General features: G+C 41.1%; 112 protein-coding genes, 1 pseudogene and 1 other annotated feature. Of the genes and pseudogenes, 103 read left to right on the top strand and 10 right to left on the bottom strand.

Annotated elements, in window-relative coordinates; all coding sequences use genetic code 11:
• Window positions 1-52: 52 nt before the first annotated feature.
• Together DWX65_RS07665 and DWX65_RS07660 are read right to left on the bottom strand one after the other, a co-directional pair.
• A complete protein-coding gene (locus tag DWX65_RS07665; RefSeq protein ID WP_158564718.1) occupies window positions 53-1,057 on the bottom strand; it encodes a sensor histidine kinase in 1,005 nt (334 codons plus the stop codon).
• Window positions 1,058-1,135: 78 nt separating this feature from the next.
• Window positions 1,136-1,813 carry a response regulator transcription factor gene (locus DWX65_RS07660; RefSeq protein WP_118173188.1) on the bottom strand — a complete coding sequence of 226 codons (678 nt, stop codon included), beginning with the start codon at window positions 1,811-1,813 and terminating at the stop codon, window positions 1,136-1,138.
• A gap of 646 nt (window positions 1,814-2,459) precedes the next feature.
• Between DWX65_RS07660 and DWX65_RS07650 the strand changes: the two genes are divergently transcribed.
• The 11 genes from DWX65_RS07650 to DWX65_RS07600 all read left to right on the top strand — a co-directional run bounded on the left by DWX65_RS07650 (window position 2,460) and on the right by DWX65_RS07600 (window position 14,323).
• Window positions 2,460-4,187 carry an ABC transporter ATP-binding protein gene (locus DWX65_RS07650; RefSeq protein ID WP_118173187.1) on the top strand — a complete coding sequence of 576 codons (1,728 nt, stop codon included), beginning with the start codon at window positions 2,460-2,462 and terminating at the stop codon, window positions 4,185-4,187.
• A gap of 145 nt (window positions 4,188-4,332) precedes the next feature.
• A complete protein-coding gene (locus tag DWX65_RS07645; protein WP_118173186.1) occupies window positions 4,333-5,451 on the top strand; it encodes a CobW family GTP-binding protein in 1,119 nt (372 codons plus the stop codon).
• Window positions 5,452-5,478: 27 nt separating this feature from the next.
• Window positions 5,479-6,426 carry a TIGR03943 family putative permease subunit gene (locus DWX65_RS07640; protein ID WP_022243351.1) on the top strand — a complete coding sequence of 316 codons (948 nt, stop codon included), beginning with the start codon at window positions 5,479-5,481 and terminating at the stop codon, window positions 6,424-6,426.
• 47 nt (window positions 6,427-6,473) lie between these two features.
• Window positions 6,474-6,713: a binding site (T-box leader), on the top strand.
• A gap of 95 nt (window positions 6,714-6,808) precedes the next feature.
• On the top strand, window positions 6,809-7,864 hold the full coding sequence (locus DWX65_RS07635) for an ABC transporter substrate-binding protein (protein WP_117698297.1): 1,056 nt from the start codon (window positions 6,809-6,811) through the stop codon (window positions 7,862-7,864).
• 45 nt (window positions 7,865-7,909) lie between these two features.
• Window positions 7,910-8,875: an ABC transporter permease gene (locus DWX65_RS07630; RefSeq protein WP_117947031.1), complete on the top strand. Its 966-nt coding sequence runs from the start codon at window positions 7,910-7,912 to the stop codon at window positions 8,873-8,875.
• The gene (locus tag DWX65_RS07625; RefSeq protein ID WP_022243348.1) at window positions 8,875-9,681 is read left to right on the top strand and encodes an ABC transporter ATP-binding protein; all 807 of its coding nucleotides are present in this window, start codon (window positions 8,875-8,877) and stop codon (window positions 9,679-9,681) included. The genes DWX65_RS07630 and DWX65_RS07625 overlap by 1 nt, the downstream gene beginning before the upstream one ends.
• Before the next feature lie 133 nt (window positions 9,682-9,814).
• A complete protein-coding gene (locus DWX65_RS07620) occupies window positions 9,815-10,702 on the top strand; it encodes a sulfide/dihydroorotate dehydrogenase-like FAD/NAD-binding protein (protein ID WP_118173185.1) in 888 nt (295 codons plus the stop codon).
• The gene (gene gltA / locus DWX65_RS07615) at window positions 10,702-12,087 is read left to right on the top strand and encodes an NADPH-dependent glutamate synthase (RefSeq protein ID WP_022243346.1); all 1,386 of its coding nucleotides are present in this window, start codon (window positions 10,702-10,704) and stop codon (window positions 12,085-12,087) included. Before DWX65_RS07620 ends, gltA begins: the two co-directional genes overlap by 1 nt.
• Window positions 12,088-12,438: 351 nt before the next feature.
• Window positions 12,439-12,810 carry a GntR family transcriptional regulator gene (locus DWX65_RS07610; RefSeq protein WP_022243345.1) on the top strand — a complete coding sequence of 124 codons (372 nt, stop codon included), beginning with the start codon at window positions 12,439-12,441 and terminating at the stop codon, window positions 12,808-12,810.
• Window positions 12,807-13,505 (top strand): ABC transporter ATP-binding protein, encoded by a 699-nt coding sequence (locus tag DWX65_RS07605; RefSeq protein ID WP_022243344.1) that lies wholly within the window; start codon window positions 12,807-12,809, stop codon window positions 13,503-13,505. The genes DWX65_RS07610 and DWX65_RS07605 overlap by 4 nt, the downstream gene beginning before the upstream one ends.
• Window positions 13,499-14,323, top strand: coding sequence for a hypothetical protein (locus tag DWX65_RS07600; protein ID WP_118173184.1), 825 nt, complete (start codon window positions 13,499-13,501; stop codon window positions 14,321-14,323). The genes DWX65_RS07605 and DWX65_RS07600 overlap by 7 nt, the downstream gene beginning before the upstream one ends.
• A gap of 140 nt (window positions 14,324-14,463) precedes the next feature.
• Here DWX65_RS07600 and DWX65_RS07595 read toward each other — a convergent pair whose 3' ends face one another.
• Window positions 14,464-15,555: a pyridoxal phosphate-dependent aminotransferase gene (locus DWX65_RS07595; protein ID WP_118087539.1), complete on the bottom strand. Its 1,092-nt coding sequence runs from the start codon at window positions 15,553-15,555 to the stop codon at window positions 14,464-14,466.
• Between the two features lie 80 nt (window positions 15,556-15,635).
• Between DWX65_RS07595 and DWX65_RS07590 the strand changes: the two genes are divergently transcribed.
• From DWX65_RS07590 to DWX65_RS07575, 4 genes are read left to right on the top strand one after another with little or no spacing between them, the layout of a single operon-like run.
• Complete coding sequence (locus tag DWX65_RS07590) at window positions 15,636-19,229, top strand: DUF5717 family protein (RefSeq protein ID WP_118173183.1); 3,594 nt, start codon at window positions 15,636-15,638, stop codon at window positions 19,227-19,229.
• A gap of 30 nt (window positions 19,230-19,259) precedes the next feature.
• Entirely contained in the window at window positions 19,260-20,489 is a 1,230-nt protein-coding gene (locus DWX65_RS07585) for a DUF5716 family protein (RefSeq protein ID WP_118173182.1), read from the top strand.
• Between the two features lie 11 nt (window positions 20,490-20,500).
• Window positions 20,501-21,265, top strand: a complete 765-nt coding sequence (locus tag DWX65_RS07580) for a hypothetical protein (RefSeq protein ID WP_118173181.1) — start codon at window positions 20,501-20,503, stop codon at window positions 21,263-21,265.
• 2 nt (window positions 21,266-21,267) lie between these two features.
• The gene (locus DWX65_RS07575; RefSeq protein ID WP_117698290.1) at window positions 21,268-22,446 is read left to right on the top strand and encodes a hypothetical protein; all 1,179 of its coding nucleotides are present in this window, start codon (window positions 21,268-21,270) and stop codon (window positions 22,444-22,446) included.
• Between the two features lie 182 nt (window positions 22,447-22,628).
• On the opposite strand, the gene DWX65_RS07570 is transcribed toward DWX65_RS07575, so the two are convergent.
• From DWX65_RS07570 to DWX65_RS07560, 3 genes are read right to left on the bottom strand one after another with little or no spacing between them, the layout of a single operon-like run.
• The gene (locus tag DWX65_RS07570; RefSeq protein WP_022243337.1) at window positions 22,629-23,240 is read right to left on the bottom strand and encodes a manganese catalase family protein; all 612 of its coding nucleotides are present in this window, start codon (window positions 23,238-23,240) and stop codon (window positions 22,629-22,631) included.
• Window positions 23,241-23,507 (bottom strand): spore coat protein CotJB, encoded by a 267-nt coding sequence (locus DWX65_RS07565; protein ID WP_117698289.1) that lies wholly within the window; start codon window positions 23,505-23,507, stop codon window positions 23,241-23,243. It lies immediately after the preceding gene.
• Window positions 23,507-23,722 (bottom strand): spore coat associated protein CotJA, encoded by a 216-nt coding sequence (locus tag DWX65_RS07560; RefSeq protein WP_022243335.1) that lies wholly within the window; start codon window positions 23,720-23,722, stop codon window positions 23,507-23,509. The genes DWX65_RS07565 and DWX65_RS07560 overlap by 1 nt, the downstream gene beginning before the upstream one ends.
• A 141-nt stretch (window positions 23,723-23,863) precedes the next feature.
• Here DWX65_RS07560 and feoB point away from each other — a divergent pair.
• The 5 genes and pseudogenes from feoB (at window position 23,864) to DWX65_RS07530 (ending at window position 31,284) form a co-directional block, all read left to right on the top strand.
• Window positions 23,864-26,102: pseudogene (gene feoB / locus DWX65_RS07550) on the top strand (ferrous iron transport protein B).
• A gap of 12 nt (window positions 26,103-26,114) precedes the next feature.
• Window positions 26,115-26,285 carry a FeoB-associated Cys-rich membrane protein gene (locus DWX65_RS07545; RefSeq protein ID WP_118173180.1) on the top strand — a complete coding sequence of 57 codons (171 nt, stop codon included), beginning with the start codon at window positions 26,115-26,117 and terminating at the stop codon, window positions 26,283-26,285.
• Between the two features lie 150 nt (window positions 26,286-26,435).
• Window positions 26,436-27,944: a 4Fe-4S dicluster domain-containing protein gene (locus tag DWX65_RS07540; RefSeq protein WP_118173179.1), complete on the top strand. Its 1,509-nt coding sequence runs from the start codon at window positions 26,436-26,438 to the stop codon at window positions 27,942-27,944.
• Between the two features lie 23 nt (window positions 27,945-27,967).
• Window positions 27,968-29,431: a glutamate--tRNA ligase gene (gltX, locus tag DWX65_RS07535; protein ID WP_117841179.1), complete on the top strand. Its 1,464-nt coding sequence runs from the start codon at window positions 27,968-27,970 to the stop codon at window positions 29,429-29,431.
• Between the two features lie 17 nt (window positions 29,432-29,448).
• The gene (locus DWX65_RS07530) at window positions 29,449-31,284 is read left to right on the top strand and encodes an ATP-dependent helicase (protein ID WP_117841178.1); all 1,836 of its coding nucleotides are present in this window, start codon (window positions 29,449-29,451) and stop codon (window positions 31,282-31,284) included.
• A 7-nt stretch (window positions 31,285-31,291) separates the two neighbouring features.
• Here the strand turns inward: DWX65_RS07530 and DWX65_RS07525 are convergent, their stop codons facing one another.
• The gene (locus DWX65_RS07525) at window positions 31,292-31,600 is read right to left on the bottom strand and encodes a DUF1292 domain-containing protein (protein ID WP_022243329.1); all 309 of its coding nucleotides are present in this window, start codon (window positions 31,598-31,600) and stop codon (window positions 31,292-31,294) included.
• A gap of 15 nt (window positions 31,601-31,615) precedes the next feature.
• Window positions 31,616-32,710 carry an HD-GYP domain-containing protein gene (locus DWX65_RS07520; protein WP_118173178.1) on the bottom strand — a complete coding sequence of 365 codons (1,095 nt, stop codon included), beginning with the start codon at window positions 32,708-32,710 and terminating at the stop codon, window positions 31,616-31,618.
• Window positions 32,711-32,841: 131 nt separating this feature from the next.
• Between DWX65_RS07520 and DWX65_RS07515 the strand changes: the two genes are divergently transcribed.
• From DWX65_RS07515 to trpS, 3 genes are read left to right on the top strand one after another with little or no spacing between them, the layout of a single operon-like run.
• Window positions 32,842-34,689, top strand: coding sequence for a glycogen operon protein GlgX (locus DWX65_RS07515; RefSeq protein ID WP_118173294.1), 1,848 nt, complete (start codon window positions 32,842-32,844; stop codon window positions 34,687-34,689).
• Between the two features lie 6 nt (window positions 34,690-34,695).
• The gene (locus DWX65_RS07510) at window positions 34,696-35,244 is read left to right on the top strand and encodes a DUF5662 family protein (RefSeq protein WP_022243326.1); all 549 of its coding nucleotides are present in this window, start codon (window positions 34,696-34,698) and stop codon (window positions 35,242-35,244) included.
• Window positions 35,245-36,249: a tryptophan--tRNA ligase gene (gene trpS / locus DWX65_RS07505; protein WP_118173177.1), complete on the top strand. Its 1,005-nt coding sequence runs from the start codon at window positions 35,245-35,247 to the stop codon at window positions 36,247-36,249.
• Here the strand turns inward: trpS and DWX65_RS07500 are convergent.
• Window positions 36,246-37,214 carry an RluA family pseudouridine synthase gene (locus DWX65_RS07500; protein WP_118057409.1) on the bottom strand — a complete coding sequence of 323 codons (969 nt, stop codon included), beginning with the start codon at window positions 37,212-37,214 and terminating at the stop codon, window positions 36,246-36,248. The genes trpS and DWX65_RS07500 overlap by 4 nt on opposite strands.
• A gap of 119 nt (window positions 37,215-37,333) precedes the next feature.
• Between DWX65_RS07500 and sigK the strand changes: the two genes are divergently transcribed.
• From sigK to trxA, 73 genes are all read left to right on the top strand, one after another.
• A complete protein-coding gene (gene sigK, locus DWX65_RS07495; protein WP_118057408.1) occupies window positions 37,334-37,969 on the top strand; it encodes an RNA polymerase sporulation sigma factor SigK in 636 nt (211 codons plus the stop codon).
• 219 nt (window positions 37,970-38,188) lie between these two features.
• On the top strand, window positions 38,189-39,727 hold the full coding sequence (locus tag DWX65_RS07490; protein ID WP_118173176.1) for a YifB family Mg chelatase-like AAA ATPase: 1,539 nt from the start codon (window positions 38,189-38,191) through the stop codon (window positions 39,725-39,727).
• A gap of 5 nt (window positions 39,728-39,732) precedes the next feature.
• Complete coding sequence (gene dprA, locus DWX65_RS07485; RefSeq protein ID WP_118173175.1) at window positions 39,733-40,827, top strand: DNA-processing protein DprA; 1,095 nt, start codon at window positions 39,733-39,735, stop codon at window positions 40,825-40,827.
• 34 nt (window positions 40,828-40,861) lie between these two features.
• Window positions 40,862-42,952 (top strand): type I DNA topoisomerase, encoded by a 2,091-nt coding sequence (gene topA, locus DWX65_RS07480; RefSeq protein ID WP_118173174.1) that lies wholly within the window; start codon window positions 40,862-40,864, stop codon window positions 42,950-42,952.
• 91 nt (window positions 42,953-43,043) lie between these two features.
• Complete coding sequence (gene codY, locus DWX65_RS07475; protein ID WP_022243319.1) at window positions 43,044-43,817, top strand: GTP-sensing pleiotropic transcriptional regulator CodY; 774 nt, start codon at window positions 43,044-43,046, stop codon at window positions 43,815-43,817.
• Between the two features lie 226 nt (window positions 43,818-44,043).
• On the top strand, window positions 44,044-44,433 hold the full coding sequence (flgB, locus tag DWX65_RS07470; RefSeq protein ID WP_117698276.1) for a flagellar basal body rod protein FlgB: 390 nt from the start codon (window positions 44,044-44,046) through the stop codon (window positions 44,431-44,433).
• A 22-nt stretch (window positions 44,434-44,455) separates the two neighbouring features.
• Entirely contained in the window at window positions 44,456-44,899 is a 444-nt protein-coding gene (gene flgC, locus DWX65_RS07465; protein ID WP_117698275.1) for a flagellar basal body rod protein FlgC, read from the top strand.
• 27 nt (window positions 44,900-44,926) lie between these two features.
• Complete coding sequence (fliE, locus tag DWX65_RS07460; RefSeq protein ID WP_022243316.1) at window positions 44,927-45,238, top strand: flagellar hook-basal body complex protein FliE; 312 nt, start codon at window positions 44,927-44,929, stop codon at window positions 45,236-45,238.
• 21 nt (window positions 45,239-45,259) lie between these two features.
• On the top strand, window positions 45,260-46,867 hold the full coding sequence (locus tag DWX65_RS07455) for a flagellar M-ring protein FliF C-terminal domain-containing protein (RefSeq protein WP_117947050.1): 1,608 nt from the start codon (window positions 45,260-45,262) through the stop codon (window positions 46,865-46,867).
• Window positions 46,868-47,875: a flagellar motor switch protein FliG gene (gene fliG, locus DWX65_RS07450; RefSeq protein WP_022243314.1), complete on the top strand. Its 1,008-nt coding sequence runs from the start codon at window positions 46,868-46,870 to the stop codon at window positions 47,873-47,875.
• Window positions 47,868-48,659: a FliH/SctL family protein gene (locus DWX65_RS07445; protein WP_158552072.1), complete on the top strand. Its 792-nt coding sequence runs from the start codon at window positions 47,868-47,870 to the stop codon at window positions 48,657-48,659. The genes fliG and DWX65_RS07445 overlap by 8 nt, the downstream gene beginning before the upstream one ends.
• Before the next feature lie 10 nt (window positions 48,660-48,669).
• On the top strand, window positions 48,670-49,977 hold the full coding sequence (fliI, locus tag DWX65_RS07440; protein ID WP_118173173.1) for a flagellar protein export ATPase FliI: 1,308 nt from the start codon (window positions 48,670-48,672) through the stop codon (window positions 49,975-49,977).
• 9 nt (window positions 49,978-49,986) lie between these two features.
• Window positions 49,987-50,433 (top strand): flagellar export protein FliJ, encoded by a 447-nt coding sequence (gene fliJ, locus DWX65_RS07435; protein ID WP_117698273.1) that lies wholly within the window; start codon window positions 49,987-49,989, stop codon window positions 50,431-50,433.
• Between the two features lie 15 nt (window positions 50,434-50,448).
• Entirely contained in the window at window positions 50,449-51,273 is an 825-nt protein-coding gene (locus DWX65_RS07430; protein ID WP_118173172.1) for a MotE family protein, read from the top strand.
• 35 nt (window positions 51,274-51,308) lie between these two features.
• Complete coding sequence (locus DWX65_RS07425; RefSeq protein WP_118173171.1) at window positions 51,309-52,784, top strand: flagellar hook-length control protein FliK; 1,476 nt, start codon at window positions 51,309-51,311, stop codon at window positions 52,782-52,784.
• Between the two features lie 13 nt (window positions 52,785-52,797).
• Complete coding sequence (locus tag DWX65_RS07420) at window positions 52,798-53,520, top strand: flagellar hook capping FlgD N-terminal domain-containing protein (protein WP_118057400.1); 723 nt, start codon at window positions 52,798-52,800, stop codon at window positions 53,518-53,520.
• Between the two features lie 30 nt (window positions 53,521-53,550).
• A complete protein-coding gene (locus DWX65_RS07415; RefSeq protein WP_022243307.1) occupies window positions 53,551-53,949 on the top strand; it encodes a TIGR02530 family flagellar biosynthesis protein in 399 nt (132 codons plus the stop codon).
• A gap of 81 nt (window positions 53,950-54,030) precedes the next feature.
• Window positions 54,031-55,737: a flagellar hook protein FlgE gene (locus DWX65_RS07410; protein WP_118173170.1), complete on the top strand. Its 1,707-nt coding sequence runs from the start codon at window positions 54,031-54,033 to the stop codon at window positions 55,735-55,737.
• Between the two features lie 254 nt (window positions 55,738-55,991).
• Window positions 55,992-56,792 carry a motility protein A gene (locus DWX65_RS07405; RefSeq protein ID WP_117841168.1) on the top strand — a complete coding sequence of 267 codons (801 nt, stop codon included), beginning with the start codon at window positions 55,992-55,994 and terminating at the stop codon, window positions 56,790-56,792.
• The gene (locus DWX65_RS07400; protein ID WP_118057398.1) at window positions 56,792-57,625 is read left to right on the top strand and encodes an OmpA/MotB family protein; all 834 of its coding nucleotides are present in this window, start codon (window positions 56,792-56,794) and stop codon (window positions 57,623-57,625) included. Before DWX65_RS07405 ends, DWX65_RS07400 begins: the two co-directional genes overlap by 1 nt.
• Before the next feature lie 11 nt (window positions 57,626-57,636).
• Complete coding sequence (locus DWX65_RS07395) at window positions 57,637-58,149, top strand: flagellar basal body-associated FliL family protein (RefSeq protein WP_117699053.1); 513 nt, start codon at window positions 57,637-57,639, stop codon at window positions 58,147-58,149.
• A 42-nt stretch (window positions 58,150-58,191) separates the two neighbouring features.
• Complete coding sequence (gene fliM / locus DWX65_RS07390; protein WP_117699052.1) at window positions 58,192-59,172, top strand: flagellar motor switch protein FliM; 981 nt, start codon at window positions 58,192-58,194, stop codon at window positions 59,170-59,172.
• A gap of 3 nt (window positions 59,173-59,175) precedes the next feature.
• Complete coding sequence (gene fliY / locus DWX65_RS07385) at window positions 59,176-60,330, top strand: flagellar motor switch phosphatase FliY (RefSeq protein WP_117699051.1); 1,155 nt, start codon at window positions 59,176-59,178, stop codon at window positions 60,328-60,330.
• 20 nt (window positions 60,331-60,350) lie between these two features.
• Window positions 60,351-60,713, top strand: a complete 363-nt coding sequence (locus DWX65_RS07380) for a response regulator (RefSeq protein ID WP_117699050.1) — start codon at window positions 60,351-60,353, stop codon at window positions 60,711-60,713.
• Between the two features lies 1 nt (window position 60,714).
• The gene (locus DWX65_RS07375; RefSeq protein ID WP_022243299.1) at window positions 60,715-61,113 is read left to right on the top strand and encodes a flagellar biosynthetic protein FliO; all 399 of its coding nucleotides are present in this window, start codon (window positions 60,715-60,717) and stop codon (window positions 61,111-61,113) included.
• On the top strand, window positions 61,106-61,963 hold the full coding sequence (gene fliP, locus DWX65_RS07370; RefSeq protein WP_117841165.1) for a flagellar type III secretion system pore protein FliP: 858 nt from the start codon (window positions 61,106-61,108) through the stop codon (window positions 61,961-61,963). The genes DWX65_RS07375 and fliP overlap by 8 nt, the downstream gene beginning before the upstream one ends.
• A gap of 20 nt (window positions 61,964-61,983) precedes the next feature.
• Window positions 61,984-62,253 carry a flagellar biosynthesis protein FliQ gene (gene fliQ / locus DWX65_RS07365; protein WP_197420812.1) on the top strand — a complete coding sequence of 90 codons (270 nt, stop codon included), beginning with the start codon at window positions 61,984-61,986 and terminating at the stop codon, window positions 62,251-62,253.
• Window positions 62,254-62,273: 20 nt separating this feature from the next.
• The gene (gene fliR, locus DWX65_RS07360) at window positions 62,274-63,056 is read left to right on the top strand and encodes a flagellar biosynthetic protein FliR (protein ID WP_117699047.1); all 783 of its coding nucleotides are present in this window, start codon (window positions 62,274-62,276) and stop codon (window positions 63,054-63,056) included.
• Between the two features lie 25 nt (window positions 63,057-63,081).
• A complete protein-coding gene (gene flhB, locus DWX65_RS07355) occupies window positions 63,082-64,209 on the top strand; it encodes a flagellar biosynthesis protein FlhB (protein WP_118173169.1) in 1,128 nt (375 codons plus the stop codon).
• Between the two features lie 30 nt (window positions 64,210-64,239).
• Window positions 64,240-66,273, top strand: a complete 2,034-nt coding sequence (gene flhA, locus DWX65_RS07350; protein WP_022243294.1) for a flagellar biosynthesis protein FlhA — start codon at window positions 64,240-64,242, stop codon at window positions 66,271-66,273.
• A 1-nt stretch (window position 66,274) separates the two neighbouring features.
• Window positions 66,275-67,510, top strand: coding sequence for a flagellar biosynthesis protein FlhF (gene flhF, locus DWX65_RS07345; protein WP_117841163.1), 1,236 nt, complete (start codon window positions 66,275-66,277; stop codon window positions 67,508-67,510).
• A gap of 4 nt (window positions 67,511-67,514) precedes the next feature.
• Window positions 67,515-68,390 (top strand): MinD/ParA family protein, encoded by an 876-nt coding sequence (locus DWX65_RS07340; RefSeq protein WP_117699044.1) that lies wholly within the window; start codon window positions 67,515-67,517, stop codon window positions 68,388-68,390.
• An 8-nt stretch (window positions 68,391-68,398) separates the two neighbouring features.
• Window positions 68,399-69,139 carry a flagellar brake protein gene (locus tag DWX65_RS07335; RefSeq protein WP_117841162.1) on the top strand — a complete coding sequence of 247 codons (741 nt, stop codon included), beginning with the start codon at window positions 68,399-68,401 and terminating at the stop codon, window positions 69,137-69,139.
• Window positions 69,140-69,154: 15 nt separating this feature from the next.
• Window positions 69,155-70,222, top strand: a complete 1,068-nt coding sequence (locus tag DWX65_RS07330; protein WP_117699041.1) for a protein-glutamate methylesterase/protein-glutamine glutaminase — start codon at window positions 69,155-69,157, stop codon at window positions 70,220-70,222.
• Window positions 70,223-70,224: 2 nt separating this feature from the next.
• Window positions 70,225-72,312, top strand: coding sequence for a chemotaxis protein CheA (locus DWX65_RS07325; RefSeq protein ID WP_117841161.1), 2,088 nt, complete (start codon window positions 70,225-70,227; stop codon window positions 72,310-72,312).
• Between the two features lie 15 nt (window positions 72,313-72,327).
• Window positions 72,328-72,792 (top strand): chemotaxis protein CheW, encoded by a 465-nt coding sequence (locus tag DWX65_RS07320; protein ID WP_022243288.1) that lies wholly within the window; start codon window positions 72,328-72,330, stop codon window positions 72,790-72,792.
• Between the two features lie 70 nt (window positions 72,793-72,862).
• Window positions 72,863-73,483 (top strand): chemotaxis protein CheC, encoded by a 621-nt coding sequence (locus tag DWX65_RS07315; RefSeq protein ID WP_022243287.1) that lies wholly within the window; start codon window positions 72,863-72,865, stop codon window positions 73,481-73,483.
• A 14-nt stretch (window positions 73,484-73,497) separates the two neighbouring features.
• Window positions 73,498-73,983: a chemotaxis protein CheD gene (locus DWX65_RS07310; RefSeq protein ID WP_022243286.1), complete on the top strand. Its 486-nt coding sequence runs from the start codon at window positions 73,498-73,500 to the stop codon at window positions 73,981-73,983.
• Window positions 73,984-73,998: 15 nt separating this feature from the next.
• On the top strand, window positions 73,999-74,298 hold the full coding sequence (locus tag DWX65_RS07305) for a hypothetical protein (protein WP_117841160.1): 300 nt from the start codon (window positions 73,999-74,001) through the stop codon (window positions 74,296-74,298).
• A 24-nt stretch (window positions 74,299-74,322) separates the two neighbouring features.
• Complete coding sequence (locus DWX65_RS07300; RefSeq protein ID WP_117841159.1) at window positions 74,323-75,093, top strand: sigma-70 family RNA polymerase sigma factor; 771 nt, start codon at window positions 74,323-74,325, stop codon at window positions 75,091-75,093.
• A 13-nt stretch (window positions 75,094-75,106) separates the two neighbouring features.
• Entirely contained in the window at window positions 75,107-76,702 is a 1,596-nt protein-coding gene (locus DWX65_RS07295; RefSeq protein WP_158564717.1) for a FapA family protein, read from the top strand.
• A 36-nt stretch (window positions 76,703-76,738) separates the two neighbouring features.
• Complete coding sequence (locus DWX65_RS07290; RefSeq protein WP_117698701.1) at window positions 76,739-77,047, top strand: hypothetical protein; 309 nt, start codon at window positions 76,739-76,741, stop codon at window positions 77,045-77,047.
• Window positions 77,048-77,066: 19 nt separating this feature from the next.
• Window positions 77,067-77,732 carry a DUF6115 domain-containing protein gene (locus DWX65_RS07285; protein ID WP_117698702.1) on the top strand — a complete coding sequence of 222 codons (666 nt, stop codon included), beginning with the start codon at window positions 77,067-77,069 and terminating at the stop codon, window positions 77,730-77,732.
• A complete protein-coding gene (locus DWX65_RS07280; protein WP_118057390.1) occupies window positions 77,722-78,276 on the top strand; it encodes a hypothetical protein in 555 nt (184 codons plus the stop codon). Before DWX65_RS07285 ends, DWX65_RS07280 begins: the two co-directional genes overlap by 11 nt.
• Before the next feature lie 142 nt (window positions 78,277-78,418).
• Complete coding sequence (gene rpsB / locus DWX65_RS07275) at window positions 78,419-79,156, top strand: 30S ribosomal protein S2 (protein WP_022243279.1); 738 nt, start codon at window positions 78,419-78,421, stop codon at window positions 79,154-79,156.
• Window positions 79,157-79,261: 105 nt separating this feature from the next.
• Complete coding sequence (gene tsf, locus DWX65_RS07270) at window positions 79,262-80,200, top strand: translation elongation factor Ts (RefSeq protein ID WP_022243278.1); 939 nt, start codon at window positions 79,262-79,264, stop codon at window positions 80,198-80,200.
• A 186-nt stretch (window positions 80,201-80,386) separates the two neighbouring features.
• Window positions 80,387-81,370, top strand: a complete 984-nt coding sequence (locus tag DWX65_RS07265; protein ID WP_117841156.1) for a polysaccharide deacetylase family protein — start codon at window positions 80,387-80,389, stop codon at window positions 81,368-81,370.
• A gap of 21 nt (window positions 81,371-81,391) precedes the next feature.
• A complete protein-coding gene (locus DWX65_RS07260; protein WP_022243276.1) occupies window positions 81,392-82,249 on the top strand; it encodes a polymer-forming cytoskeletal protein in 858 nt (285 codons plus the stop codon).
• Window positions 82,249-82,944: a UMP kinase gene (gene pyrH, locus DWX65_RS07255; RefSeq protein ID WP_022243275.1), complete on the top strand. Its 696-nt coding sequence runs from the start codon at window positions 82,249-82,251 to the stop codon at window positions 82,942-82,944. Before DWX65_RS07260 ends, pyrH begins: the two co-directional genes overlap by 1 nt.
• Before the next feature lie 15 nt (window positions 82,945-82,959).
• Window positions 82,960-83,514, top strand: coding sequence for a ribosome recycling factor (gene frr / locus DWX65_RS07250; protein ID WP_022243274.1), 555 nt, complete (start codon window positions 82,960-82,962; stop codon window positions 83,512-83,514).
• Between the two features lie 70 nt (window positions 83,515-83,584).
• The gene (locus DWX65_RS07245) at window positions 83,585-84,298 is read left to right on the top strand and encodes an isoprenyl transferase (protein WP_330414777.1); all 714 of its coding nucleotides are present in this window, start codon (window positions 83,585-83,587) and stop codon (window positions 84,296-84,298) included.
• 1 nt (window position 84,299) lies between these two features.
• Window positions 84,300-85,106, top strand: a complete 807-nt coding sequence (locus DWX65_RS07240) for a phosphatidate cytidylyltransferase (RefSeq protein ID WP_117841155.1) — start codon at window positions 84,300-84,302, stop codon at window positions 85,104-85,106.
• A gap of 8 nt (window positions 85,107-85,114) precedes the next feature.
• Entirely contained in the window at window positions 85,115-86,257 is a 1,143-nt protein-coding gene (gene dxr / locus DWX65_RS07235) for a 1-deoxy-D-xylulose-5-phosphate reductoisomerase (RefSeq protein WP_118173166.1), read from the top strand.
• A gap of 1 nt (window position 86,258) precedes the next feature.
• The gene (gene rseP / locus DWX65_RS07230) at window positions 86,259-87,290 is read left to right on the top strand and encodes an RIP metalloprotease RseP (protein ID WP_022243270.1); all 1,032 of its coding nucleotides are present in this window, start codon (window positions 86,259-86,261) and stop codon (window positions 87,288-87,290) included.
• A gap of 28 nt (window positions 87,291-87,318) precedes the next feature.
• Window positions 87,319-88,377: a flavodoxin-dependent (E)-4-hydroxy-3-methylbut-2-enyl-diphosphate synthase gene (ispG, locus tag DWX65_RS07225; protein WP_118057388.1), complete on the top strand. Its 1,059-nt coding sequence runs from the start codon at window positions 87,319-87,321 to the stop codon at window positions 88,375-88,377.
• Window positions 88,378-88,385: 8 nt separating this feature from the next.
• Entirely contained in the window at window positions 88,386-92,906 is a 4,521-nt protein-coding gene (locus DWX65_RS07220) for a PolC-type DNA polymerase III (RefSeq protein WP_118057387.1), read from the top strand.
• A 38-nt stretch (window positions 92,907-92,944) separates the two neighbouring features.
• On the top strand, window positions 92,945-93,781 hold the full coding sequence (locus tag DWX65_RS07215) for a purine-nucleoside phosphorylase (RefSeq protein WP_022243267.1): 837 nt from the start codon (window positions 92,945-92,947) through the stop codon (window positions 93,779-93,781).
• Window positions 93,782-93,872: 91 nt separating this feature from the next.
• Window positions 93,873-95,177, top strand: a complete 1,305-nt coding sequence (locus DWX65_RS07210) for an amidohydrolase (RefSeq protein ID WP_022243266.1) — start codon at window positions 93,873-93,875, stop codon at window positions 95,175-95,177.
• Between the two features lie 10 nt (window positions 95,178-95,187).
• On the top strand, window positions 95,188-95,946 hold the full coding sequence (locus DWX65_RS07205; protein ID WP_118057384.1) for an MBL fold metallo-hydrolase: 759 nt from the start codon (window positions 95,188-95,190) through the stop codon (window positions 95,944-95,946).
• Between the two features lie 128 nt (window positions 95,947-96,074).
• Window positions 96,075-96,239, top strand: coding sequence for a vanadium nitrogenase (locus tag DWX65_RS07200; RefSeq protein ID WP_117698712.1), 165 nt, complete (start codon window positions 96,075-96,077; stop codon window positions 96,237-96,239).
• An 18-nt stretch (window positions 96,240-96,257) separates the two neighbouring features.
• Window positions 96,258-98,921 (top strand): alanine--tRNA ligase, encoded by a 2,664-nt coding sequence (alaS, locus tag DWX65_RS07195; protein WP_330414776.1) that lies wholly within the window; start codon window positions 96,258-96,260, stop codon window positions 98,919-98,921.
• Between the two features lie 160 nt (window positions 98,922-99,081).
• Window positions 99,082-99,258: a 30S ribosomal protein S21 gene (rpsU, locus tag DWX65_RS07190; RefSeq protein WP_021737899.1), complete on the top strand. Its 177-nt coding sequence runs from the start codon at window positions 99,082-99,084 to the stop codon at window positions 99,256-99,258.
• Between the two features lie 517 nt (window positions 99,259-99,775).
• A complete protein-coding gene (spoIIIAA, locus tag DWX65_RS07185) occupies window positions 99,776-100,723 on the top strand; it encodes a stage III sporulation protein AA (protein WP_117841149.1) in 948 nt (315 codons plus the stop codon).
• Entirely contained in the window at window positions 100,711-101,229 is a 519-nt protein-coding gene (locus tag DWX65_RS07180; protein ID WP_199535039.1) for a stage III sporulation protein AB, read from the top strand. The genes spoIIIAA and DWX65_RS07180 overlap by 13 nt, the downstream gene beginning before the upstream one ends.
• An 11-nt stretch (window positions 101,230-101,240) precedes the next feature.
• On the top strand, window positions 101,241-101,435 hold the full coding sequence (spoIIIAC, locus tag DWX65_RS07175; RefSeq protein ID WP_022243260.1) for a stage III sporulation protein AC: 195 nt from the start codon (window positions 101,241-101,243) through the stop codon (window positions 101,433-101,435).
• Window positions 101,436-101,444: 9 nt separating this feature from the next.
• Window positions 101,445-101,828, top strand: coding sequence for a SpoIIIAC/SpoIIIAD family protein (locus tag DWX65_RS07170; protein ID WP_117947070.1), 384 nt, complete (start codon window positions 101,445-101,447; stop codon window positions 101,826-101,828).
• The gene (locus tag DWX65_RS07165; protein ID WP_118173164.1) at window positions 101,825-103,042 is read left to right on the top strand and encodes a stage III sporulation protein AE; all 1,218 of its coding nucleotides are present in this window, start codon (window positions 101,825-101,827) and stop codon (window positions 103,040-103,042) included. Before DWX65_RS07170 ends, DWX65_RS07165 begins: the two co-directional genes overlap by 4 nt.
• 43 nt (window positions 103,043-103,085) lie before the next feature.
• Window positions 103,086-103,676, top strand: a complete 591-nt coding sequence (locus tag DWX65_RS07160) for a stage III sporulation protein AF (protein WP_118173163.1) — start codon at window positions 103,086-103,088, stop codon at window positions 103,674-103,676.
• Window positions 103,673-104,266, top strand: coding sequence for a stage III sporulation protein AG (locus tag DWX65_RS07155; protein WP_147326041.1), 594 nt, complete (start codon window positions 103,673-103,675; stop codon window positions 104,264-104,266). The genes DWX65_RS07160 and DWX65_RS07155 overlap by 4 nt, the downstream gene beginning before the upstream one ends.
• Window positions 104,263-104,973, top strand: a complete 711-nt coding sequence (locus DWX65_RS07150) for a SpoIIIAH-like family protein (protein ID WP_118173162.1) — start codon at window positions 104,263-104,265, stop codon at window positions 104,971-104,973. Before DWX65_RS07155 ends, DWX65_RS07150 begins: the two co-directional genes overlap by 4 nt.
• A 104-nt stretch (window positions 104,974-105,077) precedes the next feature.
• Entirely contained in the window at window positions 105,078-106,232 is a 1,155-nt protein-coding gene (locus DWX65_RS07145; protein WP_118173161.1) for a phosphopentomutase, read from the top strand.
• 11 nt (window positions 106,233-106,243) lie between these two features.
• The gene (locus DWX65_RS07140) at window positions 106,244-107,833 is read left to right on the top strand and encodes a peptide chain release factor 3 (RefSeq protein WP_117698721.1); all 1,590 of its coding nucleotides are present in this window, start codon (window positions 106,244-106,246) and stop codon (window positions 107,831-107,833) included.
• Window positions 107,834-107,917: 84 nt separating this feature from the next.
• Window positions 107,918-108,229: a thioredoxin gene (gene trxA / locus DWX65_RS07135; RefSeq protein WP_022243252.1), complete on the top strand. Its 312-nt coding sequence runs from the start codon at window positions 107,918-107,920 to the stop codon at window positions 108,227-108,229.
• Between the two features lie 139 nt (window positions 108,230-108,368).
• Here trxA and DWX65_RS07130 read toward each other — a convergent pair whose 3' ends face one another.
• Window positions 108,369-108,725, bottom strand: a complete 357-nt coding sequence (locus DWX65_RS07130; RefSeq protein WP_117698722.1) for a helix-turn-helix domain-containing protein — start codon at window positions 108,723-108,725, stop codon at window positions 108,369-108,371.
• A gap of 192 nt (window positions 108,726-108,917) precedes the next feature.
• Here DWX65_RS07130 and DWX65_RS07125 point away from each other — a divergent pair, with 192 nt between their 5' ends.
• The 7 genes from DWX65_RS07125 to xerD all read left to right on the top strand — a co-directional run bounded on the left by DWX65_RS07125 (window position 108,918) and on the right by xerD (window position 115,229).
• Window positions 108,918-109,124 (top strand): helix-turn-helix transcriptional regulator, encoded by a 207-nt coding sequence (locus DWX65_RS07125; RefSeq protein WP_117698723.1) that lies wholly within the window; start codon window positions 108,918-108,920, stop codon window positions 109,122-109,124.
• Window positions 109,125-109,423: 299 nt separating this feature from the next.
• Entirely contained in the window at window positions 109,424-110,512 is a 1,089-nt protein-coding gene (gene recA / locus DWX65_RS07120; protein ID WP_118173160.1) for a recombinase RecA, read from the top strand.
• Between the two features lie 56 nt (window positions 110,513-110,568).
• A complete protein-coding gene (locus DWX65_RS07115; RefSeq protein WP_242997835.1) occupies window positions 110,569-111,129 on the top strand; it encodes a regulatory protein RecX in 561 nt (186 codons plus the stop codon).
• A 126-nt stretch (window positions 111,130-111,255) separates the two neighbouring features.
• Window positions 111,256-112,776 (top strand): ribonuclease Y, encoded by a 1,521-nt coding sequence (gene rny / locus DWX65_RS07110; protein WP_416390266.1) that lies wholly within the window; start codon window positions 111,256-111,258, stop codon window positions 112,774-112,776.
• 199 nt (window positions 112,777-112,975) lie between these two features.
• Window positions 112,976-113,545, top strand: coding sequence for an NUDIX hydrolase (locus tag DWX65_RS07105; RefSeq protein ID WP_117841141.1), 570 nt, complete (start codon window positions 112,976-112,978; stop codon window positions 113,543-113,545).
• A gap of 22 nt (window positions 113,546-113,567) precedes the next feature.
• Window positions 113,568-114,143, top strand: coding sequence for a stage II sporulation protein M (locus tag DWX65_RS07100; protein ID WP_117698727.1), 576 nt, complete (start codon window positions 113,568-113,570; stop codon window positions 114,141-114,143).
• Window positions 114,144-114,344: 201 nt separating this feature from the next.
• Window positions 114,345-115,229 (top strand): site-specific tyrosine recombinase XerD, encoded by an 885-nt coding sequence (xerD, locus tag DWX65_RS07095; RefSeq protein ID WP_117841140.1) that lies wholly within the window; start codon window positions 114,345-114,347, stop codon window positions 115,227-115,229.
• The last annotated feature ends 114 nt before the right edge of the window (window positions 115,230-115,343 follow it).

Below are 115,343 nucleotides of genomic sequence, written 5' to 3'. Positions count from 1 at the left end.
GAAGTATAAGCATCCCGGATGACAGGAGCATGACTTTTCAGTGACAGTTCTGTCACTTTTTATAGAATTTCAGGATAAAACGTGCACCGCCTTCTTTACGGTTTTCTGCTTTTAAGGTTCCGTTTTCTTTGGAAACAATCATACGGGAGAGGGAAAGACCGATGCCAATGCTCTGGCCGGTGGCATTTTTTCCTTTGTAAAAGCGTTCAAAAAGATGCGGAATATCTTCTGGCAGAAAACCACTTCCATTGTCTTCAATCACGATAGAAACATAGATTGGATTGTCGGTAACCGTAACATCAATCCTGCCACCGGAAGGCGTGTGCTCCATGCAGTTCTTTAAGATATTTCCAAGGGCTTCCGCCGTCCATCGTAAATCCGTAGAAAAAGAAAAATCCTTCGGCTCTATGGTTTCATGATACTGGATGTCGCGAAGCTCTAGTGGAATGAGCAAAGGTGCAGCCGCAGCGGAGAGCAGTTCTTTGACAGAGGTTTCGGTCTGGTGAAAAGTAATGGTTCCTGCGTCCATGGAAGATAATTTCAGCAAAGTTTCAATGAGCCAGTCCATCCGGTCAATTAGCATGGATAATTCCCGCAGGGATTCCCTTCGCTTCTCATCGGAAAGAGCCGGCTCTTTTAAGAGAGTCAGCAAAAGACGGATGGAAGTAAGGGGAGAGCGGAGCTGATGGGAAATATCAGCCATGGCATCCGCAAGATATTTTTTATCGTTTTCAAGTGCCTGATTCTGTTCCGCAAGGCGTCTGGTCAGCTTGGCAAGCTCATTTTGTAAAATTGCAAGTTCACCTTCCATATAGTCGCTGAAATCACCACTGCTGTTACTGTGCAGCATCGCATCTAACTGCTGGCTTAAGGATTCCACTTTCCGGTATCGCTTTTTGGTGAATATCATAAAAATAAGAATGAAAATAAGTGATGCAAAAAGGATGATTACACCACAGATGATATCAAAATAAAATCCGATGCCTGCAAAGATAAAGCATACAAGCAGTTGCAGAAACAGGCATTTTTTGATTTCGGGATTGCGTAAAAATTTCATAAAGACTCCTTTGGGAAAATACATTTTCTTCGGTTATTATGGTACTCAAATTTATAACAGGCGTTTTCTGCAGTTCAATTAGTCACCAAGCTTATAACCCAGTCCGCGGATGGTTTTGATATATTCCGGGTGTGCCGGGTCGGCTTCGATTTTTTCCCGGAGCCTTTTGATGTAGACAGTAAGAGTATTATCATTTACAAATTCCCCTGCCATATCCCAGAGTTCATCTAAGAGCCGGCTTCGTGTTAGGACGATGCCCTGGTTGGAAAGAAAGAGTAGGAGCAGCCGGTATTCCAAAGCAGAAAGCGTTAGTTCCATATTATTTTTATAGACCAGTCCACGTACGGTATCAGCTTTTAGTTCATGATATTCCAGCGGCTGGCTGCCACGGTGATAGCGGCGGAGAACACTGTTCATTCTGGAAATCAGTTCTCTCGGCCGAAAGGGCTTGGAAATATAATCGTCGGCACCAAGGTCAAGCCCGGCAACCACACTATATTCATCATCCGATGCTGTCAGAAAAATGACAGGAATATCAGAGTTTGCCTTGATGGCACTGCACAAAGAAAAGCCGCTTCCATCCGGCAGGGAGACATCAAGCAGCGCTAAGTCAAAGTGATACTGCCCGGAATCTAATAAATCGATGGTTTCCTTTTGGTTATTCGCAGAAGTAACCTGAAAACCCTCCTGATTCAGGAAAGTGCGTAAACTGGAAACAATACTTGTATCATCATCTACAAGAAGTACATGTGTCATGTTTTCTTCTCCTTACAATTAATTTATAGAAGGCACGGATTGACAAAATGCTTGCATAAAATAATTTCGGTTATCCGGAGGATATTTGTTTATGGGATGGAAAATGCCAGTTGTTCTTAGCTGCATGTTTTGCTTGATGATAAACTGTCTTTCCGCTTGCTTTGACCGGATATCTGCACTGTCCGCCGGGTGCGGATGCGGTATAAGACCTGTAAGGGGCACTAGGAATTTCGGCAGGCAAAATATTTTGTCCGGCAACCGGTGCAAATTCACATCCATGTTCATATGCACCTCGCTGGCACGTCCATGTGCCAGCGTTGCCTGTTGCCGGACGAAATTCCAAGTGCCCCTAACAGCCCTTCTTAGGCATCCGCACTTCGACGGACGGTACAGATAGACTGTCAAACATTGGAAAGACGGTTTTTACAGGTAAAAGCAAAATATGCAGCTTAGAACTACGGTATTTTATATCCAAAACAAATATCCTTTGGATAACAGGATTATTTTAACAAGGATTATATAGTGTCAATCCGCCACGTTTATAAAAGTCATTGTAGCATAAAGAAACTTGCATTTGCAAAAGAAACAGTATAAGATGGACAGTTGTGATGAAAAATAAGCTGGTAAAGGCAAGAGGGATAGACAGATGAAGCAGAATTTAAAGAAAATGATTTCTTATTATAAACCATATCTTGGCGTATTTTTTACCGATATGTTTTTTGCACTGTTAGCAGCAGTGGCGGCACTGGTGATTCCGCTGATTGTGCGTTATATCACTTCAACAGTGGTATATTTGCCGGAGCAGGATGCAGTAAAGACAATCGGAAAGCTTGCTTTGTTTATGGTGGCGTTGGTAGCTATTCAGTGTTACAGCAATTATTATATTTCTAATAACGGTCATGTAATGGGTGCCAAAATAGAATATGATATGCGGGCAGAAATATTTGCACATTATCAGAAACTGTCCTTTGCATTTTATGATAATCAGAAGGTCGGACAACTGATGGCGAGAATTACCACGGACCTTTTTGATATCAGCGAACTGCTACACCATGGACCGGAAAATATTGTGATTTCCCTGATTAAGATAATTGGTGCATTTGTTATTATGATGGGAATCAGTCCGAAGCTTACAGTGGCGGCATTTGCACTGGTACCGTTTATGATAGCGTATGCATATTTCTTTAATAAGCGTATGAAAAAGGCATTCCGGCAGAACCGTATTAAGATAGCGGATATCAACAGCCAGATAGAGGACAACCTTTCCGGTATCCGCGTAGTAAAATCCTTTGCTAATGAAGAAGTCGAACAGGAAAAATTCAGCCGCGGAAACAAAGGCTTCTTAGATGCCAAGAAGAACAGCTATCTCTTTATGGGTGGTTATCAGGCGGGACTGACTGCATTTACCACGTTGATTACCGTAGTAGTGGTGATTACCGGAGCACTGTGGATTCCGGGCGGCAGTGTGAGCATTACGGATTTGATTACGTTTCTTTTATATATCAATGTATTTACCGAGCCGGTTAAGACACTGATTGATTTTACCGAGCAGTTCCAGAATGGATATTCCGGTTTTGAACGGTTTATGGAGATTCTTTCCATTGAACCGGATATTTCGGATGAGGAAAATGCCATTGTCATGGAAAATGTGCGGGGAGAGGTAGAATTTCAGGATGTTTCCTTCCGGTATGAAGAACATTTAAGCCGCGTTTTAAGGCATATAAATCTGAAAGTTCCGGCTGGAAGCTATGTGGCACTGGTGGGAACTTCAGGTGCCGGAAAGACAACCCTTTGCAGCCTGATACCAAGATTTTATGATGTGTCAGAAGGCAGAATTTTAATTGATGGCTGTGATATCCGCCACTATAAATTAAAAAGTTTAAGAGACCACATTGGCATTGTCCAGCAGGATGTTTATTTGTTTGCCGGAACCATTTTTGAAAATATTGCTTATGGCAAACCGGATGCAACAAGACAAGAAGTCATTGAGGCAGCAAAGAATGCCAATGCCCATGAATTTATTTTATCACTGCCGGATGGTTATGATACAGATATCGGACAGCGGGGTGTAAAACTTTCCGGCGGTCAGAAACAGCGGCTCTCCATTGCCCGGGTATTTTTAAAAAATCCGCCGATTCTTATTTTTGATGAAGCAACATCGGCACTGGATAATGAAAGTGAAAAAGTGGTACAGGAATCACTAGAGAAGCTGGCGAAGAACCGGACAACATTTGTAATTGCCCACAGGCTTTCTACGATAGAAAATGCAGGGCGTATTCTGGTGCTGACAGAACAGGGAATCGAAGAAGAAGGAACCCATGAGGAACTGCTTGCGCGGAATGGAATTTATGCCGGATTGTATCATACCCATTGATTTTTGAGAAAAATCTATTTATAAAATTTGTATGAAGTTCCGGCTGCCGGGTTGAGAAATTTTAAATTTTCTGCTATATTGCAATAGGTAGACAAATCAATTCAGTGTGAAATGCACTTTAAATATTAGAAAGAAGGATGTTAAAATGACAAAAATTGATATTATTTCAGGCTTCTTAGGAGCTGGAAAGACCACATTTATCAAGAAAATGATAGAAGAGGCTTTTGTTGGTGAGAAGCTGGTACTGATTGAAAATGAATTTGGTGAAGTTGGTATCGACGGCGGATTCTTAAAGGATTCCGGCATTGAGATTACCGAGATGAACTCAGGATGTATCTGCTGTTCCTTGGTAGGAGACTTTGGAAAGAATTTAAATGAAGTAATTACTAAATTCCATCCGGACCGTATCTTAATCGAGCCGTCAGGAGTTGGTAAACTTTCTGACGTAATGAAATCTGTTATTGATGTGGAAAAAGAGCAGGATGTGAAATTAAATGCACTGGTTACAGTTGTAAATGCAAAGAAAGCATCCAAACAGATGAAAGCCTTTGGTGAATTCTTCAATAACCAGATTGAATTTGCAACGACAATCGTTCTGAGCAGAACCCAGAATACAACACCGGAACAGTTGGAACTTTGTGTAAAACAGATGCAGGAACTCAACAGCAAGGCTGCTATCATTACAACACCTTGGGATGCAATTAAGGGAGAACAGATTCTTAAAGTTATGGAAGGACAGGATTCTCTTGAAATGAAACTTCTTGCGGAAGCACATCACAAAGCAGAAGAGGAAGAACATGAGCACGAGCACCATCATGACCACGACCATGAGGAGCATGAGCACCATCATGACCATGACCACGAGGAGCATGAACACCAACACGATCACGACCATGAGGAGCATGAGCATCATCATGAGCATGGCGAGAACTGCACCTGCGGATGCCATGACCATGACCACGAACATCATCATCACCATCATGCAGATGAGGTATTTACAAGCTGGGGCAAAGAGACTCCGCATAAATTTACCCGTGAGAAGATTGAAGAGGTATTAAAGACCTTATCCGAGAGCGAAGAGTATGGTATGATTCTCCGTGCAAAAGGAATGGTAGAGGATGTCAATGGTTCCTGGATTTACTTTGATATGGTTCCAGGCGAGTATGAATTAAGAGATGGAGAGCCGGATTACACCGGAAGACTCTGTGTCATCGGTTCTAAGATTGACGAACACAAGATTGAAGAATTATTCGGCATTGCATAATGTCCGTCAGATAGGAAAGGGGAAACCATGCAGGAGATTCCAGTATATTTATTTACCGGATTTATGGATAGCGGTAAGACCACATTAATCAAAGAAACACTTTTTGAAAATGATTTCGGCGGGGACAACCGTACGGTAATTATTGTCTGTGAAGACGGTGATGAAGAATATGATGAAGCAAAATTAAATACCATTAATGCGAAGGTTGCGATGATTGAGGAGCAGGAAGATTTTACAACAGAAACCTTGCAGAAGATTCAGGAGACATACAAACCGGAGCAGATTTTTATTGAGTATAACGGTACCTGGGATATTGCTACGTTGCTTGAGACAAAGATGCCGGATGGCTGGGTAATCGTACAGTCTTTGGCAACCGTAGATGCCACTACATTTGAAATGTATCTTGCCAATATGCGTGCCATGATTATGGAGCAGTTATTTAAGGCAGACGTAGTAATCTTTAACCGTTGTGATGACAATACACCAAAGGGCAAGTTCCGTCGTGCAGTAAAAGCACAGAACCGTCCGGCACAGATTGTATACGAGCGTGCCGATGGAACGATTGATGAGAGTGCCGATGAAGAACTGCCATTTGACATCAATGCAGATGTCATTGATATTACGGATGCAGATTATGCAATCTGGTATATGGATGCACAGGATAATCCGAAGAAATACGATGGCAAGAAAATCAAATTCCTTGCGTTGGTATATAATCCGGAAAAGATGAGCAGGAAGGGCATGTTCGTGCCGGGACGTTTTGCCATGACCTGTTGTGTAGAGGATGTCCAGTTCTTAGGATTCAAATGCAAATATCCGAAGTCGGAAGAAATCGGTCACAAATCATGGATAAATATTACCGCAGAAGTTCATGTTGAATTTGCCAAGGAATACAGAGGAAAGGGACCTGTCCTTTATCCGGTATCCATTGAGCCGGCAGAAAAGCCGGAAGATGAACTGGTATATTTCTCATAAAAAAGTGTTGACAATACGAACAAAAAGTATTATTCTAACTTCAATAAGAGAAACCGTTGAGAAAGAGTAGTAAGCTTGATTGGAAATCAAAGAGAGCTGCAGGTGGTGGAATTGCAGTATGGAAGATTTTGCTGAATGGACTTTCGAGGGTGGCCTGAATTAACAGTAGGCGTCACCGGGAACCGAACCCGTTACCAATCCGGCATGTATGATTCGTACATGAATGAGTGGACAATTCGTCAATATGAGTGGTACCGCGATAATAAGATTTTATTACCGTCTCAAGCATAAGCTTGAGGCGGTTTTTTACTGTTGGAAAACAGTAAAAGCGCTTTCTCTTATGAACAACAATAAATCATATAAGAAAGAAGAGGTAGTAATTATGAAGAAGAAAATGATGGCAGCAGTATTAACAATGGCTATGGCAGTAGCAGCAATGGCAGGATGCGGAAGCAACAGTGCATCCAATGATGCAGCAACAACAGAGAAGGCTGCAGCAGATGGTAAAGTTTATAAAGTAGGTATCGTACAGTATGTAGATGATGCTTCTTTAAATCAGATTGAGAAAGCAGTAGAAGCAGAGCTGGATGCAAAAGCAAAAGAGCTCGGTGTTACTTTTGATTATAAAGATTATACTTACAATGGTCAGGCAGATTCTTCTACCTTAAACCAGATTGCAACAGACCTGGTTGCAGAAGATGTAGATGTGATTATTCCAATCGCAACACCAACCGCAATGATTATGCAGGCAGCAACAGAAGAAAATCAGATTCCGGTTGTATTCTCTGCAGTCAGTGATCCGGTTACTGCAGGACTTGTTGAAAGTATGGATAAACCTGGTTCCAATATCACCGGAACATCGGATGCATTAAATACAGAAGCTGTAATGGACTTAATGTTTGCAGCAAATAAAGACATTAAAAAAGTAGGTCTTTTATATAATAAGAGTCAGGATTCTTCCACTGTTCCAATTCAGGACGCAAAAGATTATCTTGATAAAAAAGGCGTTGAATATGTAGAAAAAACAGGAACAACCAATGATGAAATCTCTCTTGCAGCAGATGCATTAGTTGCAGCCGGTGTAGATGCCGTATTTACACCGACCGATAACACCGTAATGACAGCAGAACTTGCAATTTATGAGAAATTTGCAGAAGCAGGCATTCCACATTATGCAGGAGCTGACTCTTTCGCATTAAACGGAGCTTTCTGTGGATTCGGTGTAAACTATGTTGACCTTGGTACTGCAACAGCAGACATTGTAGTAGATATTTTAGTAAATGGGAAAGATCCTGCAACAACAGCAGTACAGACCATGAGCAACGGAATCGCAACTGTAAATACAGATGTGGCAAGCCAGCTTGGAATTGATTACAGCGTATTTGACGGTATGTGTGAAAAAGTAGTAGAGATTCAGACCGCAGAAGAGTTTGAATAAAAAGATAAAACGATAGTATGATAAGATAGTCAGGGGGATTAAAGAATGGGCTCCATATTTACAATATCCATTTTACAAAGTGCATTAGAGCTAGGGTGTATATACGCCCTGGTTGCACTGGCATTGTTTGTTTCATTTTCCATATTAAATATTGCAGATTTGTCAACCGATGGCTGCTTTACCTTAGGCTGTGCCGTATGTGCCATGGTAACGATACAGGGTCATCCGATTCTGGCACTGGCAGCAGCAATGTTAGCCGGTGTATGTTCCGGATTTATCACAGCATTTCTGCAGACAAAGCTTGGAATTGAATCAATTCTGGCAGGAATCATTGTAAATACGGGGCTCTATACCATTAATATTGCAGTCATGGGATTTGCTTCCCAGGTGAACCTGTTTAATTGCAATACCATATTTACCATGGCAAAAAATGCCATTGGTGGTGGCTGGTATAAACTGATTGTGGCAGCATTAATCGTACTGGTAATCGGCGTGATTTTATCCGCATTTTTAAATACCAGATTAGGTCTTTCCATCCGGGCAACCGGTGATAATGCTGACATGGTAAAAGCCTCCAGCATTAATCCATCCTTTACGATTACCGTAGGTCTTTGTGTAGCCAATGCAATGACTGCATTATCCGGCGGTGTATTAGCACAGTACCAGAAATCCTGCGATATCAACCTTGGAACCGGTATGGTAACCATCGCACTTGCCAGCCTGATTATCGGAGAATCCATTATCGGAAAAGGCTCCATGTTTCGCAGAGTATTAGGCGTTGTATTAGGAAGCTGCCTGTACCGTTTCTTAGTAGCCGTTGCATTAAGACTGAATGTTCCGGCAGAGGCACTGAAACTGGTTTCTGCAATTATCGTAGCAATTGCAATTGCATTCCCGTTCCTGAAAAAGAAGGCAGCGTTTGTCAGACAGAAGAGCACAGCACAGAAGAAATTAAAAGACAATATGCGTCTGGAAGAAGCAAATGCAAAGGAAATGGGAGGTGACCGATAATGTTAGAAATGAAGCATGTATCTAAGACGTTTAATCCGGGAACCGTAAATGAAAAGAAAGCATTGTGTGATTTGAATCTGGTTCTTGAAGATGGAGATTTTGCTACAATCGTAGGAAGCAACGGAGCAGGAAAATCAACTACATTTAATGCAATCACAGGTGCGTTCTATGTAGACGAAGGACAGATTATTCTAGATGGAGAGGATATTACATATAAGAAAGAATTTTTGCGCAGTAAAGTCATTGGTCATCTGTTTCAGGACCCGTTAAAGGGAACAGCACCACATATGACCATTGAAGAAAATATGGCACTGGCATATCTTCGTGCATCCGGAAAAGAAAATGCATTTTTCAGCAGAATCCGTAAATCCGATAAAGAAAAATTCAGAGAACTGTTATCCCAGCTTGATATGGGTCTGGAAGACAGAATGAAGCAGCCGGTGGGATTGTTATCCGGCGGTCAGAGGCAGGCACTTACCCTTCTGATGGCAACGATGGTGACCCCGAAGATTCTTCTTTTGGATGAGCATACGGCAGCACTTGACCCTGCAACCGCAGAGAAAGTATTGGAACTGACGAAAAAAATTATTGCAGAGCATCATATTACCTGTCTTATGGTAACCCATAATATGCATCAGGCACTAGAGCTTGGCAACCGGATTCTGATGATGGATTCCGGAAATATTGTCCTTGATTTAAAGGATGAAGAGAAGAAGAAAATGACGGTAGACAGCCTTTTGGAGCAGTTCCGCATCCAGGCAGGAAAGCGTCTTGACAATGACAGAATATTGATGTCTGCACAGTAAAAATTGAAATTGGTAAATTTTTTTTAAGAAACAAGTGTCGGAAAATGTTGATTTTCTGACACTTTTCCTATATGATTAAATCTAGTGGTCTGGAATTCCACGAGTTGATGTAAACAAAGTATGGAGGTATAGTATGTATCCTATTATAAAAAAGGAAAAGCTGGCAGATAAGATTTATCTTATGGATGTCAAAGCAGAGCGTGTTGCAAAGTCTGCAAAGCCAGGACAATTTGTAATCGTGAAAATCGATGAAGAAGGTGAGCGTATTCCGCTTACTATCTGTGATTATGATGAAAAAGCAGGAACTGTAACAATTGTATTCCAGACAGTTGGAGCTTCCACAGAGCGTATGGCATATTTAGAGGAAGGAGATGCATTCCAGGATTTCGTTGGACCACTGGGCTGTCCATCCGACCTTATTGAGGAAGATATAGAAGAGTTAAAGAAAAAGAAAATCGTATTTATCGCCGGAGGTGTTGGAACAGCACCGGTTTACCCACAGGTAAAATGGTTACATGAACATGGGGTGGACTGTGACGTTATTATGGGTTCTAAGACAAAAGACCTTTTGATTCTGGTAGAAGAAATGCGTAAGGTTGCAACCAATCTTTATGTAACAACCGATGATGGTACTTATGGCTTCCATGGAATGGGAACCAACCAGTTACAGGAATTATGGGATAAAGGTGTCCGTTACGACCATTGTGTTGCTATCGGACCAATGATTATGATGAAATTTGTTTGTAAACTGACCAAGGAGCTTGGCATTCCAACTATTGTATCCATGAATCCGATTATGGTAGACGGAACCGGAATGTGTGGAGCATGTCGTCTTATGGTTGGCGGCGAAGTAAAATTCGCATGCGTGGATGGACCGGAATTTGACGGACATCAGGTAGATTTCGACCAGGCAATGAAGAGACAGCTTCAGTATAAGACAGAAGAAGGCCGTGCAATGTTAAAATTGCAGGAAGGCGATACCCATCATGGCGGATGCGGTCAGTGCGGAGGTGACAAATAATGGAAGGATTAACAAGAGTACCTGTACGTGAACAGGAGCCAGAGGTACGTGCAGCAAACTTTGAAGAAGTTTGTCTTGGCTATAATGAAGAAGAAGCAGTAGCAGAAGCAAAACGCTGCTTAAACTGTAAAAATGCACAGTGTATGAAAGGATGTCCGGTTTCCATTAATATTCCGGCATTTATTGCACAGGTAAAAGAAGGCAACTTCGAAGAAGCTTATCATATTATCAGTGAATCATCTGCACTTCCTGCTGTATGTGGCCGTGTATGTCCACAGGAGAGCCAGTGTGAAGGAAAATGTATCCGTGGTATCAAAGGTGAGCCGGTTGCAATCGGTAAATTAGAGCGTTTCGTAGCTGACTGGGCAAGAGAGCATGGAATCAAGCCTAAGAAAGCAGAAAAATTAAATGGACATAAAGTAGCAGTTATCGGTTCCGGCCCTGCAGGTCTTACCTGTGCCGGCGATTTGGCAAAGCTTGGCTATGATGTTACTATTTTTGAAGCATTACATGAAGCAGGTGGAGTATTAATCTATGGTATTCCGGAATTCCGTCTTCCAAAGTCAAAAGTAGTTGCAGCAGAAGTAGAAAATGTAAAAGCTTTAGGCGTTAAGATTGAGACCAACGTTGTCATTGGTAAAGCAGTTACCATTGATGAATTAATGGAAAAAGAAGGATTCGAAGCTGTATTTATCGGTTCCGGTGCAGGACTTCCAAGATTTATGGGAATCCCTGGCGAGCAGGCAATGGGAGTATTCTCTGCAAACGAATTCTTAACCAGAAATAACCTGATGAAAGCATTCCGTGATGACTATGATACGCCAATTAAAGCCGGAAAAAAAGTTGTTGTAGTTGGTGGTGGTAACGTTGCAATGGATGCAGCCCGTACCGCAAAACGTCTCGGTGCAGAGGTACATATCGTATACCGTCGTGGCGAGGAAGAGCTTCCGGCAAGAAAAGAAGAAGTACATCATGCAAAAGAAGAAGGCATTATCTTTGACCTTCTGCAGAATCCTACTGAAATCTTAGTAGACGAAGACGGCTGGGTAAAAGGCTGTCGTGTCATTAAGATGGAATTAGGTGAGCCGGACGCATCCGGAAGAAGAAGCCCGGTAGAGATTCCAGGTTCTGAATACGAAATCGAGGCAGATACCGTAATCATGTCTCTTGGTACCTCTCCAAACCCATTGATTTCATCCACTACCAAGGGTCTGGACATCAACCGCAGAAAATGTATCATTGCAGAAGAAGAGACCGGAGCAACCTCCAAAGATGGCGTATACGCCGGTGGAGATGCAGTAACCGGAGCAGCAACCGTTATCCTTGCCATGGGTGCAGGAAAAACTGCAGCAAAGGGAATTGATGAATTCTTACGCAATAAATAAAGCATAATAATATAGCTTAAGGGACGCAGGATTTTTCTGCGTCCCTTTTTTACTTTACAGGAAATTGCTTTCCTGTAAAGTAAAAAACGCTCCGCGAGGATGCGCACTGCGGCGTATAAGGTAGATGTCGCAAGCGACCGCCGCAGGCGCGAGAATGTGCCAAGGCACATTCTTTGTTTTAAGCAGGTTACTAAGTGACCACCTTATTGGTTACTGGTGTCCACCTGGTGGCCACTATTTCTGACATGAGGAATAAATTAAGGATTGGTAATGAAAATCCTCTTGACAAATCCGTCGTAAGAATATATTGTATTACTTAGATAGTACAAAAATACGGAAAGAGGTGATTGCATGGCATGGGAATTGGATTCGGATCGTCCTATTTTTATTCAGATTGTGGAGCGGATTCAGATGGAAATAATATCCGGTAAATACAGTCCGGGAGATAAGTTACCTTCTGTCAGGGATCTGGCGGCGGTAGCTGCAGTAAATCCGAATACGATGCAGAAAGCACTGACAGAGTTAGAGCGGACAGGACTTGTGTATTCCCAGCGTACAAGCGGGAGATTTATAACGGAGGATGCAAAAATGATTGAGGAGTTGAAGAATAATCTGGCACAGGAACAGATTAAGGAATTTTTGGAAAATATGAGCAAGCTTGGCTATAAGAAATCAGAAACCTTATCTTTGATTCAGGAGATTTTGGAGGGAGAGCAGGCATGAGTACATTATTGGAAGTAAAAGATGTATGCAAGCGATATGGAAAGAAAACTGCGCTTGACCATCTGAACCTGACTTTAGAGAGCGGACATATTGTTGGCCTCTTAGGACCGAACGGAAGTGGAAAGACAACACTGATTAAGCTGATTAACGGAATCCTTACTCCGGATGAGGGCGAGATTTTGGTGGAAGGAATGAAGATTGGTGTAGAGACAAAGAAGGTGGTTTCTTATCTGCCAGATCATACGTATCTTAACATGGGGATGCGGGTACGTGATATTTTAGATTATTTTGAAGATTTTTATCAGGATTTTGATGTGGTAAGAGCTTATGATATGCTGGCAAAATTATCTATTAATCCCAATGATAAATTAAAATCCATGTCCAAGGGAACCAAAGAAAAGGTGCAGCTTATTTTAGTAATGAGCCGTCGTGCGGACTTATATGTTCTGGATGAGCCGATTGCGGGAGTAGACCCGGCGGCAAGAGATTATATATTGCGGACGATTCTTACCAACTATGATGAGAATGCAACGATTCTGATTTCAACCCATCTGATTGCAGATGTTGAGAATGTATTAGATGAGGTAGTCTTTATTCAGAATGGAACAATCAGCCTGACTTCATCAGTAGATGATATTAGAATTAATCAGGGTAAATCGGTGGATGCTTTGTTCCGGGAGGTGTTTAGATGTTAGGAAAAGTAATGAAACATGAAATGAAAGCAACCTGGAAAGTATTATTTCCACTGGCAATGGTTTTGGTCGGCGTTACGTTAATTGGCATGCTGATGATGAAAATGCAGGTTTTCGAAACAGATATAGGAGCCTTGGTCGGGCTGGCAATGCTTCTTTTGTATATCATTGGGCTGATTGCATTGAGCGTTACGGCATTTATTTTTCTGCTGGTTCGGTTTTACCACAGCATGTATGGTGCAGAAGGTTATTTGTCACATACCCTTCCGGTAACCACTTTTTCCTTGATTAACGGAAAGCTTTTGGTGGCGGTATTCTGGCATGCAATTACGACAATACTTGTTTATGTTTCGGCATTTTCATTGATCGTGACAGCAGGATTGAATCTGGGTAATGAAGGGGAAAGAATCAAACTGGGAGAATTGCTGCAGCAGCTGGGAGATATGATAGGAATTCCGATTCCGGCACTCTTTGGCTGGGCAATATTATATAGTGTGATTTCTGCGTTTTCCGCTATGCTTATGGTATATGCCAGCATGGCAATCGGTCAGTTGTTCCGCCACAAAGTTGCAATGTCGATTGTGATGTATGGTGTGCTTTATGCGATTCTTCAGATTATATCTTTTGTGATATCCATTAATTCAGCAAATGGATTTGTTGAGAAACAGGCTGCAATGGGAGATGACAGCTTCTTTACCCTGACCATTGCAAATATGTATGGAAATATATTTTCAAAGAGCATGATACTTTCCATCGGGGTATCAATTGTATGCTATATCATAACAGCAGTGATTACCCATAAGAAATTAAATCTGGAGTAAATGAGAAAACTATTTGTATATAAGAAAAGGCGGGACCAATCAAAAATAGACTGGTTTCGCCTTTTTACGTCGCCATGAATTCCATAGAAACTGCCAGTGGCAGTTTCGGCTGGCATAGATTAGCGGAGAAAAATAAGAAATTACTTCGAAAGAAGACAGTCAATCAGCTTATCATTCATCTCCGGCATCATAAAGCAGAAGCGGATGTATTTGTTATCTAAGAAAGGAAAAGTAGAGCAGTCGCGAATCATCATATTCTTCCGGATTGCTTTATCAAATAAATCCGCAGAAGTAATGTCCTCCCTTAAGATTTTAAGAAGCATGAAGTTGCCGGATGGCTTGTATGGTTTGAAATCCGGGTGATTTTTAAATATTTCATAAATCCGGGCACGCTCTGAAGAAATAAGAAATTTTGTCTGCTGGATGTATTCCTCATCGGTAAACATCAATTCTCCGGCAATTACGGCAAGAGAGTTAATGGTCCATGGATTTTTTCTGGTATTGATGGATTTGATTAAATCCTGATTGCCGCTGATAGCATAGCCAAGGCGGAGCCCAGGAGCAGCAAAGAATTTGGATGTTCCACGCAGGATAATAATATTGTTATAGTAGTGGGTCAGTGGAACTGCGGTAATTTCATCCATGTTATCGGCAAATTCCACATAAGTCTCATCCACCATGACAAAGATATCATATTGCTTGCAGATATCTAAAATCCGGCGCATATCCGTCCGGTTGATACAGGATGAGGTAGGGTTATTGGGATTGCAGAGTACTAAAAGGTCGATGCTTTCATTTAAGTGAGCGGTAAAATCATCCACATCAAGGACGAAATCGTCCTTTTCACGGAGTGGATAGTAGAGTGTAGTACCACCGCCTAAGGAAATTTCGCGCTCATATTCCGAATAAGTCGGACCGAGAATCATGGCTTTTTTCGGATGCTCAATCTGAATAAAAAGAGAGATTAATTCCGTGGAACCATTTCCTACAATGACCTGGCTGGCATCGGTGCCGGTATAAGCGGCGATGCATTCTCGTAAAGAAGTATATTCCCGGTCCGGGTAGGATGTAATGGCATCAATATGGGAAGCCAAAGTACTTCGCAGCAGCGGAGATACGCCTAAGGGATTGACATTGGCGGAAAAGCTTGTAATATCCTCTTTTTTGATACCGTAAACGGCTTCTATTTTCTCTAAATCACTTCCGTGAAAATGTTCTTTTGGTGTTATCATGAAAAAGACCTCCTGTTAAAATACAACGGAAAGAAAGTTGCATGTGTGTTTTAAATAGTTTATAATCTATTATAACTGTAATGAGAGAAAAAGCAACAAAATCTCATATCGGAGAAGGAAAAGCAGGTGACATTTTGCGTAGACGGATTCAGAGACTTGCAGCAGGAAAATTTGAACAGGAACAGCCGGTTTTATCTCTTTCGGAAGAGAAGATTGAAATTGAGGTATTAGAGGGACAGGATTATACGGGAGAATTTGTAATTGAAGTATCCAACCATGTTCCGGTAAAGGGGCTGATTTATTCCTCTAATCCATATATGGAATGTCTGACACCGGAATTTGAAGGGGAAGAAGTCCGAATCGGATTTCAGTTCCATAGTGAGGGTTTCCGGGTTGGTGATATACAAAAGGGTGAATTCTGTATTATTTGTAATCAGTTGGAATACAGCCTTTCTTTTGTTGTGTCTATAATCCGGCCTTATGGAAATGCGTCTACCGGAAGAATCCGAAATCTCAGTGATTTTATCAAACTGGCACAGACGGATTATATGGAAGCTTACCGCCTGTTTGCTTCCCAGGGCTTTCAACATGTATTAAAAGAAGAAAAAGGAAAAGAACTATTATGGTATGCCGGCTTTGGCGGACCGGGAGCATTGATTTCCGGTATGGAGGAGTTCTTGGTTACAATCAATGCCAAGCCACGCATTGAGCTTGCGTTAAAAGAACAGGAAATTACCTATCAGGATATCAAAGAGGAGCAGAAGGAAACGCTTTTTGTGCAGAAGAATGGCTGGGGGTATATAAGCTTTGAAGCACAGACAGACAGCAGCTTCTTAAAACTGGAAAAGAATGTTTATACTTCAGATGATTTTACCGGAAGTATCTGCGACCTTATTTATTATATTGACCCGGCAGAACTTCATACCGGAAAAAATTATGGAAGAATTACTTTAGAAAATATTTATCAGCATCTTACTTATGAGATTACCATAATCAGGACGCCGGAGCGCAGAGAACAGGAGCATATCGATTATCTGGAAGAGCAGAGAACACTTGCACATATCACCGGAATCTATCTCAATTATCGTATGAAAAAGATTGGCGCAGGACTTTTTGCATCAGGAATGTTAGATGCACTGAATCATCTGATTGCAATGCGGCCGGAAAATGACTGGTATCTTCTGATGAAAATACAGGCATTACTGGTAAGCGGACAGAAGCAGGAAGCAGAGTGGTTATTTGATGAGTTCCGGCGGAAAGAGGAAGCAAAAGATACACCGCTTTATGCATATTTCCTCTATCTCCGTACGTTGTGGGAGCGGGAAGAATCCTATGTGAACCGGCTGACTGCAGAGATTGAAGAAATTTATCAGAAAACAGATGATATCCGGGTGTTCTGGATGCTGCTTTTCTTAAAGAAAGAATATTGCGAAAATGATACCAGAAAAATCCGGGCAATTGAGAGCCAGATGTTAGACGGCTGTAACAGTCCGTTTTTCTATATCGAAGGATTCTATTTATACTGGCAGAATCCGTATCTTTTAACGAGACTTACTGATTTTGAAATCCGCATTCTTTACTGGGCGGCAAAAAAAGGTGTGTTGACCAGTGACCTTGCCATGCAGATTACGACGCTGGTATCGGAAAAACGGGTATTTCATCCGCTGCTTTATAAGACTATGTGCGTGGCATATGATAAATTTCAGAATAATCAGATGTTGTCAGCAATCTGTGCTTACCTGATAAGAGGACAGCGTTTTGGATTGCATTATCATATCTGGTTTGAACGTGGCGTGGAAGAAGATTTGCGGCTGGCAGGATTAAATGAAGCATATTTAATGTCCATGGATTTACTTGCCATTAAGAAAATTCCACGGATGATACAGATGTATTTTCAGTATAACAGCAGCATTCCATACAAACAGAAGGCGGCTCTGCTTGCAAATGTAGTAGCGTTAAAGGAGAAAGAGCCGGAGGTATATTCCAGTTACCGGAAGCGGATGGAAGAATTCGCAATTGCCCAGATAGAAGAAGGTCATATCGATGATAATCTGGCGATTATCTATTCTGATTTATTAAATAAAGGCATGATACAAAAAGAGATGGCAGGACCACTGGCGAAGATTCTCTTTACCCATAAAATGAACTGTTTTGCACCGAATATTGTGCGGATGTATGTTTTGCATGACCAGCTGCGAAAAGTGCAGTGTGTGCCGATTGTAAATGGCAGTGCTTATTTTGAGTTATACAGCAAGGACTATGTCATTGTATTTGAGGATACGAAGGGATACCGGTATGGCAGTGAGATTTCATACCAGCTGGAAAAGCTGATGAGGCCTGGTGCCTTTTACCGTACCTGCATGGAATATGCACCATATGAGATTTCGTATCTTTTGTATCATTTTACATCCAGGGATACCCACCGTGCATTTATGCCGGAGGACAGTGAGTATTTACGCATCTTTTTAAAAGAGGAAGCATTGCGGGAAAGTTACCGGGCAGAGCTTTATGCAAAGGCAGTACATTTCTATGAGCAGGAAGATAATCAGGAACTGGTGGAAGAGTGTCTGCGTCATGCACCGATTTCTTCTATGAAGCGGGATGACAGAGCCTATCTTTTGAATCTGATGTTGGAATACCGGTTATATGAGATTGCATATCCGGATATACGGGAATTTGGCTGGGAAGGCATCCGTCTGGAGAAACTGACGGCACTTCTGACTTATGAAATAGAAGAAGCGGATTATGAAAGTGATGATTTCCTGCTGGCACTTTGTGCAGTGACTTTTCAGGCGAAGAAATACAGTAAAGAGATGCTGCAGTATTTAGCACAGTTCTACTGCGGTCCGACCCGTGTAATGGCGGCGGTCTGGTCAGCAGCGCAGACCTTTGATATAGATACCAGAGACTTGGAAGAACGGTTATTGATGCAGATGTTATATACGGCAGAATTTGTGGAGCAGGTGCAGAGCATTTATGAAAGCTTTGTGTCACACGGAGCACCACATCTTCTGCGGAAAGCATATGTAAATTATTTTGCACATTTCTATTTTGTGCATCAGGGCATTGTACCGGAAAATGTCATCAGAGGTTTAAAGAAAAATTATGAGGAACGGGAAGAATTAAGCCAGGTGATGAAGCTGGCGCTGCTTTATGCTGTTGCGAAGAGGGATTTGTCCATAGAAGAAAAAGGTGTAATGGAGATGACAGAGCAGCTTCTACAGGAGCAGCTGGTTCAGAATCTTTATTTCGCATTTTATCAGCAGATGCCGGAAGAGATTCGCTATCGATTTCATTTTTACGACCGGAAGTTTGTGGAATACCGGACAAATCCGAGCAAGCGTGTAGTGATTCACTATCAGAAAGGTGAATCCTATGTGGATGAAGATATGAATGAGATGTATGAGGGCATTTTCGTAAAAGAATTTATCGTATTCTTTGGAGAAGAAATTCCGTATTATATTTCAGAGGAAGCACCACGGGAGTCCGTTGTGACTGAGAGTGGACGGCTTTCCTGTAAGGATGTCTGTGGCAGGGAAAACGGAAGCACCTACGATATGCTGAATGAAATGGAATTAGAATATACCTTAAAGGATTATGAAAAATTAGAACGTCTTTTACGGAAATATGACAGTATGAAGAAAAGGAATGAAGAACGTTTTCAACTGATGTAATAACAGGGAAAACAATAACAGGGTGATGGTATGAAGGAAAAAAGCCTTTCAATAGGACTGGATTTTGGAAAAAAATACGCATTAGTATCATATTGTACATCCGATATGTCAGAGCCGGATACCATCAGTACCGTGGCAGGCAGTGAATTGTACCAGATTCCATTAAGCCTTTGTAAGCGGAGAGGAATCGGACAGTGGTATTACGGAAAAGAAGCGGAGACTGTCATGAAAAATGGCGAAGGAAGCGGCTGTGACCGGCTCTTCAGCCGGGCACTGGCAGGCGAACAGGTTACCGTGGAAGGGGAAACTTATGATACGGTAGAACTGTTAAGTCTCTTTGTCCGTAAAATTCTTACGGTACCGCAGAAATTCGGCACATCCATGAAGCTGGCAAGAATTACCATTACCATGGATACTTTAAACCGGGAGAAGATGGAACTGATTGAAAAAATAGCCGGACGGATGAAGTGGACAAAAGAGCAGTGTCATGTCATCGATTATGCAGAAAGCTTTTATTATTATGCTTTAAGCCAGAAGGAAGAACTGTGGCTGCATGATGCAGTTCTCTTTGATTATTCCAAGAACAGTATGCGTTTTTATTACATGGAGCGTAATCTGAATTCCACACCACAGCTGGTTCATATTTATCTGAAAGATTATGGTCCTTTGATTGGCAATAGAGACACTGCGTTTTTAGATGTAGTAACAGATGCCGTTTCCCGTAAAATCTATTCTTCGGTATATCTGACCGGGGATGGTTTTGATGGAGAATGGATGAGAGAATCCTTAAAATTTCTCTGCAACGGAAGGCATGTTTTCTTAGGCAAAAATCTTTATGCTAAGGGAGCCTGTTATGCATCCTGCATCCATACCGGAATGCAGCCATGGCAGTTTGTCTATATTGGCGAGAATGAGATGAAGGTAAATATCAGCCTTAAAGTAAAAGACCGGGAAGAACTTATTTTCCATACACTGGTAAGTGCAGGAGAAAACTGGTATGAAGCAAAGAATCAGTGCGAGATTTTACTGGCAGGTACGAATACCGTTGATTTCTGGCTGCAGCTTCCGGACAGCAGGGAAGCAAAGATAGAATCCTTAGAGCTTACGGATATTCCAAAACGGCCGGAACGTATGACCAGACTTTCTATTATGACAGAAGCACTGTCGGATTCCGCTGTAAAGGTTACCATACGGGACCTTGGATTTGGAGAGATTTATAAAAGCTCTGAAAAAGTGTGGGAATATAAAATGGAACTGTAGGAGGAGACTTCATGGGAGAATTGATTTTATGCAATCGGAAAGAAACCGATGTGCCATATTATTTAGAACAGAATATGATAAATATCTATTCCCTGGAGGAATTGAACTGGTATATTTTAAACCACACGGAATATCTTGACGATTCTTTTGTGTCGGATGATTTAATCAGCTGGATTGCAGAGGAGTTAAAAGACCGGGAGTTAGCCGGGCAGTTAAAAGAGGCTGTCCGAAAGAAAATAACGCTGGCAAAGAAAGTCCGACTTCTGATGGATGCCTGCGGCTTTTGCACAAAGAAAGAAAAAGATGAAATCGAATATGCACTGGCAGAAGTAGAAAATAAATCAGAAATTGAATGTATGAAAATCAGGGCAGACAGAAGCCTTATGAATCATCGGTATGTCATGGCTATCAGGGAATATATGCGTCTGCTGCAGAAGGAAGAGGCGGGGAAGCTGGCTGCTTCTGTCATAGGAAATATATGGAATAATATTGGAGTTGCACATACCGGATTATTCCTGTACCGGGATGCGGCACGATGCTTTAAGAAAGCTTATGACTATAATAACAATCCGGCATGTATGCGGGAGATGGAAGAAGCATGGCGGATGGCAGCACCGGATGAAAAGGAACAGGTTTATGAAGTATCAGAAGAACTGCAAAAGACATTAGAGGATATTCATAAGCAATGGAATGATGAGGAAGAAGTACTGGAAGCATTTCGAGATGTGCTGGATAAGAAAAAATATATTTACGAAAGCAATGGACGGTGGGCATAACATTGATAAAATTTTTTAGAAGAAAAAGGAAACCAAAGAAAACAATCGAAGAGGTCTTAGAATGTATCACAGAGGATACGTTATCGGAAGAAGACCGGAAGGATGAACATAAAGTACAACATTATGTTCTGGGTCACTGTGAACAGATGATTGACACCACAAAGACCCTGGAAAATGAAAAGTCTGAATATCGTGTGGTGACTTCTTATTTAAAGGATATCCAGATTATTGAAGAACTGCCGGAAGATGAGGCAGCTGCTTTAAGAGATACTGCAAACAGTATTCTTACACTGGATCAGTCCCGTTCCGATTATCTGAAAGCAACCAAGAAGCTGACAGATACGCAGTATGCACAGATGGAACAGGAAGAGGAGACTCTGACGGAATCCATCCGGACCCTGCAGGCAAATGAGATGTATCAGGCGGCCGTAAAGCGTGATATGAATTACCTGGAAGGGGAGAAGAATGAATGGGCCTATTACCGGGAAGAGTTAATGGAAGAACAGAAGATTCTGCGGAAGGCATCCTATGTAGTATTTGGCATGGTACTGGCATTCCTTGCAGTTATATTGGTTCTTCATGTGGCATTGGAAATGGATGTACGGATTCTATTTACGATTCTGATGGTAGCTGCGGCAGCCAGTGGATTCTTTATGCTGTTCCGGAATCAGAATAATACAAGAGAAATCAAGCGGGCAGAAGTGAACATGAATCATGCCATTACTCTTTTGAACCGTACTAAAATAAAGTATGTAAATTCTACGAATGCAGTGGATTATGCCTGTGAGAAATACCATGTGCATAATTCCTATGAACTGACCTATCTTTGGGAGCAGTACTTAGAAGCCAAGCGGGAAAGAGAGAAATTTGAACGGAACAGTGATGACTTGGAATATTTTAATGGAAAGTTAGTACGCATGCTGCAAAAATATGAACTTTATGATGCAAAGGTCTGGATTAGTCAGCCCAATGCACTGGTAGATAAGCGTGAAATGGTGGAAATCAAGCATGAATTATTGAGCCGGCGGCAGAAAATCCGGGCATCCATTGAATATAACATGGATGTAGTATTAGAACAGAAGGAAGAAATTGAAAAACTCATGAAAGAGTATCATGAGGAAATCCCGGAAGTCCGTGAGATTATTAATTCTGTGGACCGGCTCTGCGGAACCGGAGAATGAAAATAGCGTATCATCGATAGAAAATATCGGTGATACGCTATTTTTTACTTTACAGGAAATTGCTTTCCTGTAAAGTAAAAAACGCTCCGCGAGGATGCACACTGCGGCGTATAAGGTAGATGTCGCAAGCAACCGCCGCAGGCGCGAGAATGTGCCAAGGCACATTCTTTTCTATCACGGTTTTATTTGCAGCCGCAGCTCTTATCGAAAGCCGGGTTACATGCATAGAAGTTCTTGGAGTCAAGGTGTTCCTGTACCATCCGGAGTGCTTCGCCAAAACGCTGGAAGTGTACGACCTCCCTGGCACGCAGGAAACGAATCGGATCTACAACGTCCGGGTCTTTTACGACACGAAGAATGTTATCGTAAGTGGTGCGGGCTTTCTGCTCTGCAGCCATATCTTCCATAAGGTCAGTAATCGGATCGCCTTTGGACTGGAATTCACAGGCATTCTGTGGAACACCACCGGCAGCCTGTGGCCATACGGCAAGGGTGTGGTCAATATAGTAAGGACCGAAGTTAGAGGCTTTGATTTCCTCCGGAGTCAGGTCTCTGGTAAGCTGGTGTACGATGGTTGCAATCATCTCAAAATGGGCAATTTCTTCTGTTGCAATATCGGTAAGCAGTCCGGCTACTTCACGGTAAGGAATGGAATAGCGCTGGGAGAGATAACGTAAGGATGCGTTGATTTCTCCGTCAGGACCTCCGTACTGGCTTAAGATATACTGTGCGGTTTTCGGATCGGTCTGTTTGATGTTGACCGGATATTCCAGTCTTTTTTCATACTGCCACATTTAACAATTTCCCCCTTCCCATGGATTTCTCATGCTTCCCCAGCTCCAGTGACCGTCTGTGTCGGCACCGTCTAAAGTCAGGGGACCATATTTTTCTTCATACATTTTCACTGCTTTTAACCGCAGGGTACGGTAGTGGTTATAGAAGGAAAGTGCTTCTTCATCATAAGGATGGGTGTCAAGGTAAAGGGCAGTATCATAAGCTACAAAGCTGACCTGATTAATCCAGTCTAAAAGCTGGGACTGGTTCATTGGCATATTGTTCATCAGAATCTGCCTCCTTTCATGGAACCATGGAAAGGCTTATTTAAATCCTGAAAGACTGTGCCATTACGCAGAGCCTGGTCAGGTTCGTACAGATTGCCGAACTGCTGCCATGGAACATAAGCCATGGCAAGTTCCTGATTACAGGCAAACTGTTTCGTATAAGGTGTCGGAACAGCCGGACGGCTGCTTTGTGGCTGACAATTACAGTTGTTCATATGCTGACCTCAATAAAAATATTCATATTAATATATGTGCAGATGAAAAGGAATGTGAGATTTTATATTGTGAAAAAAAGAATCCTGCGGTAAAATACTTAATTGAGAAAAAATATCAATAACAAGAGAAGAGGAAAATAGATGACACTGGATGAACTTGAAATTGGAAGAGAAGCGGTAATAACCAAAGTAGGGGGAGAAGGAGCACTGCGGTGTAGATTTTTAGATATGGGGCTGATTCCAAAGACAAAGGTGCAGGTGCGTAAAGTAGCACCTATGGGAGACCCGATTGAACTCCGGATTCGTGGATATGAACTGACCATACGAAAAGAAGATGCCGGAAAAATTGAAGTAGAACCGGAGGAGAACTAGAATGATATTTGCATTAGTAGGAAACCAGAACTGTGGTAAGACCACATTATTTAATCAGCTCACCGGTTCCAACCAGCATGTTGGAAATTTTCCGGGTGTAACGGTTGACCAGAAAATGGGAGAAATCAGAGAACATAAGGATGCGTCGGTAGTTGACCTGCCGGGAATCTATTCTCTGCGTCCATATACCAGTGAGGAGATTGTAACAAGAGACTTTATTTTAAATGAAAAGCCGGATGGAATTATCAATATTGTAGATGCAACAAATATTGAGCGAAATCTCTATCTGACCCTGCAGTTGTTAGAAATGCATATTCCGATGGTATTAGCTCTGAATATGATGGATGAGGTGCGTAACAACGGCGGAAGTATTGATGTAAAACAGATGTCTTTAGAACTGGGAATTCCGGTCATTCCAATCAGTGCGGTAAAGGGAGAGGGAGTGGAAGACCTGGTACACAGCGCCATGAAGGTGGCAGGACAGAAGATATATCCAAAGGTAACGGATTTTTGCGAGAAAGGTCCTGTGCACCGCTGCATTCATGCGGTATCCCATCAGGTAGAAGACCATGCACAGAATATCGGAATGTCACCACGTTTTGCAGCAACGAAGATTGTAGAACAGGATACAGACATTATTGACAGACTGAAGCTGAGCCAGAACGAACTGGATATGATGGAACACAGTATTGAAGAAATGGAAACAGACCATCATATGGACAGAAATGCCGCTCTGGCGGATATGAGATATACCTTTATTGAAAAGGTGTGCAGTAAATCAGTAACAAAGTGCCATGAGAGCAAAGAACATATTCGTAGTGTGAAGATAGACAATGTATTAACGAATAAATATCTTGCTATTCCGTTGTTTCTTCTGATTATGCTGCTTGTATTCTGGCTGACCTTCGGTGTGATCGGAGCATTTTTGAGCGATTATCTGGCTGTTTTTATTGCATACATAACGAATCTTGCAGACAAGGGGCTGACTGCTTATGGAATTAACCCGGTGGTTCACAGCCTGATTATTGATGGTGTATTTGCCGGAGTAGGAAGTGTGTTAAGCTTCCTGCCGATTATTGTGGTTTTATTTTTCTTCCTGTCTATTCTGGAAGATTCCGGTTATATGGCAAGAGTTGCCTTTGTTATGGATAAACTGCTGCGTAAGATTGGACTTTCCGGACGAAGTTTTGTTCCAATGCTGATTGGATTTGGTTGTACGGTTCCGGCAGTAATGTCAAGCAGAACTTTAGCATCCGAAAGAGACCGGAAAATGACCATTATGCTGACACCATTTATCAGCTGTTCGGCGAAAATACCGATTTATGCGGTGTTTACAGCAGCATTTTTTAAAAAGTATCAGGCACTTGTTATGATTGCACTTTATGTTGGTGGAATGGTAATGGGAATTCTGGTGGCACTTTTATTCAAGCATTCCGCATTCCGTGGAAAACCGATGCCTTTTGTCATGGAGCTTCCGAATTACCGGCTGCCATCTTTAAAGAGCGTGGTACTCCTGATGTGGGACAAGGCAAAGGATTTCTTAGAGAGGGCATTTACCGTTATTTTCCTTGCAACGATTATTATCTGGTTTTTACAGTCTTTTGATACCAGACTGAATGTAGTATCTGACAGCGCAGACAGCCTGCTGGCATTAATCGGCCGTGTGATTGCACCAGTTTTTGCTCCGCTTGGATTTGGGGACTGGAGAGTATCCACTTCTTTGATTACCGGATTTACTGCCAAAGAAGCAGTAATCAGTACCATGAGTGTACTTCTTGGAACCAGTGTGACTGCTTTGGGCAACAGCCTTGGAACTCTGTTTACACCGGTATCAGCAGTCAGCTTCCTGGTATTTACGTTACTTTATACACCATGTGTAGCAGCGATTGCAGCAATCAGACGGGAGATGGGTTCAAAGCTTCAGGCACTTGGTGTTGTGGTAATGCAGTGCGTGGTTGCATGGATTGCAGCATTTGTTGTCTTTCAGATTGGCAGCCTGATTTTTTAGGAGGCAGATATTATGGGCGTTAATGATATTATTTTGTTATTACTGATTCTTTGCTGGTGCGCCTTTGCGGTATATGCTATGATGAAAAAGAAAAAAGAGGGAGGCTGCATTGGCTGCAGCGGATGTAGTGGAAGGACAGATACGGATGCGGTCTGCAAAGAATGTTCCCGGAGGAAAAAGTAGTAAAAAGTATTTATTTTAGAACATAGGAGCAGGCTACTTGTATTATTGAAAGTGGTGTGCTAGATTATTGTTAGCATAGTGTTATATATTGATAATACTGTGCGTGGTTATGAACAATGATATAATACAATTTTTTTCTAGGAGGAAACGATGAGAGGACTACGTACACCAGTATCAGATTTGAGAAAAAGCATTTTTACGGAGGTAGCAAAAATTGCTTATGAAGCAGACAGTGCAAACCTGAACGATGCCGTTGAGGCAGTTCCATATACAGTTTGCCCTGGAGATGTTCCTACATACCGTGAAAGTATTTATAGAGAACGTGCGATTGCAGCAGAAAGAGTAAGACTTGCTATGGGTATGTCTTTACGGCCACAGGATAAACCGGTACATGTTACCAGTGGCCTCGAAGAGAGCAATGTGGCAGAAAAATATTATGAGCCACCTCTTATGCAGGTAATTCCATCTGCATGTAATCTGTGCGAAGAAAAGAAATATGAAGTATCCAATATGTGCCAGGGATGTATTGCACATCCATGTATGGAGGTATGTCCAAAGGGAGCAATCTCCCAGGTAGATGGCAAATCTGTAATCGACCAGGAGAAATGTATCAAATGTGGAAGATGTAAAGCAGCCTGCCCATATGATGCAATTTCCAAGAAAGAAAGACCTTGTTCCATGGCTTGTGGAATTGGAGCAATTGGAACAGATGAATACGGAAGAGCAAAGATTGATGCAGATAAATGTGTATCCTGTGGTCAGTGTATGGTAAGCTGCCCATTCGGAGCAATTGCAGATAAATCACAGATTTTCCAGTTGATCCGTTGTATGAAAGAAGGCGGAGAAGTTATCGCTGAAATTGCACCTGCATTTGTAGGTCAGTTCGGACCTGGAGCTACTCCAAAGCATGTAAAGGCAGCTTTATTAGAACTTGGTTTTTCAGAGGTTGTAGAGGTTGCACTTGGAGCTGATATCGGTGCAGTAGCAGAAGCACATCACTATGCAAATCATGTTGCAACAGGAGAGCTTCCGTTCTTACTTACTTCCTGCTGTCCTGCATGGTCCATGCTTGCAAAGACACAGTTCCCGGATTTAATCGGGAGCGTATCTTCTGAGCTTACACCTATGGTTGCTACAGCAAGAAGCATTAAGAAAGAACATCCGAATGCAAAAGTAGTATTTATCGGACCGTGTGCTGCTAAAAAACTGGAAGCAAGCAGAAGAACTGTACGAAGCGATGTTGATTTTGTAATCACATTTGAAGAGTTAGACGCTATGTTTGCAGCAAAAGGAATTGATCCGAACCAGACAGAGGGTGAAAGCTCCATGCATGATGCAACTGCTGCAGGTCGTGGATATGCATGTGCCGGTGGTGTTGCAGATGCCATTGAAAAATGTGTACATGAATATTATCCGGATGTGGATGTTAAGATTGAACATGCAGAAGGTCTTGCTGAATGTAAGAAGATGCTGATGCTTGCCAAGGCTGGTAAGATGAATGGATGTATGATTGAAGGAATGGGATGTCCTGGCGGATGTATCGCCGGAGCAGGAACTATTCTTCCGATTCCGAAAGCAAAACAGGAAATCGAGAAGATTAAGAAAGCTTCTACCAAGCAGCTTCCTCCAAAGGAATTACGGGAAATCGAATTAAATTAATAGTAAGAAAGCGGGTTAATAGAATGAGCAAGGTTAGAACCAGATTTGCACCAAGTCCTACAGGAAGAATGCATGTAGGAAATCTGCGTACAGCACTTTATGCATATTTAATTGCAAAGCATGAGGGCGGAGATTTTATTTTAAGAATTGAAGATACAGACCAGGAACGTTATGTTGAGGGAGCGGTAGATATTATCTACCGTACCCTTGAGAAGACTGGATTGTTACATGATGAAGGTCCGGACAAGGATGGCGGTGTTGGCCCATATGTGCAGAGTGAACGTCAGGCACAGGGAATTTATCTGGAGTATGCGAAGAAACTCATTGAAAAAGGAGAAGCATACTATTGTTTCTGTGATAAGGAGCGTTTAGAGAGTCTGCGTCAGACTGTTGCAGGTAAAGAGATTATTGTTTACGATAAGCATTGCCTGCATTTAAGCAAGGAAGAAATAGAAGAAAAGCTTGCTGCAGGTGTTCCATACGTTATCCGTCAGAACAATCCTCAGACAGGAACAACAACCTTCCATGATGAAATCTATGGAGATATTACCGTTGATAATGCGGAGCTGGACGATATGATTCTGATTAAATCAGACGGATATCCGACTTATAACTTTGCCAACGTAGTAGATGACCATTTGATGGGAATTACACATGTAGTAAGAGGAAATGAATATCTTTCTTCTTCTCCAAAGTATAACCGTCTGTATGAAGCTTTTGGCTGGGATGTGCCAGTGTATGTACACTGTCCGTTAATTACCAACGAAGAGCATCAGAAGTTAAGTAAACGTTGCGGACATTCTTCCTACGAAGATTTGATTGAACAGGGATTTTTAACAGAGGCAGTTGTAAACTTTGTGGCATTACTGGGGTGGAGTCCGGCAGATAACCGGGAAATCTTTTCTTTAGAGGAGCTGGTAAAAGCCTTTGATTATCATCATATGAGTAAATCACCGGCTGTATTTGACTATACAAAGCTGAAATGGATGAATGGCGAATACATCAAGGCAATGGATTTTGATTCGTACTTTGAAATGGCAGAGCCATATATCCGGAAAGTAATTACCAGGGATTATGATATCCGCAAGATTGCGGAGATGGTGAAGACCAGAATTGAAATCTTCCCGGATATTGAGAATCTGATTGACTTCTTTGAGGAACTTCCGGAGTATGATACCGCAATGTATACCCATAAGAAGATGAAGACCACAGAAGAGAGCTCTTTGGAAGTCTTGACAGAGATTCTTCCGGTATTAGAGGCTCAACAGGATTACAGTAATGATGCACTGTATCAGACACTTTGTGATTTTGTGGCAGAGAAGGGCTGCAAGAATGGTTATGTATTATGGCCGGTTCGTACAGCGGTTTCCGGTAAACAGATGACACCGGCAGGTGCAACTGAGATTATGGAAATTATTGGTAAGGAGGAGTCCTTAAAACGTATCCGTACCGGAATTACACTTCTTACGAAAGCACTTGAGAAATAAAAGTTACGAGGCATTTCATGCAATTTAATGAAGCACAACAGGAAGCTGTTGATTTTTATCAGGGTCCCTGCCTTACACTGGCGGGGCCCGGTTCAGGCAAAACTGCCGTAATTACCCATCGAACGAAAAATTTAATAGAAAAATATGGGGTGTCACCATCAGAGATTCTGGTGGTGACATTTACAAAAGCAGCCGCTATGGAGATGAAGGAGCGTTTTCTTTCGCTAACGAATCAGACATCCACAACGGCTACTTTTGGTACTTTTCATGCGGTGTTTTTTACGGTATTAAAGTATGCTTATCATTATCGGGCAGAAAATATTATAAGAGATGAGCAGAAGGTGGTATTTATCCGGAATCTTTTACGTCATTTTCCGATTGACTATGAAGATGAAAATGAATGCATCCAGACTCTGTTATCTGAAATCAGCGGTGTAAAGAATTCGAACATTCCCATTGAACATTATTATTCTTCTAATTTTCCAGAGCATACATTCCGGGATGTATTTATGAATTATCAGAAGATGCTGCAGAAGAACCGGCTGATTGATTTTGATGATATGTTAGTTTATACCTATGAACTTTTCAGCCAGCGGAAGGATATCTTAGCACTCTGGCAGAAGAAGTTCCGGTATATTTTGATTGATGAGTTTCAGGATATCAATGGATTGCAATATGAGATTATAAGGATGCTTGCAGCACCGGAAAATAATCTCTTTGTGGTAGGGGATGATGACCAGTCTATTTACAGGTTCCGCCAGGCAAGACCGGAGATTATGCTGAACTTTGAGAAGGATTATGCTGATGCAAAGCGGATTGTATTAAATTATAATTATCGTTCCGATGGAAATATTGTGGCAGCGGCAGGAAGACTGATTGCCCACAATACAGGGCGGTTTGCAAAGGATATTAAGGCATTTCATCCGGCAAAGGAAGCGGTAGTATGTAAGACTTACCGGACGCAGCGGGAAGAAAATTTAGGATTGATTCATGCACTTAAGGAATATACCGCAGCTGGTGGTGACTGGTCGGACGCAGCGGTGCTGTTTCGCACTAATACACAGCCAAGACTTCTGATGCAGCAGTTGATGGAATATAATATTCCTTTCCGTACAAGGGATAATATTCCTAATATTTATGAGCATTGGATTGCAAAAGATATGGAAAGTTATCTTCGGATTGCCCATGGAAGCAGAAGAAGGGCAGACTTCTTACAGATTATGAACCGGCCGAACCGTTATATTGGGCGGGACAGCCTGGAAGAGGATACTGTAGCATTTGATGTCTGGGCAGATTATTATGATAAAATGGAGCAGTCCTGGATTGCACGAAGAATCGACCGGCTTTATCATGACTGCAAAATGTTAGCCGGAATGAAGCCTTTTGCAGCGGTGAATTATATCCGCAAGGGAATCGGCTACGATGACTATATCAAAGAATATGCAGATCAGAGAGGTATGAATGAGGAAGAACTTTTGGATATTCTAGAACAGCTTACCGATATGACCAAAGAGTTCGATAGCTTTGATGACTGGCAGAAACAGAAAGAGAAATATTTAAAAGAATTACAGCGTGCCATGGAGAAGCAGCGGACGAAGGGAGAGGGCGTTGTCTTATCAACCCTACATAGCTCGAAGGGATTAGAGTATGATGTGGTATTTTTGATTGATGTAAATGAGAAAATCATGCCCTATAAGAAAGCTGTTTTAGATGCGGATCTGGAAGAGGAACGCAGAATGTTCTATGTGGGGATGACCAGAGCAAAAAAACAGCTCTACCTCTTCTCGGTAGAGCTGTTGAATAATCACAGTGCAGAACCATCCCGGTTCTTAAAAGAATTGCAGGAAACGTAATGGATGATTAGTTGTCCATTGCGTCAAATTCTGCTTCATCTAATAATTCATCAAAACGGTCGGAGACAACTTCGTATTCTTCGTCACTGTCAATATTATCTAAAGAAGGATTTCCATCCTCATCCTCGGAGTAACGATAGATATATACTTCACCATCTGCATTTTCATTTCCCTTTTCATCTAAGGGCATCAGCGCAATATAATCCTGTTTTCCTGCTTCAAAGATAGTAAGAATTTTGCATTCCACATCCTGCCCATTGTCTAAATTTAATGTCACCATGATATCGTCTTCATCTTTTAACTGTTTGTTTTCCATAAAATACCTCTTTCTTTATATAATTGTCTGAACGTAGAGTTCCGGACGTTTTTCCAGATTGATAAATATATTGTCTTCTAACCGAACCACCGGACGAGTCAGGCGATGCTTGTTAATCAGCACAATTTTACCGGTCATGCCATTACTTAACATGACATCATTGTTAATATATGTATTGGCAATATGCTCCAGGAAGCTGGTAATAAACTGGGGTTTGTATTTACCCAGACCCTCCCGCTCAAAAGTGGCAATGACCTCAAACGGGCAGACGCCGCGGCGATAACAGCGGTCAGCAGTCATGGCATCGTAGACATCTGCAATAGCAACGATATTGGCAAAATCATCAATATCATCTCCGATAAGTCCGATTGGATAGCCGCTTCCATCACAGCGTTCATGATGGGTGAGAGCAATTTTTTTGATGCGGACAGATACATTCTGATTTTTCAGCAGTTCATAACCATATTCGGAATGTTTTTTCACCAGTTCATATTCTTCCGGGGTCAGGCGCCCTGGCTTGTTAATGATTTCAGGTGGAATTTTACTTTTTCCTATATCGTGTAAGAGACCACCCAGAGTCAGAGTTTCTAAATCATCTGCATTATAATTCTGCCACATACCAATCATTCGGCTGATTAAAGAAACATTCAGACTGTGGGCATAAGTGGAATCGGTAATTTTGCGCATATTGTGCAGCATATCGAACATGGAAATTGTAGTGGAATGTCTGGCAAAAAGATCTAAAGCGCAGGATAAAAGAGCCTCCTGATCTAAAGGAATGTTTTTTGTGACAAAATCATTGATGGATTTTTCTAAAAAAGGTACTTTTTTTTCGTAATTTGCTTTAAAAACTTTGAATTCTTTACTGTTTCTTACCCGTTCAGAATACCGGTCAACTGCTTCCTTTTCTTCAGCCATTGACTGAATGGCATCAACAGGCAGAACACCGTCTATTATTCTGGCACTCTCAATTCCATAAAACTCAAGGTGCGCAATCATCTGGGTTGTCAGCATTTTGTGTTCTTCTACAATCATCTGCCCATGCCTGCTCATGACAGGAGCGGCAGTCACCATGCCAGGTTGTAAATCCTTTGTTGCAACTGTATGCATGAATATACCTCTTATATCACTAATTAACAATACACTACACTATAATTATAAAAATTTACATATCAATTGTCAATGAATCGTGTTATAATCTTTTCAAGAGACTTGAATATAGGAAAGTGCAGGATGATGAAATGAAATACAATGTTCGGGAAGGCGATTACAGAACCATGGGAGCAGTTGTGCATAGTGATGGGGTTGTATTTACCTTTGAGGGGAGAAAAGAGCAGAAATGCAGTATTGTACTGTATGAAAAGAAAACAGGGAAAATTGAGAAAATACCGGTTCCGGATACTTACTATGTGGGTGCACTGCGCTCAATTATGGTAATGGGCATTGAACCGGCTTCTTTTGATTATAATTTTGAAATAGACGGTAAGGTTATGACAGATCCATATGCCAGAAGAATTGTAGGCAGGGAAAAGTGGGGAGAAAAGGAACGCTTTGGTATGGATTATCAGGTGAAAAGCGGTTTCTCCACAGATGTTTTTGACTGGGAAGAGGATGTGGCACCGGAAATTGCCAAAAAGGATATGGTCATGTACAAACTTCATGTGAGAAATTTTACCATGGAGGGTAGTAATGACGGCGCAAGAAAAGGTACTTTTGAAGCGGTAGAGAACCGGATAGGATATCTTCGTGATATGGGCGTTACAACCGTTGAATTTATGCCTTTTTATGAATTTGAAGAACTGATGATACCGGCAACCTGTGAACTGCCGGATTATGTGACCTGGAAGGAAGAACAGAAGACGGATACAAAGAAGCTGCCGGAAGTTGAGAAGATAAATTGCTGGGGGTATACTGAGGGCAATTATTTTGCACCGAAGGCTGCATTTACCAGAAGCAGACAGCCGGAGCATGCCTTGAAATCATTAATTAAGGCATTGCATAAAAATGACATGGAATGTATTATGGAAATTTATTTTCCTGATACCATCAATCAGAATCTGATGTTAGAAGCCCTGCGCTTCTGGGTGATGGAATATCATGTGGATGGATTCCGACTGATGGGAGCAAATCTTCCGATTCGTGCTATGGCACAGGATTTGATTTTGTGCCGCAGTAAGCTGTTTGCAGATACGATTCCGGAGGATTTGCTGGAACAGGATTATGCATATCCGCATTTATTTGTTTACCGGGATGAATTTTATTATCCGTTGCGGAAAATGTTAAATCATAAGGAAATCTGTCTTACCGATTTTGTAAACCAGATGCGTAAGCAGAAGAAATATGCCGGATTTGTGAATTATGCAGCATCTAATGATGGTTTTACACTGGCAGATGTATTTATGTACAGTGAGAAACATAATGAAGCAAATGGGGAAAACAATGCTGATGGAAATGACTGGAATTACAGTGACAACTATGGCATTGAAGGACCAACCCGCAAAAAATATATAGAAAGCCTGCGTAAAAAACAGCTTCGAAATGCGATTACGGCAGTATTTTTAGCACAGGGTATTCCACTGCTTGCTGCCGGTGATGAGATTGGTAATTCCCAGAGGGGAAATAATAATGCTTATTGCCAGGATAATGCAGTTGGCTGGGTAAACTGGAAAAATGATAAGAAATATGCTTCCTTACAACAGTTTGTAAAGAAAATGGCAGCCTTTCGTAAGGCACACCCGGTTCTTCGGATGGAAGAGCCGATGCGGATGAATGATTATAAGGGACTGGGATATCCGGATCTTTCTTTTCACTGCGATAGTGCATGGACTGTGGGATTTAGCCCGAACCGCCAGTCGGTTGGGATGCTTTATTGCGGACTGTATGCGGATTGTGAGGAAATGATTTATGTGGCATATAATTTTCACACCGGAAAACAGTTCCTTGCACTTCCGAAATTGCCAAAAAGCAAAAAATGGTATAAAGTAATGGATACAGGAAATGAAAATGGTTTTCTGGAGAAAGAAATGATAATGGATGCAGTCCAGGTAGAAATTGCCGGGATGTCCATTCAGATATTAATAGGGAAATAAAGTAAGATGAAAGCATGGAAACATTTTTGCACAATTAATCATCACAAGATGTTGGTCATGAAAGGCTGTTTTAAAGTAGGACTTTACCGCCAGGGTTTATTGCATGATTTGTCGAAATATTCACCAACGGAATTTTTAGTGGGCTGTAAGTATTTTCAGGGAAATATGAGTCCCAACAATGCCGAACGTGAGGATAAGGGGTATTCCGCAGCCTGGCTGCACCATAAGGGCAGAAACAAGCATCATATGGAATACTGGATTGATTACGGACCGGATAAATGCACCGGAATTACTGGAATGAAGATGCCGACAAAATATGTTGTTGAGATGTTTATTGACCGGGTGGCAGCAAGCAGGAATTACCAGAGAGAAAAATATACCGACGAAAGTCCTCTGGCTTATTACGAACATGGAAAGCAGTATCATATTATTCATGAGGAATCAAGAGAACTTTTAGAGTGCCTTCTTCATATGCTGGCAGAATGCGGCGAAGAAGAGACTTATGCATATATTCGATATGAAGTATTGAAAAATAAAAGAAAGAAGGATAAATAAATGTTAGATGGAAAGAAGATTTTATATAGTGGAATGCAGGCAACAGGAACCCTTACCCTTGGAAATTATTTGGGAGCATTGAAAAACTGGGTAAATCTTACAGATGAATATGAATGTATCTATGGTGTTATGGATTTACATTCCCTTACCTTAAGACAGGTGCCGGCAGAGTTCCGTAAAAATGCCCGTTCTCTTTATGCATTATATGTAGCGGCAGGATTAGATCCGGAGAAAAACTGTATTTATTATCAGTCCCATGTATCCGGACATGCAGAATTAAGCTGGATATTAGGCTGCTTTACTTATATGGGAGAGTTAAACCGTATGACACAGTTTAAGGACAAGGCTGCAAAGCATGCAGATAATATCAATGCAGGTCTTTATACCTATCCGGTATTAATGGCGGCTGATATTTTATTGTATCAGGCAGATGTGGTTCCGGTTGGAGTAGACCAGAAGCAGCATCTTGAGATTACCAGAAACATTGCACAGCGTTTTAATGCTATTTACGGAGATGTATTTACAATTCCGGAGGCATATATCGGAAAAGCAGGTGCAAAGATTATGAGTCTGCAGGAGCCGGAGAAAAAGATGTCAAAGTCCGATGAGAATCCGAATGCAACTATCCGCCTTTTAGATGATAAAGATACCATTATCCGCAAATTTAAACGTGCAGTAACCGACTCCGGCAGTGAAATTGTATATCGTGAAGATAAACCGGGCATTAGTAATCTGATTGATATTTATGGTTGTGTAACCGGTAAGACAAGAGAAGAAACCGAAAAAGAATTTGACGGAAAAGGCTACGGTGATTTCAAACTGGCAGTAGGAGAAGCAGTTGCTGCAGAGTTAGAGCCATTGCAGAAACGTTATGGGGAACTGATGGCAGACAAGACCTATCTTGACAGTATGATTAAAAAGAATGACGAAAAAGCAGCTTATTATTCTAATAAGACCTTGCGTAAGGTGCAGAAGAAAGTCGGACTTACCGAAAGAATCCGTTAATCCGAAAATAGATTGTCCAGATTTGGAACATGAAATTCAGGGAACAGCATTTGCATATCGGCAGGAAGTGGAGCCGTAAAGCAGAGCTGTTCCTTTGTGATTGGATGTTCGAATTTTAACTGGCAGGCATGAAGAGCCTGCCTTTTTAACATGGAAAAATCCGGATAATAAAGAAAATCTCCGATTAAAGGGTAGCCGAGGTAGCTCATATGGACACGGATCTGGTGGGTTCTGCCGGTGTCAAGCCGCAAAGCAATAAGGGAGAGTGCATCCGGTGAAAGAGGCTCCCCTGAAAAAGTATTTTTTGAAAAAATTTCTTTCACAGCTAGTCTGCGGTAATGGGTGCAGGCGTATTCACCTTGCCCAAAATCTACCTGACGCTCTAATACAGAACCTTCCTTTCTGCCGATTGGCGCAGTAATGGTACCGGATTCCGGGGTAATACCACGGACAATGGCAAGATAGGTGCGGTGGATTTTCCGTTCGTTCATCTGTCTGCCTAAGATACCGCCGCTGAGACTGTTCTTTGCAAGGATTGTGATACCGGTAGTATCCTTATCCAGCCGGTTGATGCAGCGGAAAGGACCGGCTTCGTTTTTGCTGCCCAGATAATAAAAGACAGCATTGGCGAGGGTATGTTCGTAATGTGTCATGGATGGGTGGACAGGCATGTGTGCCGGTTTATTGATAACAAGAATATCTTCGTCTTCATAGAGGATGGAAAGGGGAATGTTTTCCGGTGCAGGATAGTTTTCCGGCATAGATTCTTCTAAAATAATCTTTAATTTATCAGAAACCTTCAGCCGGTCACTGCTGTGCCCGGTATCACCGTTTCGGAAAAGAACATTTTCGGTGCGGAAAAGATGTGCCCGGAGCCCTTTCGGGTATCCTTTTTCCGTAAGAAATTCTCTTATCGTATAGTTTTTGTATTCATTTGTTATGGTATAGTCTAATATTCGCTTCATAAGGATAATTATAAAGGAAAAAGACACAGAAGAAAAGGATAGAGATAAAAAAAGAGGAAAGGCACGAAGAATCTGGCAGACGCATAGAATATAATAAATCGCTTTTTAAGGGTGCTGTATTGAAAACATTTTTATCTCCATTGACTATACAGGAAGAGAAGCAATATTTAAAACAGCTTGGGGAAGGCAGCCTTGAAGCAAAACATATTCTGATAGAACATAATATGCGTCTGGTAGCGCATGTGGTAAAAAAATATCAGAATGTGGAAGAGGATATGGAAGATCTGATATCGATTGGAACCATTGGATTGATTAAAGCAATCGATACCTTCCGGGTAGAAAAAGGAAATAAGCTGGCAACTTATGCAGCGAGATGCATTGAAAATGAACTTCTGATGTATCTGCGCAGTAAGCGTAAAATTGCCAGGGAAGTGTCTCTTTATGAGCCAATCGGAACAGATAAAGAGGGAAACCAGATACATTTACTGGATATTGTAGAGCATAACGAACCGGATGTGGTGGAGCAGATGGAGTATGACAGAAATGTGAAGACATTATATGAAATACTGCCCCAGGTACTAAACAGGCGGGAACAGATTATCATAAACCTGCGCTATGGTTTGAAAACGGACTGTCCGGTGACACAAAAGGAGATTGCAAAAAATTTAAATATCTCGAGATCCTATGTTTCACGAATTGAAAAAAGGGCATTGGAGAAGCTGAAAGCTTATTTTGAAAAAGGTTACAATTATTAAATTTTTATAATGTGTTAAATTGGTATTTGAAAAGGATGGATTTCATGATATGATGAGTCCATCTTTTTTATCGAAATAAATGATGAATAGCCCATCTTGGGGCTGCTCATGTAAATTGCAGAGTTCTTCTGCAGAAAAATCCCGGACAAACAAAATGAACAGAGAAAATGAAATAATTACAAAAAACAGAATAATTGCAAAACAGAAAGGTGAAATTTAATGTACAGTATTGTATCAACGGCAATCGTGCGTGGCATTGAGAGCATTCCTATCCGCGTGGAAGCAGATGTGACGGATGGTATGCCAGTGTTTGAAATGGTAGGATTTTTATCGGCAGAAGTGCGGGAGGCAAGAGAGCGGGTGCGGACAGCCCTTAAAAATTGTGGATACCGTCTCCCACCAAAACGGATTACGATTAATCTCTCACCGGCATATGTAAGAAAATCCGGTTCGTCCTTTGATTTGCCGGTAGCAGTGGCAGTGCTTGCTGCAATGGGGATTATTCCGAAAGACAGGCTGGAACAGCTTCTGATTGTAGGAGAAGTAGGACTGGATGGAAGAATAAAACCGATTCATGGAGTATTGCCCATTGTGACAAAGGCTGCACAGGAGCGGATGGACGCCTGTATGGTGCCGGTGGAAAATGCCAAAGAAGCTGCATTGGTAAAAGGAATCCGTCTGTTTGGTGTAAACACACTGGAAGAAGTGATAAAAGGCTTTAATGATGAAATAAAATTCTGGGAGCCTGAGAAAGAAGAAATCGGGCATGAGAAAAAGGTTAAGAGAAAAGAAGTACCGGATTTTTCAGAAATTAATGGACAACAGTTTGTGAAAAGAGCCTGTGAGATTGCGGTAAGCGGCAGACATAATCTCCTGATGATTGGACCACCAGGCGCAGGAAAGACAATGATTGCAAGGAGAATTCCGGGTATTTTACCGGAGATGACAGAAGAGGAGGCCCTGGAGGTAACAAAAATATACAGTGTAAGGGGACTTCTGACGGAAAGTGAAGCATGGATGGCGGAACGTCCTTTCCGTAATCCACATCATACCATAACACCACAGGGACTGGCAGGTGGTGGAATGGTTCCGGGACCGGGAGAAATCAGTCTCGCCCACCATGGTGTACTCTTTTTAGATGAGCTGGCGGAGTTCCGGCGGGAAACCTTGGAAATTTTAAGACAGCCTATGGAAGAACACTGTGTAAAGCTTGCAAGGCTTGCCGGAAATTATGAATTTCCGTCGGATTTTATGCTGGTGGCTGCCATGAATCCCTGCCGGTGTGGATATTATCCGGATTTGAACCGCTGTCATTGCACGAAAGGAATGGTGGAACAGTATTTAAAGAAAATCAGTCAGCCTTTATTGGACAGAATTGATATCTGTGTAGAGACAAAGCGTGTGGAATATCAGGATTTAATTAAAGAAAATCCGCATCAGGAGACTTCGGCAGAAATTAGAAAAAGGGTGGTTGCAGCTATGGAGCGGCAGCAGCAAAGGTTTACCGGAACTAACATTCGCTATAACAGTAGAATTCCGGCGGCATTACTGACAAAATATTGCAGATTATCGACAAAACAAAAACAGTATATGGAAAGCATTTATCAGAAGCTGGAATTGACAGCCAGATCTTATCATAGGATTTTGCGGGTGGCGAGAACCATTGCAGATATGGACGGTTCAGATGAAATCCTAACCAGACATTTAAGTGAGGCGGTCTGTTATCGGAATGTAGATAAGAAATTCTGGGAGGGATAAATGGAATGAAATATAAATACTGGCTGGCGTGTATGGCACAGATGGCAGAAAACATTGGAACCGGAAAAGTGGAAAAACTGTTTCGTTTTGCCGGAAGTGCAGGAGTCTTATATGACATGTCAGAAAAGGAATTCATGCAGATTCCGGGCATTACCGAAGCAGATGTGAAGTCTGTTCTTACCTATAAAAAAGCATGGAACTTAGAAGAAGCATGGGAGAATTTAAAAAGAAGCGGACTGTATCTTGTAACAAGAGAGGATGAAAACTATCCGAAACGTCTTTTATATATCAATAAGCCACCTTATGGAATTTTTTATAGGGGCAGTCTGCCACCGGAAGATAAGAAAAGTATTGCTATTGTGGGAGCAAGAAGATGCAGTGAATACGGTCGTTACTATGCAAAACATCTGGCGGAACTGGCAGTAAAAGCAGGCTGCATTATAATCAGTGGACTGGCTGCAGGAATTGATGGAGCAGCCCACAGTGGTGCCATGGCGGCAGAGGGAGAAACTTATGCTGTTATGGGATGCGGGGCAGATTACTGTTATCCCAGACAGAATCAGAGTCTTTATCAGACTATGACACAAAAAGGCGGAATTCTATCTGAATATATGCCACAGACAAAACCTTTGGGAAAGTTGTTCCCGCAACGGAACCGGTTAATCAGCGGGCTTTCAGATGTGGTAGTTGTAATAGAAGCAAAGGAGCGGAGCGGTTCATTGATTACGGCAGACTTTGCCTTAGAGCAGGGAAAAGATATTTATGCACTTCCGGGGCGTGTTGGAGATGTGTTAAGTGGAGGCTGTAACCGCCTGATACGGCAGGGGGCGGGCATCATTGTGTCTCCGGAGGAATGGCTTAAGGATCTTGAAATTGACCTTGCCAATATAGTAGTTCCCAATGCTTTTTCAAAAAAGGTACTTGAAAAAGATGAAGGGGTGGTGTATAGTGTTCTCGATTTGCAACCGAAAAGTGCCCAGCAGATTTTGGAAGAAACAAAGCTTCCGGTAGACCGGATGTGTGAGATACTGCTGATACTGGAAAATGCAGGTTTTATCAGGGAAGTATATAAGAATTATTATATAAAAATATATGAATAACCGCATAAAGAGAACAAAATAAAGGAGCAGGGTTATGGCTAAATATCTTGTTATTGTTGAGTCACCGGCAAAAGTTAAAACAATTAAAAAATTTCTTGGGAAAAATTATGAAGTGGATGCATCCAATGGACATGTGCGTGATTTACCGAAGAGTACCTTAGGATTTGATGCAGAGCATGGATTTGAACCAAAGTATATTACCATCAGGGGAAAAGGTGATGTACTTGCAAAATTAAGAAAAGAAGTAAAAAAAGCAGATGTCATTTATCTTGCAACAGACCCTGACCGTGAGGGAGAAGCAATTTCCTGGCATTTATATCAGGCACTGAATCTGGCAAATTCTGATAAAAAGGTTTACCGGATCAGTTTCAATGAGATTACCAAGAATGCAGTAAAAACTTCTTTAAAAAAACCGAGAGACATCGATATGGATTTAGTGAATGCCCAGCAGGCGCGCCGCATGTTAGACCGTATGGTGGGTTACCGGATCAGCCCGTTATTATGGGCAAAGGTAAAAAGAGGCTTAAGTGCAGGACGTGTACAGTCTGTGGCATTGCGTTTGATCTGCGATCGTGAAAGTGAAATCAATGCATTTATACCGGAAGAATACTGGACCTTAGATGCAAGCCTGAAAGTAAAAGGTGAGAAGAAACCACTAACTGCAAAGTTTTACGGAACAGAAAAAGAAAAAATGAATATCACCTCAAGAGAACAGGCAGATGCTATTATGGCAGAGCTTGAAAAAGAAAAATTCGCCGTAACAGATGTGAAAAAAGGGGAACGTAATAAAAAGGCTCCACAGCCGTTTATCACCAGTACCTTACAGCAGGAAGCATCCAAGGTATTGAATTTCTCCACACAGAAAACCATGCGCTTAGCACAGCAGTTATATGAAGGTGTGGATGTAAAGGGAATCGGAACGGTTGGTCTGATTACTTACCTGAGAACAGATTCTGTCCGTATTTCAGAAGAAGCAGATGCTATGGCACGCAGCTTTATCGCAGTGCAGTATGGCGAGAATTATGTTTCTTCCCATGTACAGGAAAAGAAGAGCAGTAACAAGATTCAGGATGCTCATGAAGCAATCCGTCCGTCTGATATTACAAGAACACCGGTAATGGTAAAGGAATCTTTATCCAGAGACCAGTTCCGCCTGTACCAGTTAATATGGAACCGTTTTACCGCAAGCCGTATGAGTGATGCAAAATATGAGACAACATCCGTAAAAATCGGTGCTGGAAAATACTGTTTTACCGTAGCAGCATCCAAGCTTGTATTTGAAGGATTTATGTCTGTATACACCAATGAAGATGAAGAAAAGGGCACACAGAATGTAATGCTTAAGTCCATTGATAAGGATACAGAATTAAGTTTTGATGCATGGGATGAAAAACAGCATTTTACACAGCCGCCTGCTCATTATACCGAGGCATCTTTGGTAAAGGCATTGGAGGAACGTGGAATTGGAAGACCAAGTACCTATTCTCCGACCATAACCACCATTCTTGCCAGAAGATATGTGATTAAGGAAAATAAAAACCTTTATGTTACCGAGCTTGGTGAAGCAGTAAATTCCATTATGACAGAAGCATTTTCCAGTATCGTGGACGAACATTTTACCGCTAATATGGAGTCGCTGCTGGATAGCGTGGAAGAAGGAACCGTAAACTGGAAGACTGTAGTAAGCAATTTCTATCCGGATTTGGATGCGGCAGTAAAGCAGGCAGAAAAAGATCTGGAAAAAGTGCAGATAGCGGATGAAGTGACCGATGTAATTTGTGAAGAGTGCGGCAGAAATATGGTAATCAAATACGGTCCGCATGGTAAATTCTTGGCGTGTCCTGGATTCCCGGAGTGCCGTAATACCAAACCGTATTTTGAGAAGATTGGTGTTGCCTGCCCGAAATGCGGCAAAGATATTGTACTACGTAAAACCAAGAAAGGCAGAAGATATTACGGATGTGAGAATAATCCGGAATGTGATTTCATGTCATGGGCAAAGCCGTCATCTGAGAAATGTCCGAAGTGCGGAAGTTATATGGTAGAAAAGGGCAATAAGCTTGCCTGTGCCAATGAGCAGTGTGGCTTTTCAGAGGAAAAACCAAAAAAGGATGAAAAGAATTAAAAGTACAATTCAAATCCTTGAATTATCAGAATAAACATGATAAAATATTAAACAGTCTAGTTATTCTGAATATAACGTGGAGGATATAAGTATGAGCGTTCAGCTGTTGGATAAAACAAGAAAAATAAATAAGCTTTTGCACAATAATAATTCGTCAAAGGTTGTGTTCAATGATATCTGTGAGGTTTTGACAGAGATATTGGATTCCAATATCCTTGTTATCAGTAAAAAAGGAAAGGTACTCGGAAGCAGCCAGTGCCGTGGAATTGATGAGATTCATGAACTGATTGTTGATGAAGTAGGCGGGTTTATTGATTCTATGCTGAATGAAAGACTGCTTGGAATTCTTTCCACAAAGGAAAACGTCAATCTGGAAACATTAGGATTTGAATCAGATATTAAGAAATATTCTGCAATTATTACACCGATTGATATTGCTGGTGAGCGGTTAGGAACATTGTTTGTATATCGTTATGATAACCAGTATGACATTGATGATATTATTCTCAGTGAATATGGAACAACAGTTGTCGGACTGGAAATGATGCGTTCTGTGAATGAGGAAAATGCGGAAGAGACCAGAAAAGTACAGATTGTGCGTTCAGCAATCAGCACACTTTCTTTTTCAGAGTTAGAGGCAATTACTCATATTTTTGATGAGTTAAACGGAACAGAAGGTATTCTTGTAGCCAGCAAGATTGCAGATCGTGTAGGAATTACACGTTCCGTTATTGTAAATGCATTGCGTAAGTTCGAAAGTGCAGGAGTCATCGAATCCCGTTCTTCCGGAATGAAGGGAACTTATATCAAAGTTGTAAATGATGTGGTGTTTGATGAACTTGCCAGAATACGAAAGGCAGATTAACCATAGAAATATAAACAAACAGGATATAAAGAAGAGCACACGGATGGTGCATCGGATAAAGGGATTTATAGTGGGAAAAAGCTGTAAATCCCTTTTATATTGTGTGGCCAATTGGAAAAAAACACTAGATAATGTAAAAATAAGAAAAAAATACTTGTGTTTTTTACAAGATTATTTATAATAAAATATGATGCGATAACAATATGGATAACTATGGAGGTGCAGTATGATAAGTTCAAATGCGTTTGACTATATGAATGTGCTGAATAAGGCCGCAAGTGCGAGCTGGGAAAGAGAACAGTTAATATCAAATAATATTGCAAATGCTGATACACCTGGATATAAACGCCGGGATTTGGATTTTGAAAGTACATTGGAATCCGAACTGGGCAAAAGCAAATATGTTTCACTGGATGACAAGGTGGCAAATATCCATATGGACCATCTGAATGCAAAGACATATATCGACAATGCCTCTTATTCTTACCGTCTGGACGGCAACAATGTTGACCCGGAGCAGGAGAATGTAGAGCTTGCCTCAGAAACAATCCGTTATCTGGGATTGACCAACAGTATCAGTCAGGAAATATCACGGTATAAAACCGTTATTAAATAAAATTGTGTGGGAGGAATAAAGAATGGCATTATTTCAGTCGTTTGATATCAGTGCGTCCGGTATGACGGCGCAGCGTTTTCGTATGGATACCATTTCTGAGAACGTAGCAAATGTAAATACAACCAGTACAGAGAATGGAACACCATACCGCAGAAAAATTGTAACTTTTTCGGAAAAAGGTGTAACTCCGTTCAGCAAAGTGCTTTCTGATTCCCGGGAAGGCTATGTGGGAAACGGAGTAAAGGTTTCTTCAGTGACAGAAGATTACTCTACTGATTTTACTATGGAATATGACCCATCCAATCCAGATGCGGATGAAAATGGTTATGTGTCATATCCGAATGTGAATATAGTAACAGAAATGACGAATCTTATTGATGCCAGCAGAGCATATGAGGCGAACGTAACAGCTTTTGATGCAAGCAAACAGATTGCACAGGCAGGATTACAGATTGGTAAATTATAAAAGATATTTGGAAAGGTGAGATAAACGATGAATGTTAATGTATTAACAGGAGTTTCGTCAGATGTTTTTAATACACAGAATGCAGCTGCAACACAGCAGTCAAACAGTGCGGAAAGCTTTGATAATATTCTTGCAACGGCAATGAACATGGTGAAGGAAACAAATAATTATCAGAACAATGCAGAGGAAGAGGAAATTAAATTTGCATTGGGAGAATCAACCAATACCCATGAATTGCTTGTGGCGCAGGAAAAGGCAAACATTGCATTATCCTATACAGTTGCAGTAAGGGATAAAGTAATAGATGCTTATAAAGAAATTATGAACATGCAGATTTAGTATAGGTAGGATGAGTAGATTATGCCAGACAGATTGAAAGCAATATTAGAAAAAATAAAAGAGTGGTGGCTGAAGTTTACAACAAAGCAGAAGACGCTTCTTATCAGTATTACGGCTGTAGTAATTCTTGCATTGGTGATACTGGCTGTCGTGATGACGAAACCTACGATGGTTCAGCTGATAACCTGTGAGGATGCAACGCAGGCATCGTCTGTAAAAGACCTTTTGGATGGAAACAGCATAGATTATGAGGTTTCTTCTGATGGAATGACTTTTTCGGTAAATGCAAAGAATCAGGCAGATGCAAATATTTTGCTTGGTTCAAACAGTATTCCGACCAACGGATTTACCATTGATGATGCATTAAGCGGCAGTATCAGCACAACGGAAGCTGATAAGAGTAAACGGTATCAGGTTTTTTTGGAAGATAAATTTGCAAAAGAACTGGAAAATATGGATTTGATTAAGTCGGCAGATGTTAACTTAAATATTCCGGAAGATGATGGAACCTTAGTTACAAGAAATCAGGAGTCCTATGCCAGCGTTAAGCTGGAACTGAACGGAGAGATGTCCGAAGACCAGGCGGCATCTTTAGCAAGATATATAGCAACTGAGATTGGCAATTCTTCCACGGATAATATTACGATTATTGACTCTAATTCCAACCTTTTATTTGCGGGTGGAGAAGAGAGTACAGCAATCGGAACTGCCAGCACACAGCTCAGTTATCAGACAAAGAAAGAAACACAGGTGAAGAAGGCTGTTACAGATGTGATTAAGGGAACAGACCTTTATGATACGATTGATGTAGGATTAAATTTAAAGCTGAATTTTGATCAGGTTACGACTAATGAGACAAATTATTCTGCGCAGGGAGACAGGGATGAAGGACTGATTACCCATGAGGACCGTTATCAGTCAGACTCAACCGGTGGTACGTCGGGAACACCGGGAACAGACTCTAATGGAGATGGAACAACTTATGTACTTCCGGATGGAAGCACATCAGAAAGCTCTATTACAGATGATTCCATTGACCGTGCACTGGATGAAAAGAACACCCAGACCATTGGCTCTGTAGGAGATATAGAATATGACCAGTCATCCATATCTGTAACGGTAGCCCGTTATGTGACTTATAATGAGGATACCTTAAAAGCAGATGGTACTCTGGACAATATGACCTTTGATGAATTTGTAACACAGAATAACAACCGGGTAAAGGGAACGGTAGATCAGGATCTTTATACTATGGTATCCAATGCAACCGGTATCCCGGCATCTAATATTTCGATTGTCAGCTATGATATTCCGATGTTTGAATATTCTAAGGGCAGCGGCAGGGGCTTTCAGGATTACCTGCAGATTATTCTTGCGGTTCTGATTTTTGCACTGTTAGGATATGTGGTATTCCGCAGTACCAGAAAAGAAAAAGAAACTGAAATTGAACCGGAGCTTTCTGTAGAATCGTTGCTTGAGACAACCAAGCAGGCAGAACAGGAAGATTTGGAAGATATTGGTTACAATGAGAAGTCAGAGATTCGTGTCCTGATTGAAAAATTCGTAGATGAAAATCCGGAGGCTGTTGCGTCGTTGCTTCGTAACTGGCTGAATGAGGAGTGGGAATAAATGGGAACAGAAGAATATAATGGCATTCAGAAAGCGGCGATATTGCTGATAGCATTAGGACCGGAGAAGTCGGCCAGTATTTTCAAACATTTAAAAGAAGATGAAATAGAAGAACTGACACTGGAGATTGCAAATACCAGAAGTGTGTCACCACAGACCAAAGAAAGCGTATTAAACGAATTCTATCAGGTATGCCTTGCACAGCAGTATATTGCAGAAGGCGGTATTGGCTATGCCAAAGAGCTCCTGGATAAGGCATTAGGCAGCGACAAGGCACAGGAGGTTATTACAAAACTGACAGCATCCCTTCAGGTTCGTCCGTTCGAATTTGTACGAAAGACAGATCCGAGTCAGGTGTTGAACTTTATTCAGGACGAGCATCCACAGACCATAGCCATGATTTTGTCATATCTGTCACCAGCACAGTCTGCAATGATTTTAGGAGCCCTGACACCGGAGAAACAGGCAGATGTTGCAAAACGTATTGCCAAGATGGACAGGACTTCACCAGATGTAATCAAAGAGGTAGAGCGTGTGTTAGAGAGAAAACTTTCTTCCCTGATCAATCAGGATTACACAATTGTGGGTGGTGTAGATGCTATCGTTGGTATCTTGAATACGGTAGACCGTGGAACAGAGAAACATATTATGGAATCCTTAGAAATCGAAGAGCCGGAACTTGCAGACGAAATCCGCAAGAAGATGTTTGTGTTCGAAGACATCCTGTTGCTGGACGACCGTGCAATCCAGCGTGTGCTGCGTGATGTGGACAACAATGACCTTGCTGTTGCACTGAAGGGTGCCAACGAAGAGGTTCAGAATGTTATCTTTAAGAACCTGTCCAAACGTCTTGCTGCCATGATTCGTGAAGATATGGAATTCATGGGTCCGGTAAGAATGAAGGATGTAGAAGAAGCACAGCAGAAGATTGTTGGTATTATTCGTAAACTGGAAGACTCCGCAGAAATTGTAATTTCCCGTGGCGGAGGTGATGAGATTATTGTCTAATTTATATAAACAGCGTTTTATCACGAATGAATCTGAGAGCCGCGTGATTAATTCCAATACGCTGGCGTATCGTATTTTAGAAGAACAGTCCCGGGCTCTTGCAAAGACAAGAGAACCGGAACAGCCACAGGCAGAGTCAGGTGGATTTGTAGAAGGAATTGCTGCACCACAGGTGGAAACAATTGATTATGAAGCAGAGGCAAAGGAAAAAGCAGAAGAAATTTTAGCACAGGCAAATGCCGAAGCAGACGAAATCCGAAAAGCAGCCCGGGAGGAAGCAGACGAAATTCGTAAGCAGGCACAGGAACAGGGACAGGCAGAAGGTTTGGAACAGGGAATGCAGGAAGGTGCTGCGGTTTATGATGCAAAGTTAGAGAGCATTGGAAAAAGGGAACAGCAGCTGCAGGATTCTTATCTGGAACAGATGCGGGAACTGGAACCGAAGCTTGTACATACAATTACAGATGTGGTTTCCCATGTTTTCCATGTGCAGTTCCATGATAAGGATGAGATTGTACTTTATCTTGTAAAACGGGCAATGGAATCCATTGACGGACCGAAAGAATTTACAATCAAAGCAGGTCCGAAACAGGCAGCATATCTGGAAGAACATAAACAGGAGCTGTTAGAATGCGTGGGACAGAATGCAACTTTGGATTTAGTTACCATTCATTCCATGACTGAAGGAGAATGTATCATAGAGACAGATACAGGAGTGTTTGAGTGTGGAATGGATGTACAGCTGGATAATCTGATTCGTGATATACAGTCATTGTGTATGTGAGGAAAAAAGAGTGACATGTGATTTGGAAAAATATCAGTTACTTTCGGATAAGACATATTATACCTGCCTTGGAAGAGTGTCTAAGGTAGTAGGTCTTACCATTGAATCTATCGGACCGGAAGCAAAACTGAATGACTTGTGTAAAATATATCGGGATAGAGAGCAAAAAGAATATGTCATGGCAGAGGTAGTCGGTTTTAAGGATAACCGGCTGTTATTGATGCCTTTTGACAGTATTGAAGGTCTGGGTGTTGGATGTATCGTAGCAAATACGGGACATCCTTTGTCTGTTTTGGTGGGAGATGAGGTTTTAGGCCATATTCTGGATGGAATTGGACGACCGACAGATGTGGATGAGCTTCATACCGATAAGGAATATCCGATTGAAGCCCCACCACCAGATCCGATGAAGCGTGAAATCATCAGTGAGGTATTACCACTGGGAGTTAAAGCAGTGGATGGATTAATTACCATTGGGAAGGGACAGCGTATTGGAATTTTTGCGGGTTCCGGAGTTGGTAAGAGTACCCTGCTTGGTATGTTTGCAAGAAATACCAAAGCGGATATCAATGTAATTGCCCTGATTGGAGAGCGGGGCAGAGAGGTGAGAGAATTTATTGAACGGGACCTTGGCGAAGAAGGTATGCGCCGTTCGGTAGTAATTGTGGCAACTTCAGATAAACCGGCATTGATTCGTAATAAAGCAGCCAAAACTGCAACAGCTGTAGCGGAATATTTCAGGGATCAGGGAAAAGATGTACTGCTGATGATGGATTCACTGACCCGATTCTCCATGGCACAAAGAGAAATCGGACTTGCTACCGGGGAACCACCGGTTACCCGTGGATATCCGCCAAGCGTGTATTCGGAAATGCCGAAATTATTAGAGCGGGCAGGAACAGCAGAAAGAGGTTCTATTACCGGACTTTATACGGTGCTGGTAGACGGTGACGATTTTAATGAGCCGATTACCGATACAGCAAGAAGTATTCTGGATGGACATATTGTGTTATCCAGAAAATTAGGACATAAGAATCATTATCCGGCAATCGATATTTTGCAGAGTATTTCCCGTGTAATGAGTTCCATTGTTTCGGCGGAGCATAAGGCGGTGGCAGGAAAGCTGAAAAATGTACTGGCAACCTATCAGGAAGCAGAAGATTTGATTAATATTGGCGCTTATAAGAGCGGCTCCAATGAAGAAATTGATTATGCGGTTTCTAAGATAAAAGCGGTCAATGAGTTTCTGTGTCAGAGGACTGATGAAAAATTTACATTTGAAGAAGAATTGACATTGTTGGAAGATGTATTCAAGTAGGAATGAGATATGGCAAAATTTATTTACCGAATGCAGAATATTTTAGATATTAAATTAAAACTGGAAAGTCAGGCAAAGATTGCATACAGCCAGGCAAATGCAGCACTCCGGGAAGAAGAGGCAAAGCTTTTAAAACTCTTTGAGCGGAAGAATGCATATGATAACCGGGCAAAAGAGTTGGTTGAAGGCAAAATAGATTTGCTGGAAATAAAAAAATGCAGACAGGCAATTGAAAGCATGAAGGTGTTGATTCGAAGACAGATGATGCAGGTGCAGGTAGCAGAGAAAAATGTGGAAGCCGCCAGGCAGAAACTGGAAGAAGTTATGAAAGAGCGAAAGACGCAGGAAAAACTACGGGAAAAGGATTTTGAAGATTTCAAACAACAACTGGCGCAGGAAGATAACAAGGTAGTAGACGAACTGGTAAGCTATAGCTATGGCAGACCGAAAAAATAGACAGGTGGTGTAACGATGGCAGAAGAAATGGATAAGAAAGCAGCAAAGAAAGCGGAGAAGGCAAGAAAGAAGGCAGAAAAAAAGGCTGCAAAGAACATGGAAACTGATTTGGAAAATACAGAAGAAGAGGAAGGCAGTTCTTCAAAACTGGCAGTTGCTCTGGTAACATTGGTCATCATTATTGTATGGCTGGCAATACTGGCACTGCTGATTAAATGGGATGTTGGAGGATTTGGCTCTACGGTAATGCGTCCACTATTAAAAGATATTCCGTATGTCAACCGGATTTTACCGGACTCTGAGGACGATCTTTCTACGGAAGAGGATTATCCATATAAGAACATGGATGAAGCGGTAGCTTACATAAAAGAACTGGAGCAGGAACTGGCACAGGCACAGCAGGGGAGCAGTGAAAACAGTGCTTATATCGCGGATTTGGAAGCACAGTCCCAGAAGCTGAAAGAATATGAAGCAAATGAGGCTGCTTTTGAAGAAGAAAAAGAAAAATTTTATAATGAGGTTGTTTTTTCGAACCAGGCACCCGATATAGAACAATATAAGGAATATTATGAGAGCATTGATCCGGATAATGCGGAACTTTTGTATAAACAGGTAGTGGAACAGCAGCAGACAGACAGTAAGATATCTGATTATGTTAAGGGCTATTCCCAGATGAAACCGAAGGAAGCAGCAGCCATATTTGACACCATGACAGATAATCTGAATCTGGTGGCACAGATATTGGAAAATATGGATGCGCAGTCAAGAGCTGATATTCTAGGGAAAATGAATTCTGATACAGCCGCAAAGGTGACAGAAATCATGAATCCTTCAGAATAAATAAAATTGAATAAAGAAGAAAGGAGGAAGAATACATGACGAGTGCAAAGATTTCGGGAATGGTATCAACCCCTGGAACTTTAGACACAGGACTTTCCAAAGTGACGGGCACTGTGGAAAAAGGGTTATGTGCAACTGCACAGGCAAGCTTTGCTTCTGTGATGGAACAGAAAACATCCGGTTATGGAAACCAGCAGCTTACCAGTGAAAATCCGGTAGGAAAAGAACCTGCAGCAACAACCACACAGCCGGCAGCTGTAGCAGACAGCGCAAAGAAACTGAATGTAAAGGAGAATTCTCCTACACAGAAAGTGGAAGAGCTGCAGAATCAACTGGAAGACACAAAGGATGCATTTGAAACTGGTGTAAAAGAAATTCTGAAAGATGAACTTGGCGTTTCGGATGAGCAGGTAGAAGATGCTATGTCTATACTGGGATTGCAGTGGATGGATTTACTGAACCCGGCAAGCCTTTCACAGCTTGTGACACAACTGACAGGAACTGAGGATGTCTGTTCACTGCTTATGAGTGAAGAATTCACAAATATTATGCAGAATACAGATGCGTTGGTTCAGAGCTTAAGTGAGACACTTGGAATTTCTAAGGATGAGTGGGTAGCATTACAGAATCAGTTGGCAGAACTGACAGCGGATTTTAACGAAACAGTGGATATGGCAGATGGCGGCGTGCAGGAAATTGCTCCACAGACTGATGCGACAATTACTTCACAGGATACAACAGTAATGGCAGCTACAGTTCAGATGACCCATACTACAGAAGAAACACAGAATGTACAGCCGGAAGAAGAGACAGAAGATGCAGCGCCGGTAATTCAGGTGAATGCGTCAGAGGATGCACAGACTGAAAACAATGTATCAGAGAATGCGTCCGGTGAAATGGGCGAGCCAGCAGCCCAGTCACAGAAAACGAAAGAGAGCAGTGTAAATGAACATGCGCAGAATATGGAATTTCAGGTAAGAGCAGAACAGCAGACTGTAGCACCGGAAGAGGTAAATAAGGTGGCATCCCGTACAACCATTGATGTGCAGGATATTATGAACCAGATTACAGAATTCGCAAAAGTGAATCTCTCCCCAGAAAATTCATCCATTGAGATGCAGCTGAATCCGGAAAATCTCGGAAAAGTATATTTACACATTGCAGCAACCAAAGAAGGAAATATAACTGCAGAACTGGCAGTAAGCAGTGAAACAGTAAAGACCGCTTTGGAAGCACAGATTGCAGATCTTCGAACCAGTTTAAACCAGCAGGGAATCAAAGTAGATGCAGTCGAAGTTACAATAGCAAGTCATGAATTTGAACGGAACTTGGAGCAGAATGCATCTGGAGAAGAACAGCAGGGCAGTCAGAGAGAAGAATCTGGAAGAACAGCCGGAAGAAGATTGTTCCGTGGAGAATTGGACGAGTTATCCGGGCTTATGAATGAAGAAGAAGCATTGGCAGCCCAGATTATGAAAGACCATGGAAATACCATGGATGTAACAGCGTAGAAAGGAGCACAAAATGATAACACAGCTTATAAAAAATGGAGAGGTTGTGGATACCAGTGCAGAATCAAATTCCTCATCCTCTACTTCCAAAAAATCCGGAGGTAGTCTGGATAAAGATGCGTTTTTACAACTGTTAGTAGCACAGATGAAATATCAGGATCCATTGGAACCAACAGATAATACAGAGTATATTTCACAGTTGGCAACATTCTCACAGTTAGAGGAAACCCAGAATATGCAGGCATCCTTACAGGAGATGGAAGCAAATTCACTGGTGGGAAAACAGGTAGTACTTCGTGTTACATCTTCTGCAACAGGCGAGACATCCGATGTTACCGGAACAGTAGACAGTGTAATCCATGAGAACAATAAGACTTATCTTATGGTAAATAACAACCTTTACTCCATTGACGATTTATATTCTGTTATGGACGACAGTTACATGGATGCAATCAGCCTTGCAAAATCATTTTCACTTGCAATTGCATCATTACCTTCAGCAGATGAACTTACACTGGATAATGCAGGTACACTGACCAACCTTCGGAAAGCATATGACAGCATGACCAGTTATCAGAAGTCATTCATTAAACAGAGTGATATCGATAAACTTGTAAAACTGGAAGAGAAAATGAAACAGTTACAGGCTGCCGCAGGAGAAAACGGTGATAAGACAGAAGGTAACGGTGGTACAGAAGACAAAAAAGATACAGAAGAAACAGGGAAAGCAGAGTAAACCACGGAAGGTTATTAGGGAGATGAAAGCATGAATAAGATAGCAAATCAATTCACTTCCATTGAACAGGTAGCAGACCAGTATCTCAATCCTTCGAAGAGTAATAAAACGCAGCCGGAGCAGGGAGCTTCTTTTGCGGAGGTATTAAAAGAAAAGCAAAAAGCAGCAGATGTTTCCGAAGTGAAATTTTCGAAGCATGCAAGCATGCGGTTGTCTACCCGGAATATCAGTCTTTCAGACCAGCAGAGTGAACGCTTGGAAGCGGGTGTGGAGATGGCTGAGAAGAAAGGAATCAAAGAATCCTTAGTAGTAGTTGATTCGCTGGCATTCATTGTAAATGTACCGAGCAGGACAGTTGTAACAGCAATGGACCAGAATGAATCAGAAAATAATGTTTTTACAAATATTGATGGTGCAGTAATAGCATAGCCGGACCTTATGGAGGCTGTGAGAACCCTGACTGACAGATGGGTTCTGCGTCAGACATCAAATTTAGGAGGTCATTTCATTATGATGAGATCAATGTATTCTGCTGTGTCGGGACTTAAGACACATCAGACAAAGATGGACGTTATCGGTAACAATATTGCCAATGTAAATACCGTGGCATTTAAAGAGTCCAGTGTAACATTCAGCGAGATTATGTATCAGACAATTTCCGGTGCATCCGGAGCAAATGCAACAACCGGAACCGGTGGAATTAATGCCAAGCAGATTGGTCTTGGTGTAACAACAGGTTCTACTTCCATCGACATTACTTCCGGTGGGGCAGCCCAGACAACCGGAAAAGCATTTGACTTAAGAATTACAGATAAGGGTAATACAACAAGTTTCTTTGTTGTAAGCAACGGTACTGAAAATCTTTTTACCAGAGCAGGTTCTTTCTATATCGATGGCTCAGGAAATCTTGCCATGACATCTACCGGATACAATGTTATGGGATGGCAGGTAGACCCGACCACCGGACAGATTAAAAAAGACCAGGTATCTGCACTTCGTATCATGCAGGAAAGCAATCTTACTTCTCCGGCAGAAGCAACAACGAATGCAGTTTGTGGTGGTATTGTAGATAAAAACAGTACAGAAATAACCAGTGAAAGTGGATATGCCATGAATTTGAATTTCTTCGATGCATTGGGATATTCCTATACCGCAAAATTTGCAGTCAAAGGTGTAGATACCGATGCCGGAACTTATACCGTTGAGTTGAGTGCTATTTATGATTCTTCCAATAAGAATATCTTAGAGGAGTTTTTGGCAAATGGTGGAAATCTTTCTGATGTATTCGGAGCAAATGCCAGCGGTGGAATTACTAATGCACAGACTGCTTACAATGCAATCAGTACAGAGTGGACAGATACCGGAGCATCTAATTCCTTTGGCGGAAATACATATCATCAGTTCCGTAACAGCAGTGGTGAAATGTACTATATCAATACAACACAGAATGCCGCTACCGGACAGTATGACAGCAAAGTATATCGTGCAATTACTTCAGCCGGTGGTATAGTAAAAGGATACGAAGCAGTAACGGACGTATCACTTTCTGATATTTATACCGGGTTACAGCCTGGTGCAACCATCAACAGCATTACTGATGGTAATCCACCTACTATTGAAGCAACAGCAGTAAATTACGAACTGAAGTTTGATACTGGTACTGGAAAAGGTAAATTTGTTTCCGTGGGTGACAGCACTAACGGCTCAGTCACATTGAACATGAAACAGTTAGGCGACCAGTTTGAAAATATTTCCATTGATTTTACACAGTGTAAGAATTCTAATAATGGTGGAACATCTACTGTTGGAATGGATGCGGGAGCAATTGATGGAACAACCGGAACAGGTAAGAAGCTTGGAGCATTAACCGGTGTATTTGTAGATACCAATGGTAAAATTTACGGTTCTTACGATAATGGTAATACTGTTCTTTTGGGCCAGATTGCATCTGCCCGCTTTGCAAATGCAGCCGGACTTGAAAAAGTAGGAGATAACTGCTACCGTACTACTTTAAACTCCGGTGAATTTGATGGAATTGGTGTCGAAATTACTTCAAACGGAAGTACCATGAATTCCGGAGAACTGGAAATGTCCAACGTAGACCTGGCTTCTGAATTTACCGAGATGATTACCACGCAGAGAGGTTTCCAGGCAAACTCAAGAGTAATTACTACATCCGATACGCTTCTTGAGGAGTTGATTAATCTGAAACGATAATAAAAATAGTCAGATATAGCGAAAAATAATATAAAAACAGTACATATAGGGGGACTATATTTGATAGTTCCCCTATATATGGTATAATAGAAAATGGAATTGTTTCTAAAATAATTGTAAAAAAAGTAGACATTTTGCTGAAAGTTTAGTAAGATTATATAGAAATGAAAATGAAAATACAAAAAGGTGGGTAACAAGGACCATTTTCAAAAGAATGGTGTTCCCATAATTTTATAGAAATGTAGGTGGATAAATTGGATATAGCATCACTTATTGGTACCTTGATGGGACTTGCAATGGTTTTATTTGGAATTATTCAAAGTGCAGGTGTATCGGCAATATGGAATACATATATGGACTTCCCATCCGCTGTTATTACGATTGGAGGATCTATTGCTGGTGTTCTGGCATGTAACAGTATGGCAGATTTCATTAATGGCTTTAAGTCAGCGGGAAATGCTTTTAAGTTACATAAGAATGACCCGAGTGAGATTATTGGAAATATCATTAATCTTTCAAATATTGCCAGAAAAGAGGGGCTTCTTGCATTGGAAGAAGCAGCGAATGATATTGATGATGACTTTCTGAAAAAAGGAGTTATGCTGGTAGTAGATGGAACTGACCCGGAACTGGTGCGTGGAATTCTGGAAACAGATTTGGGCTGCATTGAGGACCGGCATAAGAAAGTAATCGGCTTCTGGGAAAAGTGGGGAGAATTAGCTCCGGCCTGGGGTATGATTGGTACCCTGATTGGTCTGATTAATATGTTGAAGGATTTACAGGATGCATCTTCCATCGGACCTAATATGGCAGTTGCCCTGATTACAACATTGTATGGTTCGCTGATATCTAACTGGATCTGTAATCCAATTGCATCAAAGATGTCAGATAATAATGCCAGAGAAATTATAATGAAAGAGGTTACCGTTGAGGGACTTTTGTCTATTCAGGCAGGAGAAAACCCTCGTGTAATAGAAGAAAAACTGAAATCATTCCTGTCACCACAGGCAAGAGAGGCTTATAATGCACAAGATGAAGCCGGAGGTGAAGAATAATGGCGAGAAAGAAGCGGGAACCGGAAGCAAAGCCGGCGGCTGGCTGGATAACCACCTTTAGTGATTTGATGAATCTGTTGCTGTGCTTTTTCGTGTTGCTTTTTTCCATGTCTACCGTTGATGCAGAGAAGTTTCAGATGGTGATAGCCTCGCTGCAGAGCAGCTTAAGTATTATGCCGGCAGGCAGTATGAGTATTGGCGAGGGAGAAATGGTGGGCAACGGAATCAGCCAGTTGCCGAATATTGATGTTTTTTTTGAAACGTCCTCAGGAGAGGATGGGGATTCCCAGGGTGGCAAAACAGAAGAGACTGAGACTGAGACAGATGTAGCAGAGCAGTATAAAGAACAGGCATTGTCGGAATCAGAACAAATGGCAGAACAAATCGAGCAGCAGATAGAGGCGGGGGGATTACAGAATCAGGTGGAAGTAGATTTTAATGCCGAGTATGTAAAACTTACATTAAATGGAGCAATATTATTTGATTCGGCAAAGGCAAATATCCGGGAAGATGCCCAGCCGCTGATTGCTAAAATAGGAACTATCCTGGAAAACTATGACAGCAATGTGATTGAAATTGAAGGACATACCGACAATGTGCCAATCCATTCGTCAAAATATGAAAACAATAATGTACTGTCCATGTACCGGGCACTTTCTGTGGCGGATTTTATCCGGGATAATACCACATTGGATCCGGCACTGATTAAATCCTCAGGAAGAGGGGAATATGTTCCTGTAGCAGATAATACTACAGAGGAAGGCAGAGCAAGAAACCGTCGTGTTGAAATTAAGGTATATAATTCATATAATTCCGGCGGCGCTACAGAATAGGAGGAAATAAGATGAAGAAGAACCTTATGTCAGTGCTTATTTTGGCACTGGTTCTGGTGAACCTGATTTTGACAGGAATACTTACAATAACAATCCTGCCGCAAACAAAGAAATCCAATGAGCTGGTAAACAAGGTATGCAGTGCAATTGATCTGGAGCTGGAGAGTGGGGATGGAACTGAGTCTGCCAGCATTCCAATGGACCAGATTGTGACCTATAAAATTGAAGATGCCATGACAATCAATTTAAAAACAGGTGCAGATGGCGAAACTCATTATGTAAAGCTTACAGCATCCATTTCCATGGACAGCAAGAACGATGGATATAAAACCTATGGCGAAGATATGGCTGATCGTGAAACAATTTTAAAAGATACCATTAATAGCGTAATTAATACCTATACAATGGATGAATTTAATGCGGATCGGCAGGCGGTTAAAGACGCTATACTGGCAGAACTACAGAAGCAGTTTGGTTCAGATTTTATCATTGCAGTCAACTTCTCGGAAGTAACTGTAGTATAGGATTAAAAATAGTAAGCATGAAATATAAGGTGGTGAGAGTCCGTGAGCGAAGTTTTATCTCAGAATGAGATAGATAACCTGCTTCAGGCATTGAGCAGCGGCGAGCTGGATGTAGAAGAAATGAAGGACAATGGCGAGAAGCAGATTAAGAATTATGATTTCGCCAGACCTTCCAAGTTTTCAAAAGAACACTTAAGAACACTGGAGATTGTGTTTGAACATTATGGCAGACTGATATCCACAAATCTTCCGGTTTATCTAAGAAAAAATATTCAGGTTGAGGTGATGAACTCTGAAGCAGTTACCTATTCTGAGTTTTCAAATGCACTTTCTAATCCGGTGGTTCTTGGTATTGTTAATTTTTCTCCATTGAAAGGTTCGGTTATTCTGGAGATTGCTTCAAATCTTGCATATGCCATGGTGGATCGTATGCTTGGTGGAAGCGGAGAACCATTAGCGAAAGTCCGTGACTTTTCAGAAATAGAGTTGCTGATTATAGAAAGAATTATGGGAGTTTGCGTCGACCTGCTCCGGGAACCGTGGGAAAATGTTGTGGATTTACATCCAAGACTGGAACGTATTGAAACAAATTCGCAGTTTGCCCAGATTATTTCTCCGAGTGAAATGATTGCAATTGTTACAATTAATGTAAAAATAGGAGATGTTGAAGGTCTGATGAATATCTGCCTTCCGTATCTTACTTTGGAACCTGTTATGGACAAGTTGAATACAAAATACTGGTATTCTACCATGCAGGAAAAAGATGAACAGCGTTATACGGAAGCAATTGAAACTTTGATTTCAAAAGCACCGATACCTGTAAAAGCAATTTTAGGTAACAGCACCATATCGGTAAACGACTTCATGAATTTACAGGTGGGTGATATAGTTAGATTGGACACGAAAGTGGACCAGGAGCTGGATGTTTACGTTGGAAACATTCGTAAGTTTACTGCATTGCCGGGAGCTTCGGGTGATGACTATGCAGTAAGAGTAATGTCAGTAATTAGAGAGGAGCAGTAAGTGATGGATGGAGTACTATCGCAAGAAGAAATCAATGCCCTGCTAAATAATCCGGGTGCATCATCAGATACGGCAGATGGACAGCTGAGTGATTCAGAAAAAGACACAATCGGTGAAATTGCTAATATCAGTATGGGTACCGCAGCAACGACATTGTTTTCGCTGGTGAACCGTAAAGTGGAAATATCCACACCGGTTGTTACCATGGCAAACTGGGACGACGTGGTAAAGGCGTATGAGCGTCCGTGTGTATTTATACGAATCGGATTCACCGTTGGATTGGATGGAAGCAATATCCTGATATTAAAGGAGCATGATGTTAAGGTCATTACAGATCTTATGATGGGAGGAGACGGAACCAATACAGACGTGGAACTGGGAGAGCTTCATTTAAGCGCAATCAGTGAAGCAATGAATCAGATGATGGGTTCTGCAGCTACATCATTATCATCCATGCTGAATAAAAAGATTGATATCAGCCCGCCTGTTGCAGATTTGATTGATCTGACAGGAAATATTGATGAGGGAGCAATTGATGATTTCCTGACACAGCCATTTGTGAAAATCTCTTTTAAAATGGAAATTGGTGATCTTGTGGACAGTGAAATCATGCAGCTGTATCCGGTATCTTTTGCGAGAGAGATGTGTAAAAGTATTACGGAGACCATGACAGGTGGAAATGAACCAATACAGGAAGCAACACCACAGCCGGCACCGGCTCCTGCACCACAACCACAGGCAAGCCAGCCAGCACCACAGCCTCAGCCAATGATAAATCAGCAGCCAATGATGGGACAGCCGATGATGGGGCAGCCAATGATGGGACAACCTGTAGATATGTCGGCAATGTATGCAAACCAGCAGGTAAATGTACAGCCGGCTCAGTTCCAAAATTTTACTGGAGATATGAATGGGGTATTTCCAAAGGAAAATATTGATCTTATTATGGATGTACCATTGGAAGTAACCGTGGAACTGGGAAGAACCAGTAAATCCATTCATGATATATTGGATTTTGCTCCGGGAACAATCATTGAATTGAATAAGATTGCTGGAGAACCAATTGATGTACTGGTAAATGGAAAGTACGTTGCAAAAGGTGAAGTAGTTGTAATTGAAGAAAGCTTTGGTGTAAGAATTACAGAGATTATTAAATAATTAGCAAGGAGATAACTAATATGGCAAAGAGTATTTTAATTTGTGATGATGCAGCTTTTATGAGAATGATGATTAAGGATATCCTTACCAAAAATGGATATACAGTTGCCGGAGAAGCAGAAAATGGAGTAAAGGCAATCGAAAAATATAATGAAGTACATCCAGACCTGGTACTGATGGATATTACCATGCCGGAGATGGACGGAATTCAGGCATTAAAAAAGATTAAAGAAGCAGATGCAAGTGCATGTGTAATTATGTGTTCTGCAATGGGCCAGCAGGCAATGGTTATTGAAGCAATCCAGTCTGGTGCAAAGGATTTTATTGTAAAACCATTTCAGGCAGAACGTGTTCTTGAAGCAGTAAAAAAAGTAGTGGGTTAATATGATATTACTGAGTAGCAGAACATCGGGTGTACAAAGCTTTTTCCAATTGATAGGTGTATTGCTGATATTTGTTTTTGTGCTTGCAATTACATATTATGTAACAAAATGGATTGCCGGATATCAGAAGCAACATAATTTTCAGAAGAATATGCGGGTAGTGGAGACTATGAAACTCACTACAAATAAGTATATTCAGATTATAGAGGTGGGAGAGACCTATCTCGTAATCGGAATCGGAAAAGATGAAGTGACGATGTTAGCACAGCTTACAAGGGAACAGTTAAATGATGTTTCGCTGGAAGATACGGTGAAATATCAGAATACAGGAGAAAGTTTCTCTAACATTATGAAACAGTTCAAAGAACATTTACCGAAGAGCAGGCATAAGGATGAGTAATTTTAAGAAGAAATACTGTCTGGTATCTTTTATATTTGCGGTTATTGCAGTTGTTGTTACACTGGTGGCATTTGTACCACAGAAAGCGTATGCGGCATCTGTAAATATACCTGGGGTAACTGACAGCAGTAATAGTAATCAGTCAACTGAAAATGGCAATGGTCCAGATGGAACAGCATCCTCTGGTAATAATGGACTTTCTGTTAATATTAATAATGGAGAGGGAAATTTATCCGGGACAGTTCGGATTTTTCTGGTACTGACTGTAATTGCGTTAGCACCATCTATTCTTATTATGCTGACTTCCTTTACCAGAATTATTATTGTGCTTCATTTTGTAAGAGCAGCAATTGGAACGCAGACTGTTCCGCCAAATCAGGTGTTGATTGGACTGGCGTTGTTCCTTACCCTGTTTATTATGAACCCGGTTTTCTCACAGATTAATGAAAATGCATTGAAACCGCTGGATGCCGGTGAAATCACGCAGGAACAGGCCTTTGAGGCAGGAATGGAGCCAATCCGTGAATTTATGTTTAAACAGACACAGGCAAAGGATATCAATACATTTTGTGACATTGCCGGCGTGACTTATGAGACACAGGATGATATATCCAATACTGTGCTGATTCCGAGCTTTATTTTAAGTGAGCTGAGACAGGCATTTATTATTGGATTTGTTATATATATTCCGTTTATTGTAATTGACATGGTAGTAGCATCTGTCCTTATGTCGATGGGTATGATGATGCTTCCGCCAACTACGATTTCTCTTCCGTTTAAGATTCTGCTGTTTGTGCTTGCTGATGGATGGAATCTTGTTATCAGGGAACTGGTAGAGACATTTTACTGATGAAAGAGGTGTAGAAATTGATCACACAGGGAGAAGTTTTAGATATTGCAAGGGATGCTATTTATAATATTATTTTAACTTCGGCTCCATTGCTTTTAATATCACTTATCGTAGGCTTGATTATTAGTATTTTTCAGACGGTTACATCTATTCAGGAACAGACGCTTACCTTTGTACCGAAGATTCTGGCTGTATTTGCAGGAATGCTTCTCTTTGGAGCGTGGATGCTGAATAATATGACTGATTTTATGACGAGATTGTGGTCTGATTTTAGTTTATATATCAGTTGATATACAGGTAGAGATAAAACATGGTTAATTATAGTTTCTCACTGCTTACATTTGAATATTTTTTGCTGGTTCTGGTGAGGATTACTTCTTTTGTTTTTTCGGCTCCATTTTTTAGCATGTCGAATACTCCGGGAAGAGTCAAAATTGGTTTCTCAGTATTTGTATCCATCCTGTTGATTGGAGTATTACCTGAAAGCACGATAGAATATGGAGGAGTAATTGAATATGCCACAATTGTCGTGAAAGAGGGAATTACAGGATTGCTGATTGGTTTTGGAGCAAATATTTGTAATTCCATTGTTTTATTTGCGGGTAATATTATGGATTTAAATATGGGCTTGTCCATGGCGACCGAGTATGATCCGGTAAGTAAAACAAATTCTCCGATAACAGGTAATTTTTATAATTATCTGGTCATGTTATTGCTCATGTCCAGTGGAATGTATCAGTATATCTTACAGGCAATTGTTGATTCTTTCACTCTGATTCCGGTAAATGGTCAGAATTTTATGTGGGATTCCCTGCTTCAGACCATGGTTTCTTATATGACGGATTCCATGGTGCTTGGTTTCCGGGTGGCACTTCCTGTTTTTGCAGTGTTAATGATATTGAACTGTATTCTTGGAATCATGGCAAAGATTGCACCACAGATGAATATGTTTTCTGTTGGTATCCAGCTTAAGATATTGCTTGGATTTCTGGTTTTGTTTTTGACGATACAGCTGCTTCCGTATGTATCCGATTTTGTGTTTACTGAGATGAAACGGATGGTTACCGGAATTGCATCAGGAATGCATGGATAAGCTGGTACATGAATAGGAGATTTATATGGAGGAAAGAGATTTACTTCTGAAATATAATCTGCAGTGGTTCGCAAAAGAGGGACCTGGCGGCGAAAAGACAGAGCCGGCAACTGCAAAAAAATTAAAAGATGCAAGAGAAGAAGGAAAAGTTGCAAAAAGCAAGGAATTTTCCGGAGCAGTAGATTTAATTGTTTTATTCCTGGGATTGAAGATTTTTGGAAGCTATGTTTCAGAAAACTTAATGAATGAGTTTTCAGGTTTCTATCGGAAAATCCCGGATATTTTATTAGAAAATAAGACGGGCATGACAGTAAAATCCAGCCATATGCTAATGTCGCAGGCTGTGATTGAAATGATAAAGGCCATGATACCGTTTCTTTTAATCGGAATGGTGGTAACGTTTTTAGTCAGCGTGCTTCAGGTGGGCTGGAAAATAAGCGGGAAGCCATTAAAACCGGAATTATCAAAGTTTAATCCTATCAATGGTTTTAAACGGATGTTTTCCAAAGATTCTCTGTTTGAACTTGTAAAGTCTATTGTCAAAGTGGCACTGGTCATGTATGTGGCGTATTCCGAGATTAGGGACAGGCAGGGAGAATTATTTGTTATCTATGATATGGAACTGTTGCAGGCAGTTGCATTGATTGCCGGACTTATTGTGGATGTGGGTTTAAAAATAAGTCTGGTTTACCTGATTGTCGGAATCACTGATTTGATTTATCAGAAACATAAATTCAAAGAAGAAATGAAGATGACCAAACAGGAGGTAAAGGACGAGTATAAAAATACTGAAGGAGACCCACAGATTAAGGGAAGACAGCGTCAGAGAATGCGTGAGGCATCGCAGCGCCGAATGATGCAGGATGTGCCGAAGGCAGACGTAGTCATTACGAACCCGACCCATTATGCAGTTGCGATAAGGTATGATGCGGAAGTATCCAAAGCACCGGTTGTGGTTGCAAAGGGTGAAGATTTTCTGGCTGCAAAGATTAAGGAAGTGGCAAGAGAAAATCAGGTGGAAATTGTAGAGAATAAACCGTTGGCGCGTATGCTTTATGCAAATGTAAATGTCGGAGCAGAAATTCCACCAGAATTGTATCAGGCAGTTGCAGAAGTGCTTGCGATGGTTTACAATCTAAAAGGCAGAAATTAATACGAATTTAAATGAAAGGAGGAAACCGGAATGAAAAAAGCGGATTTTGGTGTAGCAATCTATCTTCTTGCTGCAGTCATATTCTTTATTATTCCGATTCCTTCTATTTTATTGGATGTCATGCTGGCGATTAATATTTCACTGGCAATGATTATTCTTTTTAATGCATTATTTGCAAAAGAAGTGCTGGATATGTCATTTTTCCCGACACTGTTATTGTTTACCACCATATTCCGAATCTCATTAAATGTTTCTTCCACCCGATTGATTTTATCTACCGGTGAACCAGGAAATGTAGTAGAGACCTTTGGGGGCTTTGTAGGTGGTGGTAATCTTGTAATCGGAGCAATTGTATTTATTGTCCTGATTCTGATACAGTTTATCGTTATCAATAAAGGTTCTGAGCGTGTATCTGAGGTAACTGCACGTTTTACATTGGATGCAATGCCTGGAAAACAGATGGCAATTGACGCAGATTTAAATACTGGTGCCATCACAGAGAAGGAAGCAAGAGAACGGAGAACTAAGATTCAGCAGGAATCTAACTTCTTTGGTTCTATGGATGGTGCAACCAAGTATGTAAAAGGAGATGCAACGGCCGGCCTTATTATTACATTCATCAACCTGATTGGTGGAACAATTATGGGAGTCATGAATGGCGGACTGTCTGCCATGGAGGCACTTCAGAAATATGGTATATTAACCATTGGTGATGGACTGGTCAGCCAGGTTCCGTCTCTTTTGATTTCGCTGGCAACAGGTATTCTGGTAACAAAAGCATCCAGTGAAGCGGATTTTGGATCCATGCTGGTAAAACAGCTTTTTGGAATTCCCAAGGTATTGTATATTGTAGGTGCAACGATAACCTTTCTTGGAATTGCAACTCCGCTGAATCCGGTACTTTTCTGTGCGCTTGGCATTGCATTTTTAGCTGCCGGACGGAAGATACAAAAGGATGTAAAGGTGGAAGAAATCGAAGAGGAAACCAATGCAGATGAAACGGCGGCAGAAGAAATCCGGCGGCCGGAGAATGTGGTTTCACTGCTTCAGGTTGATCCTATTGAACTGGAGTTTGGTTATGGTATTATTCCACTGGCAGATGTAAATCAGGGTGGAGACCTTTTGGACCGTGTAGTAATGATCCGCAGACAGATTGCACTGGAACTTGGAACAGTGGTTCCGATTATTCGTCTGCGTGACAATATTCAGTTAAATCCTAACCAGTATATTATTAAGATAAAGGGAATTCAGGTAACAGAAGGGGAAATCCTTTTTGACCACTATATGGCAATGAATCCGGGATATGTGGAAGAGGAAATCACCGGTATTCCGACCTTTGAGCCATCCTTCCATCTGCCGGCAATCTGGATTACAGAGGGACAGAGAGAGCGTGCGGAGAGTCTTGGCTATACCGTAGTAGATCCGCCATCTATTATTGCCACCCATCTGACAGAGGTAATCCGTTCCCACATTGCAGAACTTCTTACCAGACAGGATGTATCTAATCTTATTAGTAATATCAAGGAAAACAATCCTGCACTTGTGGACGAGCTTACACCGAAGCTCCTTAGTATTGGTGAGATTCAGAAAGTCTTACAGAATCTTTTACAGGAGGGCATTTCTATCCGTGATCTGCTTACGATTTTTGAAAATTTAGCAGACCATGCGGTAACAACCAGGGATACCGATGTATTGACAGAATATGTGCGTCAGGGATTAAAACGTGCAATTTCAAGTAAATACTTTCCGGCAAATGAGACAACCAGCGTGGTAACATTAGATCCGAAGGTGGAACAGGAAATCATGGGTTCTGTAAAACAGACTGAGCAGGGGGCTTATCTGACTTTAGATCCGGAGAAGACCAAGAATATTATGGAATCCTTGAAGCAGGAAGTGGCGAAGTTAGAGAATATTGGAAAGAATCCGATTGTCATTACTTCGCCAATTGTGCGGATGTATTTTAAGAAACTCACCGAGGACTATTTCAAAGACCTCATTGTGGTGTCTTATAATGAAGTGGAATCAAATGTGGAATTACAATCAGTAGGGATGGTGACAGCATAAAATGACGATTAATAAATTTCAGGGCAGAACAAGAGAAGAGGCAGTTGATAAGGCGAAAAAGGAAATGGGAGAAGCAGTTGTGATTATGAATGTAAAGGAAATCAAACCGAAGGGTTTATTCCGGGCATTAAAGAGCACAACTTATGAAGTGACGGCAGCATTAGAGGAAAAGGAACAGACAGTTAATCCTCTTCCTGCGTTACATGCTCCATTAAAGATGCATGACAGCATAAATTTTGCAGCAAATGAAAAAATTGAAATTCCGGCACCGGAACCAGCAGCCATTCATCCGGAAAGCAGTCATGATTTGGAAGAAAAGATAGAAAGTCTTTCTAATTTATTAGAAAAGAAGTTAAAACCGGAAAAAGAAGAAGAACCAAAAGAAGAGGAAAAGCCGGAAAAGGAAACTGATGCTCCAAAGGATATGAAGCATCAGCAGTCTGAGACTTTCCGTTGTATCCGCATGATTTATGAAACATTACTGGATAATGAAGTGAATGAAAGATATGTCAACCAGATATTAGATGATGTGGAGAAGAATTTAAGAGGCAGTGCAAGCATGGACATTATCTTATCCAATGTTTACCAGAAAATGGTATTAAAATTCGGACAGCCTCAAAAGATTGAACTGGTACCGGGACAGCCTAAAATCGTATTTTTTATTGGACCAACCGGTGTTGGCAAGACAACAACCATTGCAAAAGTGGCTTCCAGATTTAAAGTGGATTATGGCAAAAAAGTAGCACTTTTAACAGCAGATACTTATCGGATTGCTGCGGCAGAACAGTTACGTACTTATGCGAATATCTTAGATACACCGCTGACAGTTATTTATTCATCGGAAGAAATGAATGCAGCCATAGAGCGTGTAAAGGATTATGATCTCGTTCTGGTAGATACCGCAGGATTCTCTTATAAGAATGAAGATCAGAGAAAAGATATGAGAAACCTCATAGAAAGTCTGGATGACAAATATGAGAAGGATGTTTATCTGGTATTAAGCGCAACTACAAAATACCGCGATTTGATGGAAATTGTAGATAAATACCATGAGATATCGGATTATAAGATTATTTTTACTAAATTAGATGAAACCAGTAGTTATGGTAGTCTGTTAAATATTCGCATGTATTCTGGTGCGGATGTTTCCTATGTGACAACAGGGCAGAATGTGCCAGATGATATTGAAATTTTCCAGTCACAGAAAATTGTAAAACAGTTATTGGGAGGCAGATAATAATATGGATCAGGCAGAAAAGCTGCGCAATGTAATTAAATTAAAGAACCAGAAGCTTCCCCAGAAAGCAAGAGTAATTACGGTTACCAGTGGAAAAGGCGGCGTGGGAAAATCCAGCGTTACAGTTAATCTGGCAATCCAGCTTCAGAAAATGAATAAGAAAGTTATTATTTTTGATGCTGATTTGGGACTGGCAAATGTAGAAGTTATGCTTGGAGCAATACCAAAACATAATTTGAGTGATGTTATATACCGGGGAATGGATATGCGGCAGATTATAACAGAGGGACCGGCAGGAGTAAGCTTTATCTCAGGCGGCTCCGGCATTGTGGGAATGAATAATCTGTCCAAGGATCAGATTACTTTTTTAGTACGTAATCTGGCACAGTTAGATGAAATGGCTGATATTGTACTGGTGGATACCGGAGCAGGAATTGCAGACAGCGTATTGGAATTTGTTATGGCTTGTCCGGAGGTCCTTCTGGTATCAACACCGGAACCAAGCTCACTGACCGATTCCTATTCTCTGTTAAAGGCACTGCACCGGAATCCGAATTTTGCCAAAAGCGGAACGCAGATTCATGTGGTTGCCAACCGTGTAAATTCTGTGGAAGATGGACAGGCAGTATATGATAAATTAAATACCGTTGTGTCACAGTTTTTAAATGGTAATCTTGAATATCTCGGCATGATACCGCAGGATTCCATGTTTGAAAAAGCAATACGCCAGCAGCAGACAGTATCTTTATATGCACCGGAGACCAAGTCGGCAAAAGCATTTGAGATACTTGCAAATAATCTTATAGAAGGTGCGCATGATATTCCGTTGATGAAGCGGGGCTTTGCCCAGTTGTTTGCTGAATTTTTTAATAACAGATAGGTGATAGAATGATTTCAAATGTTTTACGGGAAGGAATGAAAATTGATATTCATATAGTGAACCAGACGGAAAGGCCAGAATCTGCAGAAAAGGCTGCACCAGTTTACAAGAGTCAGATTTTTGAACTGTTTGAAAATGGTGAAATGGAGATAATGATGCCGATTCAGAGTGGAAAACTGATATTACTTCCACTGGGACTTCGCTATGAATTTGTATTCTATACACCGAATGGATTGTATAAAAGCATTGGTCAGATCTGGGAACGTTATAAGACGGAGAACCGCTACCTGCTCCGGATTGTATTAAATACACCACTGAGCAAATATCAGAGACGGGAATATTACCGTATGGAATGTGTCCTTGATATGGGGTATTTCCATCTGACAGACGAAGAAGCGGAAATGGAACAGACGGAAGACATCATCGCAAGTCTCAGGGATGATGATTTTTATAAAAAGCAGAAAAAGGGCACTATTGTTGATATCAGTGGAGGTGGTGTACGCTTTGTAACGAATGAGCAGTTAGAAGAGGGAAAAGCTGTTCTGATTATTGTGATGCTACAGACGCAGACCGGTGAAAAACAATATTATCTTCCAGGATATATCCTGCGAAGTACGAAGCTGTTAAATCGTGATAATATGTATGAAAACCGACTGAAATTTATTATTCGTGATGATAAAATAAGGGAAGAAATTATCAGGTATATTTTTGCAGAAGAAAGAAAAGCAAGACAGAGAGGAAAAGGATAGGGTTAAATTAATAGAATGAAAAAGAATATTCTGGTTGTTGATGACTCAGCACTCATGAGAAGAGTTATCTGTGATATAATTAATTCAGATAGTGGTTTTCAGGCAACGGATACATGCAGAGATGGCTTGGAAGCATATGAAAAATTGTGTCAGAAAGCATATGACGCAGTTGTTTTAGATGTAAATATGCCAAGAATGAACGGACTGGAACTACTTGAAAGATTACAAAAAGAAAATATAAAAGCAACAGTAGTAATGGTCAGTACATTAACGACAGATGGAGCTGAAGTTACACTCAAGGCAATGGAACGTGGTGCAATTGACTTTATCGAGAAACCAAATAATCTAATAGAGACAAAGGGACAGCGTTTCCGGGAAAAACTGATAAAAGTTCTTGCAACAATAACTGCAGCAGGAAGCACACAGACGTATCAGAAAAAAGTAATTACGAATGTGGTAAAACCGGCAGCTGTCCGGAAGATTAGAACGAAGGATGCAGCCCGGAGCAAGATTGTTGCAATTGCATGTTCCACAGGCGGTCCAAAATCCTTACAGAGTGTGATTCCATTGCTGAAATCCAATATGGATGCACCGGTTCTTGTGGTTCAGCATATGCCGGCTGGTTTTACAAAATCCATGGCAGCCCGGCTGAATGAACTCAGCCCGCTGGATGTGAAAGAGGCAAACGAAGGTGATGTCTTGGAAAAAGGACATGTTTATGTGGCACCGGGAGGAAAACATTTACTGGTACAGCGGTTAGCAGATGGAACGCACTGTATTGTTTTAAGTGATGCACCGGCAATTGGTGGATTAAGACCATGTGCCAATCTGATGTATGAGTCTTTGATGGACAGCGGCTATGATGAAATTACCTGTGTAGTTCTTACCGGAATGGGTGCTGATGGAACAAAGGGAATTTCAGAACTCCAGAAAGAAAAAAATGTATACGTAATTGCTCAGGATGAAGAAACATCTGTGGTATATGGAATGCCAAAGGCAATTGCAGAGACAGGACTTGTTGATGAAATAGTACCATTAGAAAGTGTTGCGGACACAATTCTAAAGAATGTGGGGGTAAATTAAAGATGGATGTAAGCCAGTATCTAGAAATTTTTATTGATGAGACAAGTGAGCATATCCAGAGCCTGAATGATTGCATTATGACTTTGGAAAAGGAGCCGGAAAACAAAGATACCATTAATGAAATTTTCCGTGCAGCACACTCTTTAAAGGGAATGGCAGGAACCATGGGCTTTAAGAGAATGCAGCATCTGACTCATGATATGGAAAATGTATTCCAGGAAGTTCGTAGTGACAAAGTAAAAGTCACCAGTGAAATGATTGATATTCTTTTCCAGTGTCTGGATGCAATTGAAAGTTACCTCGATACGATCAAGAGTACATCAGATGAAGGTACAGAAGACAACGAAGCACTGATTACAGCTTTGAACAAATTCTTAGAGAATGCAGAGAACGGCGGAGCAGCCGCACCTGCAAAGGAAGAGAAAAAAGAAGAAAAGAAAGCAGAAGAACCGGCAAACGGTGATGGTAAAAAGAAATACTTAGGCGTAGAATTTTCTTCCAAAGATAAAGATGCGTTAAAAGCAGCTGAAGAAAGTGGAAACAAAATTTACGGAATTACAGTAGAAGTACAGAAAGACTGCCTTTTGAAAGCGGCAAGAGCATTCCTTGTATTTAAAGCAGTAGAAGAGTTTGGACAGATTGTTGTTTACAGTCCAAGCTCCCAGGATATTGAGGATGAACGTTTTGAACTGGACTTCAGTTTGTTCTTATCATCCAATGCTGCATTAGATGATATTTTAAAAGCAGTTAAAAATGTATCTGAAATTGCGGATGCTGTTGGTGAAGAAGTGAAGACGGCAACTCTATTCCATGAGGAAAATATACAGGAAAATCTTCCGGCAAATACATCAGCAGCAAAGCCGGCAGAGCAGGCAGTACATAAAGAGAATAAACCGGCACAGACTAAGTCAAAACCGGCAGGCAAACCGGTTACAAACCGTACCGTGCGTGTGGATATCGAAAAACTGGATGCACTGATGAACCAGGTGAGTGAGCTGATTATTGCAAAAAACAGTCTGGTATCCATTGGCTCCCAGGAAGGAGGCAATTTCCAGAATCAGTCATTCCATGAGCAGATTGAGTATCTGGAAAGAATTACAACCAGTCTTCATGAATCGGTTATGAAAGTGCGGATGGTTCCAATTGAGAGCGTTGTAAACAAATTCCCACGTATGATTCGTGACCTTTCCAGAAGATTGAATAAGAAGATGGAATTGTGCATGACCGGTGAAGATACAGAGCTTGATCGTACTGTAGTTGACCAGATTGGCGACCCGTTGCAGCATCTGCTTCGTAACTCTGCTGACCATGGCCTTGAGAGTGCAGAAGTTCGTAAGGAACGCGGTAAGCCAGAAACAGGAACCATTAATCTGAATGCATTCCAGGAAGGAAATAATGTAATCATTGAAGTAAGTGATGATGGTAACGGAATTGATACAGAGAAGGTTAAAGCAAAAGCAGTAGAGCGTGGTCTGGTAACACCGGAACAGGCAGAAAAGCTGAGCCAGAAAGAAATTATCGATTTCTTATTTATGCCGAGTTTCTCTATGGCAAAACAGATTACCGATATTTCCGGACGTGGTGTAGGTCTTGACGTTGTTAAATCCAATATTGAAGCATTAGGCGGAGATGTTGAGGTAAAGAGCAAACTTGGCGTTGGAACCAAATTCGTAGTAAGACTGCCACTTACACTGGCAATCATTCAGGCGTTGATGGTAGAAATCCGCGATGAAAAATATGCAATTGCGTTAGGCGCAATTCAGACTATCGAGGATATTCCGGTTGAAGATATTAAATATGTAGAATCCAAGGAAGTAATTAATTTACGTGGTTCTGTTATTCCAATCATCCGGCTGGATCAGATACTTGATATTCCACCGAAGGATGAAGAAGTAGAAAGCCTTACTGTTGTTATCGTAAGAAAAGGCGACCGTTATGCAGGACTTGTTGTAGACAATCTTCTTGGACAGCAGGAAATCGTAATTAAATCACTTGGTAAGTATATTAATAATAATAAGACAATCAGCGGTGCAACAATTCTGGGTGATGGCGAAGTCGCATTAATCCTGGATGCAAATACATTGATTTAACAGGGGGTGTGCAGAGTGGCAGAGCAACTTGAAACAGTAGAAAATATCAGAAAACAGTATATTGTTGTAAAAATCGGAAATGAGCAGTACGGAATCGATATCAGTTATGTAGACAATATTGTCCGTATGCAGAAGATTACAAGAGTACCTAGAGTACAGAATTTCTTTAAAGGAATTATCAATCTTCGTGGAGAAATCGTACCGGTTATGAGTCTCAGAATACGTATGGAACTGGAAGAAGATGTATTTACCAATGCCAGCCGTATTATAATTTTAAAAATTGAACAGCAGAGTGCACTGGGAATAATCGTGGATGAAGTAAAAGAAGTTGTTACATTAGGAACCAATGAAATTGATAAAGTGAGTGGCGATATGAAGAATGCCAAGGTATCCTTTATCGATGGAATCGGTAAAAACGGAGATGAATTAATTTCCCTTCTGGATATTCATTCTATTATAGAAGAAAAAGAAAATGCGTAATTGTTATAGATATAGTGAGGCAAATGCCTCACTATATTCTATATCTTGAAATGACAGCAGGAGGATAAAATTGGCGGATTATACTTTGAACCAGGTAAATGACATGTATGTGGATGTCTTAAAAGAAATTGGAAATATTGGTGCCGGAAATGCAACAACTGCAATGGCAAATATGTTGAATATCCGGATTAATATGGATGTACCAAGAGTTGAATTACTGACCTTTCAGGAACTGGGTTCTGCAATTTGCCCGGAAGATGAGTCAATCGTAGGAATCTATCTGGAAGTGACAGATGATATTACCGGCAGCATGATGTTTCTTATGAAACTTGATTCTGCACATTATCTGGTAAATAAACTAATGGGACGTCCGGCAGATTATGCGGAAGATTTTGATGAGATGGATATGTCTGCATTAAAAGAAATAGGAAATATCATTGCCGGTTCTTATCTGAACGCGCTTTCTGCCATGACGCAGCTTACTATTGCACCATCGGTTCCTTATATTGCAATTGATATGGCGGGAGCTATTTTAAGTGTTCCGGCAATACAGTTTGGTAAAATTGGAGACAATGCACTTATGATTACGACAGAATTCGGAGATGAAGTGATGATAGAAGGATATTTTATTCTGTTACCTGACCTTGAGTCTTATGAGAAGATTCTGAAATCTCTGGGAATTACCTTATAAGGAGAAGGGTATCAATGGGTGAAGTAATAAAAGTTGGTATGGCAGACTTAAATATTTGCAAGGCTCCGGATACAATTACCACATTAGGACTGGGTTCCTGTATAGGAATAGCATTGCTAGACCCGGTTACAAAGATTGGCGGACTTGCACATATTATGCTGCCAGACAGTACAAAGATGAAAAATAATTCGAATATAGCAAAATTCGCAGATACAGGAATTGTAGAGCTGGTTCGCCGGATGACAGAAGCAGGGGCGGCAAAGAGCAGGCTTGTAGCAAAGATTGCAGGCGGAGCCAGAATGTTCGAGGTAAGTGGTAACTCTGAAGTGGGAAATATTGGAGCAAGAAATGCAGAAGCTTCCAGACAGAAACTGAAGGAGCTTGGTATTCCGCTTCTGGCAGAGGATACCGGGCTGAATTATGGACGTACCGTAGAATTACATTGCGATACCGGAGAATTCTATATTAAATCTGTTGGAAAAGAATTGAAAATTATTTAGATTGAGGATGTAAAGATGAAGACAAAACCGATTCCTGCAATTGTAATGTTGACCGCAGGATTTATTACCTGTATTGTGGCAATTTTTCAGAAAATGGAATTGCTTGCCTTTACAAAGACATTATTGCTGGTACTGATTATATTCTATCTGCTTGGGGGCATTGCAGCGTATATTTTGGAAAAGAATTTTAAAGCTGCAAAGGATGAAGAAAGCAGTACAGAAGAAAAAGCAGATGGTGATGCAGAAGAGTCTGCTGATGAGAAAAAAGAAGATACATTAGAAAAAGAGGAAGAGAAAAGAGCGAAAGAAGAGTAATTATAAGAAACCGGAGGCTATGGCATGAAAACAGTCGACAGGGAAAAACTGTGGGAAAGCTATCAGAAAAATCCAGTATCTGAAATACGGGAACAGATTATCATAGAATATGCTCCGTTAGTTAAATTAGTAGCGGGCAGATTGAGTATGTATCTTGGATATAATGTAGAATATGAAGATTTGGTCAGCTATGGAATCTTTGGACTGATTGATGCAATTGATAAATTTGACCGAAGCAAGGATGTTAAATTTGAGACATATGCAAGCCTTCGAATCCGTGGGGCAATATTAGACCAGATTCGTAAAATGGACTGGATACCGAGGGCTGTTCGCCAAAAACAGAAAAAGATTGACGAAGCAATAAAAAATATAGAAATGAAGACAGGAAAGACGGCATTGGATGAAGAGATTGCAAGCGAACTCGGGGTATCAGAGGATGAATACCTGAACTGGCAGTCCCAGTTAAAAGTTACCAATGTTGTTTCTTTAAATGAGTTTGTGGAGCAGGGAACAGAGCCTGCGATGGATGCGACAAAAAATTCCCATTTTGCACAACCGGAAGATGTGGTGGCAGAAAGCGAACTGAAAGAAGTTTTGGCACAAAGCCTTGAGACCTTGACGGAAAAGGAACGCAGGGTAATTGAACTTTATTATTATGAAGAACTTACCTTGAAGGAAATCAGCAGTATTCTTGAAGTATCTGAATCAAGAATATCCCAGCTTCATACCAGGGCTCTGGCAAAGATGAAAAAGAAAATGGGAAGTTATATGGATATATTGGTTGATGAAAGTTAAAAGGAGGGAAGCTATGGGACAGGCAAATGCTTATTTTCAATTTGTGATAAAGGAACATGCGACTTATATTAAGCTTTTCCCGGCAGCTCTGGAAGGAAATGTTATTGAAATTGGTGAACTGACAGAGTATCTGGAAAGGCATGGCTGCCCGGATTATAATTTAAAGGAACTGGTTGCAGCAATTAACAGCAATGAGATGACAGAGATTATGGTCGGAGATATTTATCCGATTCAGATAAATGAAGAGATGTCCGTAACAGTATCAGCAGATGCCATGGAGGCGGTGTGCAGATTTTATCCGGCTGCAGGCGGCACGAATATGAATGCACAGGAAATCTTAAGGGATTTAACTGCAAAAGGTGTCAAAGCAGGGGTTGATCAGGATGAAATTTTGAAATTTTTCCAGGATAGGGCATACTGTACCGATTTTGTGCTGGCAAAAGGAAAGAAACCGGTAGATGGTCAGGATGCCAGAATTGAATATTATTTTAATACAGATGTTAATTTAAAGCCGAAGAAAAATGAAGATGGTTCGGTAGATTACCGTGAACTGAATGTAATCAGCCATATCAAAGAAGGAGACCTTCTGGCAAAATTATTTCCGGAAGATCATGGAATCAAAGGATATGATGTACAGGGAAAAGAAATTAAACCAAAACAGGTACGCTCCCTTCAGTTAGAATATGGAAATAATATCCGGGTATCGGAAGACAAAACAGAACTGTACTCTGAAGTAACCGGACATGCAAGTCTGGTAAATGGTAAAGTATTTGTATCAGATGTCTATGAAGTGCCGGCTGATGTGGATAATTCCACCGGTAATATTGATTATCCGGGAAACGTTACCGTAAGAGGTAATGTAAAAGGTGGTTTTTCAATTATTGCAAAAGGTGATGTAGTAGTAGAAGGCGTGGTAGAAGATGCGCTGATACAGGCGGGTGGTCAGATCATTGTAAAACGCGGAATTCATGGAATGACCAAAGGAATACTTCAGGCACAGGGAAATGTTATCTGCAAGTTTATTGAAAATGCAACCATCATTTCCGGAGGTTATGTTGAAACAGATTCTATTTTACATAGTAAGGTATCTGCAGCAACGGAGGTTCGCGTAAGTGGTAAGAACGGATTCATAACAGGTGGTGTTATCCGGGCAGGCAGTCTGGTAGAAGCCCAGACCATTGGTTCCAGCCTTGGAGCAGGAACACGTATTGAAGTTGGTGTGGATCCGGAAAAGAAAGAACGTTATGTGAAAGTGCAGGAAGAACTGCTTCAGCTGAATAAGACCATTGAACAGATTCGGACGATTCTTACTACCTATGGAGAGAAGCTTAAGAATAAAGAAAAACTGGATCAGGGAAAAATCCAGTATATTGAACAGCTTATGCGTGCTTTTAAGGAGAAGGAAGCTCAGCGTACATCATTAGAGCATGAATATGAAAGGCTGCAGAGTATATTAAATGGCAGTAGCAATGCAAGGGTGAAAGTATCAAAGATACTGTATGCGGGAGTAATTGTAAATATTACCGATGTAAGCCTTGTTGTAAAGGATGACAGAAGTTTCTGCCAGCTTTATAAGGATGAGGGTGAAGTAAAAATCTCAAATATGTAATGACATATGGTTGAGACAGGCTGGAGGTGTGTGGATATGTCAATTCGTCCGGTAGATATGAATGGAGTTATTCAGAGAACACAGGATGTTGGAACACTGAAACAACAGCAGGATATGAAACCTATGGTGGATCAGCAAAATATACAGATGGAAGTGCAAAGAGAAGAATACCGCCAATCAGAGCAGGTGACCAGGAAAGATGATTCCCAGATGGAAGAACATCGTTTTGATGCAAAGGAAGAGGGAAAGGGTCAGTACCAGCGGCAGGAACAACGGAAAAAGAAACAGAAAGAAGACCGTGTGGTTATCAAAGGTGCAATTGGCGGCTTTGATGTTAAAATATAAAAAGGAGTGTATCTGACAGATGACAGGCGTGGAAATCATCCTGATTCTGGCTGGTCTGGTTATGATGATAGGAAGCTTTATGGTAACAGAAAAGCTATCCGGTGCAGAATTAGACCGTATTGCGGAACTGAGTCAGAATGAGATAAAAAAAATACTGGAAAACAAGTTGAAAGATGCAGAAGCTGCGATAGAAGACCAGATTGACCATGCAATTGAAGATTCCACAGATAAGGTGGAGCGGGCACTGGATAAAGAGACCAATGAAAAAATGCTGGCAATCGGTGAATATTCGGATACCGTTATGGAGAAGATGAATCAGACCCATAATGAGATTATGTTTTTATACAGCATGCTAAATGACAAGCACACAGAACTGACAAAGCTTGCAGGACAAATTGGCGAGATGTCAGCCGAAATCGGTGAGAGCTTAGAAGAGGCGAAAGAGTCTGTAGTTAAAGAAACAGAAGAAGTAAAAGCCACAGAGGAACCGGTGGAGACAGAAGCGGAACCGGCAACCGGAGAGATGGAAGAACAGCCGGAGCAGACGAATCATAACGAAAAAATCCTTGCCTTATACAGTCAGGGAAAATCGTATGTAGAGATAGCAAAGGAACTGGGCCTTGGACAGGGTGAAGTGAGACTGGTTGTAGGATTGTATAAAGGAGTAGATACAAGTGAAGTTTAAGTATTATCTGAGAGGCTTGGGAATTGGTATTCTGATAAGCACGATTATCTTATCCATATCATTTGCAATGAAGAAAAATGACCTTTCAGATGATGAAATCATTGCAAGGGCAAAAGAACTTGGAATGGTAATGGAAGATACCGGAAAGGACACCATACCAAAAGCTACAGAAACAGAAGATGAGATTCCAAAGAGCACGGAAGACGGTTTTAATACAGAACAGACAGATATGCAGCCGGGAACAACTGATTCAGGGGAGATATCGCAGGATGTGGGAACAGATGGAGCGGATGCCGTACCACCGTCACAGGATGGAAGCAATATGGTACAGAAGGAATTTACCGTAGAAGTAGGAGATTCTTCTAATGCGGTTTCGCAGCGTCTGCAGGAAGAAGGTCTTGTGGACAATGCAGAAGCATTTAATAAATATATGGTAGATAATAATTATGCCAATTTTGTCCTGCCCGGAACCGTAACGATTCCGGAAGGGGCTGGCTATGAAGAAATTGCCGGAATACTTACGGATAAAACGATTCATCATTAAAAAAAGGTTGCATAGCATGGCTGAGTATGATATAATCCATGCGTTGCGATAAATTTACACATATACCGATTGTCAGATTGGTGCCGCAAGGTTGTCTGATAATAAGAAGTATATGGAAGAATAACCAAATGGAGGAAAAACAATGAGCGTTATTTCAATGAAACAGTTATTAGAAGCAGGTGTTCATTTTGGACATCAGACCAGAAGATGGAATCCTAAAATGGCTCCATATATCTACACAGAGAGAAATGGTATCTACATCATTGACCTGCAGAAATCTGTAGGTAAAGTTGATGAGGCTTACAAAGCTATGGCAGATATCGCTGCAGATGGTGGTACTATTCTTTTCGTAGGAACAAAGAAACAGGCTCAGGATGCTATCAAAACAGAAGCAGAGCGTTGTAACATGTTCTATGTAAACGAGAGATGGTTAGGTGGTATGCTTACTAACTTCAAGACAATCCAGAGCCGTATTGCAAGATTAAAAGCAATCGAAACTATGGAAGAGGATGGAACATTTGATGTTCTTCCTAAGAAAGAAGTTATCAAATTAAAGAAAGAATTAGACAAATTACAGAAGAACTTAGGCGGAATTAAAGAAATGAAGAAGATTCCAGATGCTATCTTTATCGTAGATCCTAAGAAAGAAAGAATCTGCGTTCAGGAAGCTCATTCCTTAGGAATTCCACTTATTGGTATTGCAGATACAAACTGTGATCCGGAAGAGTTAGATTATGTAATTCCTGGTAACGATGATGCAATCAGAGCCGTTAAATTAATCGTTTCTAAAATGGCAGATGCTGTTATCGAAGCAAATCAGGGAACTGTTGATGTTGACACTGAAGCTGCAGAGGATGCAGAAGAAGCTGTAGAGGCATAAGAACAGTATTTTAAACGATAAGAAACACACAACGTGTGTATAAAACAGGACAGACAGTAATTGCCTGTCCTTACCTTTAGAAAAAATAAATGGAGGAAAATGAAGATGGCTATTACAGCAGCAATGGTAAAAGAACTGCGTGAATTAACCGGCGCAGGAATGATGGATTGTAAAAAAGCATTAGGTGAAACAGACGGCAACATGGATGAGGCTGTTGAATATTTAAGAAAAAACGGACAGGCAAAAGCTGAGAAGAAAGCTGGAAGAATTGCAGCAGAAGGTCTTTGTACTGTTGTAGTAAAAGATGATAAGACAGCAGCAGTTGTTGAAGTTAACTCTGAAACAGACTTCGTTGCTAAAAATGATACATTCCGTGAGTTTGTAGAGGCTGTTGCAACACAGGCAGTAAACTCTGACGCAGCAGACATGGATGCATTCATGGAAGAAAAATGGAATGCAGATGAAAGCAAGACAGTAAAAGATGCATTAGTAGAGAAAGTTGCAGTTATCGGAGAGAACTTAAAGATTCGTAGATTCGAAAAGGTTGTAGCTGAGAATGGTTGTGTAGTATCTTATATCCATGGCGGCGGAAGAATCGGTGTTATCGTTGATGCTGACACAACTGTTGTAAATGATGCAGTAAAAGAAGCATTAACCAACATTGCAATGCAGATAGCAGCTTTAAATCCAAAATATGTTTCCAGAGATGAAGTAAGTGCAGATTACATCGCACATGAGAAAGAAATTCTCTTAGCTCAGATTATGAATGATCCGAAAGAGTCCCAGAAACCGGAAAAGGTTATCCATGGAATGATTGAAGGACGTATCAGCAAAGAGTTAAAAGAAATCTGCTTAGTAGATCAGGTATATGTAAAAGCAGAAGATGGAAAACAGACAGTTGGAAAATACTTAGAGCAGGTTTCCAAAGAAGTTGGTGCTCCTGTATCTGTTAAGAAGTTTGTACGTTTCGAAACAGGTGAAGGTTTGGAGAAGAAAAATGAAGACTTTGCTGCAGAAGTTGCTGCTCAGATAGCAGGAAACTAAGCAAAAGCTTAGCACAAATTGTAAAAGTATATAAAATTCCCCTGTAGAGTGATTTCTGCAGGGGAATTTTCTGACAAAAGAAAGAAAAATCTCAAGAAGTAATTCAATTAAAATTATTTTTTATAGTGATATTTTGTTAAAGTGTGTTACAATAGAAAAGAGATTTTATGACCGGGAGGTCACTACATGGAAGAGAAGACCACGAAGGGGTTAAAGGAACAGCGGGAAAGGCGAAAACGCATTAATCGCATGAAGACGGGGATTATAACATCTATCTTCGCCTGGATGCTGATATCGATTATTTTGTGCGTGGTATTGTTGTGCCGGGTAATTTCTTTACAGAACCAGATAGACAGGCTGGTATCAAGCGGTATTGTTTCCGGAAAGGTACAGCAGGATGAGAACCAGTCGAAAGGAGAAATGTCTACTGGAACGGAATTACAGACAGACACAGAATATCAGGATCAGAATGCAGACAGTTCGATTGTCCAGCCATTGGTGGCAGAGGATGAAAGCAACAAGGCACAGCCGGGAGATCAGCTTAAAGTATATCTTACCTTTGATGATGGACCAAGTTCCAATACGGCAGCTATTCTTGATACATTGGCGCAGTATAATGTGAAAGCAACATTTTTTGTTGTGGGAAAAGAAGATGAAGAGTCCCAGGAGATGTATAAAAGAATTGTAAATGAGGGGCACACACTGGGAATGCATTCTTATTCCCATAAATACAGTGTGATTTACGATTCGCTTGAAAATTTTGAGGATGATTTTACCAAAATACAAAATTATCTTTATGATATAACCGGAGAGGATTGCCATTATTATCGTTTCCCGGGTGGAAGCAGCAATCAGGTCAGTAATACAGATATGAAAGAGTTTATAAAATATCTGAATGATCAGGATGTTACTTATTTTGACTGGAATGTAACCAGTGGTGATGCTACATCACAGGCATATACAGCGGACGAGCTGGTAGATAATGTGTTAGAGGATGTGGTAAAATATAAAACATCGGTTGTGTTACTTCATGATGCAAATACGAAGGAGACAACGGTGGAAGCCTTAGGTCCGATGATTGAGGCACTACAGGCACAGGGAGTAGAGTTACTTCCGATTACTGAGGATACAACTGTAATACAGCATATTAGTGCAGACAGTGTTCAATAGAAAAAATGGAGGATTTTAAGAATGAGCTTTTTTAAAGATTTTAAAGAGGATTTATCACAGGCAGTGAACGAACTGGTACCGGGTGAAGACACAACAGAGGCAGCAGAGCAGGATAACGATGTAGTAGTCAATACATTGGAAGATGAACTGGATGTGGAGTCTGAATTATCCAAATTGGACGGACTTTTAGAAAAGGTTACCAAGGATGCCAATGCTCCGGTAGAGAAGGAAGCACCGGCACAGGAAACAGAAACAAAAGTAGAGACACCAGCTGCAGAAGAAAAAGAAGATTTACATATTCAGGAGGAAAGTAAAATGAGTGAGACAACAGCAAATGAAACCATGACAATGCCAGAAGAGACAGTAACACCGGTACAGCCGGCAACTCCGGCGCATTTTGCTCCGGTTCAGACATCAGATGAAGTTTCAGATGAAGTATCTGTAATCACAGAAGGAACATCCATTACCGGTAATATGGCATCTACTGGTTCTTTAGATATCCGTGGAAATATTAATGGTGATGTTCAGTGTAATGGCAAGCTGGTTGTTACCGGAACTATCAATGGAAACAGCAATTCTGCTGAATTCTTCGCTGATGCTGCAAAAGTAGAAGGTGAAGTAGTAAGCACCGGAACTGTTAAAATCGGACTTGGTTCTGTCATTATTGGAAATATTACCGCAAGCTCTGCAGTTATCGCAGGAGCAATCAAGGGCGATATCGATGTTCAGGGACCTGTAGTTGTAGATACTTCTGCAGTTGTTATGGGTAACATCAAATCCCGTTCTGTTCAGATTAACAATGGTGCAGTTATCGAAGGTTTCTGTTCCCAGTGCTATGCTGATATTGATGTGGAAAGTCTTTTTGGAGAGAATAAATAATGAAGAGAGTATTTTTAAAATTAAGTGGAGAAGCACTTGCAGGAGAAAAGAAAACAGGTTTTGATGAGCCGACCGTAACAGAAGTTGCCCGCCAGGTAAAACAGATTGTAGATGGCGGATGCCAGGTTGGAATTGTAATTGGTGGCGGTAATTTCTGGAGAGGACGTTCCAGCGAGACTATCGACCGTACCAAAGCAGACCAGATTGGTATGCTGGCAACGATTATGAACTGTATTTATGTATCTGAAATCTTCCGTTCTGTTGGAATGATGACACAGATTCTGACTCCGTTTGAGTGTGGAAGCATGACCAAACTTTTCTCAAAAGACCGTGCCAATAAATATTTTGAAAAAGGAATGGTAGTATTTTTTGCAGGTGGAACAGGACATCCTTATTTTTCAACAGATACCGGAATTGTACTCCGTGCCATTGAAATGGATGCAGAGGGCATTTTCCTGGCAAAAGCCATTGACGGTGTCTATGACAGTGACCCGAAGGTAAATCCGGCAGCAAAGAAATATGATGAGGTATCCATTCAGGAAGTGATTGATAAGAAGCTTGCAGTAGTAGATTTAACCGCATCTATTATGTGTATGGAAAATAAAATGCCAATGTATGTATTCGGATTAAATGAGCCGGACAGCATTGTAAATGCAATGAGCGGAAAATTTAACGGCACGAAAGTGACTGTATAATAAAGGAGATTATTTATGGATAGCAGATTAAACCCATATGAAGAGAAAATGCAGAAATCATACGAGAATCTTGTGGAAGAATATGCAACTATCCGGGCAGGAAGAGCGAATCCGCATATCTTAGACAGAATTACTGTAGATTATTATGGAACACCGACCCCGTTACAGCAGGTTGCAAATATCAATGTTCCGGAGCCAAGAATGATTCAGATTCAGCCTTGGGAAGCATCCCTTGTAAAAGAGATTGAAAAAGCAATTTTAACATCTGATTTAGGCTTAAATCCAACCAACGATGGTAAAGTAATCCGTCTTGTATTCCCGGAGCTTACCGAGGAAAGACGTAAAGAACTGGCAAAGGATATTAAGAAAAAAGGTGAGAATGCCAAGGTGGCAATCCGTAATATCAGAAGGGATGCCAATGATGCATTCAAGAAACAGAACAAAGCAAATGAAGTATCTGAGGATGAATTAAAGGAATTAGAAAACGATACTCAGAAAATTACGGATAAATATATTGCAAAAATTGATGGTGCAGTAGAGGAAAAGACAAAGGAAATCCTTACGGTATAATCTTATCCATGTACGACACATATGGGGACATAGCGCGATTGCCGTGTCCCCTTTTATGTTGTAAACATCTGTGAAAAGGAGAACAAAGATGAAGATTCCAAAACATGTTGCAATTATTCTGGATGGAAACGGACGCTGGGCAAAGAAAAGAGGAATGCCAAGAAACTATGGACATACTATGGGGGCAAAGAATGTTGAAGTTATCTGTAAAGCAGCGCATGATCTGGGCATAGAATATGTAACCATGTATGCATTTTCCACAGAGAACTGGAACCGTCCACAGAATGAAGTAGATGCTTTGATGAAGCTTTTGAGCAGTTATCTTAAGAACTGTATAAAGACGGCGGACAAGAATAATATGAGAGTCCGTGTAATCGGAGATACCAGCCGGCTGGATGATAAATTCCAGCGGCAGATTGCTGTATTGGAAAGAGAATCTGCCCATAATACGGGACTGAATTTACAGATTGCCATTAATTATGGAGCAAGAGATGAAATGATTCGTGGAATGAAGAAAATGTGGCAGGATGGTATTTCGGCAGAGGAGATTACCGAAGAGAAATATGAATCCTATCTTGATACGAAAGATATCCCGGATCCTGATCTTATGATCCGCACCAGTGGAGAACAGAGGCTTTCCAACTTCTTGCTGTGGCAGTTTGCTTATAGTGAGTTATATTTTACTGAGGTTCCATGGCCGGACTTTACACCGGAAGAACTGCGTAAAGCAGTAGAGGATTACAGCGGAAGAGACCGGAGATATGGAAAGATAGAGGAGGAGTAATATGTTTAAGACAAGATTATTAAGTGGAATCGTGCTGGTAATTCTGGCACTGGTATTCATTATTACCGGAAATGATTTGCTGCTGGCAGTAACCGGAATTATTTCTTTGATTGGATTGTATGAACTGTATCGTGTGTTTAAAATTGAAAAAAGCTGTGCCGGTGTCGTCGGCGGACTGGCAACGATTGTATATTATTGCAATCTGAAATTTCAGTTTATTCCGGATATGATGTTATTTGTCATCGCACTTTTGGTAGTGCTGATGTTTGTATATGTATTTTCTTATCCGAAATATCATACCGAGCAGATGTTAGCAGCATTTTTTGGTGTATTTTATGTATCGGTGATGCTTTCTTATGTATATCAGACCAGAATGCTACCGGGTGGAGCTTATATTGTATGGTTAATTTTCTTATGCTCCTGGGGTTGCGATACCTGTGCATACTGCGTGGGTGTGCTGATTGGAAAACATAAGATGGCACCGGTACTTTCTCCGAAGAAATCCTGGGAAGGAGCTGTTGGCGGAGTAGTGGGAGCAGCATTATTAACCCTGATTTATTGCTTTGTTTTCCAGGGCTCTATGGGAAGTACCAACCGTGATATCATTATGCTTTGCATGATTTGTGCGATTGGGGCAATCATATCTATGATTGGAGACCTGACTGCATCTGCAATCAAACGTAATTATGACATTAAGGATTATGGCAAACTGATTCCTGGCCATGGTGGAATCTTAGATCGTTTTGACAGTGTAATATTTACAGCACCAATTATTTATTATCTTGCATTATATCTGATTGGTAAGTAGGAGGGAACATGAAGAAGATTGCAATTTTAGGTTCCACTGGTTCCATTGGAACCCAGACACTTTCTGTTGTAAGAGAACATGGAGATATTGAAGTAACTGCACTTGCGGCAGGACATAATATTGCAAAATTAGAAGAACAGATCCGGGAGTTTCATCCGGCTTTGGTTGCTGTATGGGCAGAAGAGGACGCGATTGAGCTTCGGACAAGGGTTGCAGATTTGAAGGTAAAGGTGGCTTCCGGGATGGAAGGACTTTTAGAAGTAGCAACGGAAGAGAAAGCAGAGATTCTTGTAACTGCCATTGTGGGTATGCTTGGTATCCGTCCGACCATAGCCGCTATGAAAGCAGGAAAGGACATTGCACTAGCTAATAAGGAGACTTTAGTTACCGCAGGACATATTATTATGCCGCTGGCAAAGGAATGTAATGTGAAAATCCTTCCGGTGGACAGTGAACACAGTGCAATCTTTCAGTCTCTGCAGGGAGCTGGAGACAATAAAATTGCAAAAATACTTTTGACAGCTTCCGGCGGACCATTCCGTGGAAAGAAGCGGGCGGAATTAGAACAGGTAAAAGTGGAAGATGCATTGAAGCATCCGAACTGGAGCATGGGACGTAAAATCACTATTGATTCCGCAACCATGATAAATAAGGGACTTGAAGTCATTGAAGCAAAATGGCTGTTTGATGTAAATGCAGACCAGATTCAGGTTGTAGTACAACCACAGAGTATCATACATTCTATGGTAGAGTATGAAGACGGTGCAGTCATTGCACAGCTTGGAACGGCAGATATGCGGCTTCCAATCCAGTATGCCCTGTATTATCCGAAACGGTTACACTTAAGTGGAGACCGGCTTGATTTCTGGAAAATGAAGGCAATTACATTGGAAGAGCCGGATATGGAGACTTTTTACGGATTGAAGCTGGCTTATGAAGCCTGTAGAAAGGGCGGTAACATTCCGACTGCTTTTAATGCAGCAAATGAGAGAGCGGTAGCAATGTTCTTAGGCGGAAAGATCCGTTTCTTGGAGATTCCGGAAATTGCACAGGCGTGTATGGAGCAGTGTACCTATATTGCCAGTCCGTCCGTAGAAGAAATCCTTGCAACAGAGCAGGCTGCGTATGAGTATATAGAGAGCAGGTGGTAGATTGAAAATAATCATTGCAATCTTAATGTTCAGTTTTATTATTATTTTTCATGAACTGGGACATTTTTTGCTGGCAAAGAAAAATAAAATCAAAGTAAATGAATTTTGCCTGGGACTTGGACCAACGCTATTTGGAATTACAAAGGGAGAGACAAAATATTCCATAAAACTGCTGCCTTTTGGTGGAGCATGTATGATGGAAGGCGAAGACGGAGAGTCGGAAAGTGAAGGCTCCTTTAACAGCAAGTCCGTATGGGCGAGAATAGCAGTTGTAGCGGCAGGACCGGTTTTTAACTTTATTCTGGCATTCCTTCTGGCACTGATTGTTATCGGGACAGCCGGATTTGACCGGCCGGAGGTAAAAGGTGTTATGGAAGGATATCCGGCAGAGGAAGCAGGACTTCAGGCTGGAGATATCATTAAAGAAATCAATGGAAAGAACATTCATATTTATCGTGAAGTAAGTGTTTACACGCTGTTTCATTCCAATGAGAATCTGGAAGTGACCTATGAAAGAGATGGAGAGGAATATACCTGTACCATCAGCCCGAAATATAATGAAGAAGCAGGAAGAAATCTCTTTGGAATCTATGGAAATACCATGCGTGAGCGGGGTAATATTTTTGAGACTATAAAATATAGCGTATATGAAGTGAAATACTGGATAGAAGTTACCATGGACAGCTTGAAGATGTTAGTGACCGGAAGAGTCAGTGTCAATGAACTTTCGGGACCGGTAGGTATTGTAAAGAATATTGGTGATACTTATGACGAGAGCAAGTCAGCTGGAACGCTATCGGTGGTATTGACATTAATTAATTATTCCATAATGCTGACTGCCAATCTTGGAATTATGAACCTGCTTCCATTACCGGCATTAGACGGAGGAAGACTGGTATTTCTGATTATAGAAGCCGTCAGAAAGAAACGGGTGGATCCGGACAAAGAGGGCATGGTTCATTTTGTCGGACTGATGCTGCTTCTGGCATTGATGGTGCTTGTTATGTTTAATGATATTCGAAAATTATTTTAAATAATCCTGCACAGGAGGAAAAGCAATCATGGAACGAAAAGATACGAAAGTGGTAAAAATAGGAGACCGTATCATCGGTGGAAAAAATCCAATCCTGATACAGTCAATGACCAATACAAAGACAGAGGATGTAAAAGCAACCGTAGAGCAGATTAACCGTCTGGCAGCGGCAGGCTGTGATATCATCCGCTGTGCGGTGCCGACAATGGAAGCCGCAGAAGCATTGACTGAGATTAAGAAGCAGATAGCAATACCACTGGTTGCAGATATTCATTTTGATTACCGGCTGGCTATTGCTGCCATGGAGCATGGAGCAGATAAAATCAGAATCAATCCGGGCAACATCGGAAGCAAAGAGCGTGTGCAGGCTGTGGTAGACGTAGCAAAGGAAAGAAATATTCCAATCCGTGTGGGAGTCAACAGCGGTTCACTGGAAAAGGATTTAGTAGAAAAATATCATGGTGTTACCGCAGAAGGCATTGTAGAAAGTGCTTTGGATAAAGTGCATCTTATTGAAGATATGGGATATGACAATCTCGTGATCAGTATCAAATCTTCAGATGTTATGATGTGTGTAAAAGCCCATGAACTGATTGCTGAGCAAACCAATCATCCACTGCATGTGGGAATTACAGAGGCAGGAACGATTATCAGTGGAAATATTAAATCCTCTATTGGACTGGGACTGATTTTAAATCAGGGAATCGGAGATACCATTCGTGTTTCATTAACCGGAGATCCGTTAGAAGAAATTAAATCAGCAAAACTGATTTTAAGAACCTTGGGACTCCGCAAGGGTGGCATTGAGGTAGTATCCTGTCCGACCTGTGGAAGAACAAGAATCAACTTAATCGAACTGGCAAATCAGGTAGAGAATATGGTAGCGGACATTCCTTTAGACATCAAGGTTGCTGTTATGGGCTGTGTAGTCAACGGACCGGGAGAAGCAAAGGAAGCCGATATCGGAATTGCCGGCGGTGTGGGAGAAGGACTAATTATAAAGCATGGTCAGATAGACCGTAAAGTACCGGAGAATCAGCTCTTAAGTGAATTAAGAAAGGAACTTTTGAACTGGAATAAGGAGTAGGAAAAATTATGGCAAAACTGTTTTTTGAAGTTTTTCCGACATTAAAGATTACCGGAGAGATGAGTGCACTTTTGAAAGAAACAGAGATTACAAAAGTGGCATCGAATTCCGCACAGAATGCACTGCGGATTTATTTAGAGAGTACAAGGCTAATTCCCAAACCGGAAATCTATCATATTGAACAAGAAATCAGACAACAGCTATTTCCGCACAAGGAGATAGCTGTTAAAATCATAGAAAAATTTAATTTATCCAGCCAGTATACACCGGAAAAACTGATGGCGGTATACCGGGAGAGTATTTTAGAAGAGATTCGCAATTACAGCGTACTGCTCTATAATCTGATGCGCTGCAGCAAAATGGAATTTGACCGGGAAGACCATATGATTCTTACCTTAGAGGATACCATTGTTGCCACAGAGCGGAGCAATGAACTGATTGATATCTTAGAAAAAATCATCTGCGAACGTTGTGGATTAAAATTAATGATTGAGCCACAGTATGAGAAGCCGGCAGAAAATGATTATTTAAAGAGCGCAGACAGCCAGATTGAAACAGAGGTTGCCCATATCGTGGCACGAACCGCTGCTGCAAGAACGCAGAATGCGGATGGCATGGAACAGCCTGCTGCCAATGAAGCAAACGCACAGCCGGATGCTAGAGCGTCAGAAAAGGAAAAAACACCTGCTGCCCCGGAGAAAAAACAGACTACCGGCACAGAAGGTGCAGGAGCAGCACCTGCTGCTGGAAAGAATAACTTTTCCGGCGGAAAGGATTTCAAGGGAAAATCTTCCTTCCAGAGAAGAGATTTTGTTAAAAAATCAGACAATCCGGATGTTATTTATGGCCGTGATTTTGAAGAGGATGCAATTCCGATTGAGACCATCGTAGGTGAAATGGGAGAAGTTGTCATCCGTGGACAGATAATGACATTAGATACAAGAGAAATCCGTGGTGAAAAGACAATTATCATTATGTCAGTAACGGATTTTACGGATTCCATTGTGCTTAAAATCTTTACAAAAAATGAGAATCTACCGGAACTGATGGGAGATTTGAAAAAGGGAGCATTTCTTAAAATTAAGGGTGTAACGACCATTGATAAATTTGACAGTGAACTGACCATCGGCTCCATTGTCGGAATTAAGAAAATCCCTGATTTTACTACAATAAGAATGGACAACAGCCCGTTAAAGAGAGTAGAGCTTCATTGCCATACCAAGATGAGTGACATGGATGGTGTTACTGATGTAGGAGATCTGGTAAAAAGGGCATATAAGTGGGGACATAAGGCACTGGCGATTACCGATCATGGAAATGTCCAGGCATTCCCGATTGCAAACCATGCACTGCCGGATGACCCGGACTTTAAGATTATCTATGGTGTGGAAGCTTATCTTGTGGATGACTTGAAGGACATTGTAGAAAATTCAAAGAATCAGTCTCTGCAGGATACCTATGTGGTATTCGATATAGAGACCACCGGATTTTCACCGCTGGTAAATAAAATTATTGAAATTGGTGCGGTAAAAGTAGAAAAGGGGAATATAACCGAGCGTTTTTCCACTTTTGTTAATCCGGAAGTGCCGATTCCGTTCCACATTGAAAATCTGACCGGAATCAAAGATGATATGGTAATTACGGCACCGGTGATTGCGGAAGTTATGCCGGAGTTCTTAGCCTTCTGTGATGGTGCTGTTATGGTAGCACACAATGCTGATTTTGATATGAGCTTTATCAAATATAACTGTGACCGTTTAAGCATTCCTTATGATTTTACCATTGCAGATACCGTTGCCATGGCACGAATGCTGCTGCCGAACCTGAACCGTTTTAAGCTGGATACCGTAGCAAGGGCATTAAATATTTCGCTGGAGAATCATCACCGTGCGGTAGATGATGCGGCATGTACCGCTGAAATTTTCGAAAAGTTTGTAAAAATGCTTGCTGACCGTGGCATCAATACACTGGATGAATTAAATGCCGAGGGACATGTCAGTAAAGAGACCGTTATGAAGATGCCGACCCATCATGCTATTATTCTTGCAACGAATGATCTGGGACGTGTGAATCTCTATAAGCTGATATCCTTATCCCACCTTGATTATTTCCATCAGAGGGCGAGAATTCCAAAGAGCGAATACTTAAAACACAAGGAAGGCTTACTGATTGGTTCTGCCTGTGAGGCGGGAGAACTTTATCAGGCAATTTTACAGGGACGGCCGCAGGAAGAGATTATCCGTCTGGTGAAGTTTTATGATTACCTTGAAATCCAGCCTCTTGGAAATAATGCATTTATGATAAAAGATGAAAAAGCACCGATTTCCACCATGGATGAATTAAAGGACATTAACCGCCGGATTGTAAAATTAGGAGAAGAATTCCATAAGCCGGTTGTGGCAACCTGTGATGTGCATTTTATGGACCCGGAGGATGAGGTATACCGCCGGATTATTCTGGCTGGTAAAGGCTTTAAGGATGCCGATGAGCAGGCTCCACTATATCTTCGTACCACAGAAGAAATGTTGGAGGAATTCAGCTATTTAGGCAGTGAGAAAGCGAAAGAAGTTGTTATCGATAATACCAATAAGATCGCAGATATGTGCGAGCGCATTTCTCCGGTTCGCCCGGATAAGTGTCCGCCGGTAATTGAAAATTCCGATCAGATGCTGCGTGATATCTGCTATAACAAGGCACATGAGATGTATGGAGAGGATTTGCCGGAAATCGTATCGGAGCGGTTGGAGCGGGAGTTAAAATCCATTATCGGAAACGGTTATGCGGTAATGTATATCATTGCCCAGAAGCTGGTTTGGAAATCAAATGAGGATGGTTATCTGGTAGGTTCCCGTGGATCCGTAGGTTCTTCTTTTGCGGCAACCATGTCCGGAATCACGGAGGTAAATCCGCTGGCACCGCATTATTACTGTGCCCACTGTCATTACAGTGATTTTGATTCGCCGGAAGTAAAGAAATATGGCGGACAGTCCGGTTGTGACATGCCGGATAAGCGGTGTCCGAACTGTGGCAAGCCGTTAGTGAAAGCCGGTTTTGATATTCCGTTTGAAACATTCCTTGGATTTAAGGGGAATAAAGAGCCGGATATTGATCTTAACTTCTCCGGTGATTACCAGAGTAAATCCCATAAATATACAGAAGTAATTTTCGGCGCGGGACAGACCTTCCGTGCCGGAACCATTGGTACGCTGGCAGATAAAACCGCATTCGGTTATGTAAAGAATTATTATGAAGAGCATGGTGTGCATAAGAGAAATTGTGAGATAGACCGGATTGTGCAGGGCTGCGTGGGAATCCACCGGACCACCGGACAGCATCCGGGAGGTATCGTAGTATTGCCGGTGGGGGAAGAGATTTATTCCTTTACACCGATTCAGCATCCTGCCAACGATATGACAACCGATATTATTACGACTCATTTTGAGTACCATTCCATTGATCACAACTTATTAAAGCTTGATATTCTCGGACACGACGATCCGACCATGATCCGTATGCTTGAGGACTTAACCGGAATTGATGCACAGAAGATTCCGTTGGATGATAAGTCCGTCATGTCCTTATTTAAGAATACCAGTGCACTGAGTATTACACCGGATATGTTGACAAACTGTACACTTGGAGCACTTGGAATTCCAGAGTTTGGAACAGACTTTGCGATGCAGATGTTAATTGACGCAGATCCGCAGTCCTTTTCCCATCTGATTCGAATTGCAGGTCTTTCACACGGTACGGATGTATGGTTAGGAAATGCCCAGACATTGATTGAAGAGGGAAAAGCAACCATTTCTACGGCAATCTGTACCCGTGATGATATTATGATTTATCTTATCAGTATGGGACTTGACAGTGAGGAATCCTTTACCATTATGGAGTCTGTCCGTAAGGGAAAGGGCTTAAAACCAGAGTGGGAGGAAGAAATGACTGCCCACGGCGTACCGGACTGGTATATCTGGTCCTGTAAGAAGATTAAGTATATGTTCCCGAAAGCCCATGCGGCGGCATACGTTATGATGGCATGGCGTATTGCTTACTGCAAGGTGTTTTATCCGCTGGCATATTATGCAGCATACTTTTCCATCCGTGCAACCGGATTCAGTTATGAGCTTATGTGTCAGGGAAAGGATAAGCTGAATTACTTCATGCGTGATTATGAGAAACGAAAGGATTCACTATCGAAGAAGGAGCAGGATACCTATAAGGATATGCGTATTGTGCAGGAAATGTATGCAAGAGGCTATGAGTTCTGGACCATTGATTTATATAAAGCCCAGGCATCCCGTTTCCAGATTATTGATGGCAGACTGATGCCTGCCTTAAGTACGATAGATGGTCTTGGCGAGAAGGCGGCAGAGGCAGTGGTAGAGGCTGCCAAGGATGGTCCATTTCTATCCAAGGATGATTTCAGACAGCGGACCAAAGTTAGTAAGACCGTAATTGATCTGATGGGAGACCTTGGATTATTCGGGGACTTGCCGGAATCGAACCAGCTTTCTTTATTTGATTTTTAATACATAGGAAGGTATAATTGTTAAAAGGAGTGAGGAGCATGAACGAAGTATATGAAAAGCTTTTAAAATGTTATGCATGTTTTGAAGATAAGATTGATTTTAAACCACAGGCAGCATTGATTTTAGGCTCCGGATTAGGAGATTATGCTGACACGAATATGAAGGTGGAAGCAGTGCTTGATTATCACGATATCGAAGGGTTTCCGGTATCAACGGTACCGGGGCATAAGGGGCGCTTCGTATTCGGTTATGTAGGGGATGTGCCGGTAGTATGTATGCAGGGACGTGTGCATTATTACGAAGGTTATTCCATGCAGGATGTTGTGCTGCCAACAAGATTAATGAAAATGATGGGCGCAAAGGTACTCTTTCTTACCAATGCTGCAGGGGGAATACAGCAGGGAATGAAAGCCGGAGATCTGATGATGATTACCGGGCAGATTGGCTGCTTTGTACCATCTCCTTTAATCGGGGCAAATATCGATGAACTGGGGGAAAGGTTCCCGGATATGAGCCATATCTATGATGAGGATTTACAGAAAATAATCCGAAAAGCTGCCATTGAAGCAGATATTCCGCTTCGGGAAGGCACTTACCTGCAGTTATCAGGACCGAATTTTGAGACACCACAGGAGATTTCCATGTGCCGTGTACTGGGGGCAGATGCGGTAGGCATGAGTACAGCCTGTGAAGCCATTGCAGCAAATCATATGGGGATGAAAATCTGCGGTATTTCCTGTATTTCAAATCTCGCGGCAGGAATTTCACCATTTTCACTGACACACCGTGAAGTTCAGGAGACAGCAGATCGTGTTGCACCATTGTTTAAAAAGCTGGTGACCGATTCTATTACCGGTATGAAAACATTTCTGTAAGAAAATGATATAGGGGGAAGCAGCTATAGAAATTAAATATAAAAGGCAGATATCTATCAGGAGAAGGTAGAAGATAAGGAGGGGATTGCGTATGAATATACGTTTTTACAATGCCAGAATCTTAGCGCCGTCAGAGGGACATTCTTTTCAGGTGATAACCGGGGAATTGTGGGTAAAGAAGGATGAGATTATCTATATCGGGGATGGCCTTGATACGGAACGTGTTTTTGAAAAAGAGCCGGCAGGAATGATTCTTTGGGACAGGGAAATTGACGCAGAGAAAAACCTGCTGCTGCCGGGATTTAAAAATGCCCATACCCATACGGCCATGACATTTTTACGTTCCTATGCGGATGACCTGCCATTACAGGACTGGCTGACAAAGCAGGTATTTCCAAAAGAGGCACTGCTTACGGCAGATGATATATACTGGCTCAGCATACTAGGCATCATGGAATATCTGACCAGTGGCATCACTTCAAATTTTGATATGTATTTCTTTCCGGAGACAATTGCAAAGGCTTCCATAGACTGTGGATTCCGGACCATGCAGGTCAGCAGCTTCAATGATTTTACAAGCTCCATTGAAGAGATGGAAGAAATTTATCATAAAGTCAATGAAATGAGTGACTTAACCGGTTATGTGCCGGGATTTCATGCGGAATATACCACCTCAAAAGAGCACTTAAAACAGGTGGCAGCATTATCCGAAAAGCTGCATGCACCGGTATATTTCCATAATTCCGAGACTGCACTTGAAGTAGAACAGTGTAAGGAGCGTTATGGAATGACACCGACCCGGCTGATGGAAGAGCTTGGAATGTTTCAATATGGCGGCGGTGGTTATCACTGTGTATATTTTGAAGATGAGGATTTTGAAATTTTTCGAAAGAGAAATCTTACGGCAGTAACGAATCCTGCATCGAATCTGAAGCTGGCAAGCGGAATCGCACCGATTGACCGCTTTATAAAAGAAGGAATTAATCTTGCTATCGGAACAGATGGTCCGGCAAGTAATAACTGCCTTGATATGTTCCGGGAAATGTTTTTAACTACCGGTCTGGCAAAGGTCAGAGAAAAGGATGCAGCCTGTGTTGGTGCAGAAGAAGTACTTTATATGGCAACGACAGGAGGAGCTGCTGCCATGGGATTAAATGAATGCGATAGTCTGGCAGAGGGAAAGAAAGCAGATTTAATCATGCTTGATTTAAAACAGCCGAATATGCAGCCGGAAAATAATCTCGTCAGGAATATTGTATACAGCGGAAGCAAACAGAATGTAAAGCTTACTATGGTAAATGGACAAATTCTTTATGAAGATAACACATTTCAGATTGGATTTGAACCGGAAGAAATATACCGGAAAGCAAATGAAATTATTGGCAGAATGAAATGAGAGGAACGATATGAAAGTAATATTTGTACATCATAGCTGTTTTGTGGTGGAAATGGAAGATGTGGTTTTGATATTTGATTATTTTGAAGGAAACCGTGTAACCGGTTATACTTTTACCGGAGTGCTTCCGGTATTTGACAAAGACAAATCCATTTATTTCTTTGCAAGCCATAAGCATCAGGACCACTTTGATATGAATATTTTAAAACTGGCAGAGGATTATGAAGACATTCATTTTATTTTGTCAAAAGATACAAAAATGAGTCCGAATTTTATGAAAAAACACGGTATTCCGGAGCGGGCAAAGAAATGTATCGAATATGTCATTCCGGATAAGAAATATGAAATCGGAAAAGTGAAGGTAAAAACCCTTCGTTCCACGGATGCCGGTGTGGCGTTTCTGGTAAAGACCTGTGGCAAGACCATTTATCATGCAGGAGACCTTCATAACTGGAAGATGGAGCATGTGGGAGAGCTGATTAATGGCAAGATGGAGCGGGACTATAGACACCAGATACGCAAGTTAGAAGGTGAGCATATCAATGTGGCATTTGTGGTTTTAGACCCGAGACTTGGTGTGTATACTGACCTTGGTTTGGCTTATTTTATGAAAAATGTGGAAGCTGATTATGTATTCCCGATGCATATGTGGCAGGATTATTCTGCCATTGAAAAATACAAGCAAAAATGTGATAATCATTTGTATACGGACCGAATTATGGATATCGAAAAAGAAAATCAGGTATTTGATATGGACAATCTCAAATGAAATTCTTGAATTATGCCATTAATTGGTCTATACTTAATACGTTTCCTGCTTAGGGGAAGGAAACTATTTCGTTACACGGGAAATCGGTAAAAAGTGGTTCCCGTAGTTAAAAACAGGAGGAAGAATGTATGGATAATTTTCTCGCATTTGGAGGCAGTTTTTTACAGTATGTAGTTATTTTTGTGATTCTGGTTGCAATTGCAGTTCTCGGTGTATTCACAGGTATTGCACTGCGGAAACGGAAAGATGCAAAGGAACTGGCATTACATGAAGATAAAAAGGAAGAAAAATAGTTTTTTGGAGGAATTATTGTGAAGAAATACGGAGTAAATGACTTAAGAAGAATGTATCTTGAATTCTTTGAGAGCAAAGGACATCTGGCAATGAAGAGCTTTTCTTTAGTACCACATAATGATAACAGTCTTCTGCTTATCAATGCTGGTATGGCTCCATTAAAGCCATATTTTACAGGACAGGAGATTCCGCCGAGAAGAAGAGTGACAACCTGTCAGAAATGTATTCGTACCGGAGATATTGAAAATGTAGGTAAGACAGCAAGACATCTTACTTTCTTTGAGATGCTTGGAAACTTCTCTTTTGGTGATTATTTCAAACATGAAGCAATTGCATGGTCATGGGAATTCCTGACAAAAGTGTTAGAGCTTGACCCGGAGCGCCTGTATCCGTCTATTTATGGAGAAGACGAAGAAGCATTTGAAATCTGGACCAAAGAAGTCGGTGTTCCGGCAGAGAAAATTACCAGATTCTATCGTGACCCGGAAACCGGAGAATGTGATAACTTCTGGGAGCATGGTGCAGGACCTTGCGGACCATGTTCTGAAATCTATTATGACCGTGGAGAAAAATATGGCTGTGGAAGTCCTGACTGTAAAGTAGGATGTGAGTGTGACCGTTTCATGGAAGTATGGAACAACGTATTTACACAGTTTGAAGGAGATGGCAAAGGTGGTTATACCGAGCTTTCCCAGAAAAATATTGATACCGGAATGGGATTAGAGCGTCTGGCAGTTGTTATGCAGGATGTAGACTCCGTATTTGATATTGATACTATGAAAGCAATCCGTGATAAGATTTGTGAATTATCAGGAAAGACTTATCAGCAGGATGCATTAGATGACGTTTCTATCCGTCTGATTACAGACCATATCCGCTCTGTAACCTTTATGGTATCCGACGGAATTATGCCAAGTAACGAAGGAAGAGGTTATGTTTTAAGAAGACTGATTCGTCGTGCTGCAAGACATGGCAGATTACTTGGAATTGATGGACTGTTTCTGGCAAAACTCAGTGATACTGTTATTCGTGAGAGCAAGGATGGTTATCCGGAATTAGAGGAGAAGAAAGATTTCATCTTCAAGGTATTATCCCAGGAAGAAGAAAAATTCAATAAAACAATTGATCAGGGACTTGCTATCTTAGCAGAGATGCAGGACAAGCTGGAAAAAGAAGGAAAGAAAGAATTATCCGGAGCGGATGCTTTCAAGCTTTATGATACTTACGGATTCCCTCTTGACCTGACCCAGGAAATCTTAGAAGAAAAAGGATTTACCATTGATGAAGCCGGATTTAAGGCTGCAATGGAAGAGCAGAGAGAGAAAGCAAGAAAAGCAAGAAAAGTAACCAACTACATGGGTGCAGATGTTACCGTATATGAATCCATCGACCCAAGTATTACAACTGAATTTGTCGGATATGAGAACAATACTTATACTTCCAAGATTACAGTAATGACTACCGAGACTGAAATCACAGAAGCTTTATCCGATGGTGAGATTGGAACTATTTTCGTAGAGAAGACTCCATTCTATGCAACCATGGGTGGACAGGTAGCAGATACCGGTGTTATCAGCAGCAAGGACGGAAGCTTTGTCTTTGAAGTAGAAGATACCGTAAAGATGCTTGGCGGCAAAGTCGGACATATTGGTAAAGTTACCAAGGGAATGATTAAGACCGGTGATGAAGTAGAACTTTCCATTGATGCAGACAGAAGACTTGCCATCGGAAAGAACCACAGTGCAACACATCTTCTTCAGGAAGCCTTAAGAGAAGTACTTGGTACCCATGTACAGCAGTCCGGTTCTTATGTAGACGAGCACAGATTAAGATTTGACTTTACACATTTCTCAGCAATGACAGCAGATGAGATTACCGAAGTGGAAGACATTGTAAACCAGAAAATTGCAGAAGCACTTCCTGTTATAACAGAAGTAATGTCTTTAGAGGATGCAAAGAAGACCGGTGCAATGGCATTATTTGGTGAGAAATACGGTGATAACGTCCGTGTTGTAAAAATGGGAGATTTTTCTACCGAGCTTTGCGGTGGTACCCATGTAAGCAATACAAGTGCAGTCCAGGCATTTAAGATTATTTCCGAGGCTGGAATCCAGGCTGGAGTCAGAAGAATTGAAGCCCTGACATCCAAAGGTGTATTTGAATATTATGACCAGTTAGAAGAAACCTTAAAAGAGGCTGCAAAATTATTAAAAGCGACACCTGCAAATCTTGTTGAGCGTGTAAATCATGTATTAGGCGAAGTAAAAGCATTACAGTCTGAAAATGAATCCTTAAAGAGCAAAGCGGCAAAGGATGCATTAGGTGATGTTATGAATCAGGTGGAGGAAGTAGCTGGTGTGAAACTTTTAGCAACCAGCGTTTCCGGTGTAGATATGAATGGTTTAAGAGACTTAGGAGACCAGCTCAAAGAGAAGCTTGGCGAAGGCGTTATCGTATTAGCCTCTGATTGTGATGGCAAAGTAAATCTTGTTGCAATGGCAACTGAGGAAGCAATGGGCAAGGGTGCACATGCCGGTAACCTCATCAAGGGAATTGCTGCGAAGGTTGGCGGAGGCGGCGGTGGCCGTCCAAATATGGCTCAGGCCGGTGGTAAGAATCCGGCTGGCATCAAAGATGCTTTGACAGAAGCAAAGACTGTTCTTGCACAGCAGTTAGCATAAAATATACTGAATTAAAAATATTTTCCGGAAAATTGGAAAAACAGCAAAAAAACGGTTGACGTACGGGAAAATTATGCTATAATCTTTGGTAGTGCAATAAAATTACCCAAACAGTTGAATATGCACAATACGCAACTGGAGGGAGGTTAGGTGTGAGACAATGTCAAATGTAATCGTAAAAGAAAACGAGACGTTAGATAGCGCTTTACGCAGATTCAAAAGAAACTGTGCGAAAGCTGGTATCCAGCAGGAAATCCGTAAAAGAGAGCATTACGAGAAACCAAGTGTTAAACGTAAGAAAAAATCGGAAGCTGCAAGAAAACGTAAGTACAACTAATAAGATAGAAAGCTGTCACATTTGTGGCAGCTTTCACTTTTTTACTTTACAGGAAATTGCTTTCCTGTAAAGTAAAAAACGCTCCGCGAGGATGCACACTGCGGCGTATAAGGTAGATGTCGCAAGCGACCGCCGCAGGCGCGAGAATGTGCCAAGGCACATTCTCTGTTCTATTGCCAAGCTTATGGGTTGCCAAGCATTCGTAAGAAACTGCCGGTGGCAGGTTTTGTAGGCGGGAAACAAATTTTAGAGCATATTTTATAAGACAAGTCATATATTAGTCGTGAGGAGAAATCCTTGCGACTTTTTTACTTTACAGGAAATTGCTTTCCTATAAAGTAAAAAATGCTCCGCGAGGATGCGCACTGCGGCGTATAAGGTAGATGTCGCAAGCGACCGCCGCAGGTGCGAGAATGTGCCAAGGCACATTCTTTTTTACGCATGTTTCTCGTAGTTACGCAAGTAGACTAGAAAGAATATATTGATAGACCGAAAGAAAGGAGTGACCCCGGAAACAATGTTAGAACAGGTACTTCAGATTTTCCCAGCAGAGCTTCGGAAAATGCTGCTTGCAAATAAAGATAAATTAAAGGAGACAGAAGAAATACGCATCCGTATAAACCAGCCGATGATTCTCTGGGATGGGAGAAAGGAATATTTTTTAGATAAGCTAAGTGGCAGATTAAGTGTGGAGGCGGAAGGAAGTTATTACATAAAGGAAAGTGATATTTCTGCGATGCTGACTTTTTTAAGCAGGTATTCCATTTATGCCTATGAAGAAGAGTTAAAGAGTGGATTCCTGACCTTAGAAGGTGGACACCGGGTAGGAGTAACCGGACAGATCCGGATGGAGGGAGAAAAGGTGGAACAGCTTGCTTATGTCGGATCATTGAACATAAGAATTGCACATCAGAAGATTGGATGTGCAAAGGAAATTCTGCCCTTTATCAGAACAGAACAGAGTGTGAGAAATACGCTTTTCGTATCTTCCGTTGGGATTGGAAAGACAACCCTGCTACGGGACAGTATTCGTCTGATTTCCGGAGATGAGACAAGCAGAATACACTTTAAAGTAGGGGTGGTAGATGAACGTTCTGAGATAGCAGCCTGCTGCCATGGAATACCGCAGAATAATCTTGGCATACGTACAGATGTGATAGACCGGTGTAAAAAGGCTGTGGGAATGCGGATGCTTCTTCGTTCCATGTCGCCGGATGTAATTGCAGTGGATGAACTTGGCTCTATGGAAGATTTTCAGGCAGTGGATGAAGTATTGCATTGTGGATGTAGTATTCTTGGGACAATTCATGCGGCAGATATGTTGGAATTACAACAAAAGGAACAGCTTAGAAAATGGGTGGAACAGCAGATTTTTGAGCGGTATGTCATCTTAAAAAAGGATGATGGTGGAAGAAGACATTTTATGATTTATGATGGAGCATGGGAAAAAATATGGTCCGATTGATAGGAGTTGTGCTGATACTTTTTGGAACAGTTGGGATTGGTTATGACAGGATGCAGCAGATAAAGCGGCATTATAAAGGGCTTTTAGACTGGCGGGAATGTATGCTGAAAATACAGGGAGATATGCAGAGCTTAAAGAAGCCGCTGCCGGATATTATTGCAGAATTGGGGCATCATGCACCGGAAGGCTTTCAGTCCTTTTTTATGCAGGTTCATAAGGAACTGATGCAGTATGAGAACAGCAGTCCGAAAAGCTGTTGGAAGGAGGCATGGAAGTCATGGGAGAACCGGGAAATATTTACGAAAGAGGAAGGACAGCTGTTTTTGGAGTGCGGAAGGCTTTTGGAACAGGGAAGCGGAGGAATATTTGAAAAAGAAGCAGAGCTACTGATAGAGAGAATCAATATTTTGATTCAAAGGGAACAGACAGAGATGCGAGAGAGGATAAAAGTCAGCATGTACCTGTGTGCTACTGCAGGAATATTTCTGGTGCTGATTCTGGTTTAATGGAGGAGAAGATGAGCGTAAACCTGATATTTAAAATTGCGGCAGTCGGTATTTTGGTGACGGTAATCAGCCAGGTGCTAAAGCACAGTGGGCGGGAAGAACATGCATTTTTAACCAGTCTGGCAGGACTTTTGATTGTGCTGTTCTGGATTGTTCCATACATATATGATTTGTTTGAAACGATGAAGTCACTATTTTCGTTGTAGAGGAGAAATATGGATATTATTCAGGTTGGATTACTGGGAATCACTGCGGTTTTCCTTGCTCTTTTTATCAAAAATTACAAAAGCGAATACAGCATTTTAATCAGCATTGTGGCATGTATTTGCATCTTTATCTTTCTGATAGGAAAATTGGAGCTTGTATTGTCTTACATCAATAGTGTGGTGGAGCTGATTCCTGTAGATGGAAGGTATCTTGCCATGATTTTAAAAATGATTGGAATTACTTATGTAGCAGAATTTGCAACAGATATCTGCAGAGAATCCGGGTATCAGGCAATTGCCGGACAAATTGAAATCTTTGCCAAGCTGTCGATTCTTTTAATCAGTATGCCGGTGCTGATGGGATTTATTGAAACGTTAGGGGCTTTTTTATGAAGAAACAACCATTAAAAAATGCGTTTAAGATGCCTGTAAGAACAGCAGGATGTTTCATTATATTTTTCATGTTCTGGCTCATGCCAGGAGGACTTGTACAGGCATCCTCCGTATCGGCAGCATCAGATAACAGCGGGACAGGGACGGATAAGGATTATACGGATGATTTTATGGAACAGCTGGATTTATCAGAGATTGAGCAGTATTTAAAGGAACAGGATGCTACAGAAGAGATTAGTTTCTATGAACTGATTAAAGAGCTGGCAACCGGAAACTTTTCCTGTGACGGACAAAAGCTGACGCAGGCAGTGGGAAGGATTCTGTGGGGAGAATTGCAGGATAATAAGGCAATACTGGTAACCGTTCTTTTACTGGCAATCAGCTGTGCATTTCTTAAAAATTTCTCTGATATTTTTCATAATACTTATATATCGGAGGTCTGCTTTTTCCTGATTTATATGGAGATGACAGTCCTGCTGCTGCAGTCCTATCAGATGATGAGTGATATTGTGGTAACGGCAATGAATCAGATTGTAGATTTTATGAATATGCTGATTCCAGTATTTGGCATGTCTCTGGCATTTTCCATGGCAAATTTTACAGCGGCTGGATTTTATCAGATTGCTTTTATCGTAGTTTATATTGTTCAGTGGGGAATGCTTGCCTGTCTGGTGCCAATGACGAAACTCTTTATTATGATGGAATTTATGAATTATATGATAGAAGGGGAACGTTTTAGCAGAATGTGTGAACTGATGGAAGAAATAATCCGCTGGTGCTTAAAATGTGCGATTGCAGCAACCATTGGTCTGAATGTGGTACAGACCATGGTGGTTCCGGCCATTGACCGCTTGAAAATGAGTACCGTTACAAAGACACTTGGAATGATACCGGGAATGGGAAATATAACAGGAGCAGTCAGTGAACTGATGCTTGGAGCGGGTATGGTCATTAAGAACAGTGTTGGAACAGCAGGGGTATTGATTTTACTTTTGCTGGTGATGTTTCCACTATGCAAAATGTTTTTGCTGAGTCTTATGTATAAAGTGACAGCGGCAGTAACCGAACCGGTATCGGATAAGAGGATCGCAGGAAGCATGAACGGCATTTGTCTGGGCTGCCAGCTGCTTACAAGGATTTTACTTACTTCGCTGGTTCTTTTTCTTGTGACGATTGCCATGATTACTGCGGTATCCGGATTCCTTATGGGATGAAGGAAAGAAGAGAAATAAGAAGGGGAAGAGGGAGCAATATAAAATGGGTGCAATTTTAAACTGGATGAAGGGAATTCTGATTCTTTTTCTGATTGGACATGTGATGCTGTATCTGGTACAGAATAAAACTTATGAAAAATATGTGCATTTCTTTCTTAGGCTTCTGATTCTGCTGGCGGTAATGGCACCCATTGCTTCTAGGTTAATTGATGAGGATACGTTGATACAGAATATGGAACAGGCACAGTTCTTTCAGGAACTTGAAAATGTACAAAATATAAATGCCATAAGCAGTGCGGAGACTGCAGATTATCGTTTGCAATATGAAGAAGCCTGTGGCGGGCAGGTAGAGGATACCCTAAGGCAGAAAGGCTATGCGGTGGCATACAGCAGGGTAACATTAACTGAGACTTATGAAATAGAACGTATTACAATCGGGATTGAAAAGTCTGGGGATAACATTGAAAAAAATAGTTCCGTCCATGTTTCGGATATTGAGATACCGGCAATTGAGATAAAAGAAACAGAAGAGGAAAAGGAGCATACAAGTCAGGAGTATGCAGAATTAGAAAAATTTGTATGTGAAAATTATCTGGTTGATAAGACGCAGATTCAGATAGAAGAGGTGAGATGATGAAAATGCAGGATTTTATGCAAAAGATAAAAGAAAAGAAACTAAAACGGTCAGATTGGCTGATTTTAGTCCTGGCAGGCATATTGATTCTGATTATCGCATTGCCTACAGATACAAAAGAAAAAAAACAGGCAGAGGAAGCAAAAGAAAATATATCAAAGGAAAATAATACCATGGAGGCATCTAAGGATGAAATAGAGCGGAAATTAGAAGATATTTTAGAAAAAATCGACGGAGCCGGAGATGTAAAGGTGATGATTACTTATCAGGACAGTGGGACACAGGTGGTGGAAAAGGATAAAAATACTTCTGAAAATTCTTTAGAGGAAAGTGACAGCACTGGTGGAGTAAGAAGCACAAAGGAACAGCAGCTACAGGAAAGTACGGTATATGAGGAAGCAGATGCCGGAAATACACCCTTTGTTTCTAAGGAGCTTCTTCCCAAAGTGGAGGGAATTTTAATTGTGGCATCCGGTGGTGATAACCAGAAGGTGAAACAGAATATTTCCGAGGCGGTTTTGGCATTATTTCAGGTAGAAGCACATAGAATAAAAATAGTAAAAATGAGCGGACTGGAGGACAGTAAATGAAGAAAGTATTTAAGAAAAATCAACTCATTATAACCGCATTGGCATTGATGATAGCAGTGGCTGGTTACTTAAGTTTTACCGACAAGAATGGCAAAGATGAAAAGGTGGCAATGGAGGCTTCTGCGGATACGGCAGATTTATCTTATGAGATATCGGCAGAGGATGACTTAGCGGAAGCAGATATTTTTACCGATACGGAAGATAACAGTAGTGAAGCTGTATCAGCGGCAGACAGTGTGGTTGAAGAGAGCCTAGAGAACCCGGGCGAAGCCGTCATGGCAAGCAGCAGCATGGATTATGCGTCAGAAATGAAACTGGGCCGGGAACAGGTACGTTCTAAAAACAAAGAGACTTTGCTGGAAATTATCAATAATACAAATATAGATGAAGCTGCAAAGCAGGATGCCTTAAATCAGATGGTGGCAATGACGGATATTGCAGAACGGGAAAATGCAGCTGAGATGTTGTTAGAGGCAAAAGGATTTACGGATGTAGTTGTCAGCATTACTGATAATACAGCGGATGTGGTACTTGATATGGGAGAAGTAACAGATGCCAAACGTGCCCAAATAGAGGATATTGTAAAGAGAAAAGCCGGCATTGAGGCAGAAAATATCATTATCACACCAATTCAGAAAAATACTGCACAGGAGAATCCGGCAACAGAAACCACCGGAAATTCAGACACAACAGAACAGACAAATTAAAGGAAGCAGCCCCGCTCTTAGATACTTGAAAACGGGGCTGAAATTAGTATAATAATAGCATAAGAAAAAGAACCGACAGAACCATGAGAAGAGAGGGAATGCCTATGAAGAGAGTGTTTTTAATTGTATTAGACAGCGTTGGGATCGGAGAAATGCCGGATGCGGCAGAGTATCATGATGAAGGAAGCAATACCTTACTTGCAGCTTCACGAAGTCCATATTTTTCCATGCCAAATATGCGCTCGCTGGGCTATTTTAATATTGACGGAGTCCACATTGGAGGAAAAGAAGCAAATCCGAAAGGTGCATTTGCCAGACTGACAGAGGTGTCCAAAGGAAAAGATACCACCATCGGACACTGGGAGATTGCAGGCGTGATATCCAGTCATCCACTGCCAACATTTCCAAATGGATTTCCACAGGAAATCATAGAAGAATTTGAGCAGAAAACCGGACGCGGGGTACTTTGCAACCGTCCATATTCCGGCACGGATGTTATCCGGGATTATGGAAAAGAGCATATGGAAACTGGAAAACTGATTGTATACACATCAGCAGATTCTGTTTTCCAGGTGGCAGCCCATGAAGAGGTAGTGCCAATTGAAGAACTGTATCGGGATTGCCAGATTGCAAGGAAGATGCTGACTGGGAAAAACGGAGTGGGAAGAGTCATTGCAAGACCGTTTATCGGAGAACCGGGGAATTTTACACGTACTGCAGGAAGACATGACTTTTCCTTAGAACCGCCGGCAGTCACCATGTTGGATCAGCTGACGGAAAGTGGGAAAACAGTGCTGTCTGTTGGAAAAATCATAGATATTTTTGCAGAACGCGGAATTACAGATTTTGTACGAACAAACGGAAATGATGATGGAATTGACAAAACATCAGCCTATATGGACAAAGATTTTACTGGATTATGTTTTACAAATTTGGTAGACTATGATATGTTGTATGGACATAGGAATGATGTAGATGGTTATGCAAAAGCACTGACACACTTTGATGAGCGGCTGCCGGAGCTTTTGGCAAAGTTACGGGAGGATGATATTTTAATGATTACAGCCGACCACGGATGTGATCCGAGTACACCTTCTACTGACCATTCCAGAGAGTATACACCACTTCTTATGTATGGAGCGCATATTACTCCGGGTAAGAACTATGGCACAAGAGGCAGCTTTGCAGACATTGCCGCAACCATATTATCTTACTTCGACATAAAGCAAAAATGTGCGGGTGAGCCGCTGGAATTATAGGAGGTCCCATTTTGGCTGATTTTAGAAAAGAGATAGAGAAACGAAGAACATTTGCGATTATTTCCCATCCGGATGCCGGTAAGACAACCCTGACAGAGAAATTTCTTCTGTATGGAGGGGCTATTAACCTGGCAGGTTCTGTAAAAGGAAAAGCAACTGCAAGACATGCAGTTTCCGACTGGATGGAAATAGAGAAGGAGAGAGGTATTTCCGTTACTTCTTCTGTATTGCAGTTTAATTATGGTGGATATTGTATCAATATTCTGGATACACCGGGACATCAGGACTTCTCGGAAGATACCTATCGTACCCTGATGGCTGCTGATTCTGCAGTTATGGTAATCGATGGTTCAAAAGGTGTAGAGGCACAGACCAGAAAACTGTTTAAAGTCTGTGTAATGCGTCACATTCCGATTTTTACATTTATCAATAAAATGGATCGTGATGCTAATGATACCTTTGATTTATTAGATGAAATCGAAAAAGAACTTGGCATTGCTACCTGTCCGGTTAACTGGCCGATTGGCTCCGGAAAGAATTTTAAGGGAGTTTATGACCGGAATACGAAAAAAGTCATGCTGTTCTCTGATACCTTGAAGGGAACCAAGGAAGGTGAAGAAAAAGATTTTGATATTAATGATCCGGCATTGACAACAGAAATCGGGCAGGAATACCGGGATAAATTGGATGAAGAAATTGAATTGTTAGATGGTGCAAGTGCAGAATTCGATATGGATCTTGTGTCCAGGGGAGAACTGTCACCGGTATTCTTTGGTTCTGCTTTAACGAACTTTGGTGTAGAAACTTTCTTAAAGCATTTCCTTTCCATGACTACATCACCGCTTCCGAGAAATTCGGACAAGGGGCTGATTGATCCGTTTGGTTCCGATTTCTCTGCTTTTGTCTTTAAAATCCAGGCAAATATGAATAAGAATCATCGTGACCGTATTGCATTTATGCGAATCTGTTCCGGAAAGTTTGAAGCCGGCATGGAAGTAAAACATATCCAGGGTGGAAAAACAATCCGTCTTTCCCAGCCGCAGCAGTTGATGGCACAGGAGAGAAAGATTATAGATGAAGCATATGCCGGAGATATTATCGGAGTCTTTGACCCGGGTATCTTTTCAATCGGTGATACTTTAACCACTGCGAAAGACAACTTCGAATTCGAAGGAATACCGACTTTTGCACCGGAGCATTTTGCAAGGGTACGTCAGGTAGATACCATGAAGAGAAAACAGTTCGTCAAAGGTGTCATGCAGATCGCACAGGAGGGCGCAATCCAGATTTTCCAGGAATATCAGGGTGGTATGGAAGAGATTATCGTAGGCGTAGTAGGTGTACTGCAGTTTGATGTATTAAAATACCGTCTGGAAAATGAATACAATGTGGAAATACGCTTGGAGAAGCTTCCATATGAGCATATCCGCTGGATTGAAAATAAAGATATTGATATGGACAAGCTTACCGGAACTTCCGATATGAAGAAAATCCGTGACCTTAAGGGCAATCCATTGCTGTTATTTGTCAATGCATGGAGTGTCGGCATGACTCTTGACCGGAATGATGGTCTGGTATTATCGGAATTCGGTAAAAATTAAGCGGGTATAAACAAAATTAAGAAGAGACATACTTAAAAAAGAAAAAATAGAAGCTTTTCTATAAAAGTAAAGGAGGATAACGAAATGGTAGTAAAGATTACAAATGACAATTTTGAAGAAGAAGTATTAAAGTCAGATAAACCGGTACTTTTGGATTTCTGGGCAGACTGGTGCGGTCCGTGTAAAATGATGTCTCCGGTTGTAGAAGAACTGGCGGATGAATTAGAGGGACAGGTAAAGGTTGGAAAAGTGAATGTGGATGAAGAAGCAGCACTGGCTTTAAAATATCAGATTATGAGTATTCCGACCCTGGTTGTAATGAAAAAAGGTGTTTTTGAGGGAAAGAGCATCGGTGTGCAGGATAAAGACGAAGTATTAAGGCTTTTAGCTTTATGATTGCAGCTGATAAGAAAATCCGGATGGTATATCTTGATATACTGTCCGGATTTTATCATACAATTTTTATAGATGTGTAATAAATGCCTGATTCATATTGCTATAAAAATATATCATTGCATATAAAAAAATATAGAAGTTATTTTTCAGCAAGTTTCTGTTCTAACTGACCGATGATGCGTCCTTTGTCCATCGGAGAAAGTTTATGGAAAAGCTGGAGCAGTAAATGTTCATCTGGATCGGATGGGAAAGCACGATATTCTGATTCTTCTGCAATCTGAAGGTTGGAAGCCGGCTGGTATTCACCGGTCAGAAGATAGTATACATCAACATCTAAAAATTCACTTATTTTTACAATTTTATCAGAAGAAGGATTTGTACCCTTGGATTTCCAGCTGCTGATAGCAGCAGGAGAGATTCCGGTGTATTCCGATAATTCTTTTTGTGAAAGCTTCTTTTCCCGTAATAATGCAAAGATACGTTGGCTGATTGTCATAGTGTACTCCTTTATCAGGTATTAAATAATATTATATAGAAAATAAAAAAATAAAAAATAAGAATAAAATACGCAAATATGAATTGACAAATTCATATTTATGAATTATAATGTAATTTGTGAAATTATTTTCATATTATACATCATTTTTTAAATAAACACAAATGATAAAGCAGAAAAGGGGAGACTTTTATGGCAAAGACAAAACGGCAGATTACTCCAATGGGGAAAGAAATAAAGCGCAGGCTGGTAGAACTTGAGATGAGTCAGGAAGAACTTGCAACATCGGTTGGGTGCAGTCCGCAGTATATCAATCATATCATTTATGGAGAACGGTCTGGTGAGAAGTACTTAGAACAGATTTTCCTGATTCTTGGTATGGATCAATATCATGATTAAAAAGATGGAACGATTGCCAGAGGTTTCCATTGTTTATAGAAAATTAATTTGTAACCGGAATCTTATTATGTTAAGATAAGGATACCTTTCCATGAGAGACTTCAGAAAGAAGTCTTTTTTCTTTACATGAGAATATTTACAGTCTATAAAATATTTGGCTATTCTGCCGGGTATACCCACTTTACAGAATGTATAGGGACAGAAAAAAATATTTTCTAAAAATGCAGTTGACATTTGGAAGAAAGTATACTACTATAATATCAGAAAACGAACATAAGTTCGCATGAAGGAGAATTGACATGGCGAGAGATGTAAAAGATACGAGAAGAGACAGCAGTAAAGAAGATAAATTAAAGGCACTGGATGCTGCTATATCCCAGATTGAGAAACAGTACGGAAAAGGTTCTGTTATGAAACTGGGGGATGAGAGCAACCGGATGAATGTGGAGACTGTTCCGACAGGAGCATTAAGTCTTGATATTGCTTTGGGATTAGGCGGACTTCCTAAGGGAAGAATTATTGAGATATATGGACCGGAGTCCAGTGGTAAGACGACCGTTGCCCTGCATGCAGTCGCTGAGGTACAGAAGCGTGGAGGAATTGCCGGATTTATTGATGCTGAGCATGCATTAGACCCGGCATATGCGAAGAATATCGGAGTAGATATTGATAATCTTTATATTTCACAACCGGATAACGGAGAACAGGCACTTGAGATTACAGAGACTATGGTCAGATCCGGTGCAGTAGATATTGTAATCGTAGACTCTGTTGCAGCACTGGTGCCAAAGGCAGAGATTGATGGTGATATGGGAGATTCCCATGTGGGCTTACAGGCAAGACTAATGTCACAGGCACTTCGTAAGCTGACTGCAGCAATCAACCGTTCTAACTGTATTGTAATCTTTATTAACCAGTTGCGTGAAAAGGTTGGAGTTATGTTTGGTAATCCGGAGACAACAACCGGTGGCCGTGCATTGAAATTCTATTCTTCCGTACGTCTTGATGTACGTCGAATTGAATCCTTAAAACAGGGTGGAGAAATTGTCGGTAACCGTACCCGTATTAAAGTAGTGAAGAATAAAGTGGCACCGCCATTTAAAGAGGCTGAATTTGATATTATGTTCGGAGAAGGAATTTCAAAAGAAGGAGATATCCTTGATCTGGCTTCTGAACTTGGTATTGTAAATAAGTCCGGTGCATGGTATGCATATAATGGAGATAAGATTGGCCAGGGTCGTGAAAATGCCAAGACTTATCTGAAAGAGAATCCACAGGTCTGCCAGGAAATCGAAGAAAAAGTAAGAGCTCATTATGCAGTGGATAAGGGTGAAGAAGAAACAGAGACTTCAGCTGCAAATGGACCGGAAGTTCTTGATGCAGAGTAATGGACAGAATTGTTTCAGGGATAACAGAATATAAGAAAAACAAATATAAGGTGTGTATGGATGATGGTACACACCTTGTATTATATAAAGGTGAGGTGCACCGCTACAGATTACAGGAAGGGCAGACCGTAGACGAGGCACTGTATCAGGAACTCTTTTATGAAGTAGTAGGTAAGCGGGTGAAAAAACGGGCACTTGCACTTTTAGAGAAGATGGACCGGACAGAACAGGGGCTTTACCGGAAACTGGCTGAGAGTGAATATCCGGAAGAACTGATTCTTGATGCCATAGAGTATGTGAAGAAATATCATTATATTGATGACATGCGCTATGCAAGAAATTATATCAGTTACCGACAGGGCAGTAAGAGCCGCCGCCGGCTACAGCAGGAACTGATGCAGAAGGGAGTTCCCAAAGAAATTACAGAGCAGGCCTTAGAAGAAATCTATGAAAATAATGATACAGAAAAAATTGCTGAAATATTAAAAAAGAGACATTATAATCCGGAGCAGCCGGATGCAAAGGAAATGCAGAAACAGTATGGATATCTGATGCGGAGAGGATATAAAAGTGAAGACATTTTACGTGTAATGAAATGTCCGGACTACTTGACATAATATTAGAAAAAGTATAAAATTTATTTATTGTTATTTATGACAGATGAATGAATATTTATGTTATATGAACAATGAAAATTGAATAAAGGAGGTGCTCCTGTGCAGGCAGTAATTATAGCTGTTGTAATTACATTTATTGTCACATGTGCTATCACCTGGTTTGTTGCAAATGCATACCAGAAAAAGCAGACTGCTTCAAAGATTGGCAGTGCAGAAGATAAAGCCCGTGAGATAATAGATGAAGCTGTGAAGACCGCTGAGACGAAGAAGAGAGAATCTTTGCTTGAGATTAAAGAAGAGTCGATTCGTACGAAGAACGAATTGGACAAGGAAATCAAGGAAAGAAGAAACGAAATTCAGAGAAACGAGCGCAGAGTGGAACAGAAGGAATCCAATCTGGATAAGAAACTGGAAGCCATTGAGAAGCGCGAAGCAGGTTTTGCAGCAAAAGAAGAAGAGCTGAACAAACAGAAAGCTGAAATTACAAAGCTTCATGAAGAGCGTGTACGGGAACTAGAAAGAATCTCAGGACTTACCTCCGACCAGGCAAAAGAATATCTATTAAAAACTGTTGAAGAAGATGTAAAGCTTGATACTGCAAAATTAATCAAAGAGATGGAGCATCAGGCAAAAGAAGAAGCTGGAAAGAAAGCAAAAGAATATGTGGTTACTGCAATTCAGAAATGTGCTGCAGACCATGTGTCAGAGACAACCATCTCTGTAGTACAGCTTCCGAATGATGAGATGAAGGGAAGAATTATCGGACGTGAAGGAAGAAATATCCGTACGTTAGAGACGCTGACTGGTGTAGATTTAATTATCGATGATACACCGGAAGCAGTTATCCTTTCCGGATTTGATCCAATACGAAGAGAAGTTGCTCGTATTGCATTAGAGAAATTGATTGTAGACGGACGAATTCATCCGGCTAGAATTGAAGAAATGGTAGAAAAAGCGCAAAAAGAAGTTGAAACCATGATTCGTGAAGAGGGTGAAGCTGCTACTTTAGAAGTAGGTGTACATGGCATTCATCCGGAACTTGTGAAATTATTAGGCCGAATGAAATTCAGAACCAGTTATGGTCAGAATGCATTAAAGCATTCTATAGAAGTAGCACAGCTTTGTGGCTTACTTGCGGCTGAAGTTGGTGTAGACGTAAGATTGGCAAAACGTGCAGGACTCCTGCATGATATTGGTAAATCAGTAGACCACGAAGTAGAAGGTTCACATATTCAGATTGGTGTGGATTTATGTAGAAAATATAAAGAATCTCCGCTTATTATCAATGCGGTAGAGGCACACCATGGCGACGTAGAGCCAGAGTCATTGATTGCTTGTCTGGTACAGGCAGCCGATACAATTAGCGCAGCAAGACCAGGTGCAAGACGCGAGACAATGGAAACATATTCCAACAGATTAAAGCAGTTAGAAGATATTACAAATGAATTTAAAGGTGTAGATAAATCTTTTGCAATTCAGGCGGGTAGAGAGATTCGTGTAATGGTAGTTCCTGAACAGATAAGTGATGCTGAAATGGTATTACTTGCCCGTGATATTTCAAAGCAGATTGAATCTGAATTAGAATATCCAGGTCAGATTAAGGTAAACGTAATTCGTGAATCACGTGTAGTTGATTACGCAAAATAAGCAGGAAATAAGTGTCCGAAGAGTGAAAGCTTTTTGGACACTTATTTTTTTGCTTTACAGGAAATTGCTTTCCTGTAAAGTAAAAAAAACTCTGCGAGGATGCGCACTGCGGCGTATAAGGGAGATGCCGCAAGCGACCGCCGCAGGCATGAGAAAAACAGGTAATGAGGAATAATCTGTAAGAAAAAAGGAGAATACAATGGAACAGGATCATCAGGAAGAAAAAAGAATCAGAAGAGTTAACAGGGAGTTAAAATATCAGGGCGCAATCGTGGATGTTTATTCAGACACCATCGAGACACCGGATGGAAATATTGCATACTGGGATTATGTGGAACACAGAAAAGGAGCTGCGGCAGTTGTGCCGGTTACACCGGAGGGCAAAATCTTAATGGTACGCCAGTATCGGAATGCATTAGACCGTTATACTATTGAATTGCCGGCAGGATGCAGAGATTCCCTGACAGAGGATACGAAAATAAGTGCCATGCGGGAATTAGAGGAAGAGACGGGCTTTCAGTGCGGTCATATCGAAAAGATGCTTTCTTTAAAGACGACCGTAGCTTTCTGTAATGAGTTTATTGATGTATATCTGGCAACGGATTTAAAACCGGGCAAACAGCATCTTGATCCGGAAGAATTTATTGAAGTAAGGGCATATGACCCGGAAGAATTATTAGAAAAAATTTATGCCGGAATAATCCAGGACAGTAAAACCGTAGCTGGTATCTTGGCATATTGTTACCGTTACCGGAATAATATGAAATAAGAAAATTAAGACAAGTGAATACATGGAAAGAGTATCGGGGATAAGAAGAGAAAAGCATCTTCATCTGTTAGAGGTGTTATTTTTAGGCTGTTTTGTGATTGGCATTATAGCTGCTAATTTGTATGGAAGAAGCCGTCTGCAACAATATGGCATATTAAATGATTATTTCATACAGCAGTTAAAATATATTACGATAGAAAAACATGATTATTTTATTTATGTACTATCAGCAAGAGTGCCGGTTGTCCTTACATTAATCTTCTTTGGAATGACACCGTGGTACCGGGTTGTGAATAGTATATTTCTGATATGGAGCGGCTTTTCTTTTGGTTTCCTGTGCGTGATGGCAATCAGCAATATTGGCGCAGGTGCCATCTGGCTTATGATGATTGCGTTATGCCCACAATTTATTTTCTATGTGTCCGGATACCTGCTGTTATTAAAGTTAGAAGAAAAGTACCAGTGCGGAAAGGAACATGGAAAGCTTGGGGAATGGATCCTTTTGTGGGGGATTATATTATTATTGTTCTTTATCGGATTCTTAACAGAGGCATATCTGAATCCAGGTATGGTGCACTTCGTGTTGAAAAAAATATAAAAAATTTTACAAAATTTTTACAACATATTGTGGGTAGAAAAATAGAAATAAGATACATGTGGTAGATTTATGTAAATCAGCAAAAAACAGGCGAAAATATGAATTGCTTTTCCAAATTAGAATCATTATAATAGGGACTGTACTTGCCTTTTGGAAAAGAATAGAAGGGCATGAGAGAAAAAGAGTTAGGTGGTTACAGTTATGACACAGGAAATAGATGCTTTTATGAAGTATCTTCAGGAAGTAAAGAAAATATCGAAAAATACAGCGGTTTCTTATGAGACGGATTTGCGCAAAATGAAGGAATTTCTGTATTCTGAAGGTGTGCTTTCTGTGGAGGATGTCAGACAGGAACACTTAAAAATATATATGGAAAAGCAGGAGCAGGAAGGAAAGAAACCGGCAACGATTTCCAGAGGACTTGCATCCATGAAAGCCTTTTTTCAGTATCTTATGGTACAGAATTATGTAAACCAAAATGTGACGGATGGATTAAAGGCACCCAAGATAGAGAAGAAAGCTCCGGTTATTCTTTCTATGGAAGAAACCAGCCGGCTTTTAGACCAGCCAAACGGAAATACACCGAAGGAATTAAGGGACCATGCGATGTTAGAATTGCTTTATGCGACGGGAATCCGTGTCTCTGAATTGATTTCTTTGAAGTTAAGCGATATGAATTTGAAACTGGAATATATTACCTGCAAAGATGCTCATAAAGAAAGAATTATTCCTTTTGGAGAAGTAGCAAAAGAGGCTCTGCAGCATTATCTGGAAGAGGGAAGATCATATTTTGTCAGTGAAGAGGGCAGTGAATATCTTTTCACCAACTGTTCCGGCAAAGAAATGAGCCGTCAGGGTTTCTGGAAATTAATTAAAGCCTATGGAAAGAAAGCCGGAATTGAGACAGAGATAACACCGCATATGCTGCGTCATTCTTTTGCAGCTCATCTGGTAAGCAATGGGGCAGATTTGAAAGCGGTTCAGGAAATGTTAGGACATGCAGATATTTCTACCACGCAAATCTATGCACAGATGAAACAGAGCAGAATCCGTGAAGTATATGCCAAGGCACATCCCAGAGGATAAAGAAGAAACTACGGGAAACACGCTTTGCGAGTTTCTTACTACTTGCATAAATAGAAAAAGGGAGCAGTCATTTTGATGTGACCCCAAAAAGTTAGACTTTTAAGCGTAGCAGTT

It is taken from the genome of Roseburia sp. AF20-18LB (assembly GCF_003461185.1).
GTDB classification, from domain to species: Bacteria; Bacillota; Clostridia; order Lachnospirales; family Lachnospiraceae; genus Roseburia_C; species Roseburia_C amylophila.
Note: the sequence above shows the minus strand (reverse complement) of the source record. Positions and strands in the feature narration are given on the sequence as shown.

Bases quoted from the DNA above. Each gene is read 5' to 3' on its own strand.
- fliE (WP_022243316.1), top strand. From the start codon at position 44,927: ATGAATGTTAATGTATTAACAGGAGTTTCGTCAGATGTTTTTAATACA.
- DWX65_RS07210 (WP_022243266.1), top strand. From the start codon at position 93,873: ATGAATATACGTTTTTACAATGCCAGAATCTTAGCGCCGTCAGAGGGA.
- DWX65_RS07165 (WP_118173164.1), top strand. From the start codon at position 101,825: ATGAAGAAACAACCATTAAAAAATGCGTTTAAGATGCCTGTAAGAACA.
- DWX65_RS07150 (WP_118173162.1), top strand. From the start codon at position 104,263: ATGAAGAAAGTATTTAAGAAAAATCAACTCATTATAACCGCATTGGCA.
- DWX65_RS07375 (WP_022243299.1), top strand. From the start codon at position 60,715: ATGATATTACTGAGTAGCAGAACATCGGGTGTACAAAGCTTTTTCCAA.
- trpS (WP_118173177.1), top strand. From the start codon at position 35,245: ATGTTAGATGGAAAGAAGATTTTATATAGTGGAATGCAGGCAACAGGA.
- pyrH (WP_022243275.1), top strand. From the start codon at position 82,249: ATGAAGAGAGTATTTTTAAAATTAAGTGGAGAAGCACTTGCAGGAGAA.
- DWX65_RS07105 (WP_117841141.1), top strand. From the start codon at position 112,976: ATGGAACAGGATCATCAGGAAGAAAAAAGAATCAGAAGAGTTAACAGG.
- DWX65_RS07415 (WP_022243307.1), top strand. From the start codon at position 53,551: ATGAATAAGATAGCAAATCAATTCACTTCCATTGAACAGGTAGCAGAC.
- recA (WP_118173160.1), top strand. From the start codon at position 109,424: ATGGCGAGAGATGTAAAAGATACGAGAAGAGACAGCAGTAAAGAAGAT.
- DWX65_RS07300 (WP_117841159.1), top strand. From the start codon at position 74,323: ATGAAAACAGTCGACAGGGAAAAACTGTGGGAAAGCTATCAGAAAAAT.
- DWX65_RS07155 (WP_147326041.1), top strand. From the start codon at position 103,673: ATGATGAAAATGCAGGATTTTATGCAAAAGATAAAAGAAAAGAAACTA.
- DWX65_RS07660 (WP_118173188.1), bottom strand. From the start codon at position 1,813: ATGACACATGTACTTCTTGTAGATGATGATACAAGTATTGTTTCCAGT.
- gltA (WP_022243346.1), top strand. From the start codon at position 10,702: ATGGAAGGATTAACAAGAGTACCTGTACGTGAACAGGAGCCAGAGGTA.
- DWX65_RS07455 (WP_117947050.1), top strand. From the start codon at position 45,260: ATGCCAGACAGATTGAAAGCAATATTAGAAAAAATAAAAGAGTGGTGG.
- DWX65_RS07425 (WP_118173171.1), top strand. From the start codon at position 51,309: ATGACGAGTGCAAAGATTTCGGGAATGGTATCAACCCCTGGAACTTTA.
- DWX65_RS07610 (WP_022243345.1), top strand. From the start codon at position 12,439: ATGGCATGGGAATTGGATTCGGATCGTCCTATTTTTATTCAGATTGTG.
- DWX65_RS07605 (WP_022243344.1), top strand. From the start codon at position 12,807: ATGAGTACATTATTGGAAGTAAAAGATGTATGCAAGCGATATGGAAAG.
- DWX65_RS07335 (WP_117841162.1), top strand. From the start codon at position 68,399: ATGATTTCAAATGTTTTACGGGAAGGAATGAAAATTGATATTCATATA.
- DWX65_RS07600 (WP_118173184.1), top strand. From the start codon at position 13,499: ATGTTAGGAAAAGTAATGAAACATGAAATGAAAGCAACCTGGAAAGTA.
- fliY (WP_117699051.1), top strand. From the start codon at position 59,176: ATGGATGGAGTACTATCGCAAGAAGAAATCAATGCCCTGCTAAATAAT.
- xerD (WP_117841140.1), top strand. From the start codon at position 114,345: ATGACACAGGAAATAGATGCTTTTATGAAGTATCTTCAGGAAGTAAAG.
- fliR (WP_117699047.1), top strand. From the start codon at position 62,274: ATGGTTAATTATAGTTTCTCACTGCTTACATTTGAATATTTTTTGCTG.
- DWX65_RS07530 (WP_117841178.1), top strand. From the start codon at position 29,449: ATGCAATTTAATGAAGCACAACAGGAAGCTGTTGATTTTTATCAGGGT.
- DWX65_RS07400 (WP_118057398.1), top strand. From the start codon at position 56,792: ATGGCGAGAAAGAAGCGGGAACCGGAAGCAAAGCCGGCGGCTGGCTGG.
- flhF (WP_117841163.1), top strand. From the start codon at position 66,275: ATGACGATTAATAAATTTCAGGGCAGAACAAGAGAAGAGGCAGTTGAT.
- DWX65_RS07330 (WP_117699041.1), top strand. From the start codon at position 69,155: ATGAAAAAGAATATTCTGGTTGTTGATGACTCAGCACTCATGAGAAGA.
- DWX65_RS07260 (WP_022243276.1), top strand. From the start codon at position 81,392: ATGAGCTTTTTTAAAGATTTTAAAGAGGATTTATCACAGGCAGTGAAC.
- DWX65_RS07395 (WP_117699053.1), top strand. From the start codon at position 57,637: ATGAAGAAGAACCTTATGTCAGTGCTTATTTTGGCACTGGTTCTGGTG.
- DWX65_RS07525 (WP_022243329.1), bottom strand. From the start codon at position 31,600: ATGGAAAACAAACAGTTAAAAGATGAAGACGATATCATGGTGACATTA.
- dxr (WP_118173166.1), top strand. From the start codon at position 85,115: ATGAAGAAGATTGCAATTTTAGGTTCCACTGGTTCCATTGGAACCCAG.
- DWX65_RS07130 (WP_117698722.1), bottom strand. From the start codon at position 108,725: ATGACAATCAGCCAACGTATCTTTGCATTATTACGGGAAAAGAAGCTT.
- DWX65_RS07620 (WP_118173185.1), top strand. From the start codon at position 9,815: ATGTATCCTATTATAAAAAAGGAAAAGCTGGCAGATAAGATTTATCTT.
- topA (WP_118173174.1), top strand. From the start codon at position 40,862: ATGGCTAAATATCTTGTTATTGTTGAGTCACCGGCAAAAGTTAAAACA.
- DWX65_RS07515 (WP_118173294.1), top strand. From the start codon at position 32,842: ATGAAATACAATGTTCGGGAAGGCGATTACAGAACCATGGGAGCAGTT.
- DWX65_RS07540 (WP_118173179.1), top strand. From the start codon at position 26,436: ATGAGAGGACTACGTACACCAGTATCAGATTTGAGAAAAAGCATTTTT.
- ispG (WP_118057388.1), top strand. From the start codon at position 87,319: ATGGAACGAAAAGATACGAAAGTGGTAAAAATAGGAGACCGTATCATC.
- DWX65_RS07520 (WP_118173178.1), bottom strand. From the start codon at position 32,710: ATGCATACAGTTGCAACAAAGGATTTACAACCTGGCATGGTGACTGCC.
- DWX65_RS07420 (WP_118057400.1), top strand. From the start codon at position 52,798: ATGATAACACAGCTTATAAAAAATGGAGAGGTTGTGGATACCAGTGCA.
- DWX65_RS07145 (WP_118173161.1), top strand. From the start codon at position 105,078: ATGAAGAGAGTGTTTTTAATTGTATTAGACAGCGTTGGGATCGGAGAA.
- DWX65_RS07640 (WP_022243351.1), top strand. From the start codon at position 5,479: ATGCAGGAGATTCCAGTATATTTATTTACCGGATTTATGGATAGCGGT.
- flhB (WP_118173169.1), top strand. From the start codon at position 63,082: ATGGAGGAAAGAGATTTACTTCTGAAATATAATCTGCAGTGGTTCGCA.
- DWX65_RS07310 (WP_022243286.1), top strand. From the start codon at position 73,498: ATGGGTGAAGTAATAAAAGTTGGTATGGCAGACTTAAATATTTGCAAG.
- fliG (WP_022243314.1), top strand. From the start codon at position 46,868: ATGGGAACAGAAGAATATAATGGCATTCAGAAAGCGGCGATATTGCTG.
- DWX65_RS07430 (WP_118173172.1), top strand. From the start codon at position 50,449: ATGGCAGAAGAAATGGATAAGAAAGCAGCAAAGAAAGCGGAGAAGGCA.
- DWX65_RS07590 (WP_118173183.1), top strand. From the start codon at position 15,636: ATGAGAGAAAAAGCAACAAAATCTCATATCGGAGAAGGAAAAGCAGGT.
- DWX65_RS07410 (WP_118173170.1), top strand. From the start codon at position 54,031: ATGATGAGATCAATGTATTCTGCTGTGTCGGGACTTAAGACACATCAG.
- DWX65_RS07625 (WP_022243348.1), top strand. From the start codon at position 8,875: ATGTTAGAAATGAAGCATGTATCTAAGACGTTTAATCCGGGAACCGTA.
- DWX65_RS07630 (WP_117947031.1), top strand. From the start codon at position 7,910: ATGGGCTCCATATTTACAATATCCATTTTACAAAGTGCATTAGAGCTA.
- tsf (WP_022243278.1), top strand. From the start codon at position 79,262: ATGGCTATTACAGCAGCAATGGTAAAAGAACTGCGTGAATTAACCGGC.
- dprA (WP_118173175.1), top strand. From the start codon at position 39,733: ATGAAATATAAATACTGGCTGGCGTGTATGGCACAGATGGCAGAAAAC.
- DWX65_RS07340 (WP_117699044.1), top strand. From the start codon at position 67,515: ATGGATCAGGCAGAAAAGCTGCGCAATGTAATTAAATTAAAGAACCAG.
- DWX65_RS07205 (WP_118057384.1), top strand. From the start codon at position 95,188: ATGAAAGTAATATTTGTACATCATAGCTGTTTTGTGGTGGAAATGGAA.
- DWX65_RS07200 (WP_117698712.1), top strand. From the start codon at position 96,075: ATGGATAATTTTCTCGCATTTGGAGGCAGTTTTTTACAGTATGTAGTT.
- DWX65_RS07295 (WP_158564717.1), top strand. From the start codon at position 75,107: ATGGGACAGGCAAATGCTTATTTTCAATTTGTGATAAAGGAACATGCG.
- gltX (WP_117841179.1), top strand. From the start codon at position 27,968: ATGAGCAAGGTTAGAACCAGATTTGCACCAAGTCCTACAGGAAGAATG.
- DWX65_RS07305 (WP_117841160.1), top strand. From the start codon at position 73,999: ATGAAGACAAAACCGATTCCTGCAATTGTAATGTTGACCGCAGGATTT.
- DWX65_RS07100 (WP_117698727.1), top strand. From the start codon at position 113,568: ATGGAAAGAGTATCGGGGATAAGAAGAGAAAAGCATCTTCATCTGTTA.
- DWX65_RS07325 (WP_117841161.1), top strand. From the start codon at position 70,225: ATGGATGTAAGCCAGTATCTAGAAATTTTTATTGATGAGACAAGTGAG.
- DWX65_RS07125 (WP_117698723.1), top strand. From the start codon at position 108,918: ATGGCAAAGACAAAACGGCAGATTACTCCAATGGGGAAAGAAATAAAG.
- DWX65_RS07180 (WP_199535039.1), top strand. From the start codon at position 100,711: ATGGTCCGATTGATAGGAGTTGTGCTGATACTTTTTGGAACAGTTGGG.
- DWX65_RS07170 (WP_117947070.1), top strand. From the start codon at position 101,445: ATGGATATTATTCAGGTTGGATTACTGGGAATCACTGCGGTTTTCCTT.
- rpsU (WP_021737899.1), top strand. From the start codon at position 99,082: ATGTCAAATGTAATCGTAAAAGAAAACGAGACGTTAGATAGCGCTTTA.
- frr (WP_022243274.1), top strand. From the start codon at position 82,960: ATGGATAGCAGATTAAACCCATATGAAGAGAAAATGCAGAAATCATAC.
- DWX65_RS07650 (WP_118173187.1), top strand. From the start codon at position 2,460: ATGAAGCAGAATTTAAAGAAAATGATTTCTTATTATAAACCATATCTT.
- DWX65_RS07265 (WP_117841156.1), top strand. From the start codon at position 80,387: ATGGAAGAGAAGACCACGAAGGGGTTAAAGGAACAGCGGGAAAGGCGA.
- fliP (WP_117841165.1), top strand. From the start codon at position 61,106: ATGAGTAATTTTAAGAAGAAATACTGTCTGGTATCTTTTATATTTGCG.
- trxA (WP_022243252.1), top strand. From the start codon at position 107,918: ATGGTAGTAAAGATTACAAATGACAATTTTGAAGAAGAAGTATTAAAG.
- DWX65_RS07285 (WP_117698702.1), top strand. From the start codon at position 77,067: ATGACAGGCGTGGAAATCATCCTGATTCTGGCTGGTCTGGTTATGATG.
- DWX65_RS07380 (WP_117699050.1), top strand. From the start codon at position 60,351: ATGGCAAAGAGTATTTTAATTTGTGATGATGCAGCTTTTATGAGAATG.
- DWX65_RS07585 (WP_118173182.1), top strand. From the start codon at position 19,260: ATGAAGGAAAAAAGCCTTTCAATAGGACTGGATTTTGGAAAAAAATAC.
- DWX65_RS07160 (WP_118173163.1), top strand. From the start codon at position 103,086: ATGGGTGCAATTTTAAACTGGATGAAGGGAATTCTGATTCTTTTTCTG.
- DWX65_RS07580 (WP_118173181.1), top strand. From the start codon at position 20,501: ATGGGAGAATTGATTTTATGCAATCGGAAAGAAACCGATGTGCCATAT.
- spoIIIAC (WP_022243260.1), top strand. From the start codon at position 101,241: ATGAGCGTAAACCTGATATTTAAAATTGCGGCAGTCGGTATTTTGGTG.
- DWX65_RS07635 (WP_117698297.1), top strand. From the start codon at position 6,809: ATGAAGAAGAAAATGATGGCAGCAGTATTAACAATGGCTATGGCAGTA.
- DWX65_RS07510 (WP_022243326.1), top strand. From the start codon at position 34,696: ATGAAAGCATGGAAACATTTTTGCACAATTAATCATCACAAGATGTTG.
- DWX65_RS07215 (WP_022243267.1), top strand. From the start codon at position 92,945: ATGAACGAAGTATATGAAAAGCTTTTAAAATGTTATGCATGTTTTGAA.
- DWX65_RS07645 (WP_118173186.1), top strand. From the start codon at position 4,333: ATGACAAAAATTGATATTATTTCAGGCTTCTTAGGAGCTGGAAAGACC.
- DWX65_RS07240 (WP_117841155.1), top strand. From the start codon at position 84,300: ATGTTTAAGACAAGATTATTAAGTGGAATCGTGCTGGTAATTCTGGCA.
- DWX65_RS07115 (WP_242997835.1), top strand. From the start codon at position 110,569: ATGGATGATGGTACACACCTTGTATTATATAAAGGTGAGGTGCACCGC.
- DWX65_RS07490 (WP_118173176.1), top strand. From the start codon at position 38,189: ATGTACAGTATTGTATCAACGGCAATCGTGCGTGGCATTGAGAGCATT.
- DWX65_RS07665 (WP_158564718.1), bottom strand. From the start codon at position 1,057: ATGAAATTTTTACGCAATCCCGAAATCAAAAAATGCCTGTTTCTGCAA.
- codY (WP_022243319.1), top strand. From the start codon at position 43,044: ATGAGCGTTCAGCTGTTGGATAAAACAAGAAAAATAAATAAGCTTTTG.
- flgB (WP_117698276.1), top strand. From the start codon at position 44,044: ATGATAAGTTCAAATGCGTTTGACTATATGAATGTGCTGAATAAGGCC.
- flhA (WP_022243294.1), top strand. From the start codon at position 64,240: ATGAAAAAAGCGGATTTTGGTGTAGCAATCTATCTTCTTGCTGCAGTC.
- DWX65_RS07290 (WP_117698701.1), top strand. From the start codon at position 76,739: ATGTCAATTCGTCCGGTAGATATGAATGGAGTTATTCAGAGAACACAG.
- flgC (WP_117698275.1), top strand. From the start codon at position 44,456: ATGGCATTATTTCAGTCGTTTGATATCAGTGCGTCCGGTATGACGGCG.
- rpsB (WP_022243279.1), top strand. From the start codon at position 78,419: ATGAGCGTTATTTCAATGAAACAGTTATTAGAAGCAGGTGTTCATTTT.
- DWX65_RS07565 (WP_117698289.1), bottom strand. From the start codon at position 23,507: ATGAACAATATGCCAATGAACCAGTCCCAGCTTTTAGACTGGATTAAT.
- DWX65_RS07545 (WP_118173180.1), top strand. From the start codon at position 26,115: ATGGGCGTTAATGATATTATTTTGTTATTACTGATTCTTTGCTGGTGC.
- DWX65_RS07220 (WP_118057387.1), top strand. From the start codon at position 88,386: ATGGCAAAACTGTTTTTTGAAGTTTTTCCGACATTAAAGATTACCGGA.
- fliJ (WP_117698273.1), top strand. From the start codon at position 49,987: ATGGCAAAATTTATTTACCGAATGCAGAATATTTTAGATATTAAATTA.
- DWX65_RS07560 (WP_022243335.1), bottom strand. From the start codon at position 23,722: ATGAACAACTGTAATTGTCAGCCACAAAGCAGCCGTCCGGCTGTTCCG.
- DWX65_RS07595 (WP_118087539.1), bottom strand. From the start codon at position 15,555: ATGATAACACCAAAAGAACATTTTCACGGAAGTGATTTAGAGAAAATA.
- spoIIIAA (WP_117841149.1), top strand. From the start codon at position 99,776: ATGTTAGAACAGGTACTTCAGATTTTCCCAGCAGAGCTTCGGAAAATG.
- DWX65_RS07570 (WP_022243337.1), bottom strand. From the start codon at position 23,240: ATGTGGCAGTATGAAAAAAGACTGGAATATCCGGTCAACATCAAACAG.
- DWX65_RS07500 (WP_118057409.1), bottom strand. From the start codon at position 37,214: ATGAAGCGAATATTAGACTATACCATAACAAATGAATACAAAAACTAT.